Here is a 113,064-nt window from a genome sequence, read left to right on the forward strand (position 1 = left end):
CGGGGCGGGGCGGCTCGGGCGGGGACGGGGGCGGTTCGGGGGGCGGGCGTCAGAGCCGGGGCGGGCGGCGCGTAAGACGGAGCGACGGGATGCCGGGGGCACCGGCATCCCGCCGCTCGGGGATCGTCAGGCGAAGGCCTCGATGGGCGGGCAGGCGCACACCAGGTTGCGGTCGCCGTAGGCCTGGTCGATGCGGCGGACCGGCGGCCAGTACTTGGTACGGACCAGCGTGTGGACCGGGTACACGGCGGTCTCCCGCGAATACGGGTGGTCCCACGACCCCGAGACCACCGACTCGGCGGTGTGCGGGGCGTTCGCGAGGGGGTTGTCGGCGGCGGGCCACTCCCCCGCCCCGACGCGGTCGGCCTCGGCCTTGATCGCGATCATCGCCTCGATGAAGCGCTCGATCTCGGCGAGGTCCTCGGATTCCGTGGGTTCGACCATCAGGGTGCCCGCCACCGGGAACGACATCGTCGGCGCGTGGAAGCCGTAGTCGATCAGGCGCTTGGCGACGTCGTCCACGGTCACCCCGGTCGCCTCGCGCAGCGGACGCAGGTCGAGGATGCACTCGTGCGCCACGAGCCCGTCCTCGCCGGTGTACAGCACCGGGTAGTGGTCGCGCAGCCGCACCGCGATGTAGTTCGCGGCGAGCACGGCAGCCGCGGTGGCGCTGCGCAGACCTTCGGCGCCCATCATGCGGACGTACGCCCACGAGATCGGCAGGATGCCGGCCGAGCCGTGCGGTGCGGCCGAGATCGGTCCCCCGTCGAAGACGCCGCCGGCGTGGTCCTTGCGCTGCGACAGCGGATGCGACGGGAGGTAGGGCGCGAGGTGCGCCTTCGCCGCGACGGGCCCGACGCCGGGACCGCCGCCGCCGTGCGGGATGGCGAACGTCTTGTGCAGGTTGAGGTGCGAGACGTCGCCGCCCAGGTCGCCGAAGCGCGCGTAGCCGAGGAGCGCGTTGAGGTTCGCGCCGTCGACGTACACCTGGCCGCCGGCGTCGTGCACGGCCTGCGTGATGTCGAGCACGTCGTGCTCGTAGACGCCGTGCGTCGACGGGTACGTGATCATCAGCGCCGCGAGATCGTCGGCGTGCGCCACGATCTTCGCGCGCAGGTCGTCGAGGTCGACGTTGCCGGCCTCATCGCACGCGACGACGACGACGCGCATGCCCGCGAGCACGGCGGACGCCGCGTTCGTGCCGTGCGCCGACGACGGGATGAGGCACACCGTGCGGGCGAGGTCGCCGTTCGCGCGGTGGTAGCCGCGGATGGCCATGAGCCCGGCGAGCTCGCCCTGCGAGCCGGCGTTCGGCTGCAGCGACACCGCGTCGTACCCGGTGACCTCGGCGAGCCACACCTCGAGCTGCTCGATCATCGCGAGGTAGCCGTGCACGTCGTCCTCGGGCGCGAACGGGTGCACGCGCGAGAACTCCGGCCACGACACGGCGGCCATCTCCGTCGCCGCGTTGAGCTTCATGGTGCACGAGCCCAGCGGGATCATCCCGCGGTCGAGCGCATAGTCGCGGTCGGAGAGCTGCTTGAGGTAGCGCATCATCGCCGTCTCGGACCGGTGCGAGTTGAACACCGGGTGCGTGAGGAACTCCTCGACGCGATGCAGTCCGGTCGGCACGCCCGCCAGGGGCGCAGCATCCGTGAAAGAAAGCACCCGCTCGCCCTGCTCGCCCGCGCCGAGGAACTCGTTCTCGGGCAGTCCGAAGGCCCACGCCACGGCCGCGAGGTCGTCGGCCGTGGTCGTCTCGTCGACGGAGACGCCGACTGTCGCGTCATCGACCCAGAACAGCTGGTAGCCGCGCTCTCGCGCGCGCTCGATCACGCGGCGAGACGCGCCCGGCGTCGCGACCCGAATGGTGTCGAAGAACGCGTCCGAGCGCAGCGACAGGCCGTACGACCGCAGCCGGGCGGCGAGCGCCTCGGCCTTCTTCGCGACGTCGGTGGCGATCGCGCGGAGCCCGTCCGGCCCGTGGTAGACCGCATACATCGACGCCATGACCGCGAGCAGCACCTGCGACGTGCAGATGTTGGACGTGGCCTTCTCGCGGCGGATGTGCTGCTCGCGCGTCTGGAGCGCGAGGCGGTAGGCGGGGTGACCCGCGGCGTCCTGCGAGACGCCGACGAGGCGGCCCGGCAGCTGCCGCTCGAGTCCCTGACGCACGGCCATGTAGCCGGCGTGCGGACCGCCGAAGCCGAGCGGCACGCCGAAACGCTGCGTCGTGCCCACGGCGACGTCCGCGCCGAACGAGCCGGGCGAGCGCAGCAGCGTGAGCGCCAGCAGATCTGCGGCCGCGACGACGAGCGCGCCCGCGACGTGCGCGGCATCGACGACCCCGGAGGGATCCCAGACCTTCCCCGACGCGCCCGGGTACTGCACGAGCACCCCGAACAGCTCGTCGGGAAGCGTCGCCCCGCGGCCGAGGTCGCGCTCGACGAGCTCGACGCCGACCGCGGCCGCGCGGTGCGCGAGCAGCGCCTTCGTCTGCGGCAGGGCGTCGGCGTCGACCACGAACACGTTCGACGCCGCCTTCGAGGCGCGCCGCGCCACGAGCATGCCCTCGACGACGGCGGTCGACTCGTCGAGCATCGAGGCGTTGGCCGTCGCGAGCCCGGTGAGGTCGGTCACCATCGTCTGGAAGTTGATGAGCGCCTCCAGGCGCCCCTGCGAGATCTCCGGCTGGTACGGCGTGTACGCGGTGTACCACGACGGGTTCTCGAGCACGTTGCGGGCGATCACCGACGGCGTGAGGGTGTCGTAGTAGCCGAGCCCGATCATCGGCCGCGCGGTGCGGTTCTGCGATGCCAGCACGCGCAGTTCAGCGAGCGCCTCGGCCTCGGTCGCCGCAGGCGGGATGTCGCTCGTCGCGCGCGGCTTCGCGTGGATGGATGCCGGAACCGCCGCCTCGACGAGCGCGTCGACGCTGTCGTAGCCCAGGGCGTCGAGCATCGTGCGCTGGGCCGCAGCATCCGTCCCGATGTGACGATCGGCGAACAGACCCGTCATTCGGCGCCGCCCGTGAGCGAGATGTACGCGTCGCGGTCGAGGAGGTCCGCCACAGACGCGGGGTCGACGGTGATCTTGACGAGCCATCCGGCGCCGAACGGGTCGGCGTTCACGAGCGACGGGTCGTCGACGACGGCGTCGTTCACCTCGACGACCTCGCCGGTCAGCGGCGCGTAGAGCTCGCCGACCGACTTCGTGGACTCGATCTCGCCGACGACGGTGGCCGCGGTCACCGCGCTGCCCACGGCGGGCAGCTCGACGAACACCACGTCGCCGAGCTTGTCGGCGGCGTACGAGGTGATGCCGACGGTCGCGACGTCGCCGTCGAGGGCGACCCACTCGTGCTCGGCGGTGTACTTGAGGGCGGTGAGATCGGTCATTTGTTCCTCCGGTAGAAGGGCAGTTCGGTCACGGTCGCGGGGATGCGGGTACCCCGCACGTCGATGAAGAGCTCGGTGCCGGGAGCGCTCGCGGCGGGCGAGACGAACGCCATGGCGATGGGATGCCCCAGGGTCGGGCTGAGCGCGCCGCTCGTGATCTCTCCGACCGGCGTCTCAGCCTCGGTCGTGTCGAACACGGCGTAGCCGGCTCGGCCGGCGCGTCGGCCGTCGCAGACGAGTCCGACGAGCACGGGAGCGTCGGGCACGACGACGGCCGCGAGGCCCGCCTTGCCGACGAAGTCGTCCTTGTCGACGGCCACGACGCGGCCGAGACCCGCCTGCGCGGGGACGATGTCGAGCGACAGCTCGTGGCCGTACAGCGGCATGCCCGCCTCCAGGCGCAGCGTGTCGCGGGCCGCGAGACCCGCGGGAACGAGGCCGAGCGGCTCGCCGGCGGCCAGCAGCGCATCCCACAGCGCCGGCGCGACGGGGTTGGGGACCAGCAGCTCGAAGCCGTCCTCGCCGGTGTAGCCCGTTCGCGCGACGAACAGCGGCGCGCCGTCGAACGAGCCCGACGACCACGCGTAGTAGCCGAGGTCGGCGAAGGCCGGCGCGACGTCCACGATCCCGGCAGTCGCCTCGACCACGGCGCGGGCGCCGGGTCCCTGCACCGCGATCAGCGACATGCCGTCGGTGTGGTCCTCCAGCTCGACCTCGAAGTCGCCGACCCGCTCGCGGAACGCCGCGGCGACGGAATCCCGGTTCCCGGCGTTCGCGATCACGAGGAAGCGGTGATCGGCGATGCGGTACACGATGACGTCGTCGACGATGCCACCCGACTCGGCGAGCACCAGCGAGTACTTCGCCTTGCCCACGCGCATCGGCGAGATCGCGCCCGCCAGCGCGTAGTCGAGGAATGCCGCGGCCTCGGCGCCCTCGACGGCGAACTCGGCCATGTGCGAGATGTCGAAGAGGCCTGCGGCGGTGCGCACCGCGTGGTGCTCGGCGAGGTCGGAGCTGTAGCGGACCGGCATGAGCCAGCCGCCGAAGTCCGTGAAGGAGGCGCCGAGCGCCTCGTGGCGGTCGTGCAGGGCAGTCGTGCGGAGTTCTGTCATGAGTTCTCCCGGTCGCGGACGGGCAGGCGTCGATCGACGCCTGTGAACTCCCCCTCTGTCATGGGCCTGAGAGTTTCGCCCGTCCTGCGAGGGAGCGGGTTTTCACCGTCGGCGGATTCTTCACGACGAGATGGAGACGCGGAGCGCTCATCTCACGAGAGTGGTTTCGATGCGGTGCCGGGGCGCCTTACTCAACCTGATTCTCGCTTCGCTGGAATCACTTTCCAGAGTCGGCCTGCCCGAACGGTACGCGTACCTGAGAGATTGGCGGGGAGGCTTGCTCCTTCGGTGCTCGGCGATCGCGCTGCCGAGGCTCTCCCGCCCGGGTGATGGGCCGTTATTGACTTGCGGAGCAAGCATACCGGTCGGTGCGCTCAGCCGACGCAGGATCCGGTCGACACGGTGTTCGAAAGCGAGGGTGCCTGCGCTGCGACCGGGGTGAGCTCGGCCATCGTCATCGCGTAGCCGAGGTTCTCGTCGTTCTCGGCGCGCGCGAACACGACCCCCGCGACCTCGCCGTCGCCCGTCAGCAACGGGCCGCCCGAGTTTCCCGGGCGCACGACGGCCTGCAGCGAGTAGATCTCGCGCGGGTTCCACGAGCCGTCGTAGACGTCCGGCACGTTGGCGACCCCCACCGTCTGCACGCTCGCCGACACCATCGTGAACGGGCCGCCGTACGGGTAGCCCTGCACGACCGCGGCGGCGCCCGCCGCGAGCGTGGGCGAGAACGGCAGGGCGGTGGCGTCCAAGTCGTCCACGGCGATCACCGCGAGGTCGTCGATCGGGTCGAAGTACACGATGCGCCCCTCCCGTGCGGGCACTCCCGGCAGCTCGACGATGGGCGTGTCGACGCCCGCGACGACGTGGGCGTTGGTGACGACGCGGTCCTCGGCGACGACGAAGCCGGTGCCCGACGATCCGCGGCCGCATGCGTACGCATTGCCCGACACGCGGGCGACGGATGCTGCGGCCCGCTGCAGCTCGGGATCGTCCAGGGCGACCGGGGGCGCGAGCTCCGCAGTCCCCGGTCCGAGCAGCAGCCCGAGCCCCGGCAGGCCGTCGTCGAGCACGGCGCCGCGCAGCTGTGCGAGGGCGGCGGCGACGGGGTCGGGGGTGGCGGCTTCGATGCCGCGCAGGATGGCCGACGATGCCACAGCCGACGAGATGACGGGGATGCCGGCGACCGCGATCGCGGGGGCGACGAGCGCCAGCGCGAGGATCGCCGCGACGACCGACGCGATGCCGCCGAGGAAGCGCTCGATCCCCCGCAGCTTCAGCCGGTCGGCGCCGGAGCGCAGCGCCGCGCCGATCGCCGCACCGATCGCCGCGCCGGCGAAGACCAGCCCGAGAGCGGTGAGGAGCACGGCCGGGCCGCGCCACACCGGCGACGGCACCCAGGCGCTCACCTGCGGGGTCAGCCAGAAGGCCGCGAAGGCGCCCGCGGCGAGGCCCGCCAGGGTGCCGATGCTGGCGAAGAAGCCGCGCTGGACCCCGGCGACGCAGGCGGCGATGAGAAGGAGGACGACGATCACGTCGACGACGATCATCCTCACCCCTTCCCGACGGAACCCGTCTCGTCAGGCTACGCATCGAGGCTGAGAGAGGACCCCGACCGCGCGCCCGGGCGTGTCGGGAGGGCCCGCGCGCACGGGCGGGTCAGCGGCCCTCCGCGGCGACTTCCCTCTTCGATGACGGCAGTGGTTTGGCTTCTGGTCAGACTGACACTATGATCGGATCCGACAGTTAGAGTCACTATGACCAGAACAGCACCTAACCTCCACTCACCGGGCGCCGCGACCGAGTCCGACGCGACCCGGGTCGCGGTGTCGACCGTGATCTTCACGCTGCGCCGCCTCCCCGGCAGCGACGCCGTGCAGGTGGTGCTCCCGCTGGTGCGGCGCACGCGCGATCCTCACGAGGGCCAGTGGGCACTCCCCGGAGGATGGCTCGACGTCACGGAGGGACTGGATGCCGCGGCATCCCGCACGCTCGCGGAGACGACCGGCCTCGCACCCAGCTACCTGGAGCAGCTGTACGCGTTCGGCGCGGTGGATCGCTCCCCGACACGCGTCGTCTCGATCGTGTACTGGGCCCTCCTGCGCGCCGACGAGATCACCGACACCGTCGAGAACGTCCAGTGGTTCGACGCGACCGAGCTCCCCCCGCTCGCCTTCGACCACAACGAGATCGTCGACTACGCGCTGTGGCGCCTGCGGAACAAGGTGGGCTACAGCCGCATCGCCCATGGCCTGCTCGCCGACGAGTTCACGCTCGCCGACCTGCGCGAGGTCTATGAGGCGATCCTGGGCCGGCGCCTCGATCCGGCGAACTTCCGCCGTCAGGTCGAGAACTCCGGCACCCTCATCCCCACCGACAGCTTCCGCACCGGAAGCCACCGCCCCGCGCGGCTCTACCGCTACAACCAGGACGTCGAGCTCGCCGACCGCGGCCCGCTCGACGCCCGCCACTGATCCCCCGAACGGAGCACCCGACATGCCTGCCGTGAACATCACCCTCCAGCCCCACCCCGAACTGGATGCCTCGGTCGACCACGCCATCCAGGCGATCGTCGCGGGCGCCGTCGTCGGTGAGACCTGCAACACCGATCTCGCCGCCGGGCCGTGGGACTTCGACGCGCGTCCCGGCTACGGCCCCGGCTCGTCGATGGGCGACGTCATCCCCACCGGGTCGCCGCGTCAGGGCGAGCTGCCCCGCGAGTACCGCGAGGCGTCCGAGGCCGAGCTCGACGAGCGCATCCGCGCCGCGAAGGCGACTCTCGGCGATCGCGTCGTCGTGCTCGGGCACTTCTACCAGCGCGAAGAGGTCGTGGTCCACGCCGACTACGTGGGCGACTCGTTCCAGCTCGCGAACGCGGCGCTGGAGCACCCCGACGCCGAGGCCATCGTGTTCTGCGGCGTCCACTTCATGGCCGAGACCGCCGATCTGCTGTCCCGCCCCGAGCAGGCCGTGATCCTCCCGAACCTCGCCGCCGGCTGCTCGATGGCCGACATGGCCGACATCGATCAGGTCGAGGACTGCTGGGAGCAGCTCGCCGAGGTCTACGGCGACATGGACGCGACGGATGCCGATGGCCTGGTGCCCGTCATCCCTGTGACGTACATGAACTCCTCGGCAGCGATCAAGGGCTTCGTCGGTCGCCACGGCGGCATCGTGTGCACGTCCTCGAACGCACGGACGGTGCTGGAGTGGGCGTTCCAGCGCGGACGCCGCGTGCTGTTCTTCCCCGACCAGCACCTCGGCCGCAACACCGCCAAGGCGATGGGCGTGCCGCTCGAGCAGATGCCGATGTGGAATCCGCGCAAGCCCTTGGGCGGAGCATCCACCGACCAGCTCGCCGACGCCCGCGTCATCCTGTGGCACGGCTTCTGCTCGGTGCACCGTCGCTTCTCGGTCGACCAGATCGCCCAGGCCCGCGCCGAGCACCCCGGGGTGCGGGTCATCGTGCACCCGGAGTGCCCGATGGAGGTCGTCGACGCCGCCGACGAGGCCGGCTCGACGGATTACATCCGCAAGGCGATCGAGGCCGCGACCGAGCCGACGACGTTCGCGATCGGCACCGAGGTCAACCTCGTGCAGCGCCTGGCCGCCGACCACCCGCAGCACACGATCTTCTGTCTCGACCCGGTCGTGTGCCCCTGCTCGACGATGTACCGCATCCACCCCGGCTACCTCGCGTGGGTACTCGAAGGACTCGTCGCGGGCGAGGTGCGCAACCGCATCACCGTGCCGGCTTCCGTCGCGGACCCCGCACGGGTGGCGCTGGAGCGGATGCTGGCGGCCAAGCCCCCGGCAGCACCCGCGGCCGCGTGGGAGAACGCCTCATGACGGTGCACGAGACCGAAGGCGGGCCGGGCGCCATCGTCGTCGGCTCGGGCATCGCCGGGCTGCTCACCGCGCTGCACGCCGTCGAGCAGGGCTGCCGCGTCACTCTCGTGACGAAGGATGTGCTCGAGCACGCCAACACCCGCTTCGCGCAGGGCGGGATCGCGGGTGTGATGTTCGCCGACGACCGCGCCGACGACCACGTGCGCGACACGCTGGTCGCGGGCGCCGGTCTCAGCGATCCGGCCGCGGTGCGCGTGCTCGTCGACGAGGGCCCCGCGCGGATCCGTGAGCTCATCGCGCTCGGAGTCGCATTCGACCGCGACGACGCGGGCGGTTTCGTGAAGGGGCTCGAGGCCGCGCACTCCTACCCGCGCATCCTCCACGCCGGCGGCGACGCCACCGGCACGGCCATCGAGAAGGCGCTCGTCGCACGGCTGCGCGCCAGCGACGTCGCGGTGGTCGAGCACGCGTTCCTCGTCGACCTCGTCGTGACGGACGGTCGCGTCAGCGGCGTGGAGCTCATCGTCGGAGAGACGGATGCTGCCTCCGGCCGCCGCGAGATCATCGAGGCCGACGCGGTCGTGCTCGCCACGGGCGGCGCCGGCGAGCTGTACGCGCACTCCACCAACCCCGAGGTGGCCACCGGAGACGGGATCGCCGCAGCGATCCGGGCCGGTGCCGCAGTTGCCGACCTCGAGTTCTTCCAGTTCCACCCGACGGTATTGGCGGTGGGCGACTCGTTCCTGGTGTCGGAGGCCGTGCGCGGCGAGGGCGCGACCCTGGTCGACGAGCACGGCCGCCGCTTCGCGTTCGACGCCCATCCCGATGGCGAACTCGCGCCCCGCGACGTGGTCGCGCGCGCGATCGCACGGCAGATGGAGATGCAGGGCGGCCGCCCCGTGTTCCTGGACGCGACGCACATCCACTCCGAGGACGCCGACGAGCGCGCGGCGTTCCTCGCGCGCCGCTTCCCGACGATCGATCGCGCGGTGCGCGAACGGGGTCTCGACTGGGCGCGCGAGCCGATCCCGGTGACGCCGGCCGCCCACTACCTGATGGGCGGTGTCCGCACCGATCTGTTCGGCCGCACCACCCTGCCCGGCCTCTACGCCGTGGGCGAGGTCGCACGCACCGGCGTCCACGGCGCCAACCGCTTGGCGTCGAACTCGCTGCTGGAGGGCGCCGTGTTCGGCGCACGAGCGGGTGACGTCATCGCCGAGGACGCGGCATCCGGTTCCTGGTCGGCCGGCGCTCTCCCTCCGTCTGCGGAGCCGCGGCCCCGTCCCGCTCCGCAGTCACGAAATGCAGTGGCGGAGGCCACCGACTCGCAGTTCGTGACTGCGGAACACGGGGACGGGCGCGTCGACGCGCCGGCGTTCTCGCGGACGGCGCTGCAGGAGCTGCTCTGGGACGATGCCGGGCTCGTGCGGGATGAAGGAGGCCTCGGGCACGCGGCATCCGTCATCTCGGTCTGGCGTGCCGAGCAGCGCACCCCGGTCACCGAGCACGACTTCGAGGACGAGAACCTGCTGCTCGTCGCCGAGCAGCTCGTCACGGCCGCCCTCGGGCGCCGGGAGTCGGTCGGCGCGCACTTCCGCTCCGACGGGACGCCGGCCGAGGCTCCCGCACCCCTCGCCGCGGTTCGCGGCACGAAGGCCGAGACGCACTCCCCCGCCACGCACCTCTCGAAGGAGCCCGTCGCATGCTGACCCGTGCCGTGATCGACCGCGCCGTCGCCGCCGCCCTCGAAGAGGACGCGCCGTGGGGCGACCTCACCAGCGACGCGCTGATCCCCGAGAACGCGGTCGCCCGCGCCGATCTCGTCGCGCGCGAACGCGGCGTGTTCTCGGGTGGCGAGGTGTTCGAAGCGGCATTCCGGCTCACCGACCCGGCGATCGACGTCGAGCTCGTCGTCGAGGACGGCGAGTGGTTCGAACCAGGCGCCGTGCTGGCGGTCGTCACCGGTCCGGCGCGCGGGGTGCTCACGGCCGAGCGGATCGGCCTCAACTTCGTGCAGCGGATGTCGGGCATCGCGACCCTCACCGGGACCTATGTGGCCGAGGTCGCGCACACCGGCACTCGGATCGCCGACACGCGCAAGACGACGCCGGGGCTCCGCGCGTTCGAGCGCAAGGCGGTGCGCGACGGCGGGGGACGCAACCACCGCCACTCGCTGTCGGACGCGGTCATGGCGAAGGACAACCACCTCGCCGTTCTCGCGCAGAAGGGTGTCTCGCCGACAGCCGCCCTGCTCGCTGCGAAAGACCTCCTCCCCCACACGACCCACATCGAGGTCGAGGTCGACCGGCTCGAGCAGATCGAGCCCGTGCTCGCCGCCGGCATCGGCACGATCATGCTCGACAACTTCTCCCTCGATGACCTCCGCACGGGCGTCGCCCAGGTCGCGGGCAGGGCGACGGTCGAGGCGTCCGGCGGGGTGTCGCTCGAGACCGTGCGCGAGATCGCCGAGACCGGCGTCGACGTCATCTCGGTCGGCGCGCTCACCCACTCCGCGCGCGCCCTCGATCTCGGGCTCGACGTGCGCATCGACGCCGCGTGATCCCGCCCCGGAGCATCCGATGAGCATGCTGTACCTCGACAACGCCGCGACCACGCCGGTGCGCCCCGAGGTGCTCGAGGCGATGATGCCGTACCTGACCCGCTGGTACGGCAACGCGTCAAGCCACCACACCGTGGGCGAGGCGGCGGCCGGCGCCCTGGCAGACGCCCGGGCGCGCGTGGCGAGCGTACTCGGCCTCCGTGCCGGCGACGTGGTCTTCGCGTCCGGCGGCACGGAGGCGAACAACCTCGCGATCAAGGGCATCACGATCGCCGCGGCCCAGCGCCGCGACGACCGCCGCTCGCACGTCGTCACCACGCCGATCGAACACGAGTCGGTCCTCGAATCGGTCGACTATCTCGAGCGCATCCACGGCGTCACGGCGACGCGCGTGCCCGTCGACGACCACGCGCGCGTATCGACGGAGGCTCTCGCAGAGAGCCTCCGCGACGACACGGTGCTGGTGAGCGTCGGGTACGCGAACAACGAGGTCGGGACCGTGCAGGATGCCGCGGGCCTGGCCGCCGTCGCCCGTGAGCGGCGCGTCCCGCTGCACCTGGACGCCGTCCAGGCGGCGGGATGGCTCACGCTGTCGGCCGACGAGCTCGGGTACGACGCGATCTCGCTGGCCGGGCACAAGCTCGGCGCGCCGAAGGGCACGGGCGCGCTGGGCGTCCGCGGGAGGATCCCGCTGGAGCCCCTCATGCACGGCGGCGGTCAGGAGCGCGGCCGTCGCAGCGGCACCGAGGACGTCGCCGGCGCCGTGGGCTTCGCGACCGCGCTGGGGCTCGCCGAAGCCGAACGCGTCGAGGCGTCCGCGCGCGTGTCGGCCATCCGCGACCGCTTCATCGCCCGCGTGCTCGAGCGGATCCCGTCGGCCCGTCTCACGGGCGACCCGGTGCACCGGCTGGCGGGCACGGCGAGCTTCACCTTCGCCGGGACGAGCGGCGAGGCCGTGCTGCTCGAGCTCGAGCGCCGCGGAGTCGTGTCGTCGAGCGGCTCGGCGTGCGCGGCGGGCAGCGACGAGCCCTCCCACGTGCTCGTGGCGATGGGCATCGCCCCGGACGTCGCGCAGACCGCGGTGCGCTTCACGTTCCCGCGCTGGCTGAACGCGCCACTGGATGCCGTCGCCGACGCGGTCGAGGCATCCGTCGCCGCCGTCAGCGGTTCGCCGCGCTGACACAGAATCGGATCCGCACCTGCGGACGCGGACACGACACGCCGTGAACCGCAGCGCCGCTCTCGGTGTGTCGGCGCGGCGATCCGTTCCTTCGGATCCGATTCTGCAGCAGGTGTCATACCCGCGCCCGGCGGAGCCCGGCCCGCCTGAGCGCCCATAGGATCGGGACGTGACCCCCGCCGTGACCGTCATCGTCCCGGGCTACGACGTGGCTCTCTATGCTGCCGAGGCGCTCGACTCCCTCCGTGCGCAGACACGCGACGACTGGGTCGCGATCCTCGTCGACGACGCATCGAGCGATGGGACGGGGGCGCTGTTCGATGCCGCCGCCGCGGCCGACGACCGCTTCCAGGTCGTCCACCACCGCGCGCAGAGCGGGCTCGGCGCCGCGCGCAACTCCGCGCTCGACCTCGTCCGCACCCCGTTCCTGGGGTTCCTCGACGCCGATGACCGCCTCACGCCGACCGCGCTCGAGCGGCTCGTCGGCACGGTCGCCGGCAGCGGGAGCGACTTCGCACTCGGCGCCTATGTGCGCCTGCGCCCCGACAGTGCCGGGGGGTACGAGGCCGGCAGCGTGCAGCCCTGGGTCGCGGCTGCGACGGCTCCCGCACGCGTCGGGCTCACCCTCGACCAGCACCCCGAGGCATCCGGCAACATCGTCGCGTGGTCGAAGGTGAGCCGCACCGATCTGTGGCGGCGCACCGGTCTGCGGTTCCCCGAGGGCAAGGCCTACGAGGACCAGATCGTCGCGCAGCAGATGTACACGCGCGCCCGCGCGTTCGACGTCATCCCCGACGTCGTCGTCGAGTGGCGCGAGCGGGCCGACGGCTCCTCCATCACCCAGCACAAGGGCGAGCTCCCGGTGCTGCGGGACTACCTCGAGGCGCTCGCCGGAGGCATCGCGGTGCTGGATGCTGCGGGCCAGCCGCGGGCCGCGGCATCCCGTGTCCGGCTCATCCTCGCGATGGACCTGCCGCCCCTCGTCGACCTCGCCCGAGATCACGTCGACGACGCCTACCGGCGGGAGCTCGGCGCGTTCGCACGGACGCTGGGGTCGCGCGCGGACGGTGTCGCGCTCTCGGAGCCGGCCGCGACGGCGCTGGCCTGCGCGCAGCTCTGGTGACGACGCCACCCCGTGCGGGAGCTCAGTCCTCGCGCCACTCCGGGTCCCCGACGCTGCCGCGACCGGCAGCCATCACCTCTTCCGTGGTGACGACGGGCGCGTCGGGCGGACTGTCGGCGCGCCGCTCGGGGTGGTCGGCGGGCGCCTCGGCGTGCTCCGCCTCGAGGATCAGTGTCGTCGCGAGCTGCTGAGCAGCGAGCTCGGCATACAGCCCGCCCTCCGCGAGCAGCGAGGCGTGCGTCCCGGACTCGACGATGCGCCCGGCCTCGACGACGTGGATCACGTCGGCCGCGATCACCGTGGACAGGCGGTGCGCGATCGACAGGGTCGTGCGGCCCCGCGCCGCCGCATCCAGAGCCTCCTGTACGACGCGCTCCGACACGGTGTCAAGGGCGGACGTCGCCTCGTCGAGGAGCAGCACAGGCGGGTCCTTCAGGAGCACCCGCGCGATGGCGATCCGCTGCTTCTCCCCGCCCGAGAGTCGGTAGCCGCGCTCGCCGACGACCGTGTCGTAGCCCTTCTCGAAACGCTCGATCACATGATGGATGTTCGCGGCTCGGCACGCCGCCTCGACCTCGGCATCCGTCGCGTCCGGCTTCGCATACCGCAGGTTCTCGCGGATCGTGGCGTGGAACAGGTAGGTCTCCTGCGAGACGATGCCCACGTTGTCGATGATCGACTCCTGCGTGAGGCGCCGCACGTCCTCACCGGCGAAGAGGACGGAGCCTCCGGATGCCTCGTACAGCCGCGGCGTCAGGTACAGCACGGTCGTCTTGCCCGCGCCGGAGGGCCCGACGAACGCGACGTGCTGACCGGGCTCGGCAGTGAACGACACACCCTGCAGCGTCGCGCGGGTGTCGGGCGCCGCATCCGGATAGCGGAACTCCACCTCGCGGAACTCGATGCGCCCGAGGGGGCCGGGCGCGTCGGCGACGTCGACGGCGTCGGGGGCGTCGCGGATGGCCGGCACGAGATCGAGGTACTCGAAGATGCGGGCGAACAGCGCGGACGAGGTCTGCAGGTCGAGCGAGACGCGCATGAGTCCCATGAGGGGCATGAGCAGTCGCGCCTGCACCGTGGTGAACGCGACGATGGTGCCCGCCGTGATCGCGTCGGTCCCCCCGCCGATGAGATAGCCCGACACCAGGTAGATGATCGCGGGGACGCTCGCCATGATGACCTGGACGACGGCGAAGAAGCCCTGGCCGCTCATCGCGCGCCGCACCTGCAGCCGCACCTGGTTGACGTTCTCGTCGGCGTAGCGCGTCGACTCGGTGCGCTGGCGGTTGAACGACTTCGAGAGCAGGATGCCCGAGACGCTCAGCGTCTCCTGCGTGATGGCGGTCAGCTCCGACAGCGACTCCTGCGTCTCGCCCGCGATGCGCGCCCGCACCTGGCCGACGCGGCGCTGCACCAGGATGAGGAACGGCATGAGCACGACGGCGATGATCGTGAGCCGCCAGTCGATGAGGATCATCGCGACGAGGGAGGCGACGACCGTGACGGTGTTGCCGAGAATGCTCGTCACGGTGTTCGTGAGCACCCCCGAGACGCCGCCCACGTCGTTCTGGAGGCGCGATTGGATGACGCCGGTCTTGGTGCGCGTGAAGAAGCCGAGCTCCATCGACTGCAGGTGGTCGAACAGCGTCACCCGGAGGTCGCCGGTGACGCGGTTGCCGACGGTGGAGGTCAGCCACGTCTGCACGACGCCGACCGCTGCGGACAGCAGGAACAGCGCGATCATCGCGAGCACGAGCTTCCACAACAGGGCGAGGTCGGGCGGCGAGCCGTCGACCGGGAACAGCGCGTCATCGAACACCCGCTGCACGAGAAGCGGGGGGATCACCGCGATGCCGGCGCCCGCGACGACGAGCCCCCCGGTGATGGCGATCGACCATTTGTACGGACGGAAGAGGGCGACCACCCGCCGTCCGAGGTTCGGGATCTGGGGCGCCTCGGCGTTCGCGCGCCGCTGGGCCTCGGTGTCGACCGGGCGGAAGCCGGGGTGTCCTCCCCCGCCCCCACCGCCGCGCATGCTCACGTGGCCAGCCTAACCAGCGCCACCGACGCTAGGCTCCTGCCATGACCTCGACCCCCGACCTCCCCGAGCACGACGGCAGCGACCTCGCGGAGCTCCGCGAAGAGATCGACGCCCTCCAGGCCATCCCGCACGAGGAGATCGTGAACCCCCTCCCGAAGAACCTCGAAGAGCGCGAGCCCGCGGCCGAGCCGACCGACGCGATCGGCTCCGAGAAGTGGGACGACGCGGAGCCCGATCGCTCCGACGGCTGACCCTCGGGTCGCTTCCGCGCCGATACCCGTTCCCCGAAGCGGGAATGGGACGTCGGAACCTGTGGTTATCCTGAAGGCTTGCCATCCTCGGGTGGCATTTCGCTGCCCATCCGAGCCTCGAGGAGACGACCTATGGCCGCCATCGAAACGAACCCCGGAACCGGCAGCATCTCCGCTGCTCCGGGCACAGCCGGAGCCCTCCCCGCACTCCGCCCCGAAGAGAGCCGTGTCATCTGGCTCCTCCTCGCGGCCGCCTTCGTCGCCATCCTCAACGAGACGACGATGGGCGTCGCGATCCCGCACCTCATCACCGATCTCGGCATCACGGCGCTCGCCGCGCAGTGGCTGACGACCGCGTTCATGCTGACGATGGCCGTGATCATCCCGATCACCGGATTCCTGCTGCGCCGCTTCACGACGCGCACGATGTTCGTCGCCGCGATGGGGCTGTTCTCCCTCGGCACGCTCATCGCGTTCCTGTCGCCGGGCTTCCCCATGCTGCTGGTCGCCCGCGTGGTGCAGGCGTCCGGCACCGCGATCATGATGCCGCTGCTCATGACCACGCTCATGACGGTCGTGCCCGCCGCCATCCGCGGCCGCATGATGGGGCGCGTCAGCATCGTGATGTCGCTCGCCCCGGCGATCGGCCCGACTCTCGCCGGTGCCATCCTCAACAACTTCGAGTGGCGCTGGATCTTCGGCATCGTGCTGCCGATCGCCATCGTGGCGCTCGTCGTCGGCGCGCGCTGGATCCACAACCTCGGCGAGACGACGCGTGCCCCGATCGACGTCCTGTCGATCATCCTGTCGGCTCTCGGCTTCGGCGGTCTCGTCTTCGGCCTCAGCCAGCTGGGCGGGGGCGGACATGGCAGCGGGGCGGATGCCGCGGCTGCGAGCGCCGCGTCGAATACGACGCTGATCGTGTCTCTCGCCGTCGGCGTCGTCGCGCTCGGCCTCTTCGGCTGGCGTCAGGTCGTGCTGCAGCGCAACGACGACGCGCTGCTCGACCTCCGCGTGTTCCAGAGCGCCAACTTCTCGCTGTCGATCGGCCAGATGGCGATCATGTCGATGGCCTTCTTCGGCGCGATCACCGTCGTCCCGCTCTATCTGCAGGACGTGCTGGGCGTCGACCCGCTCACCACCGGCCTGGTGGTGCTGCCGGGCGCCCTCGCTATGGGCTTCGCCGGTCCGTTCATCGGCCGCATCTACGACCGCTGGGGGACGACGGTGCTGCTCGTTCCGGGCGCCGTCATCACGAGCGGGATGCTGTGGTTCTACACGACGTTCGGCACCGAGACGCCGGTGTGGCTGATCGCCGTGGCGCAGACCGTGCTCTCGATCGGCCTCGCGCTCTCGTTCACGCCGCTGTTCACGGCGTCGCTCGGCTCGCTCCAGCCTCGGTTCTACTCCTACGGATCCGCGGTCGTCGGAACCGTGCAGCAGGTCGCGGGCGCCGCGGGCATCGCGCTGATGTTCGGCGTCATGGCGGCGGCCACGTCGGCCGCCACGGCGTCGGGTGCCGACACGCTCGACGCCGGCGCGGCCGGCACGCATGCCGCGTTCTTGACGGCGGCGTTCCTGTCGCTTCCGCTCCTGGTCGGCGCGTTCCTGATCCGCAAGCCGGTCGACGCCCCGCTGGGCGCCCCCGCCGGTCACTGACGACGCCTCACCCGGATGCCCCGCCCCTCGACAAGGGGTGGGGCATCCGCGATTCTGGATGCGCCCGCAAGCCGACGGGAAGGCAGCACCATGATCGTGAGCACTCCGGACCTCGACGCAGCCACCGGCCACGTCGCCGAGATGTACGACGGTGATCTCCGCAGCGACGGGTTCGTCTTCGGGCACACGCGCGCGATGGCGATCAACCCCGAGGCTCATGCGGCCTTCGAGACGCTGGTCCGCACCATCGTCCCCTCGATCGGCCTGCGCACCTACGAACTCGCCACGCTCGGCGCCGCGCGCGCGATCGGGTCGGATCACTGCCTCCTCGCACACGGCCGCAAGAGCCTGCGTGCAGGTCTCCTCGATGAGGACGAGCTCGCCCGGCTCGCGCGCGACGGCGCGGACGCCGGCCTCGACGAGACGGACACCGCGGTGGTCGCATACGCCGAGAAGCTCTCGACGGATGCCGCGACCATGACCGACGCGGACACGCAGCGCCTCCGCGATCTCGGATTCACCGATCGGCAGATCGTCGACATCACGCTCGCCGCCGCCGTGCGGAACTACTTCAGCCGGGCGCTGCTGGCCCTGGCGGTGCCCGTCGACGACGTGCCCGGCCTCAGCCCCGCGCTGGTCGCAGCTCTGCTCGCGCCGGCGCAGGCCACACGCGGCGACGTCAGTGGTGGATGACGGCCTTCAAGATGATGAGGACTCCGCCGAACGCGGCGGTGATGAGCGCGCTCAGGATTCGTGGGAGCCAGTGCGTGCTCCAGCGCGCGACGGCGATCCAGCCCAGCGCGCCGAGCATGACGGTGTTGACGATGAGCGCCGCCCAGAGCGCCGTGGTGTCTTCGATGACGCGCGTCGCGCCGAGCAGCAGGATGATGAGCGGCGGAACGGACGCGAGGAGCATGCCGCCCGATTGACGAGCGGATGCGCGGAGGCTTGCTCGGAGTCCGGCATGCCCGTCGGTGGCGGCCAGGCGGCCCAGGGTGCCGGCGAACACGTGAGCGGCGAAGAACACGATCACCGTGACGGCGACAGTGGCGAGGGCCTCCCAGGCCGTCCCCCGGGCCGAGACGACGATCATGCCCGACACGAGGATCAGTCCGTAGATCGCCTCCTCCGACATGAGGATGCGGCCGACCCGCGGGGTGATGTGAAGCTGTTCGTCGGTCATCGCCGGCGCGTCGTGGTGTGAACCGCGGGGCTGTTCAGTCGATGCTGCAGCTGCCGCCGCCGCAGCACGAGCCCGAGGACTCGACCACCGTGAGCAGGTTCTTCTCGTCGGCGACGGGTGCGAGGGTGATCGGGGCGGGCTGCTGCGAAGTCGTCATACCGACCATGCTACCCAGGGGAACCGCGACGTCGGCCGCCCGCGCCGCGATGGGCTCCCCCTCAGAGCGGCATTCCCCCGTTCTGGCACGTCGGGCAGTACTGCGCCGAGGTACCGGAGAACGTGAGATCGCGGATGGCGTCGCCGCACACCGGGCAGGCTTCGCCCGCGCGCCCGTGGACGCGCATCGCCGCCACCTTGTGCGCCTTGAGCTGGTCGATGGGGACGCCGAGGCGGGCGTCTATCGCACCGCGCACGGTCGTCAGTGTCGCGTCGAACAGCCGGTCCGCTGCGGCGTCGTCGAGCGCGGCGGCGTGCGCGACGGGTGACACCTGTGCCCGGTGGAGGATCTCGTCGGAGTAGGCATTGCCGATGCCCGCGAGCGACTCCTGCTCCTGCAGGATGGCCTTGATCTGCTTGCGGCGACCGCCCAGGGCGCTGTCGAACTGGTCGCGGGTGAAGGCAGCGTCGGCGGGATCGGGCCCGAGTTTCGCGATCGCGGGAACGTCAGCAGCGTCGCCGACGACGAACAGGCCGAGCGACACCCAGCTGCCGGCATCCGTCACCTCCAGACTGCGGTCGCCCGACAGTTCGAAGTTCGCCAGGGCCGGCGGCGCGTCCAGCGAGGGCGGGGCGGGTTCGTCATCGGGTGCGGCATCCAGCCACCGCATCCATCCGTGCCGCCCCAGCGAGACGACCAGGCTCGCCCCGTCGAGCACGAGCTCCACGTGCTTGCCGTGGCGCCGGGCGCCGGTGATCGTGCGTCCGCTGATGCTCGACGGCGGCGTGGCGCGCGTCTTGACCGTGCGGAACTCGAGCACATCGACTCCGCAGACCTCTCGCCCGGCCGCCTCGTCAGCGAGGAACCGCGCGAGAGCCTCGACCTCCGGCGACTCAGGCATGGCCCCATCCTGCCACCGAGCTCCGACACCCGTGCCGAGGCGCACGCCCGCCGTGGGATGCACTTCCGAAGGGACGGGCACTCGGCCGCTCGGCGTCAACGAGCGTTCGCGGAGAGGGCGCCGGTCTGTCAGCTCGGAAGAGGCGCGAGTCTCGCGGCGATCTGGTCGAGGGCCTCGCTGATCGAGCCGAATTCGCATACTCCCGCAGCCCCTGTCACCCACAGAAGGTAGACGCGGTCGTCCTTGCACTCGAGGTAGGCCACCACGCGGTGCGGGTCGGTGGCGGTGAGCGACGGATCGCATGCCACCCATGCCCCCGAGCCCACCGACTGCAATGCCGGGCGACGGGCCTGAACGGCGGGAATCGATGTGTCGAGCATGGCGGCCTCCCTGTGTGACTGTCCGCGCATCGTCGCGTGGCAGAGTCAAAGATCCTCGGACTGGGCGCGCCGGCGAAAGGGGTTGACGGCGAGCACGCGATCTGCGTAGCGACGAGCGCGCCCCGGGCGTCCTAGGCTGACTCCGATGCGGGAGTTCATCGGAGGCGTGGGCCTGCTGGGCCGTGGCTTCGCGCAATGGCGGCGGAGGCCGGGGCTGATGGCGCTCGGCCTCGTCCCCGCCGCGATCGTCGGCCTGCTGTTCCTCGGCGGTCTCATCGCACTCAGCGCCTCGCTTCCGGCGCTCACCGAGGCGATGACGCCGTTCGCCGACGGGTGGCCGGGTGTCTGGGCGACCGTCTTCCGCATCGCGGTCGGCACCGCGCTCCTCGGTGCCGCCCTCGTGCTGGTGGCCGTGACGTTCACGGCACTCACGCTGCTGGTGGGCGAGCCGTTCTACGAGCGGATCTGGAGTGCGGTCGAGGCGGACGCCGGGACCCCGAAGCTCGAGGGCGACTACGGATTCTGGCGCTCGGTCGCGGACGGGCTGTCGCTCATCGCACGCGGCGTCGGCATCGCAGTGGTCGCCGCACTGCTCGGCCTCGTCCCGGTGGTCGGGGCCGTGGCGAGCACCGTCTTCGCGGTGCTCTTCACCGGATGGCTGATCGCCGACGAGCTGACCTCCCGCGCGCTGACCGCCCGCGGGCTGACGAGGCGCGACCGCACGACGCTGTTGCGCCGCAGACGCTTGCGCGTGCTGGGTTTCGGCGTCGCGACGCAGCTGTGCTTCCTGGTGCCGCTCGGCGCCGTGGCCACGATGCCCGCAGCCGTGGCGGGAGCGACGCTGCTCGCGCGGTCGCTGCTCGATCCCACCCCTGCGGCTTCGCGCCCCAGCGCCTGATCCGAACGCCGGCGACGCGGCATCCGCGTCAGTCGTTCCCGCCGTGATCCGGGGCCACCTCGAGGAGGTGCGGGATCGCTCGGTCGATCGTCGTCATGGTCGCCGTCAAGGAGATCCGGAAGTGCTGCGGCTGCTCGAACAGCGACCCCGGCATGACGTACACGCCCCGCTCCTCGAGGGTGCCGCAGAACGCTTCGGCGTCGCCGCCCGGCGCCTTGCCCCACAGGTAGAAGGTGCCCTCCGGCAGCGTGACCTCGTAGCCGGCGTCGGTCAGGGCGCCGTACATCCGATCGCGCTTGCGTGTCAGCTCGGCCATGTCGAGTGACAGACCCTCGAGTTCGGGCACCGCGTACTGCATGACCGCGTCGGGGAATCCCCAGCCGATGGCCAGGCCGAGGGGGAACAGCGCGGCGCGCAGCTCCTCCCGCTCCGCCGTCGGGATCAGAGGCGACAGCGCGAGGTAGCCGAGCCGCGCCCCGGGAGCGAGCAGCACCTTGCCGTAGCTGTAGTCGATCACCGTCCACGGATAGTACGCGGCGGGGCTCGTGAACGCGATGCCGTCGAAGCGGATGCGGCGGTACGGCTCGTCCGACAGCAGCCAGATGCGGCGTCCCTGCGCACGCGACGCCGTCTCCAGCACCGCGGCGAGCGCCTCCCATGTCGAGGGCGGATAGACGCGACCGGTGGGATTCGCGGGCGAGTTGACGACCACGGTCCTCGTGCGAGGGGTGATCGCGCGCGCAATCGCGTCGACATCGAGGTCGAATGTCTCGGGGGCGAGGTCCACGCCCACCGGGACGAGGTCCGCCGCGTGCAGCATCGGCGCATAGCAGAACCAGCCGGGCACCGGGATCACCACCTCGTCCCCCGCATCGGCCAGCAGCGCGAGCGCCAGCGAGATCGCACCGAAGGCGCCCTGCGTCATGGCGATGTCTTCGGGTTCGAAGTCCAGTCCCAGCTCTTCCGACAGCGCGCCGGCGACGACCTCCTGCGCGGAGCGCTCGCTGCTCTTGTACGCGAACCAGTCGACGGTCCGGGGCTCGGCGTTCCTGCGAATGGCCGCCGGGAGGCCGGGCAGCGCCATCTCGTGCGGGTTGCCGAACGCGAAGACCAGTGCCTCCGGGTCCGACGCGACGACCTGCATTCGGGAGAAGTAGGAGCCGACGACATCCACCGCCGCCTTCGCCGCCGTAGCCCGTGTCGACATCGCCATGGCAGTCACCTCTCGCCCCCAGTGCCGATCCGTGATCCCGCCCAGGATCCCAACAGACGCGTGGCGCGTCAATCGCCTCCGCCGACGGCACCCGTCACAGGCGTTCCCCAACCGCGCAGTGCTACCTTCGCTCGGGCGCGACAAGTGGAGGACGGATGATCGACGACCCTGAGCTGGGGCTCGTACTCGGTGGCGGGGGCGCCTTCGGCGCCGCGCACGTCGGTGTGCTGCAGGTGCTCGCCGAGCGAGGCATCCGTCCCGGCATCGCGACCGGGACGAGTTCTGGCGCCCTGGTCGCGGCCGCCTATGCCGCCGGTCTGGAGGCGCACGCCATCGAGCGCGCCGCACGAGCGTTCCGCTGGAGCGCGATCGCACGCTGGTCTCTGACGCCGCGGTGGGGTCTGCTCGACACCACCGCGATCGTCGACGCCGTCCCCCGTGCCCTCGGCGAGGACCCGCATATCGAGGAACTGCCCCGCCGCTTCGCCGCGTACGCCACCGATCTGCGCACGCGCCGCGGAATCATCCTCGATGAGGGACCGCTGAGTGCGGCCCTCCGTGCGACTGTCGCGGTGCCGGGACTTCTCCCCCCGATCCGCCGCGGCGATGCGCTGCTCGCCGACGGCGGGATGATCGACAACGTGCCGGTCGCTGCGGCGCGCGCCCTCGGCGCCACCCGTGTGATCGTGGTGCGGCTGCACGCGAAGTGGGAGAACGTGCGAATGATGCGCACCGTCACCCGCACCGCGGATCTCGTCGCCGACCCGTCGGTCGTGCTGGTCCAGCCCGAGATGGAGGGGATGGCGCAGTGGCGGATGACCGACGTGCCGCGCCTCATCGCCGAGGGGCGCCGCGCGGCGACGGCCGCGTTGGATGCCGCGGCCCAGCGCAACGCGTCGGTCCGGTGGGGTCCGGCGGTCGTGGCCGAGTAGTCGCTCGGCCTCGCCTCTACATCCGCGCGTAGCGGGCGCGGGCGAAGCAGAAGACGCCGTAGATGATCAGTCCCGCGGCGACCACCCACAGGATGACCGGCCCGAGGGGCAGCCCCGCCAGGGTGCGCAGGGCGCCATCCAGTCCGCCGGCCGCTGCGGGATCGTGTGTGAAGGCGGCGACCGCGAACAGTGCGCCCGTCACGGCAACGGCGATGCCCTTCGCGACATAGCCGACCACGCCGAACGTCACGATGCCCTTTCGCGCAACCCCGGCGGGCAGGTCGAGGCGCTTCTCGAAGGCGCGGGTGAGACCGCGGACGATGAAGGCGATGCCGATGGCGAGCACGATGAGCCCGATCAGGATGAGCACGAAGAGGCCGCCGGAGCTGGCCATCAGCTGCGCGCTCAGAGACTGCGAGGACTGCGAGGAGTCCGAGCTGCCGCCGAGCGCGTACACGAGCGCGGTGAACGCGATGGCGAGGTAGGCGACCGCAGTGCCGATGTACTTGACGCGGTATCCCCAATTCTTCTTGGTGTCGGGGTCCCGCTCCAGGAACGCCTCGGCGATCTGCCAGACGGCGAGCGCCGTGAGCCCCAGCACGATCGCCCACAGCAGGAGCACTCCCGCGGGGGTGTCGCGGATCTTCTGCATGGCGCCGCCCTGGTCCGCCTCACCCGCACCGCCGGTGGCGACGGATATGGCGATGGCGCCGATCACGATGTGCACGATGCCGAGCACGACGTAGCCGATGCGGGCGATCGTCCGGAAGACGGGTGAGTCGGTGGCGGCCCGCGCCGCACTTTTCGCAGTGGTCATTCGCGAAGCGTATCTCCGGCGCGTCTGCGGGGAACAGGGCTTGCACTCGGGCGGGGAATCGTGCTCACGCACCGGGTGGGGAGGACCGCCTGGCGCGCCGGACCCGATAGGCCTGGGCGGCGCTCCACACGAGGCACGCCACGGCGATGCCCTCCAGCAGCCCTGCGAGCACGTCGCTCGCCCAGTGGGCGTGCAGATAGGTGCGGCTCCACATCATCCAGACGACCCAGACCGCTCCGAGCGTCCAGACGTACCAGCGGCGAAGGAGCAGTCCGAGTGTCACAGCGATGGTCGTCGCCACAGCGGTGTGACCGGAGGGGAACGAGGTGGCCATGCTCTCGGCGAGCGAACCCGACGGCCGCGCCCGCGCGATGATCGCGGCCATCGGGGCGCCGATCGCCGTCACGGTCACGATGGCCACCGCGAGGGTCGCAGCCTCCCATCGCCGTCGCCGCCAGAGGAGGATCGCGATGATGAGGATCCCGACCACTGGCGCACCCACCACGCCGCCGATGACGGAGGGCACCCAGGCGATCACCAGCCCCGCGTCGGTCAAGGCGGCGAGCATGAGATCGTCCCACCAGAGGTCGACCGCGAGCGGAGCGTGCCCGCCCAGCGCCACCGCGAAGCGCAGCATCACGAAGAGCACCGTGGCCACCACTCCGACCACGAGGACGGTCGCGCGGTGGGGGTCGGGATGCGCAAGCGGCTCATCGGATGTCGCCGCGAGCGGCGCGCGGCCGACCGGGGGTTGCTCGTTCTCGCCCACGTGACCATTGTGCGTGCCGTGCGGTCTTCGCCGCGCGCTTTGCCGCGTACGGTCTCGGTGTCGTATGGGCCATTGACGAGCTGCACGCGCACTGCTCTGATGAGCGCATGGAGGCGATCGTCGACGCCGACTACGTGGTCGTCGGAGCGGGGGCGATGGGGATGGCGTTCGTGGACGCCCTCACCACGACCGCCGCCGACGTGTCGGTCGCGCTCGTCGACCGCCGCCACGGGGCCGGCGGTCATTGGCTCGATGCGTACGGATTCGTGCGGCTGCACCAGGCGTCGGCATTCTACGGCGTCGCCTCGACGCTGCTCGGCGGCGGGCGGCTGCAGGACGACGGACCGGAGCGAGGACTTCACGAGCGCGCGAGCGCCGCCGAGGTGTCGGAGTACTACGCCCGCGTGCTCGCACGACTCGTCCGGTCGGGCAGAGTCGCCTTCCACGGCCGCAGCGAGTACCTCGGTGATCGCCGGTTCGTGTCGCTGCTCAGCGGCACCCGCTTCCATGCGCCCCGAGCACGGGTGGTGGACGCGCGGTACCTGTCCCCCGACATCCCGCTGCTCACGCCTGCGCCGTTCGCGGTCGAGGACGGCGCCCGTGTGGTGGCCGTCAACGAGCTCGTCCGCCTCGCAGAGGCTCCCGGCCACTACGTCATCGTCGGTGCCGGCAAGACTGCGACCGACACGTGCGTGTGGCTGCTGCAGAACGGCGTCGCCGCGAACGCGATCACCTGGGTCCGTCCGCGCGATCCGTGGCTGCTGAATCGCGCCGTCGTGCAGCCCGACCCGGCGATCTTCCTCGGCATGGCGGCCGACACGATGGCCGCGGCAGCGGCGGCGTCGGATCCCGACGACGTCTTCTTCCGGATGGAGGACGCCGGGATCATGCTGCGCTTCGACCCTGCGGTCATCCCGACCATGGCCAAGACGCCGACGCTCGCCACGTGGGAGCTCGACCTCGTCCGCACGATCGACGACGTCGTCCGTCGCGGACACCTGCGGTCCGCCGGCTATGGACGCCTGACGTTCGCCGACGGCGACGTGCACGTTCCCGCCGATTCGCTCGTCGTGCACTGCGCGGCCGCAGGGCTGAAGTACCCGGGCCTGCGGCCCATCTGGACCCCGGAGGCCATCACTCCGCAGCCGGTGCGGGTCGGCTTCCCCTGCTACGGCGCCGCGCTCTCCGGCTACGTCGAGGCGACCCGCGACGACGACGCCGAGAAGAATCGCGTCTGCCGCCCCTCGCCGTACTCCGACACCCCCGCAGACTGGGCGACGATGCAGGCGATCGGCGGCGACGCGTCGCTCGCGATGTCGAAGGAGACGGATCTGCGGGCGTGGTCGAACACGACGTCGCTGAACCCCGCGCGCGTGGCGCCGGAGCACGCGGATGACCCGGCCGTGCTCGCCGCCGCGGCGAGGTTCAAGGAGAACATCGGTGCAGGGCGAGCGCGTCTGGCGGAATTCGCCGGGATCGCGTAGCCGGTGCGCCGGCGATCGGCGACGCGTCCGGACCTCAGTCCCAGTCGAGGTACTCCTCGACGATGACCGCCGTCTCGACGGGGTGAGTGAGGGGGAAGAGATGACCGGCACCGTCGAGGTTCTTGACGCTCGCGCGCTCGGGCGCCGTCGCCTGCAGGCGTTCGCCGTTGGCCCGCGGTGTCACCTCGTCGTCGGCGCCCTGCACGATCAGCACGGGGATGACCGGGGCGAGGGCGATGTCTTCGTCCTCGACACCCAGCAGCAGCAGTCCGTTGACGCGCTCGGGGTGCGCGGCGACCAGCGCACGCGCGACGGTGCCGCCGCGGCCGTGCCCGCCGACCCAGGTGCGCTCGAGGCCCAGCTCATCGATGACCGCGATCACGTCGTCGGCCTGATCGCCGGTCGACGCCGCGTCGGCGTTCGTGCGGTAGCCGACGCGGATGATGTGGAATCCCGCCTCTTCGGCGAGGTAGTGCCCCACCACCCCCAGCGCGTCCTGCCCGGGTTCGGCGATCAGCACCAGGCCGATGGGCCCGTCGCCCTCGACGATGTAGGGGATCGCGCGTCCGTCGGGCTCGAAGATCTGCGTGGTGTCGGTCATGGGAAGCCTTTCCGGGAAGCGATCGTCAGACGTTGAAGCGGAACTCGACGACATCGCCGTCCTGCATGACGTAGTCCTTGCCCTCGAGGCGGGCCTTGCCCTTCGAGCGGGCCTCGACGACCGAACCGGTCTCGACGAGGTCGTCGAACGAGATGACCTCTGCCTTGATGAAGCCCTTCTCGAAGTCGGTGTGGATCACGCCGGCCGCCTGCGGAGCCTTCCAGCCCTTGCCGATCGTCCAGGCGCGGGCCTCCTTCGGGCCGGCCGTCAGGTACGTCTGAAGCCCGAGCGTGTCGAAGCCGATGCGCGCCAGCTGGTCGAGACCGGACTCGTCCTGCCCGGTCGAGGCGAGCAGCTCCGCCGCGTCCCCCGGGTCGAGGTCGATGAGCTCAGACTCGATCTTCGCGTCGAGGAACACCGCCTTGGCCGGCGCGACCAGAGCCTCGAGCGAGGCCTTCTTCGCCGCATCCGTCAGCACCGCCTCGTCGACGTTGAAGACGAAGATGAAGGGCTTCGCGGTCAGCAGGCCCAGCTCCTTGATCGGCGAGAGGTCGATGCCCGAGGCCGACAGCAGCACGCCGCGTTCGAGGGCTTCCTTCGCCTCGATCGCCGCGGCGAGCACCGAGGGGTCGAGCTTCTTGCCCTTGACCTCCTTCTCGTACCGCGTGATCGCCTTCTCGAGCGTCTCGAGGTCGGCGAGCTGCAGCTCGGCGTTGATCGTCTCCATGTCGCTCTGCGGGTTCACCGCGCCGTCGACGTGCACCACGTCGTCGTCGTCGAAGCCGCGCACGACCTGCGCGATCGCATCGGCCTCGCGGATGTTCGCGAGGAACTTGTTGCCGAGGCCCTCGCCCTCGCTCGCGCCGCGGACGATGCCGGCGATGTCGACGAAGGACACAGCGGCGGGAAGGATCCGCTCGGAGTGGAAGATCTCCGCCAGCTTGTCGAGCCGCGGGTCGGGCAGGTTGACCACGCCGATGTTGGGCTCGATCGTCGCGAACGGGTAGTTCGCCGCGAGCACCTGGTTCTTGGTCAGGGCGTTGAAGAGGGTCGACTTGCCGACGTTCGGGAGACCGACGATTCCGATGGTGAGAGCCACGGGCACCCAGTCTAGATGGCGACGGATGCCGCGCCCCGCGGCATCCGTCTGTCCACGGGTCGGTCCGGGTCCACGCGCCACCGCATGAGCACGTTGCCGGACTCCTCCCACGACCAGGCCGCGCCCGTTGCCGTGCGTGTCGCACGCCGCGATACTGAGCGCGTGGACGAGTGCTGCGCGCCGCGCGTACCGGAGGGCTACGACCGGGAGTTCAACACCCGGTTCGCCCGCCGGCTCGCGCGCCGGTACCGGAAGGACGGTCTCACGCCCAGCGCGTCGCTGGTGCTCGACTTCGCGGGCTCGGTCGGACTCGAGGGAGCGTCGATGCTCGAGATCGGCGGGGGGATCGGCGACATCCAGCTGGAGGCACTCAAGCGAGGCGCGTCCCACGCGACCAACGTCGAGCTGTCCGCAGCCTACGAGCCCGAGGCCGCGAAGCTGCTCGATGAGGCCGGCCTGCGCGATCGCGTGACTCGGATGCTGGGGGTCGATCTCGCGGGCACGCCCGAGGCGGTGGAGCGGGCCGACATCGTCGTACTGCATCGCGTCGTCTGCTGCTACCCGGATTACGAGCGTCTGCTCGGTGCGGCCGCCGGACGAGCCAACCGCTGCGTCGTGTTCAGCCACCCGCCGCACACGCTGCTCGCCCGGCTCTCCGCGCGCGCGATCAACACCCTGTACACCCTGACGGGCAATCCCTACCGGGCGTACGCGCACAGGCCGGACGCCATGATCGCGGTGCTGACGGGGCGCGGGCTCGAACCGCGCTACCGCGGGGCGAGCGGACCATGGCACGTCGTCGGCTCCGTGCGCGCGTGACACGAGTGCGCGCTCGGCGCGCCTTCCGTCCGCGCAGCCGGGCCGGGGTGAGTCTGGACATGTGCCTCTGGACTTCACCGCGATCGACTTCGAAACGGCGAACTCCAGCAACGCCTCGGCCTGTGCGGTGGGTCTCGTGCGTGTGCGCGACGGCGAGATCGTCGAGCGGACGGGCTGGCTGATCCGCCCACCGGCCGGGCATGACGCGTTCTTCGAGCTGAACGTCCGTATCCACGGCATCCGGCCCGAGGACGTCGTCGACGCAGCGCCGTGGAGCCGCCAGCTCGCCGACATCGTCGCCTTCACCGGAGACGACGTCCTCGTCGCCCACAACGCCGGCTTCGACATGTCCGTGCTCAAGCGGGCCTGCGACGCGACCGGCGACGAGTGCCCGCCGTACCGTTACGCGTGCAGTCTGCAGGTGGCCCGCAGGGTCTACCGTCTCGAGTCGTACCGGCTGCCGTTCGTCGCCGCGGAGGCCGGATTCGCCGACTTCCCGCACCACAACGCCACTGCCGACGCGATGGCCTGCGCGCACGTCATGATCGACGCGGCGCGCCGCGTGGGCGCCGACGACATCGACGCCCTCACCGAGGCGGTCGGCCTCCGGGTGTCGCAGATCGCGATCACCGAGGCTCCCGCGGTCTCGTTCGCCGTCGCCTGACGCGGAACCGGTCCCCACAGCCTCTCCACTCGCCGCTGGCGCGTCGATCGGAGCCTCGGGCCGCGTGGGCCCGGCTGCGGCCGGCCGCGCGGGCGATGTCCGAGGCATCCGGCACCCTGGAGTCATGGACGCAGTCGTGATCAGTGTGGTGGCAATCGCCTGTCTTCTGGTCGGCGTGGTGGCGGGCTGGGCGGCGGGACTCGCCCGCGGCGCGGCACGTGCCGCGCGCGAACAGGCCGAGCTCACCGCGCGGCTGGCCGGCTCGGAGGCCGCGCGGCAGGGTGTGCAGGCCCAGCTCGAGCATCAGCAGGTGCTCTACCGCGAGCTCGCAAGCCAGGCGCGCCACGACCAGGCGGCACGCGAGGAGCGAGAGCGCCGCGAGCAGTCGGTGCTCCGGGCGCTCGCGCCCGTGCAGGAGACGCTGGCCGCGATGCACACGAAGGTCGACGATCTCGAGCGCGACCGGCACCTGCAGTTCGGCACTCTCGCCGAGCAGCTGCGACGAGCGCACGAGTCCGACGAGGCCCTGCGGGCGACCACCGAGTCGCTGGCCGGAGCGCTGCGCTCGGGCAGCACCCGCGGCGTGTGGGGCGAGACCCAGCTGCGGCGCGTCGTCGAGGCCGCCGGGCTCACGCGCCACGTCGACTTCGACCTGCAGACGTCGATCACGTCGGACGCCGGCGCGGGCCGCCCCGACATGATCATCCGCCTTCCCGGCGAGAAGGCGATCGCCGTCGACGCGAAAGTGCCCCTCGACGCCTTCCTCGAGGCGAGCGCGATCCCGCTGACGGCACAGGGCGCTGAGGCCGCCCGCCGGCGCAGCCTGCTCGACAAGCACGTCAAGGCCGTACGGGCGCACGTGGACGCCCTCGCCCGCAAGACCTACTGGGCGGGGCTCTCGTCGAGTCCCGAGTTCGTCGTATGCTTCGTGCCGAGCGAGTCGCTGCTCGCGGCCGCGCTGGAAGAAGACCCCTCGCTGCTCGACTACGCGTTCGGCAAGCGCGTCGCGCTGGCCTCGCCCGTCAACCTCTGGGCGGTCCTCAAGACCGTCGCCTACACCTGGACCCAGCAGGACGTGTCGCAGGAGGCCCGCGCGCTCTTCGACCTCGGCAACCAGCTCTACGAGCGGCTCGGGTCGCTGGCGTCGCACGCCGACGACCTGCGCCGGGCGATCGAGCGCACCGTCGACAGCTACAACCGGTTCGCCGGATCCCTCGAGACGCGCGTGCTGGTGAGCGCGCGCAAGTTCCCCGGCATCGATGCGACCAAGCTCGACGCCGTGAATGCGCCTGCGGCCATCGAGAAGAGCCCTCGCCGTCTCACGGCACCGGAGCTACTCGACGAAACGCTCCCCGGGCTCGAAGAGCGGCCCGAACCTGGCGCCGGTAGCGGCATCGAACCGCCGCAGCTCTCCGCCACCGCGGAACTCGGCGACGTGCGCGCACGCATCGCCTCGCCGAACGAGTGAGGCTCAGGCGCCGCCGGGGACGAAGCTCAGCAGCACGATCACCGCGGCGGAGACGCCGACGAACGCGCCGATCATCCACCACGCGCTGATCTCGTGGCCCTCGTCACGGCGGACACGCAGAAGCACGTCCGGCCGGCGGGCGGGATCGATCGCGTTGGCAACCACAGCCTGCGCGCCCGTCTGGGGCGACGACGGATCGGCTGAGTGCGCAGACATCGTCAACTCCTCGGGTTGGGAACACAGACGTGTCTCCATCGACACCACTGACGATTCTGCCAGAGTTCCCTCGAGGGCCGGTCACGAAACGGTCACGGCGGCATCACGTGTCGCGCCGCCGCGGCCGTTTCCGTCAGCAGGTCAGAGCCACTTCGAGACGAGGTGCTCCGACGAGATCCGGCGCAGCGTGCCCGACGCTCCGCGCAGCACGACGCTCTCGGTGTAGACGTACCCGCCTTCCCGACGGACGCCGGCGACGAGCGCGCCGTCGGTGACACCGGTCGCGACGAAGATCGTGTTGTTGCCCTTCACGAGGTCGTCCGCCTCATAGACGTAGCCGTCGAGGTTCAGGCCTGCGTCGATGCCGCGCTGCTTCTCGTCGTCGTCGCGGGGCCAGAGGCGGCCCTGGATGTGACCCCCGAGCGCCTTGATCGCGCACGCGGTGACGATGCCTTCGGGGCTGCCGCCGACGCCGACGCACATGTCGGTGCGGGCGTTGTGGCGCGCGGCGTTGATGCCGCCCGCGACGTCGCCGTCGCTCATGAGGCGCGTGCCCGCGCCGGCCTCGCGGATCTCTTCGATGAGACGTTCGTGGCGCGGGCGGTGCAGCACAGAGACCACCAGCTCGTCGACGGGCTTGTCGAGGGCCTTCGCCAGCCGGCGGATGTTCTCGCCGATCGGCAGACGGATGTCGACGACGCCGACGCCCGCGGGGCCGGTGACGAGCTTGTCCATGTAGAAGACGCTCGACGCGTCGAGCATCGTGCCGTGGTCCGAGACGGCGATGACGGACAGAGCGTTGTTGCGCCCGGCCGCCGTGAGCGAGGTGCCGTCGATCGGATCGACCGCGACGTCGGCCCGCGGGCCGCGTCCGTTGCCGACACGCTCGCCGTTGTAGAGCATGGGCGCTTCGTCCTTCTCGCCCTCGCCGATGACGATCGTGCCGTCGAAGTTCACGGTGGTGAAGAACGCCCGCATCGCGTCGACGGCGGCCCCGTCGGCCGCCTCTTTGGCGCCGCGGCCGATGAACGGCACTGCGCGGATCGCCGCCGCTTCGGTCGCACGCACGAGTTCGAGTGCGAGGTTGCGGTCGGGGTGGAGGGGACTCATGTCCGCGGTCAGGCTCACCATGCGGTCAGCCTATGCCAGCATGGTGGCCGATTCACGAGAATTTCACGCGATCGAAAGCGAAGGAATCACGTTTCTTTCCGATAGCGCAGGGACGTGGGTTTCCCGCGATCCGCCGGACAGCGGCATCCGTTCCGGCTTCCGCCGCTTGGGTAGAGTTTGCGGTGACGCCCACTCGATCAAGGGAGCACTCATGCCCGTCGCCACCCCGGAGCAGTACGCCGACATGCTGGACCGCGCGAAGGCCGGTGGCTTCGCGTATCCCGCCATCAACGTCGCCAGTTCGCAGTCGATCAACGCGGTGCTCCAGGGACTCACCGAAGCCGGCTCGGACGGCATCATCCAGGTCACGACGGGTGGCGCGGACTACTTCGCCGGCCACACCGTGAAGAACCGCGCCGCCGGTGCGCTCGCGTTCGCGAAGTTCGCCACCGAGGTCGCCAAGAGCTACCCCATCACGGTCGCCCTCCACACCGACCACTGCCCGAAGCCGGCGCTCGCCGACTTCGTGCTCCCCCTCATCGAGGCGTCGGAGGAAGAGGTGAAGGCCGGGCGCAACCCGATCTTCCAGTCGCACATGTGGGACGGCTCGGCTGTCCCGCTCGACGAGAACATCGAGATCGCGAAGGACCTGCTCCCCCGCCTCAAGAACATCAACGCCATCCTCGAGGTCGAGATCGGCGTCGTGGGCGGCGAGGAGGACGGCGTCCAGCACGAGGGCTCGAACGAGGCGCTCTACACGACGGTCGCCGACGTGACGAAGGCCGTCGAAGCACTCGGCCTCGGCGAGAACGGCCGGTACATCTCGGCCCTCACCTTCGGCAACGTGCACGGCGTGTACAAGCCGGGCAACGTCAAGCTCCGCCCCGAGCTCCTCGGTGAGATCCAGGAGGGCATCGCCGCGAAGTTCGGCACCGGCCCGAAGCCGCTCGATCTCGTGTTCCACGGCGGCAGCGGCTCGACGGACGAAGAGATCGCGCTCGCGGTCGCCAACGGCGTGGTGAAGATGAACGTCGACACCGACACGCAGTACGCATTCACGCGCTCGGTCGCCGGCTTCATGTTCTCGAACTACGACGGCGTCCTCAAGGTCGACGGCGAGGTGGGCAACAAGAAGGCCTACGACCCGCGCGCCTGGGGCAAGATCGCCGAGTCGGCGATGGCCGCCCGCGTGGTCGAGGCCACGAACCAGCTCGGCTCTGCCGGCAAGAGCCTCGGCGCGTAAGCAGCAGATTCGACGGATGCCTCGGCACCGGCCTCGCGGGGCAGGTGCCGGGGCCTTCGTTCACTCGGGGTCGGCGTAGCGGTCGAGCAGCCCGGGAGCGCCCTCGGGGCGGTGGAACACCACGATCTCGTCGCCCGCCTGCACGCGTCCGCCCTGCACGACGCGCAGGTAGGGCCCGAGGCGGCGCTCGTTCGAGAAGCGCTTGACCCAGCCGCGCGCGTCGTCGCCGCCGACCCAGCGCGCGAACGTCTGGCACGGGGTGCGGGGCATGGTGACCTCGACCTCGACGCGATCGCCGATGCGCCAGCGCTCGCCGATCAGCGCGGCGTTGACGTCCATTCCCTCGACCCGCAGGTTCTCGCCGAACCAGCCGGGGGGAAGCTCGCGGCCGAGCTCCGACTCCCAGAACGCGGCGTCTTCCTCGGCGTACGCGTAGAGGGCCTTGTCGAATCCGCCGTGGTGCTTGCGGTCGGCCTGAACGTCGGCGTACACACCGTACGGCCCGACGCGCACGGGTCCGTCCACGGGTCCTTTGTCGATCGCTGTCACGCCGACCGAGCCGGCATCGGGACGCAATCGACGGACGGCGCAGACGGCGACCAGGCGAGGCATCCGCTCATCCTAGCCACCGGCCCTGCCCGCCGCCCTCACTCCCCCGGCGGCGCCGCGGGTTCGCCGCGCAGCAGCACGCGGCCGTCCGAGACGGCCCGCACTTCGATCGACGCGATGTCGTCACGGTCCAGAGCCGTGCCGGCGTCGAGGTGGGCCGTCGTCCCGGGCCCGGCTCGCCACGAGGACAGCTCGCTCGTGGTGCCGTCGGTCGAGGTGACGACGAGCACATAGGGCCACTCCTGGTCGGCCGCGTAGGGATCGCGGCTGGGCGGGTAGTGGCAGGTCATCGCGATGCGGGTGCCCCACGCCACGTCGGTCAGTTCCACTTTCGCAGTCAGCGGCACGTCCGTCACAGCCTGGAGCGCGACGACCTCTTCGGGCACGCGCGCCGGCGCGCCCGCCGTCGTCACGGCGAAGGCGACCACCACGGCGAGGGCCGCCGCCGCGGCGAGGCCGCTGCCCCACCCGATCATGCGGCGCCTGCGGGCGTCGCGCGTCCCGCGGGCGACCGTGCGCTCGCGCCCCGCGGGGCCGGGGCCGTCCTGGTCCGACGGTTCGAGCAGCGTCTCGGCGCGTTCGGGTGAGACCCGCGCCAGGAGTCCCATGGTGGGCGCGAGGTCGGCGATCGCGCCGCGGCAGACGGGACAGCTATCGAGGTGGGCCTCGAACCGGCGGCGGTCATCCACGCTGAGCGCGCGCACGACGTACGCGGCGTCCCAGTCGGCGAAGCGGGCGTGATCCGTGGTCATCGCGTCACCCCCTTCTCCTGCAGGGTGAGCCGGAGGGCACGCAACCCGTAGTGGAGGCGCGACTTGACGGTGCCCTCCGGGATGTCGAGCTCGTCGGCCATCTCGGCGACGGAGAGCCCCCGGTAGTACGCGCGCACGACCACGGCGCGGTGGTCCGTGGTGAGCGTGGCCAGCGCCTCCTCGACGAGGATCGCCTCGAACAGCGCGTCGGTGGCGTCCGGCGCGGTGCGCTCGGGGACCTCGGCGACACCGATCTCCCGGCGGCGACGCGCGCTGCGCGCCTCGTCGATCACGAGGTGCCGCGCGACGGTGAACATCCACGAGCGCGTGGTCGAAGGATCCTGCTCGAGGATCCTGGGCGTTCGCCACGCCCGCAGCAGCGTCTCCTGCACGATGTCGTCGGCACCGGCGCGGTCGCCGGTGAGATGCACGACATAGCGCCAGACCGGCGCCGCGTGTGCGTCATAAAGTGCGGCCAGGCGCGCGGCATCGCGTCCGGCGGCACGGTCTCGGCGCTCCACGCTGTCGTGCGGCATCCATCACCTCCCGCAGGAGACACGAGACACACCATCCGCGGGTTCACGCGAATCCGCCGCGCGCCCGCGCCGTCACCTGTGAGTATGGACCCGCGACGGCGGGACCGCACGACGCGCGATCCGCGCGCCGCGGAAGGTCACAGTCGCGCGCTGTCGAGGAGCGCCTGCCACACGGCGGGGTCGTTCGCCAGCGGCGCGACCATCAGCGCGCCGGCGATCAGCGAGAAGGCGATGCCGCCCACCAGCGGGATCCACCACGTCACGCGCGAGCGGCGCATGTTCCAGACCGACAGGGCCGCGGTGGCGAACCAGCCGAGCACGAGGACGAGCGCAGCAGCGATCGCCCACGGCTTTGCGGCGGCAGGATCCGAGAGCTGCACGTCGACGCCCATCAGTCCGAGCATCGTCTCGGCGTACGAGCCGTAGTCGAGGAAGGCGGGCACCGAGGTGATCACGTTGACCAGGCCGTAGGCGAGCAGCGCGAACGTCACGATGCGATCGACCGGGTGCGGACGCTTCTCGGCGACGGCAGGAGCGGGTGCGATGGCGTCGGCCGGGGTTTCGGTCATGATCGGCGCGATCGGCTCCTGCTGCCAGAGCGCCGGCTCCTGGATGCGCGCCCGCTGCTCCTCCGGCGTCGCGTACTCGCCGTACTGGGGACGCGGACGCGAACGCGGATCAGGCTCGGCGTTCGCGGCGTCACTCATGCGCGGGTCCGTCCGCCGAGGGCGCGGTCGTCGCGCTTGCCGGCAGCATCCGTCCGCAGCTCCTTCGGGAGCGAGAACTGCAGATCTTCCTCGGCCGTGCGCACCTCTTCGACATCGCGGTAGCCGGCGGCGGCGAGATCGTCGAGCACCTGCTGCACGAGGACCTCGGGCACCGACGCGCCGCTGGTGACGCCCACGGTCTCGACACCTTCGAGCCACGCCTGCTCGACCTCGTCCGCGTAGTCGACGCGGTAGGCCGCCTTGGCGCCGTGCTCCAGCGCGACCTCGACCAGTCGAACGCTGTTCGACGAGTTCGCCGACCCGACGACGATCACGAGATCGGCGTCCTTCGCGACCTTCTTGATCGCGACCTGGCGGTTCTGCGTCGCATAGCAGATGTCGTCCGACGGCGGATCCTGCAGCTCGGGGAAGCGCACCCGCAGACGGCGCACGGTCTCCATCGTCTCGTCGACCGAGAGCGTCGTCTGCGACAGCCACACGACCCTCGACGGGTCGCGCACCTCGATGGTGTCGGCCTCCTCGGGCGAGTTCACGATCGTGACATGGTCGGGAGCCTCGCCGGCGGTGCCCTCGACCTCCTCGTGGCCGACGTGGCCGATGAGGAGGATCTCGAAGTCGTCGCGCGCGAAGCGCACCGCCTCGCGATGAACCTTCGTGACGAGGGGGCACGTCGCATCGATGGCGCGAAGACCGCGATCGGATGCGGCGTTCACGACCGCGGGCGACACCCCGTGCGCGCTGAACACGACGTGGGCGCCCGAGGGAACCTCGTCCACCTCTTCGACGAAGATGGCCCCCTGCTTCTCGAGCTCGGTGACGACGTGGATGTTGTGCACGATCTGCTTGCGCACGTACACCGGCGCGCCGTAGCGCTCGAGCGCCTTCTCGACGGCGATGACGGCGCGGTCCACGCCCGCGCAGTAGCCACGAGGAGAGGCCAGGAGCACCCGCTTGTGTCCGGTCCCGGCGATATCCTTGAGCGGTTCGCGCCGCCGCGGGATCCGCGGGACGGGCATGCTCACAGGGGCCTGACTCGTTCGGGTCTGTCCCGCGGTGCTGATGCTCACCCCTCGATTCTACGGGCGGGCTCCTGAGCGGGGCCTCCGCCGGTGAGCACGCGACACCCGACGGCTCACCGGCATGAGCAGCCCGCGCCGGGCATGAAAGGACCGCATGACGAGTTTCCAGCCCGCCACCGTCCCCGGCGAGCCGCCGCCTGCCGACTCCGTTCCGCCGCGGGAATCCACGGCGCAGGCGCCGACCTCCGTCGCCCGGCTCAACGACACGATCCGCGGTTTCGTCCAGACCTGGGGCTCGGTGTGGGTCGAGGGCGAGATCACGGGGTGGAACCAGCGGGGCGGCAACGTGTTCGGCCGCCTGAAGGACCTCGCGACCGACGCCACGATCTCGTTCCGCATCTGGTCCTCCACGCGGGACCGGCTGCCCGGCGACCTGAAGGTCGGCGACCACGTGATCGCGTGCGTCAAGGCCGACTACTTCGTGAAGAACGGCGACTTCAGCTTCGGCGTCTCGGCGATGCGCCATGTGGGACTCGGCGACCAGCTGGAGAAGCTGGAGCGCCTGCGCGCGCAGCTGCGGTCCGAAGGACTGTTCGATCCCTCCCGCAAGAAGCCGCTCCCCTTCCTGCCGCACCTCATCGGCCTCATCACCGGCGAGAACTCGGATGCCGAGAAGGACGTCCATCGCAACGCCGAGCTGCGCTGGCCGCAGGTGCGGTTCCAGACGAAGTACGCGGCTGTGCAGGGGGACCGGTGCGTTCCCGAGACGATCGCGGCTCTGAAGGCGCTGGATGCCGCACCCGACGTCGACGTCATCATCATCGCCCGCGGCGGCGGTGACCCGCAGACCCTGCTCGGCTTCAGCGACGAGCGGCTGCTCCGGGCGGTGGCGGCGGCATCCACCCCCATCGTCAGCGCCATCGGCCACGAGAACGACCACCCGCTCCTCGACGACGTCGCCGACCTGCGCGCATCGACCCCGACCGACGCCGCCAAGCGCGTCGTGCCGGACGTCGCGGAGCAGCGCGCGCTCGTCGGTCAGCTGCGCGCCCGCATGAACACGCGGCTCACGCAGCGCATCTCGCACGACATCGCCCAGCTCGAGCAGCTGCGCTCCCGCCCGGTGCTGCGCGACCCCGAGACGCTGCTGACGAGCCGCTCGCACGAGGTCGAGCTCCTTGCGGCTCGCGGGCGCGATCGCATCGACCGGTCGCTGCGCGTCCAGGAGCAGCGCACCGCCGAGCTCCGCGCGACGCTGCGCGCCCTCTCCCCCGCATCGACGCTGGCCCGCGGCTACGCGATCGCGCACCTCGCCGACGGCGTCATCGTGCGCGACGCCGCGCAGGCCCCGGCATCCACTCCCATCGTCGTCACCGTCGGGCGCGGCTCGTTCGCGGCGCGCTCCGAGGGCGAGATCGCTGAGGACGACAACCGGACCGACGACGAGGCCGAGCCGAACCGGGCGGGGCGCGGGGCGGGTCCCGCGGCCGAATAGACTGTGACCATGACTGAGACGAGCGGCGCCCTCACGGACGTCGCGGCCCTCTCGTTCGAGCAGGCGCGCGACGAACTCGTCCGCGTCGTCGCCGAACTCGAGCAGGGCGCCCCGACCCTCGAGCACTCCCTCGCACTCTGGGAGCGCGGCGAGGCGCTCGCCGCCCGCTGCGAGGAATGGCTGCTGGGCGCCAAGCGCCGTCTCGAGGCCGCTCGCGCCTCCGCCGATCGCGCACAGGGCGAGGCGCTCTGATGTCACGCGAACCCCGCATCGTCGCCGAACTCGGTCGCCCGGAGACGCCGCAGGAGACCGCCGACCGCAAGGCCGAGTCGTCGCGGATCTACCGCTCGAGTCAGAACGTCCGCAATCTCATCGCGGCGCTGCTCGCGACGCTGGCGGTCGTGATCGTCATCATCGCCGCCGTGCCCCGCGGCACGCCCCCGCCGCGCGAAGCGATCGACGTCGCCGCGGTCGCGGAGGGCGTCGCCGCCTCCGAAGGCCGCACGGTCATCACCCCGGAGATGTCCGACGGGTGGATCGTGAACCGCGCCGGCATCGAGGGCAACGGCGGGGTCCGCGCGTTCACGGTCGTCTACGCCCCCGCCCAGGAGGACGAACGCGGCTTCCTGCGCGTCGCCCAGGGATTCGACGCCGACGAGTCGTGGCCGGCCCGCGTGCTCTCGGGCTCCGCCCCGCAGGACACCGTCACGATCGACGGCATCACGTGGGAGCGCTACGAGCTCGACCCCGACCGCACCGGGAACATCTCGGTCGCGCTGGCCACCGACGCCGGCACCGACACGGTGCTCATCTACGGCGCCGCGGGCGAGACCGCCCTCGAAGAGACGGCACGCTCCGTCACCGACCAGATCACCGCACTGCGCCAGGAGGCCGAGTGACCGATCAGCCCACCCCCGCGAAGGCCTGGCAGGAGATGCAGCGCGGCAACGCGCGCTTCGTCGCCGGCGAACCCCGCCACCCCCGGCAGGACGTCGACACCCGGCATGAACTCGCGGGAGGGCAGCGCCCCCGTGCCGCCCTCTTCGGCTGCGCGGACTCGCGCCTGGCGGCGGAGATCATCTTCGACAAGGGCCTCGGCGACCTCTTCGTCGTCCGCAACGCGGGCCAGGTCGTCTCCGAGTCCGTCGTGGGCAGCCTCGAGTACGCCGTCGCGGTGCTCGAAGTGCCCCTCATCGTGGTGCTGGGCCACGACGCGTGCGGCGCCGTCCGCGCGGCGATCGATAGCACCAGCCCCGACGCAGATCCGCTGCCCCCGCACATCTGGCGGCTGATCTCGCCGATCGTGCCCGCGGTGCGCCGCGTCCAGCGGGCGTCCGCCGTGGACGGCGTGTACCCCGACGTGATCGACCCCGAAGAGGTCGGCCGCGAGCATCTTCGCGACACCGTCGGCGAGCTGCTCCACTCCTCCGAGCTGATCAGCTCCGCCGTCGCCGAGGGGCGCCTCGCGATCGTCGGCGCCAACTACCGCCTCGGCGAAGGCACCGCGGTGCCCGACGTCATCGTCGGCATCACCGACGCCGCCTGAACACCCAGCTCTGCCAAGACATCCCCTGTACCGACACGTGAGGAACAACGACGTGACCGACATCGAGTACCGCATCGAGCACGACACCATGGGCGAGGTGCGCGTGCCCAAGAACGCGCTCTACGCCGCGCAGACCCAGCGCGCCGTGGAGAACTTCCCCATCTCCGGCGACCGGCTCGAGCCCGCGCAGATCGTCGCGCTCGCCCGCATCAAGAAGGCCGCGGCCCTCGCGAACAAGGAGCTCGGCACACTGGACGGCGCCATCGCAGACGCCATCTCCGGCGCGGCCGACCGCATCATCGCCGGCGAGTTCGCCGACCAGTTCCCGATCGACGTCTACCAGACCGGCAGCGGCACGTCGTCGAACATGAACATGAACGAGGTGCTCGCGACCCTCGCCACGCAGGCGCTGGGCGCCACCGTGCACCCGAACGACCACGTCAACGCGTCCCAGTCGTCCAACGACGTGTTCCCCACCTCGGTGCACATCGCCGTGACGCAGGAGCTCATCGACGACCTGATCCCCGCGCTCGACCACCTGGCCGTCGCCCTCGAGGCGAAGGCCGACCTCTGGAAGACCGTCGTGAAGTCGGGCCGCACCCACCTCATGGACGCGACTCCCGTCACCCTCGGCCAGGAGTTCGGCGGCTACGCCCGCCAGATCCGTCTCGGCATCGAGCGAGTGCAGGCGGTGCTCCCCCGCGTCGCAGAGGTCCCCCTCGGCGGGACCGCGGTCGGCACCGGCATCAACACGCCGCTCGGCTTCCCGCAGCGCGTGATCGAACTCATCGTCTCCGACACCGAGCTGCCGATCACCGAGGCCAAGGACCACTTCGAAGCCCAGGCCAACCGCGACGGGCTGGTCGAGGCATCCGGCGCCCTCCGCACCATCGCGGTGTCGCTGACCAAGATCAACAACGACCTCCGCTGGATGGGCTCGGGCCCGAACACGGGCCTGGGCGAGCTCCACATCCCCGATCTGCAGCCTGGCTCGTCGATCATGCCCGGCAAGGTCAACCCGGTGATCCCCGAGGCCACGCTCATGGTCTGCGCACGCGTCATCGGCAACGACGCGACCGTCGCGTGGGCAGGCGCCTCCGGTGCCTTCGAGCTCAACGTCGCCATCCCGATCATGGGCAGCGCGGTGCTCGAGTCGATCGAGCTGCTCGCGAACACCTCGCGCGTCCTCGCCGACAAGACCATCGCCGGGCTCGAGGCGAACGTCGAGCGCGCCGCCGCGTACGCCGGCATGTCGCCGTCGATCGTCACGCCGCTCAACAAGCTCATCGGCTACGAGGCCGCCGCCAAGATCGCCAAGCACTCCGTCGCGAAGGGCATCACGGTGCGCGAGGCTGTGATCGACCTCGGCTACGTGGAGCGCGGCGAGCTCACGCTCGAGCAGCTCGACGAGAAGCTCGACCTTCTCTCGATGACGCACCCGGGCTGATCCGCCCACCCGATGCCGGAAGCCGTGCGTCGGCGGGATAATCGGGTCATGGCCCGAACGCCCCGCCCGGTTCCCGCGCGCGTCAGGATCCTCGCCGCGATCCTGGCCGTCGCGTGCGTGGGTCTCGCGATCGTGGGCAGCGTCACGTTCCTGGTGCAGCGCGAGCAGGCGCTGGGTGGCGTCAACGAGCGACTCAAAGCCCAGGTCGCGTCGCTCGAGACCGTGGCCGAGGGCGACTCCGCCGACGCGACCGACGGTGCGTCCGCGGCGACGGAGGAGCTCGACGAGAGTGACTTCCAGAACGTCGACGACTACCTGAACGCGGTGGTGGCGCGCCTGGTGCCCGCGCGCAACGAAGGCTCGCTGGCGCTGATCGACGGCGTGCCGAGGTGGGTGCCGTCCACGCTCACGGGAATCCCGATCGCGAAGAACCAGCAGCTCATCGACCGTGTCGTCGAAGAGACCGCTGACGGCACGCCGCACATGGGAACGGCGGTGACCGACCAGGGTTCGCTGCGCTACATCGCGATCCCGGTGAGCATGGCCGGCGATGCCCGCGAGGGGATGTACGTTCGCGCGGTCGATCTCGGCGCGGAGCTCCAGCCGGTGACCTTCGCCATGACGACGTATGTGATCGCGGCGGTCGCGGTGCTGTTCGCGATCGGGATCGTGGGATGGTTCGTCACCGGGCGGCTGCTGTCGCCGATTCGGCGCCTCCGCGAGACGGCCGACGCCATCTCGATCACCGACCTCTCGCATCGGCTCGAGCCCCAGGGCAACGACGACATCGCCGACCTGTCCCGCACGGTCAACTCGATGCTCGATCGCCTGGAGGATTCGGTCGACGTGCAGCGTCAGCTCCTCGACGACGTGCGCCACGAGCTGAAGACGCCCATCACGATCGTGCGGGGTCACCTCGAACTCATGAACCCGCAGGATGCTGCGGATGTGGCGTCCGCCCGGGACATCGGCATCGCGGAGCTCGACCGGCTCACCCGCCTCGTCGAGGACATCGACCTGCTGGCCACCGCCGAGGCGGACTCGTACAGCCTCGAGACCGTCGACCTCGCCGGGCTCACCGAGCGGGTGGGCGAGCTCGTCGCCGTCATCCCCGGCCACAGCTGGACGGTCGAGGCCCGCGCCGAAGGAGTCACCGTGGGCGACCAGGACCGCCTGCTGCAGGCGTGGCTGCAGCTCGCCGACAACGCCGCCAAATACACGCCCGAGGGCAGTCCGATCGAGATCGGCAGCGCCCACTCCGACGACGGCTCACGGCTCTGGGTACGCGACCACGGGCCCGGCATCCCGCCCGGAGCCCGGGCCCGCATCTTCCGCCGATTCGACCGCGCGCACGTCAAGCGCTCGGTGGGCGGGTCGGGTCTCGGCCTCGCCATCGTGGATGCGATCGCGAAGGGGCACGGCGGGCATTGCGTCGTCACCGATACGCCGGGAGGCGGCGCCACGTTCACGATCCACCTGCCTCCGACGGAGGCCGAACTGCCGGCACCGGTGCGTGCCGGAGACGTGCTGCAACGGGAGGCCGCCGGATGACCAGGATCCTCATCGTCGAGGACGAACCTCGGATCGCCGCGTTCGTCAGTCGTGGCCTCGAGGCCGCCGGCTACGAGACGCTCGTGTTCGAGGACGGCCCGGAAGGACTCGAGTCGGCACTGCGCGGCGATGCCGACCTCGTGCTCCTCGACGTCGGCCTGCCCACGATGGACGGCTTCGAGGTGCTGCGCGAACTGCGAGCCCGCGGTTCTGCGGTGCCCGTGATCATGCTCACCGCCCGATCCAGCACGCGCGACACCGTGACCGGCCTGGACGCGGGCGCCAACGACTACGTCCCGAAGCCGTTCACGTTCGAAGAGCTGCTCGCGCGGGTGCGGTCGCGCCTGCGCGAGAGCGTGCCGCAGCCCGGCGTCGCGATCTCGCACGGCGACGTCGTGCTCGACATCCTCGCGCGACGCGCGACCGTCGGCGGCCGCGAGGTCGACCTGTCGGCGCGCGAGTTCTCACTCGCGGAGCAGTTCCTGCGCAACCCCGGCCGCGTGCTCAGCCGGGAGCAGCTGCTGAGCCGCGTGTGGGGACTCGACTTCGATCCCGGTTCCAACGTGGTCGACGTCTACGTGCGGTACCTGCGCGGCAAGCTGGGCGCCGACCACATCGTCACGGTCCGCGGCGCCGGCTACCGCTGGGAGTGAGCCCGTCCGGGACCCCATGACGGGTGTCCCGCCGGGGCAGGAAGAAGCCCCCGGTGCTGGGGGACACCGGGGGCTGTGAAGGGCCGGACTGGGGGATCCGACCGTTGTCAGTCGCGCTTGTCTGGGGAATTGCGCGACTGGTCTTTCTTCCCGTCGTTGCCGGCGCCGTTGCCGTTTCCGACGTTCGATCCCGCGTGCGCGGGAGGCGTCTGACCGGTCGACTGCTGACCGGACTGATTCTGCTGCTTCTGAGGCGGCTGCGCGGGGGCCTTGGGCTCCGGGGCCGGAGCCTGCACGATGCCCTGCCGCTGACTGGAGGATCCGCTCGAGGTGTTCGAGTCGACCGAGTTGTTCCCGTCGCCCTGCTCGTTCTGGCCGGCGATCTCACGCTCCAGACGTGCGATCAGCGCATCGAGGCGTCCGCTCGACCAGCCATGCGAGGCTGCCCAGCTGCGCAGCGCGTCCCACGTGCCCGCAGCCTTGGCGGCGGCGATGGCAGATTCCATGTCGGCCGGTGCTGCGGGAGGAGCCGGGGCGGCGGGCGCGGCTGCCTCGGGCGCCGCGCTCGCAGGAGTGCGCGTGCTGGTCGACTCGGGCGGGGCGACCTCGACAGGGGCGGGCGCCTGGACCACTTCGGGCTCGGCCGAGGGGATGAGGGCGTCGGGCGTCGCGGCCGGCGTGGGATGGGGCGTCGCCGAGGGGGAGGCCGCCGCCGGGACGACGACGCGCTGGGAGGCGACGCTCGTGCCTGCGGAGTCGGCCAGGGCCGCGGTGTTCGCGAGGGCGACGGCAGTCACGACGGCGATGCTCGCCGCGACAGCGGTCATGCCGCCGATCACGAGGCCCGTGCGTGCCTGCAATTCTCGCCTGCCCTCCGTGTGCGCGGAATCGTTTCCCCTCATCAATGGTGACAGACCGATCGCGCGGTATGCGCCGTGGCCGATGAGACTTTCCTCATGCTCACACGGCGCAGCGGGCCGGGATCCGACACCCCGGCCCGCTGCGTCGTCAGCTGATGACGGCGGCTCTCAAGCCAGTTCGCCGGCCTCCAGCAGGTCGGTGACGAGCGCGGCGATGGCCGACCGCTCAGACCGCACGAGCGTCACGTGGCCGAACAGCGCATGACCCTTGAGCGTCTCGATGACCGATGCGACGCCGTCATGCCGGCCCACCCTCAGGTTGTCGCGCTGGCCCACGTCGTGGGTCAGGACGACGCGCGAGTTCTGCCCGATGCGGCTGAGCACCGTCAGCAGCACGTTGCGCTCGAGCGACTGCGCCTCGTCGACGATCACGAACGCGTCGTGCAGCGAACGTCCGCGGATGTGCGTCAGCGGAAGCACCTCGAGGAGGCCCCTTTCGACCACCTCGTCGAGCACGTTGGTCGAGACCACGGAGCCGAGCGTGTCGAAGACAGCCTGGCCCCACGGGTTCATCTTCTCCTGCTGGTCCCCCGGCAGGTAGCCGAGCTCCTGGCCGCCGACGGCGAACAGGGGCCGGAACACGATGATCTTGCGCTGCTGCTGTCGTTCGAGCACCGCTTCCAGAGCCGCGCACAGCGCGAGAGCCGACTTTCCGGTGCCGGCACGGCCGCCGAGCGAGACGATGCCGACCTCGGGATCGAGCAGCAGGTCGATGGCGATCCGCTGCTCGGCCGACCGTCCGTGGAGGCCGAAGACCTCGCGGTCGCCGCGCACCAGGCGGTACTCGCCGTCACCGACGACCCGCCCCAACGCCGATCCCCGCTCGGAATGGATGATCAGGCCGGTGTTCACCGGGAGCCCCTGCACCTCCTCGCTGGAGGCGACTTCGCTCTCGTACAGGTCGCTGATGTCGTCGCCCGAGACGTCGAGCTCGGAGATGCCGGTCCAGCCGGAATCGACCGCCTGCTCGGCGAGGTACTCCTCCGCGGTGATGCCGAGCGACGCCGCCTTGACCCGCATCGGCAGGTCCTTCGAGACGACGGTGACCTCCTGCCCGTCCTGGGCGAGATGCATCGCGATCGCGAGGATCCGGCTGTCGTTGTCGCCGAGCCGCATCCCCGAGGGGAGCACCGTCGCATCGGTGTTGTTCAGTTCGACGCGAAGCGTGCCGCCTTGACCGACGGGAACGGGAAAGTCGAGGCGCCCGTGCTCGACGCGGAGTTCGTCGAGATGGCGCAGTGCCTGCCGGGCGAAGTAGCCGATCTCGGGATCATGCCGCTTGCCCTCCAGCTCCGTGATCACCACGACGGGGATCACGACGCTGTGCTCGGCGAAACGGAAGAACGCCCGCGGATCGCTCAGCAGCACCGACGTGTCGAGTACATAGGTCCGCAGATCCTGATCGGAATCGGCGACCCGCTCGAGGTCCTGACTGCGCTGCTCGTGTGGTGCTCGTGTGGTCACAACCCACTCCCGCCCCGGGTGGTTCACCCGGCAGTCACGAGTCGACCATTGGTCACGAGTCGCGATCCGGAAGGCCGACTCGACCGGGCTCCTTGCCCGATGCGCTCACGCTACGACCGCGCCACGTCGTCGGACGCGCTCGACACGCCACGAATTCGTGACATGTCGGTGAACGGATGCTGCACCAGCGGATCCCCGGTCACCAGACGCGCGCCGACGAGAAGGCGGCGAGGGCGTCGCCGAACAGCCGCAGCGTGTCGGCGCCGGTGCCGACGTGCGGGGAGACCCTGATACGGCCGGCCCGCGTCGTGACGGTGAGGCCGTGGTTCGCCAAGGATGCGGCGAGGGGCGCCGCGTCCTGCGCAGAGGGCTCCAGGGTCACGATGCCCGCGCGGCGCTCGGGCTCCCTGGGGGTGACCACCGGCACCTCGTAGCGATCCGCGAAGAAGATGACGTCGCTCGCCCGCGCAGCCAGTGCCGACTCGATGCCGGCCACGCCCACATCGACCACTTCGCGCAGCGCCGTCGCCAGGCGCGCGGCGGCGAGCGTGTCGATTCCGGCCACCGAGAAGGCCCGTGCCGATGCGGCGGGCACGGGCACGGTGTCCAGCGGCAGGTCGCCCTCCACGCCCTGGAAGCCCGACAGGACGGGCGCGATGCGCTCGAGCGCACGATCGCCGAACCACGCGAACCCTGTCCCCCGCCCCGCGCGAAGCCATTTGTAGCCGTTGCCGCAGACGACGTCCGCTGCCAGGTAGTCGGCCTCGACCGCGCCGAATCCCTGGATGGCGTCGACGATGAGCAGTCGATCGCCGATCACCTCGCGGATCGCCGACAGATCGGCGCGGTACCCCGTGCGGAAGTCGACGAGGCTGACCGCCACCGCACGGGTGTCGTCCGACAGGGCGGAGCGGATCGCGTCGGGCGTCATGAACCCGTCGGCCGGCTCGACCCACTGCAGCTGCACCGAGCCGAACGCCTCGGACGCGCGCGTGGCCGCCACCGTCAGGCTCGGGAACTCGCCGCGGCCGAGCATGAGGCCGCCCGTCAGTCCGTAGACGGCGTGCATGAGACCGTACGTCGTGGACGGCTGCAGCACCACGTGCGAGGCATCCGTGCCGATCAGCTCCGCGACCAGCTCGCGGGCCTCTCGCGCGTGGTCTGCCACGAGTTCGATGCTCGTCCGCCGGCCCGAGCCGAGCAGCTCGGTGTCTGCCTGCGCCTCGCTGCGGACCGCAGGCGAGAGCGGCCCGAACGCCGCCCAGTCCAGATACCCCGGTTCCCCATCGAACGACGCCAGATATGAGTCCAGATCCGTCACGCGGATCATTCTGGCAGAGGTGCGATCAGCGGTGTGAGCGGCCGGTCAACCGCCGTACCGACGGTCACGCGAGGCGAAGTCGCGGATGGCACGGAGGAAGTCCACCTCGCGCAGATCCGGGCCGAGAGCCTCGACGAAATAGAACTCCGAGTGGGCTGACTGCCACAGGAGGAAATCGCTCAGCCGCTGCTCCCCCGACGTGCGGATGACGAGGTCGGGATCGGGCTGTCCTCCGGTGTAGAGATGCTCGCCGATCTGCTCGGGCGTGAGGCTCGCCGCCAGCTCCTCGAGCGATCCCCCGCGCTCATCGTGCTGGGCGATGATGCTGCGCACGGCGTCGACGATCTCGCCCCGGCCGCCGTAGCCGACCGCGAGGTTGACGTGCATCCCCGCGTTGTCCTTGGTGCGGGTCTCGACGTCGGCGAGGACGCGTCGCAGGTCCGCCGGCAGCGCGTCCGCCCGGCCGACGTGCTTCACCCGCCAGTCGCGCTCGTGCGAGAGCTCGTCGGCGAGTTCGGCGATGATCTCGATGAGATCGGAGAGCTCGCGGGAATCGCGTCTGCGCAGGTTGTCGTTGGACAGCAGGTACAGAGATACGACGCGGATGCCCACGTCGTCGCACCAGCGGAGGAACTCCTTCATCTTGGCCGCGCCCGCGCGGTGGCCGTGCGCGGCGGAGTCGTAACCGAGCTGCTTGGCCCACCGGCGGTTCCCGTCGATCATCATCGCGAGGTGGCGGGGAACGGATGCCGGGTCCAGGCGTCGGCGCAGGCGGTTGATGTAGAGCCGGTAGAGGGGCCCCCTGCCCTCGTTCGTCTCGCCGCGCGCCACATGCCTACGCTACCTCCCACGCGACGCGGCCCCTAGCGTGGGGCCACGTACCGCTTCCCCTGCGATCGAGCATGTTCCCTCCGCGGCATGCGCGCCCCTCTACGCTGGGGACATGAGCCGTCGTCGCAGTATTCCCCGGGCCCCTGAGGTCCCCGTGCTGCCGCTGATGGATGCCGCGGCCGTCGACGCCGCGACCCACGACCTCAAGCCGACGTGGCGCGGCTGGATCCACGCGGCGACCTTCCCCATCGCGATCGCGGCCGGCATCGTGCTCATCGTTCTCGCTGAGGGCGCGCCGGCGAAATGGGCGTCGGCGGTGTTCATGGCCACCTCGCTGCTGCTCTTCGGCAATTCCGCGCTGTACCACCGGTTCAACTGGAAGCCGAAGACCAAGGCGATCCTCAAGCGCATCGACCACGCCAACATCGTGCTGCTGATCGCGGGCACCTACACTCCGATCGCGGTGCTCGCACTGCCGCCCCAGCAGGGGGCGCTGCTGCTGGTCCTCGTCTGGAGCGGCGCGCTGCTCGGCATCCTGTTCCGCGTGTTCTGGATCAACGCGCCCCGCTGGCTCTACGTCGCCCTCTATCTCCTGCTGGGATGGGCGGCCGTCATGTACATCGTTCCGCTGTTCCAGGCCAGTGCGGCCATGATGGTCCTCGTCGCCATCGGCGGCCTGCTCTACACCGGCGGCGCCGTCGTCTACGCGCTGAAGCGTCCCAACCCGTGGCCCGGCCACTTCGGCTTCCACGAGATCTTCCACGTCTGCACGGTGCTCGCGTTCCTCTGCCACTGGACGGCGTGCCTCATCATCGCGCTGCACCCGTACTCCCCGTCGCTGGGGCTCGCGGGCTGAGGACGAGACGGTCCCCACGCCCCGGCACGCAACGCTGACGCGTTGCGTGGATCCTCCGGCGCGTGGGCCCAGCCGCGGGCCGCAGCATCCGTCACCGCCACCGCCCCGGGCGGCTCAGCCCTTGGGCGGCGCCGTGGCGTCCCCGCGGTCGTCATGCGCCGCCGGGTCGATGCTCTGGTCGTCGACCTCGGTCGCTTCCGTGGCGCGCGCTGCCTGCTCCTCGGCGTCGAGCTGCTCCTGGATGTCGGCGCGCACGCGGCCCCGTCGGATGCGGCGCATCATGTCCCAGATCAGGAAGATCACGGCGATCGCGATGAGCGCGGTGAAGAGGAATCCCACGACTCCGGGGCTCACGAGGTTCGGATCGACCTCGGGCGTGGGCGTCGGAGTCGGAGTCGTCGCTGCGGACAGGAGTGCGACGATCGCGTGCTGCATGGGGTCCTCGCTCTGCCCGCGGGGCGGGCGATGTCGTCGGGGGTGCGCGCGAGCGCATAGCCTGGAGTTCCAGCCTAATCTTCCGATCCGACCAGACGAGCCCGAAGGAGCGGCGTGACCACGCAGGACATGCTCGACGAGCGCTACGGCCGCCGCCGCTCCCCTGCACGTGCCTGGCTCATCGGCGCCGGCATCGTGGTGGCGGTGGCCGTCGTGGGCCTCTTCGGCTGGTTCACGGTGCGAGGCTCGCTCGACTCCGTCGATTCGGACACGACATCGTTCGACGTCGTCGACGAGCACTCCGTGACGCTCGGGTTCCAGATCAGCAGTCCCCCCGGCGCTGCGGTCGCGTGCGGGATCGAGGCGCAGGACCAGGAGCATGGCGTGGTGGGCTGGCGGGTCGTGGAGCTGCCGGCATCCGAGCTCCACGCGCGCGCCTTCCGCGAGACGATCCCGACGACCGCGCTCGCCACCACCGGGTTCGTGAATTCGTGCTGGGTGCTCTCCGAGTGAGTTTGTCCGAACAGACGCCGTGACGTAGTCTGGCGAGACATCAGCACGATCGCGCCCTGGCCGTGAGCCGGGGCGTTCGGTTTATGCCCGCACCACTGCGGTCGGCAGCGGGCCCAACGAAGGAGTCAGCCGTGTCCACCGACGCCCCCGTGACCTTCCTCACCCAGGACGCCTACGATCGCCTGGCCGCCGAGCTCGAGCACCTCTCGACCACCGGCCGCGAGGAGATCGCCAAGCGCATCGAGGCCGCGCGCGAAGAAGGCGACCTCAAGGAGAACGGCGGCTACCACGCCGCCAAGGACGAGCAGGGCAAGCAGGAGGCCCGCATCCGCACGCTTCAGCACCTGCTCAAGACCGCGACGGTCAGCGAGGCGCCGGAGAGCAACGGCGTCGTCGAGCCGGGCACCGTCATCACCGCCATCGTGGCGGGCGGCGAGGAGGTCTTCCTGCTCGGCAACCGCGAGATCGCCGTCGGCTCCGAACTCGACGTGTACAGCGAGGCCTCGCCCCTGGGCGTCGCGATCCTCGGCCGCAAGGAGGGCGAGAAGACGTCGTACACCGCCCCCAACGGCCGTGAGATCGCCGTCGAGATCGTCAAGGTCGAGACCTACAACGGACAGTGACCGGATGCGGCCTCAGGGACTCCTCTGAGGCCGCCGGGCGCGGCCTCGCCTAGTCGGGAACGACCGTGGGCGCGTAGCCCGCGTCCTCGAGCACCGAGATGACGTGCGCGCGGTGCTCCTCACCCCGCGTCTCCACACTCAGCTGCAGGATCACCTCGCTGATCTGGATACCCTGCCCGTGGCGGGTGTGCAGCACCTCGATGACGTTCGCCCCGGCGATCGCCAGCAGCTCCGACACGCGCGCGAGCTGCCCGGGGCGATCCGGCAGCGGGATGCGCAGCGTCATGTACCGACCGGATGCCGCGAGCCCGTGCGCGACGACCCGCTGGAGCAGCAGCGGGTCGATGTTGCCGCCCGAGAGCACCGTGACGGTCGGGCCGGACGCGACGACCTTGCCCGCCAGGATCGCCGCGACGCCCACCGCTCCTGCGGGCTCGACGACCTGCTTGGCGCGTTCGAGCAGCACGAGCAGGGCGCGGGCGATGTCGTCCTCCGTCACCGTCACGACCTCGTCGACGAGATCACGGATGATCTCGAACGGCAGGTCCCCCGGACGGGCGACCGCGATGCCGTCCGCGATCGTCGGCGATGTCGGGACCTCCAGCGGATGCCCCGCCTCGAGCGACGCCGGATACGCAGCGGAGTTCTCGGCCTGCACGCCGATGACCCGCACCGTGCGGCCCTCGGCCGCGGCGCGCGCCTTGACCGCGGCGGCGACGCCGGCGACGAGTCCTCCTCCGCCGATCCCCAGCACGACGGTGTCGAGGTCGGGCAGCTCATCCATGAGCTCGAGGCCCAGCGTGCCCTGCCCGGCGATGACGTCGTGGTGGTCGAACGGGTGGATGAAGACGGCGCCCGTGCGCTCGGCGAACTCCGCGGCGAGGCGCAGCGGCGTCTCGACGGTGGCCCCCTCGAGAACGACGTCGGCGCCGTACCCTCGCGTGGCGAGGAGCTTCGGCACCGGCACGCCGAGCGGCATGAAGATGGTCGCGTGGATGCCGAGCGCCTTCGCCGCGAGCGCCACGCCCTGAGCGTGGTTGCCGGCTGAGGCGGCCACGACACCGCGGGCGCGCTCCTCGGCGGTCAGCCGCGAAAGCCGGTAGGTCGCGCCGCGGATCTTGAACGACCCGGTCCGCTGCAGGTTCTCGAGCTTGAGGTGCACCGGCACGCCCAGGACGTCCGACAGGTGCAGCGAGGCATCGAGCGGGGTGTGCGCGATGAGGCCCTCGAGCGTGGCGGCGGCATCCTCGAAGTCCGCGAGCGTCGGGACCGCCGAGGCGAGTGCTGCGGGGGCGGGCGGGGTCTCGGCGGCCTGATCGGCGGATGACATGGCGGTGGTCACGAACGCACTCTCCTCTGCCGGGGGACGGTGCTCCAGATGAGATCCCCGGTGGGTCTGACGCCGGTCTCCCACGCGCGTTCGGCGAGGTAGACCGCCACCACGTTGACGAACGCGGCGAGCGGCACGGCGAAGAGGGCTCCCGGGATGCCGGCGATCATGGCGCCGCCCGCGACCACGAGCACCACTGCGAGCGGGTGGACCTTGACGGCGGAGCCCATGAGGAGCGGCTGGAGCACGTGGCCTTCGAGCTGCTGCACGCCGAGGACGACCACGAGCATCCACAGCGCGATCCACGGACCGTTGTACACGAGCGCGAGGAACACGGCGACGGTTCCGGTGACCACGGCACCGACGATCGGGACGAACGCGCCGAGGAACACGAGCACGGCCACGGGGATCGCCAGGGGCACCCCGAGCAGCGCAGCGCCCAGACCGATGCCGATGGCGTCGATCGTCGCGACGAGCAGCTGCGTGCGCGCGTAGTTGACGACGGTGATCCACCCGGCGCGGCCGGCGCCGTCGGCGGCGGGTCGCGCCTTCTTGGGGAACAGCCTCAGGGTCCAGCGCCAGATGCCCGCGCCGTCGGCGAGCAGGCACAGCAGGATGAAGAACGCCAGCACGGCGCCGGTCACGACGTGGCCGATCGTCGAGCCGATGGCGAGCGCGCCCGACCACAGCAGCTCGGCCTGCTGCTGCAGGAACGTCCAGCCCTGCGCGAGGAGGTCGTCGATCTGGTCCTCGCTCAGGTGGAGAGGTCCGTCGACGAGGTACTGCCGGAACTGCTCGACCGCGGCGACGGTGCTCGCCTGCACCGAGTCCCACTGCCGCATGATCTGCCAGACCACGAGCCACAGCAGACCCGTCACGATCGCGACGGTGCCCACCACGGAGATGACGATCGCCAGCCAGCGTGGCACGCGGCGCCGCAGCATCCAGGTGAAGGCGGGCCACAGCAGGGCGGTGATGAGTATGGCGATGAGCAGCGGGATCACCAGCAGCTTCAGCTGGATGACCAGCCATACGCCGACCCCGATCGCCGCGGCGACCACGATGAGGCGCCACGAGTAGGCGGTCGCGAGGCGGAGGCCGCGCGGGACCGCGGCGGAGGTCTCGGTGGAGACGACCCGGCTGCGGTCGCGGACGGCGTCGAAGATGGAGCCGCGGGGCTTATCGTCGGAGCCGCTCATCAGCCCAGTCTAGGCGCGTCGCATTCCGCGCCGGTCATGGACGGCGGGCGGGCGCGATGTCTGAGCCCCGGGCTACGCTGGCGCGCGTGAAGTCCTCACTCAGCGCCGCAGAGGCGCGCCGCGTGGCTCTCGCCGCCCAGGGTTTCGGGCGACCCCGGCCCGCCGCGGCCGGCACCCGGCAGCTGAACGGCGCGCTGGCACGCATGGCGACGCTGCAGATCGACTCGGTCAACGTCTTCGCCCGCTCCCACTACATGCCGCTGTTCTCGCGTGTCGGCGCCTACGACACCGCCGCGCTCGACCGCCTGCTGTTCGCGCGGCGCTCGCCCTACGTCGAGTACTGGGCCCACGTCGCGGCCTTCATCCCCGCCGGCGACTGGGGATTGTTCGATTTCCGCATGCAGGCCATGCGGGCGAAGTACGGCAGCAGGCCCGGCGGCTGGTTCGACGCGAACCGCGACATCGTGGACTGGGTGCGTGCCGAGCTCGCCGATCGCGGGCCGCTGCGCCCGGCTCAGATCGAGCACGACGCCAAAGAGAGCGCGCGAGGTCCCTGGTGGGACTGGGACGTCGTCAAGCAGGCCCTCGAGTACCTGTGGATGTTCGGCGAGGTGGCGATCGCCGGCCGCCGGGGCTTCGAGCGGCGGTACGGCCTCGCCGAGCAGGTGATCCCGCGTCATGTGCTCGACGCGCCGGTCCCCCGTGACGAGGCCGTGCGTGAGCTCACGCGTCGCGCGGCGCGCGCCTACGGCGTTGCCACCGCCGCCGACATCGCCGACTACTGGCGCATCGCCGACCGCAAGGCCGTCACGGCCGCCCTGGATGACCTCGTCGACGCCGGCGAGCTGCACCCGATCACCGTCGAAGGGTGGACGACCGCTGGTCGCCCGGCCAAAGCGTGGCTGCACGCCGACGCCGTGGTGCCGCGAAAGATCGATGCCGCCGCGATCCTGACCCCGTTCGACCCTGTCGTGTGGTTCCGCGATCGTGCCGAGCGGCTCTTCGACTTCGAGTACCGCATCGAGATCTACACGCCCGCGCCGCGTCGCCGGTTCGGCTACTACTCGCTGCCTGTCCTCGTCGGCGACGACATCGTCGGCCGCGTCGATCTGAAGGCCGACCGCGCCGCCTCGACGCTGCTCGTGCAGTCCGCGTGGTGGGAGCACGGCGCCCCCGCCGATGCTGCGCCGCGCCTCGCCCAGGAACTCCGGCTCGCCGCGTCCTGGCAAGGACTCGAATCCCTCTCCGTCTCCCGCTGGGGCGACGCCACCGACGACCTCGCCCGGGTCCTGCCCGAGGCGACGCGCCACGAGGCGGGTCCGGCCGAGCCGGTGCCGCTCGCCGCGGACGAGCTCGGGGCGGACGTGCGCGACTTCGATGTCGAGGAGCTCGCGGGCTGATCCGGCGACGCGGTGGGCTCAGGCGCCCGGACCGACCACCTCGAGCCCGAGCCAGCGGGCGAGGTCCTGGATCTCTGCGTCCACCGACGCACTGACCTCTTCGGTGAACGGCTCGTCCTCGTGCACGGCGTGCACGCGGAGCAAGCCCGCCTTGCGGTCTGCTCTGGCATCGAGCTTTCCGACGAAGCGCTCGCCGTGAAGGATCGGCAGGGCGAAGTAGCCCCACCGCCGCTTCGCCGCCGGCTTGTACATCTCCAGCAGGTACTCGTACCCGAAGAGCTCTTCGAGCCGGCGCCGATCGAACACGAGACGGTCGAACGGCGACAGCAGCGCGGTGCGCCCCGCGAAGACGTCGGCGGCGGCCAGGGCGTCGGCGTCGACGCGCCAGACGCCGTCGACCCCGTCGACCACGGCCTGCTCGCCGATCTCGCCGACGTCGATCGGCTCGAACGGCTGGGCGATGCCCTTCACCCGCGCGATACCGAGCGACGCGAGCCGACGCTCCGCACGCTCGCGGCCGGCGTCCCCGTCGGTCAGGTGCGGCAGATCTCGCGGGTACACGCGGTCGGCGACATCGAACAGGCGGCCACCGGCATCTCGCGACGACACGGCCACATCGCCGCACAGCACGAGCATCTCGAGGAGCTGCATCGAGTTGCGGTTGTTCGTCCAGCCGGACGAACGCCACGACACCTGGGCGGCATCGGGGATGTCGGCCGCCCGCAGCGGCCCCTCGGCCCGCAGCCGCGCGAGGACCTCACGCCGGAACACGTCGTTCGCCGCGAGCCACTCCCGCGCCTGCGCGGATTCGGGTCGACGCCGCATCTCGGGGATCAGCAGCGCGAGGTCGGTCATGGCGCGGTAGAACCCGCCCCATTCGAACACCGCACGGTCCTCTTCGAACAGGCGCGTCAGGTCGGCAGGCTGATACGGCCAGCCGAGCCGGCTCCACAGGATGAGGTCGGCACTGGGCGCGATCGCCGCTGTCGGCTCGATGTTCACCACCGTGAGCGCATCGATGGTCTCGACGATGCCGGCTGGCCGCTCAGCCGTCAGCAGCTGTCCGCTCAACGCGATGCGACGCGCCTGCGCGCGGCTCAGCCGATGGACCATGGCCCCGACGCTACCGCCGGCCTCCGACGTGCGTCACGGCGCCGCGACTCGCTTCGCTCGCTCCACCTCGACTCGACTCGCGCGCGCCGACGCGCGCCGCCGCTCGCATCGATCCGAGCGGTGTCAGAACTGGACGCGCGGGGGCTCCGAGATCGCGGCGCCGTCGATCACCTCGAAGAACTCGCGCTCGTGGAAGCCCAGGTTGCGCGCGAACAGGTTGTTCGGGAACACCTTGATCTTCGTGTTGAGCTCGCGGACGCCGCCGTTGTAGAACCGGCGGGAGGCCTGGATCTTGTCTTCCGTGTCGACGATCGACTGCTGAAGCTGCAGGAAGTTCTGGCTCGCCTGCAGCTGCGGATAGGCCTCGGCCACGGCGAACAGCGACTTCAGCGCTTGCTGGAGGTGTCCCTCGGCGACGCCGGCCTCAGCCGGCCCTGACGCCGACAGCGTCTCGGCGCGTGCCCGCGTCACGTTCTCGAACACCGCCTTCTCGTGCGCGGCGTAGCCCTTCACGGCCTCGATGAGGTTCGGCAGCAGGTCCGCGCGGCGCTTGAGCTGCACCGTGATGTCGCTCCACGCCTCGTCCACCCGCACGTTCAGCTGGACGAGCGAGTTGTACGTCGCCCAGAGATAGATGCCGACGATGACGACGAGCGCCACCACGATGAGGACTGGGATCAGCCATTCCATTTGCCGATGCTCCGTTCGGTAGAGCCCTCATCCTACCGACGCAAAACCCCCTCGCATGTGGGGTATTCCCCGACTCTCAGCCGTTACCCACCGAGCACGCGATCGAGGTACGGGTTGCGGAACAGCCGCTGCGGGTCGAGACGGTCGCGCAGGGCGAGGAAGTCGTCGAACCGGGGGTAGCGCGACCGCAGGGCGTCGGCGCCGAGGCTGTGCATCTTGCCCCAGTGCGGCCGACCGTCGAACCCGAGCATGATCTCTTCGACCGCCTCGAAGTACTCCGTCGGGTCCTCGCGCCAGTAGCGGTGCACCGCTATGTACCCGGAGTCGCGTCCGTGAGCCGTCGACAGCCAGCGGTCGTCGGCCGCCGCGACCCGCGCCTCGACGGGGAACCCGATCCGCCAGCCGCGGTCATCGATGAGTGCGCGCATCGCCTCGAACGCGGGACGCAGGTTCTCGACCGGCACCGCGTACTCCATCTCGCGGAAGCGCACCGACCGGTTCGTCGCGAAGACGCGGGCCGAGGCATCCGTGAACTCCCGATTTCCCCAGATCTTCGCCGACAGCCGGTTGATCGGCGGCACCAGCGCCGGGATCGCCGCGCCGGCCGCGCACGCGACCTGATGGACACCCGTGCCGACGAGGGTGTCGTCGATCCACTTGCCCACGGCGGGGAGAGGGTGCCGTGGCGCGCTCTCGGGGAGCCGCGTGTTGGTCTTGGTCATCGCGCGGTCGGTGTGCGGGAACCAGTAGAACTCGAAGTGGTCAGCTGCTGCCGCGCGCTCGTCGAGGGCGCCGAGGACCTCCTGGAGGTCCTCGGACTGCTCGACCGCATGCAGCACGAACGCGGGCACGCATTGGATCGTGACCTCGACGAGGATGCCCAGGGCACCGAGGCCGAGCGCCACTGCCGGCACGAGCTCGGGGTTCTCGTCCTCGCTCACGGTGAGCAGTTCGCCGGAGGCGGTCACGAGGGTGGCGCCGACGACCTGACCCGCGATGCCGGTGAAGCGCTCGCCGGTGCCGTGGGTACCGGTCGAGATCGCCCCCGCGATCGACTGGCGGTCGATGTCGCCGAGGTTCTCCATGGCGAGGCCGAAGGGCGCGAGGAGCGACGGGATCTCGTGCAGACGCGTACCCGCCAGAAGCGTCACCCGGGCACGGTCGACGTCGACCGAGACGAGCCCGCTGAGATCGCGGAGCTCGAGGAGCGCGCCGGGGGCCACCGCGATGCCGGTGAAGCTGTGGCCGGCCCCGACCGCCTTGATCGGCATGTGCTGCGCCGCCGCCGCGACGACGGCGCGCTGCACCGCCGCAACGGTGCGGGGGAACTCCACGCGCTGCGGCCTCACGGACTCCGTGCGGCCCCAGTTGCGCCACACCCCTCCGGGACGGGTCACAGGAACGCCTTACCCTCGCCGCGGTAGGTCGCCACCTCCCCCACCCTGGTGTCGCCGACGACGAGATGGTAGCGATCCACGCGTTCCGCGAGCTCGCCGCTCTTGGAATGGCGGAACCAGACACGCTCGCCCACCCGCAGGTCGCGCGCCGCATCGCCGCGCAGCGGAGTCTGCACCTCGCCGGCGCCCTCACGCGGCGCCATGCGCAGGCCGCCAGGCCACACCGCCCGGGGCTGACGCGACTCGAGTGCCGGTCCGGAGGCGATCCATCCGCCCCCGAGCACGGTCGCGACGTCGGGGGCGGGCTTGCGCACCACCTCCAGCGCGAACGCCGCGGCCGGCGCGGGAGCGAATGCGCGGTAGCCGTCGAACAGGTGGCCGGCGAACAGGCCGCTGCCGGCGGTGACCTCGGTGACGGCCTGGTCGGATGCCGTGAGCTCGAGGGATCCGGTCCCGCCGCCGTTGACGAACTCGAGCGGGGCGATGTCGCGCAGCGACGCGACGATGGCACCGCGCCGATCCAGGAGTTCGGCGGCCGAGCGGCGCTGCATCCAGCGGACCACGGCGTCGCCGGATCCGGTGGCATCGCCCTGACCGGCGATCTGCGCCTCGTACATCATGAGACCCACGAGGCGGAAACCGGGGCGGGCGGCGATCGAGCGTGCGAGCGCGGCCACCTCGGCCGCCTCGTGCACGGGCGAGCGGAGCACGCCGATGTGCCCGAGGGCCGGCGCGCGCCAGGAGGCGTCGGCGTCGATCGCCACGCGGATCGCGGGCCGCGCGCCGGGCGCGGCGACGGCGTCGACGAGGTCGAGCTGCGCGGGGTCGTCGACCATCAGTGTGATCCGCGACGCCGCGGTCTCGTCGGCGGCCAGTGCGGCGATCGCGGCGCGGTCGGCCGTCGGGTAGCCGAGCACGATGTCGTCCATCGTCTCAGCCAGCCACAGCGCCTCGGGAAGGGTGAACGCGAGGATGCCCTGGTAGCCCGGCAGAGCCAGGACGGCGTCCAGCACCTCGCGCACGCGGACCGACTTGCTGGCGACGCGGATCGGCACACCGCCGGCCCGCACCACGAGGTCGAGAGCGTTGTACCGCAGCGCCTCGGCGTTGATGACGGCCACGGGACCGCTCACGCCCGCCACGGCATGGGTCATGGCGTCCCAATAGGACGCGGGGTGGTCCCACGGCTTCGTCGCCGTGGGCGTGGACAGAAGATCGAGACTCATACGGCTCGCTTCGGGTGCGTGCGCATCGCACCAGCCTAGAGCGCGGGGAACGGTTGCGATGGCCGGCTGTGGAAGGTCGCCTGCTCCCCCTCGCGCCGCGGCGATCCGCAGGTCAGTCCTTCGCCCTCGCTGCGCGCTCCTGCTCGACCTCGTCCTCGGCACCATAGACCGCGATCGGCGGGGCCCCCAAGAACAGCGCGGTGAATTTCCACCACCAGCCGCTCTTCGGCGAGCTCTGCGGGCCGTCGCCCTGCCCGTCCATGCTGTGCGCGTTCATGCCGGTGCCCTTTCGCCGGTTTTGCCCAGGTTAGCGCGCCTTCTCAGCGAACGCGAGGGTCTGGCGGAAGTACCCCCGGTGGGATTCGAACCCACACTTGGGCGAGTTTAAGTCGCCTGCCTCTGCCGTTGGGCTACGGGGGCGGGTCGCGTGCCGCCGGGAACGCGAATGCCGCAGGCTCATCTTCTCAGACGAGCCTGCGGCATGCGGCGTTCGACGTCAGTTCGCGGCGACCTTCTCGGCGTCGGCTGCGGCCTTCTCCGGAGCCTTGCGCGCCGGCGCCTTCTTGGCCGGCGCGGCTGCCGGAGCAGCCTTCTCGGCGGGCGCCTCGACCGGCTGCGCCGGCCGCGGGCGCGCGGCGAACTCTTCGAAGACGTAGCGCGGGTTCTGGACGGTCGACAGGTTCACCATGTCGCGGCCGAGCCAGAAGTTGTTCCACCAGCCCCACAGCACGCGCCACTTGCGCTCCCACGAAGGCATCGCCAGGCCGTGGTAACCGCGGTGGGCGAGCCACGCGATCCAGCCCTTGAGCGCGATGTTGCCGGACTGGAACACACCGACCCAGAGACCGAGGCCCGCAACGGCACCCAGGTTCTTGTGGATGTACTGACGGGGCACCTCGCCGCGGAGCACGGCGACGAGGTTCTTCGCGAGGAGCTTCGCCTGACGCACGGCGTGCTGGGCGTTGGGAACGCAGTAGCCGCCCACACCGCCACCCGTGAGATCGGGCACGGCCGAGACGTCGCCGGCGGCCCAGGCGCCCTCGACGACCTCGTCCTCGGTGCCGACACGGAGGTCGGCGCGGGTGCGGATGCGACCGCGCTCCTCGACGGGCAGGTCGCCGCCGCGCACCACGGTCGGGTTCGCCATGACGCCGGCGGTCCAGATGATGAGGTCGCTGGGGATGGTCTCGCCGGTCGACAGCTCGATGTTGCCGCCGACGGCGCCGGTCACCTGCGTGTCGAGGTGCACCGAGGCGCCGCGCTTCGCGAGGTTCTTGAGCACCCATTCGCTCGTCTTCAGCGACACCTCGGGCATGATGCGCCCCATGGCCTCGATGAGGTGGAAGTGCGTGTCGTCGAAGGTGAGCTGGGGGTAGCTCTTGACCAGCGAGGAGGCGAGCGAGCGGAGCTCGGCGAAGACCTCGATGCCGGCGAAGCCGCCGCCGACCACGACGACCGTCAGCAGACGGTCGCGCTCGGGACCGGCAGGCAGGGTCGACGCCTTGTCGAAGTTCGACATCAGCTTGTCGCGGATCGCGACGGCCTCTTCGATCGTCTTCAGGCCGATCGCGTTGTCGGCGATGCCGGGGATCGGGAAGGTGCGCGAGACGGCGCCCGCGGTGACGACGATCTGGTCGTACTCGAGCTCGTAGGGCTCCCCCGCGATCGGAGTGATCGTGGCGACCTTGTTCGCGTGATTGATGCCGGTCACCTTGGCGGCCACGACGTTCGTCTTCTTGAGATGACGGCGCAGCGCGACCACCGAGTGGCGGGCCTCGATCGACCCGGCGGCGACCTCGGGGAGGAACGGCTGGTACGTCATGTAGGGCAGCGGGTCGACGATCGTCACGTCCGCTTCACCCTTGCGCAGATGCTTCTCGAGCTTCCAGGCCGTGTAGAAGCCTGCGTATCCGCCACCGACGATGAGGATCTTGGGCACGGTGTTGGTCACGGTTTGGAGTACTCCTCCTGTGTCAGCGGCTCGGCGCGCGGGACGCCAATCGGATGCGTCGGACAGCAGCGGTGACGCCGAGCGCCACCAGTATAGCCGTCGCAGTGACCAGCAGGAGCGGGAGGGTCCCGTAGATGACGGTGTCCCGATCGGGAAGAAGCGGCGATGCGGCGCGCGTCGCGGGATCGGCGTCCGGCAGCGGCGGAACCTCCACGGGTGCACTCGGCTCCTCCGGCAGCGGCGCGACCGGCGCCCGGCGGTAGAGGCGCACCCAGTCCTCGAGACTGCCCATGGGGTTGGCGGTGATGCTCGGGATGCTCGCGGTGACGGCGGCTGCGGCATCCACCAGTCCATAGCCGTACAGGACGTCCGGCACATCCTTCGCTCCCGCCGCAGGGCGAGCCGTCTTGATGATGCGGTTGATCACGTTGTTCGCGTCGAGTTCGGGATGCGCCGCCCGCACGAGCGCCGCGATCCCGGCGACGATGGGGGCCGCGCCGCTGGTGCCGTCCCACGAGACGAGCGTCGAGTCGGCGGAGACCCCGACGAGCTCTTCGCTCGGCGCGGTGACCCCGATCGTGATGCCCTGCGTCGACGCCTCGACGCTGGCCTTGCCCGATCGGTCGACGCCGCCCACCGTCAGCACCCCCGGGATCGTCGCGGGCGCTCCGACGCGCGTGGTGCCGCTCCCCCGGTTTCCCGCGGCGACGACGATGACGACGTCTCGCTCGAAGGCATACAGGAAGGCGTCGTCCCAGCTCTCCGGCCAGTCCGGCACGTTCGTGGTCAGCGACATGTTGATGACGTCGGCGCCGTTGTCGACGGACCAGCGGATCGCGTCGGCGATCTGGTCGGAGAAGGGCCGCGGCGCGGAGGAGCCGAACGCGACCGACACCGACAGCAGCTGCGCCTCGGGCGCGACGCCGATCATGCCGGCGCCCGGGCCGGTGCCCCTGCCCGCGGCGAGGGAGGCGACCCAGCTGCCGTGGTCCTTGTCGACGGCGCCGACGGGCGTGCGCCCATCGGGCGACCCGGCGCCCGAGACATCCGTTCCCCCGGCGACCGCACCGCCGAACTCGACGGGTCCGCGGCCGATTCCGGTGTCGATCACCGCGATCTTCACGCCCGCGCCGCGCGTGGTCTCCCACGCCTTCTCGACGCCGTAATCGGTGAGCCAGTACTCGGCGCTGCGCACCGGGTCATCGGCAGGAGCCGCCTGCGCGGCCGCCGGGCCGGCCACGACGATGGTCGTCGCGACGGCGGCCGCGGCGACGGCCGCGAGCAGGCGCCGGATCATCCGCCCGATCCCGGTTGTGCGCAGACGCAGCGCTCGGGTGACCACGACGACATGGCCAGCGCGCGGTCGCCGATCGGGTTGACGCCCGGGCCGGCGGCGAGGGCATGGCCGGCGAGCGCGTGCAGGCACTTCACACGCGTCGGCATGCCGCCGGCGGAGATCCCGGCGATCTCATCGACCTCGCCGAACTCGGCGCGGTCCCGGAGGTAGGCCTCGTGCGCTTGCCGGTAGGCGGCGGCGACCTCCTCGTCGGCGAGCTCGTCCTGAAGTTCCCGCATGACGTGGTCGGCTTCGAGACCCGACATGGCGGCCGTCGCGGCGGGATGGGTCAGGTAGTAGAACGTCGGGAAGGGCGTGCCGTCGGGAAGGCGCGGCGACGTCGCCACCACCGTGGGGTTGCCACACACGCAACGCGCGGCGATGCCGACCACGCCGCGCGCGGGACGGCCGAGCTGTTCCCGGAGCACGGCGAGGTCGGCATCGCTGACAGCGGGGTACGGCGGGGTCGTCACAGAGGTGCTCCTTGGTCGGGCCCAGGCTACCGGCGCCACCTGGGACGGTCCTGGGCCACGCGGCGGGCGAACGCGCCGCCGGCATCCCGGCGGCCGGCGTCGCTCACGGCGTCGGGGTGGTCGAGGGTTCGGGGTCGGGAACGCCCACGGTCACGGGCGCCACGGTCTGCGCGAGCCCGGCCTCGGTGACCGACCGCACCAGCTTCGCCATCCAGTCCGCGTCGGCGGCCCGGAGCTCGTCGCTGACCGGCTCCTGCTCCTGCGGCGCGAGCTCGGGCGGCAGATCGTCGTCGACGAGGTACACGACCTCGCCGGGCTTCACGTAGTACAGCCGCTCGCGCGCCTGCGTGGTGATGTATGCAGGGTCCTGCCAGCGATCGCGCTGCGATTCGAGCTCGGCGACGTCGTCGCGGCTGACCTGCACCGCCGCCTCGAGCGCGGCGACCTGCTGGCGCTGGTCGACATAGGTGCCGATGGTGGGCACGAGTACGAAGGCCGCGAGCACGACCAGGCCCATCATGATGACCATGAAGCCCGAGAGACGGATGCCTCCGAGCCACGCCCGCACGTCGACCGGGCGCCGTGCGCTCACGGGGCGGCGACGGGGCGCACCGGCGCCGGCACCTGTCACCGGGGTACGAGAAGGGGGAGCCGTCGTCTTGGCCACGGCTCCCCCTTCCTGTCAGCAAGCCGCTACGCGGCGCTGGTCGTCACGACGTCTTCGGTGCATCAGCCCTTGAAACGGGGGAAGGCTCCGCGGCCCGCGAACACCGCGGCCTCGCCGAGCTCCTCTTCGATGCGCAGAAGCTGATTGTATTTCGCGACGCGCTCGCTGCGGGCGGGCGCGCCGGTCTTGATCTGGCCCGCGTTGACGGCCACCGCGAGGTCGGCGATGGTGGTGTCCTCGGTCTCGCCCGAACGGTGCGACAGCATCGAGCGGTAGCCGTTCTGGGTGGCGAGGGCGATCGCGTCGAGCGTCTCCGACAGCGTGCCGATCTGGTTCACCTTCACCAGCAGCGCGTTGGCGACGCCGAGATCGATGCCGCGCTGCAGGCGCTCCGGGTTCGTGACGAACAGGTCGTCGCCGACGAGCTGGACCTTCTTGCCGATCTTGTCGGTGAGGTCCTTCCACGCGTCCCAGTCGTCCTCGGCGAGGGCGTCCTCGATCGTGACGACGGGGTAGTTCGCGACGAGGTCGGCGTAGTAGTCGGTCAGCTGCTCGGCCGACCAGGCCTTGCCCTCGACGGTGTACACGCCGTCCTTGAAGAACTCGGTCGCCGCGACATCGAGGCCGACGCCGATGTCCTTGCCGGGTGTGAAGCCGGCCTTCTCGATCGCCTTGATCAGGAAGTCCAGACCCTCGCGGTTGCTCGGGAGGTCGGGGGCGAAGCCGCCCTCGTCGCCCAGACCGGTCGAGAAGCCCGCCGACTTCAGCTCGCCCTTGAGGACGTGGTAGACCTCGGTGCCCCACCGCAGCGACTCGGCGTACGTGTCGGCGCCGATCGGCGCCAGGAAGTACTCCTGGAAGTCGATGCCGTTGTCGGCGTGCTCGCCGCCGTTGATGACGTTGAACAGCGGCACGGGCAGGACATGCGCGTTCGGGCCGCCCAGGTAGCGGAACAGCGGCAGGTCGGCCGAGTCGGCGGCGGCCTTGGCGACCGCGAGCGAGATGCCGAGGATGGCGTTCGCGCCGGTGCGCGACTTGTTCTCGGTGCCGTCCGTGGCGATGAGGATCTCGTCGACGAGACGCTGCTCGCTCGCCTCGACACCCTCGATCGCGGGGCCGAGCTCGTCGATGACGGCCGCAACCGCCTTCAGCACGCCCTTGCCGCCGTAGCGGCTCTTGTCGCCGTCGCGCAGCTCGTACGCCTCGAACGCGCCGGTCGACGCGCCGGAGGGGACGGCCGCGCGCTGGACGATCCCGTCGTCGAGCAGCACCTCCACCTCGACGGTCGGGTTTCCGCGCGAGTCGAGGATCTCACGGGCGCCTACAGCCTCGATCTGTGCCACAGGGGGTCTCCTTGCTTGGTGGAGGGTGGTTCGTCGGAGCGTCGTCGGTCCGCCCACGAGTCTAGTGATGACGGATGCCGCGGCCGGAAGAATCCGTCATACGACGAGTGCGATCGCGATCCCGTCGTAGCCCTTGGCGTCGAGCGTCTGGATGGCGGTCGCGTCGAAGCGCGGGTCGCGGCCGAGCATCTCCAGCCCGCGCTGCACCCCGATGATCTGGGGATTCTCGGTCGCAGGGTTGGCGACCTCACCACCGCGGACGGTGTTGTCGACCATCACGACGGTGCCCGGCCGCCCGAGCCGGGCAGCCCAGTCGAGGTAGATCGTGTTGGACTCCTTGTCGGCGTCGATGAAGACGAGGTCGAAAGGCTCGCCTCCCTCGAGCGTCGGCAGCACGTCGGTTCCGCGGCCCAGCCGGATGTCGACCTTGTCGCCCACGCCGGCGCGTTCGACGTTCGCACGGGCGAGCTCCGCGTTGAGGGGCTCGGCCTCGATCGTCACGACCCTGCCGTCGGCGGGGATGCCGCGGGCGAGCCAGATCGTCGAGTAGGCGCCGAGGGTGCCGATCTCGAGCACACGACGGGCACCCGACATCCGCGCGAGCAGGTGGAGGAACTTGCCGTTGACCGGCGCGACCTCGATCGCCGGGAGGCCCGCGTCGTTCTGGTCGGCGACCGCCTGCTCGAGACCGGGGTCATGCCCGACCAGCAGCTCGGTGAGGTAGGCGTCTACGCGACGCCACGTGTCGGGGGTGGGATCGGCCATGCCCCTCAGCCAATCCGGCCGCCCGCCGGGCGTCAAGACCTGGCGGCCGCCCGCGCGAGGAGTGCGCCGAGGAGCGCCGCCCCGGTGCCGGCATCGTCGACGGTGACGACGAACCTCTTGCCGCTGCCACGGAGCACCTCGATGGCCTCCCCGCGCGCAGCACGACGCCGAGGCGGCGCCCGGTGCGGAGGCCGAGCCCCCAGCCGCCGAACTCCCCGATCGGGTTCTCCGGGAACCGTGTCCCGGCCCGATTGTGGAGATCGGCCAATCGAATGCGCCCCACGGGGTGCGATCGGCCATGCTGAGGCCCATGCGCGTGACCCCTCGACGCCTCGCCGTCGGCATGAGCCTGTGGATCCCCAACCTCTTCAGCGGCATCCGCGTGCGGAGAATCGCCCACGACTGGACGAGCGCCACCGTCGATCTGCACGTCAACGTCTTCACCCGCAACTACGTGAAGACGGCTTTCGGCGGCTCGATGTCGGCGATGACAGACCCGTACTACTTCATGCTGGTGATGCACCAGCTCGGACGGGACTACGTCGTGTGGGACACCCGCGGTGAGATCGAGTTCCTGAAGCCCGGCCGTGGAGTGCTCACGGCGCACTTCACGGTGCCGCGCGAGAAGGCCGAAGAGCTCCGCGAGCGCTCACGCGGCGGCGCGAAGGTGCTCGAGTGGTTCGAGACCGACATCACCGACGCCTCGGGAGACGTCGTCGCCCGGGTGCGTCGCGAGGTCTACGTGCGCGAGAAGAAGCGGGTGACCACGGCGTCGGCGGACGGCGCGCAGCGGCTCGACGCGGTTCAGAGGTCGGCGCGGTAGTCGGTCGCCGTGAAGCCCAGCACTGCGCGGAAGTCGTTCGCGAGGTGCGCCTGATCGGCGTAGCCGAGCTCCGCGGCGATATCGGCCAACCCTGCGTCGGGGCCCTCCCGCACGCGCTGTGCCGCCTCCTGCAGCCGGCGACGCCGGATCATCGCAGCCGGTGACAGACCGACCGTGCGGTGCGCGAGCCGCTGCAGGGTGCGCACCGACACACGCAGGCGTTCGGCGGCGTCGTCGAGCCGGACGATCGTCGGGTCGCTCATCAGCAGGTCAGCCATCGTGTTCGCGAGGCGCGCGTCGGACGTCGGCGGTCCGACGCGCTCGACGAGCCACCTCGAGACCGCTGCCGCCGCCGCAGCGAGGCCGGGCATGGCCGCTGACACCGCATGCTGCAGCTCCGGCTCGTCGAGGAGGATGTGCGCATCGTCCAGGTCGCTCGGCGCGTCGTGCAGACGGGCGAACGCCGCGGGCTTCAGCAGAGCGCCCACGGCCCAGCCGGTCCCGCGGAGCTCACGCTCCGAGGCCCGCGTCGTCGCACCCCACAGCGCGACTCCGTCCGGCTCGACCACGAGGTTCGCGGCCGGATAGCCCAGGACGGGTTGACGCGACACGATCGCCTCGGGAAGGTCCCACTGCGGGATCCAGAACCATTCGACGAGAGTGGATGCCTCGCCCTCCGGCGCGAGCCGCGTGAAGCTCGGCAATCGCTCCGGGTAGAGCACCCCGCGCGTCGGATCGGTCACTCCGTCACGGTAGTGCGAGGGTCGGACACCCGGGACCGCTGGTGTCGCGAATCTCCAAGACCGCAGCATCCGTCCGCCGCGAGCATGGCTTCATGAGCACTCAGCACACGACGGGCGCGACCGGCGCGCACACGACCGACGGCCGCCCCCACAGCGCGACCAGCCTCACCCCCTTCCTCGCGATCCGCGGGGCGAAGGAGGCGCTCCACTTCTACCGCGATGTGTTCGGCGCCCGCGTGACCGACGTCACCGAGTTCGACGGGCTCGTCGTGCACGCCGGGTTGGACTTCGGCCTCGGCATCCTCCAGATCGGCGAGCCTTCGCCCGCGTACGGGCTCGTCCCCGCGCCGGAGGGCGACGACGACTGCTACTCGATCGGCATCTACGTGCCCGACGCCGACGCGGTGACCGCTCGCGCGGTCGCCGCGGGCGCGACCGTGCGGGAAGAGCCGTCCACCTTCGTGTCGGGCGACCGCTACGCGAGCGTCCGCGACCCGTTCGGCGTGCGGTGGTCGATCATGACGCGGGTCGAAGACCTCTCGGAGGAGGAGAGCGCCGCGCGCGTCGCGGAGTGGGCCGCCTCGGTCAGCGCGGGCTGACCGCGTCCTTCCGCGCGGAGGCGAGTTCGGCGAGGAGGGCGGGCAGCAGCGCCTCGGCGGTGCGGCGATAGCCGAGCGCGCTCGGGTGGAAGCGGTCGAGGCTGAACATCTCGTCGGGCTGGGTCACGAAGAACGGCCCGACGGCGCGGCCGAGCGACACGGCACGCGCACCGGTCCGGGCTGCGGCGACGGCCTGGGCGTCGGCCAGCTGACGTGACAGCCGCGAGCCGAGCGCGCGCAGTGGCTGCGGCACCGGGCGCAGCGCGCCGAGGTCGGGGCAGGTGCCGACGACGACCACGGCGCCCCGCGCGCGGAGGCGCACGATCGCCTCCTCGAGGTGGGCGACCGAGGTCGGCACCGGCACCCGATGCGTGATGTCGTTGCCTCCCACGACGATGACGGCGGCGTCGGGGCGGTAGTCGGCCGGAAGGGCGTCGACCTGAGCGGCGAGCACCGACGACTCCGAGCCCACGATCGCCGCGGTGCGCAGCCGCACCGGCCGGCGCTCGGCCCGGGCGAGGCCCTTCGCCAGGCGGGCGCCGAGCGTGTCCTTGCGTCGTTCCGCGCCGAGCCCGGCCGCGATCGAGTCGCCGAGCACGACGAACTCGAGCGGCGGGCCGTCGAACCGCCGGGCCCACACGCGGTCCGCGTCGAGCGCCTCCTCGCCGAGCGGCTTGCCGATGCGGCGCCGCGCGACCGCCGCCTGCCGCTTCAGCACGGCACGTCCGCCGAGCAGGACGAGCCCCGCACCCAGCACGACCCCCGCGGCACCGACGACGACGGACCGTGGCACCACGTCACGCGAACGAGCCATGCCCCCATGCGACACCAGCAGGGTGAACGGACGCTGACGCCCGCCGGACGCACCGGTGCGGCGCCGCACGTTCCGACGCGATCGCTCACCGTCCCCGCCCGCCCCGCCCCGCCCCCCGCGCACACGTGCCGCGCGAAGTCCGGACTTCGCAGCACATGAGCCCTGTCTGCCCGCGATTCCAGGACTGCAGCCTCCAGCACGAGCGAATGCACTCAGGCGCTGGCGTCGACCGTCCTGCGAAGTCCGGACTTCGCAGTGTGTTGACGCAGGCGGGCTGCGGAACCCGGACCGCAGCCCGGCGACCGTCTACGGCGCCGAGAGCTCCTCCGCGGCCGCGGCGACGCGGCGCTCGCGGGTGTCGGGGCGCTTCGCCTTGGTCACGCCCCGCACGAGTTCCTTGCGCCGGGTGAACGTCAGCGCGTCGAACGCGGCCCGCGCGCCCGCGGCCTCGAGGGCGGCGGCCAGATCGGCGGGAACCTCGACCTCGCGCTCGACGGTGTCGAGGTCGATCGTGGCGTCGACCTCGTCGCCGATGTCGACGCCCAGCTCGGCACGCACGGCCTTCGAGAAGCCGATGAGGTTTCGCCCGTCCATCACGCCGAGACGCACCCGCGCCGTGCGCCCGCCGATCCCGACGACGACGGCGGCCCGCTTGCCACCGCCGAGCTCGGCGACCTGCTCGTCGGTCAGTTCGATGGCGGTGGCCGGGCCCATCGGCGCGAGCACGGTGTGGATCTGCAGCGTCATGGGCCCCATCCTCGCGGGCGCGGGCGCACCCGCGGGACCCCGCACCGCCGGTTCTTCGCCGCAGGCTAAAGTTCGCCCGTGACCTCCCCCGCGCTCCAGCGCCGCCTCGGGCTCGGCGACGCCGTGTTCATCGGCCTCGGCTCGATGGTCGGGGCGGGCGTCTTCGCCGTATGGGCGCCGGCAGCGGATGCCGCGGGCACGGGTCTGCTCATCGGCCTCGCGATCGCCGCCATCGTCGCGTTCGGCAACGCGACCTCGTCCGCGCAGCTGGCCGCCGCCTACCCGACGTCGGGCGGAACGTACGCCTACGGGCGCGCGGAGCTGGGCCCCTGGTGGGGGTTCGTCGCGGGCTGGGGCTTCGTCATCGGCAAGATCGCGAGCTGCGCGGCGATGGCGCTGACCTTCGCCGCCTACGCCGCGCCCACGGGATGGGAGCGCCCCGTCGCCATCGCGGCCGTCGTGGCGCTCACCGCCGTCAATTGGTTCGGCGTCACCCGCACCGCCGGCGCCGCGCGCGTCATCGTCGTGATCTCGCTCGGCGCGCTGGCCGCGGCTGTCACCGCCGCCTTCTCGGCGGGCTCCACCCCGGACTGGTTCACGGCCGGGACGGTATGGGCGGGCGGCGGGTACGGCATCCTGCAGTCCGCCGGTCTGCTGTTCTTCGCGTTCGCCGGGTACGCGCGCATCGCCACGATGGGCGAGGAGGTGCGCGATCCGCGCCGCGTGATCCCGCGGGCGATCGTGATCGCCTTCCTCGTCGCGCTCGCGGTGTACGCCGCGGTCGCGGTCGCGGTGCTGAGCGCACTGGGTCCCGACGCCGTCTCCGCGTCGACCGCGCCGGTCGCCGACGCCGCCGCGCGGTCGGGCTGGGCGTGGATCGACGTCGTGGTGCGCATCGGCGCCGCGGCCGCCTCGCTCGGCGCGCTGCTCGCACTCATCGCCGGAGTGAGCCGCACCGCGTTCGCGATGTCGCGCGAGCGGGATCTGCCCGGCTTCCTCGACGCCGTGCACCCGCGCTGGCATGTGCCGCACCGCGCCGAACTTGCGACGGCCGTCGTCGTGGTGATGCTCGTGGCCTTCGTCGACCTCCGCGGTGCGATCGGCTTCTCGTCGTTCGGGGTGCTGCTGTACTACTTCGTCGCCAATGTCGCCGCCTTCCGCCAGCGCGGCGATGCGCGGCGGTACCCGGTCGTGCTGCAGGTCATCGGGGCGATCGGATGCCTCGTCCTCGCGGTCACGCTGCCGTGGCAGTCCGTCGTGGCCGGCGCGGTCGTCGTCGCGGTCGGGGTGGCGTACCGGGCCCTGCGTCTGCGTCGCCGGATCACTCCCCCGGTGTGAGGCCGGAACCCCGCGGTGCCGGACGAGGCAGCTCCGCGGGAAGCCCGGCACTCCACCTCCCAGCCGTCGGCGTGCCCGGCCGCGAGGGAGGCCCGCCACAGGATGCGGCAGTGCTCCCGCGCGGACTCCGCGTCGAGACCCGGTGGACGCTAACCGAGCGGCTTGACCTCGAGGGCGCCTGCGGATGTGCCGGCGGACACCGTCGCGAAGGCCGTGTACCCGTCGGATGCGGCCCGCTCGAGGAGCGCCTTGAGGTTCTTGGTCCGCTGCTCGAGACGCACACGCGACCCCTGACGCACCAGCCCGGCCTTGAGCGCGAGGAGCTCCCCCTCGGAGACGTCGCGGTCGTAGACGAGGACGACGGCCGGGGCCGCAGCATCCGTCCGCTCCGCCACGAGGTCGACGATCCGCTCGAAGCCGATCGAGAACCCGACGGCGGGCACGTCCTGACCGAGGAAGCGGCCGATCATGCCGTCGTAGCGGCCACCGCCGCCGAGGGAGTAGTCGACCGAGGGGTGCGCGAGCTCGAAGATCGTGCCGGTGTAGTAGCCCATCCCCCGCACGAGGAAGGGGTCGAACACGAGCGGGATCTCGCCCTCGAGCTCGGTCTGCGAGCCGCGGGCAGCCGCCACCGCCGCGCCGATGCCGACGAGGTGCGCGACGATCTCGTCGGGCGCGCCCTCGGGCACCGCCTTGCGGATCTGCCGCTCGCCGTACGGGTTGTGCTCGAGGGTCATCGGGCGGCGCAGGAACGCCGCGAACGCATCGACCGCGTCCGCGGTCGCGCCGCGCTCGCGCAGCTCGCCCACGATGCCGTCGGGGCCGAGCTTGTCGAGCTTGTCGATGGTGATGAGCACGCCCGGGCGCTGCGCGGTGTCGAACCCGAAGCTGTCGAGCATCCAGTCGAGCACGCGGCGGTCGTTGATGCGGATGCTGCCGCCCTCGAGCCCGAGCGCATCGAGCGTGTCCAGCGTGGCCACCGCGAGCTCGGCCTCGGCGCGCGCGGACGCGTCGCCGATGATGTCGATGTCGCACTGCACGAACTGGCGATAGCGGCCCTTCTGGGGGCGCTCGGCGCGCCACACCGGCGCGATCTGGATCGAGCGGAACACCGACGGCAGCTGGCCGCGGTTCGTCGCGTAGAACCGTGCCAGCGGAACGGTCAGGTCGTAGCGAAGGCCGAGGTCGGTGAGGGCGGCCGGGTCGTCGGCCGCGTCACGGATCGCGTCGCCGTCGAGACCGCGCTTGAGCACGTTGTAGGCGAGCTTCTCGTTGTCGCCGCCGATGCCGGCGTGCAGCCGCGAGTACTCCTCCATGACGGGCGTCTCGATCTCGTCGAACCCGTGCGCGCGGTAGCGCTCACGGATCACGGCGAGCACGCTCTCGCGGCGGGCCTTTTCAGCGGGGAGGAAGTCGCGCATGCCGCGCGGCGGATTGACGGATGCCACGCACCTATCTTTCCAGGTCCTCCGGGGTGCCTTCGGCGGACCGTATGTCGCGCTCGAGACCGCGCAGGCGCTCGCGCAGAGCCCGCTCGGCGTCCCAGCCGTGGGCCCGGGCGGTCGCGACGAGCGCGAGGAGCGCGTCGCCGAGCTCCGCCTCCGTCGCGGATTCCTCGACGCCGGTCCCGCGAGAGTGCACCTGGTCGCCGAGAGGTGGGGAACCAACCGCATTCTCGTCGACGAGCTGTACTCTCGCGGTTTCGACGCCCACCTGGGCGGCCTTCGACAGGAGCTTCTGGGCGAGTGCGAGGCTCGGCATCCGTTCGCTCACGCCGTCGAGGACCGACCGACGCTGGTGCTTCTCCGCGGCCTTCGCGGCGTTCCAGTGGACGAGCACCTCCTCCGGCGTCGTCGCGACGGCGTCGCCGAAGACATGTGGATGCCGGCGCACCATCTTGTCGGTGAGCCCGCGGGCGACGTCGTCGATGTCGAAGGGGTCGTCCTCGTCGCGCGCGGCGATCTCGGAGTGGAACAGCACCTGCCACAGCAGGTCGCCGAGCTCTTCGCGCAGCTCGTCCCGCGAGCCGTCCTCGACCGCGTCGATCAGCTCGGCGCTCTCCTCGACGAGGTAGGGCACGAGGGCACGGTGGTCGATCTGCTGCGTCCAGACGCAGCGGTCGCGCACGGCGCGCATGACGTCAGCCGCCTCGCGGAGAGGGTCGGAGGCCCCCGGCGAAGGGGGTGCGGTCACGTCGTCACGGATGCTGCCGCCGTCCGGCGTCGATAGTGCCATGCCCGCCACGATACGAGCCCTGCGGCCAGGAGGAGCGAAATCACGGAACCTGCGAGCACTCCGAGCGTCGCCTGGTCGCGCAGCGCCGCCTCGTCGGAGAACGCGAGCTCGGAGAGCAGGAGGGACACCGTGAACCCGATGCCGCCGAGGGCGCCGGCGGCCAGCAGGTCCGCGAAGGCGAGGGGCGGTGCACTCCCGCGAAGCCCGATGCGCAGCGAGATCCACCCGAACAGCGAGATGCCGACGATCTTGCCGACCGGCAGTGCGACGAGCACCCCCCAGAATGCGGGCGACAGCTCGGACAGCGGCACCGACGGGATCGGCACGAGCGCGGCGGAGAACGCGAACACCGGGAGCACGATGACGTTGACCCACGGCTCGAGCTCATGCCGCACGCGCAGCGCCGGGCGCTGGGCCATCGCGAGCCCGAGCGCCACGCCGGCGATGGTGGCGTGCACACCCGAGAGGTATACGAGCACCCAGGTGGTGATCGCCAGCAGCGCCAGGACGATGGCGATCGGCACGCGGCCACGGGTGTCGAGCTGTCTGCTCAGGATGCCGAACCCGACGACCGCGACCGCCGCCCCGGCGAGCGCCGCGACGTTCACCCCGGTCGTGAAGAGGACCGCGATGAAGACGATGCCGACGATGTCGTCGAGGATCGCGAGCGCGAGCAGGAACACCCGCAGGGCCGACGGCAGGCCGCGGCCGAACACCGCGAGCACTCCGAGCGCGAACGCGATGTCGGTCGCGGTCGGGATGGGCCAGCCTGCCGACGCGTCCGATCCCCACGCCATCGCGGCGTAGATCGCGATCGGGATCAGCACGCCCCCGGCGGCGGCGATCGCGGGCTGGATGGCCTTGCGCGCCGAGTTGAGCTGGCCTGCGGTGAGCTCGTACTGCAGTTCGACCGCGACGACGAAGAAGAAGACCGCGAGCAGTCCGTCCTTGATCCAGTGGGACAGGCTGAGCTCGAACACGCCCGGGATGCCGAGGTGCGCGTGCATCGCGTCGTCGACGGCGGGGCCCCACGCCGAGTTGGCGACGAACAGGCCGAGGGCCGCCGCGAGGAGCAGGACGATCGCGGGGAAACGGGCGGAGCGGAGAAGCGACATCTGGCCTCCGGGAGGGGATCGCGGGTCGACGAGGACGTGCCGACCAGACTTCCCGGCGCTCCACGGTCCAGTGTAGCGAGCGGGTTCGCGGCACCGCCGAGCGACGGCCCCGGCCGATCGTCACACAGCGTCCACCGTCACTTCGGGGAAACACCGCGCCGTTAGCCTGGAGAGATGCGTGAACTCACCCACACCGAAGCGATCGACCTCGTCGGGCGGTACGAGGCGGAGCAGGCGATCCCCGAGCAGATGCGCGGCGACGTCCGCATGCTCGGGACGCTCCTCGGTCAGGTGCTGCGCGAGAGCGGTTCGCCCGGACTGTACGAGGATGTCGAACGCCTGCGCACCGCGACGATCCAGGCGTACACCGACGAGACGCCGGAGGCCTTCGCTCGCGCCGCCGCCATCGCCGACTCGTTCACGATCGCCCGCGCCGACGAGGTCGCGCGGGCGTTCACCGCGTACTTCCACCTCGTGAACCTCGCCGAGGAGCACCAGCGCGTGCGGGTGCTGCGCGAACGCGACGGGCGCCCCGACCGCGAGCAGGCGACCGACTCGGTCGCCGCCGCGTTCGTGCGCCTGGCCGCCGAGGTCGGCGACGACACCGCCCTGAAGCGCCTGCAGAGCATGCGGTTCCACCCGGTGTTCACGGCGCACCCGACCGAGGCCCGCCGCCGTGCGGTGTCGACCAGCATCCGCCGCCTGGCGACCCTTCTCGAGGAGCACGACGCGTCGCTGCGCGGCGGCGCCGACGAGCGCCGCGCCGAGCGTCGCATGCTCGAGGAGATCGACACCCTGTGGCGCACCGCGCCGCTGCGGCCCGAGAAGCCCGCCCCCACCGACGAGGTGCGCGCGGTCATGGCCGTATTCGACGACACGCTCTACACGGCGGTCCCCCACGTGTACCGCCGCGTCGACGACGCCCTGCAGGGCCCCGCCGCCGGCGGACGCGCGCCGGTCGTGCGCCCGTTCGTGCGCGTCGGTTCGTGGGTCGGCGGCGACCGTGACGGGAACCCGTTCGTGACGGCATCCGTCACCCGCAAGGCCTCCGCGATCGCGAGCGAGCACGTGCTCATCGGCCTGGCGCGCACGACCAGCCGCATCGGCCGCACGATGACGCTCGACGCGTCGACCACGCCGCCCAGCGATGCCCTCCTCGCGCTGTGGCAGCGTCTCAAGGCCGCCGACGAGGACGCCGCGAAGGACATCGCCAAGCGCTCCCCCGACGAGCCGCACCGCCGCATCCTGCTGCTGATCGCCCGCAAGATCGAGGCGACCCGCGCACGCAACGCCGACCTCGCGTACCGCGACCCCGAGCACCTGCTGGCCGACCTCCGCGTCGTGCAGGACTCGCTCGTGCAGGCCGGGGCGCCGCGTCAGGCCTACGGCCACTTGCAGCAGCTGCTGTGGCAGGTCGAGACGTACGGCTTCCATCTCACCGAGCTCGAAGTGCGCCAGCACTCGGCCGTGCACGCCAAGGTGCTCGCCGAACTGGAGTCGGGTGCACCGCGCAGCGAGCTCGCCGAAGAGGTGCTCGACGTCGTGCGCACGGTCGGGTTCCTGCAGGAGCGCTACGGTCCGCGTGCCGCCGGCCGGTACATCGTGTCGTTCACCCAGTCCGCGCAGGATCTGGCGAACGTCCACAGGCTGGCCGCCTACGCGGTCGGCCCCGACGGCACGCCGCCCGTGCTGGATGTCATCCCACTGTTCGAGACGTTCGCTGACCTGCAGGCCGCGCCCCGCATCCTCGCCGAGATCGTCGAGCATCCCGAATTCGCCGCCCGCCTGGAGGCCACCGGGCGTCGCCTCGAGGTCATGCTCGGCTACTCGGACTCCTCGAAGGACGTCGGCCCCGTCGCCGCCAACCTCGCGCTGTACGAGGCGCAGGCGAAGATCGCCGCGTGGGCTGACGAGAACGGCATCGAGCTCACCCTCTTCCACGGTCGCGGCGGCGCCCTCGGGCGCGGCGGCGGCCCCGCGAACTCTGCGATCATGGCGCAGCCGCCGCACTCCGTCGACGGCCGGTTCAAGCTCACCGAGCAGGGCGAGGTCATCTTCGCCCGTTACGGCGACCCCGCGATCGCGATGCGCCACATCGACCAGGTCGCCGCGGCGATCCTGCTCGCGTCGTCGCCCTCGAACGAGGAGCGCAACCGCGCCGCGGCGTCGACGTACGCCGACGTGGCCGCCACGATGGACGCGGCTTCGCGCGAGCGCTTCTTCTCCCTCGTGAAGGCCCCCGGGTTCGCGCCGTGGTTCGCCCGCGTGACACCGATGGAGGAGATCGGCCTGCTCGCTCTCGGCTCCCGGCCGGCCCGCCGCGGCCTGTCGGTGGAGTCCCTCGAAGATCTCCGTGCCATTCCGTGGGTGTTCGCGTGGACGCAGGCGCGCATCAACCTCGCGGGCTGGTTCGGTCTGGGCACCGCGCTGGAAGCCGTCGGCGACGAGCCGCTGCTGCAGCGTGCCTACCAGGAGTGGCCGCTGTTCCGGACGCTCATCGACAACGTCGCCATGAGCCTCGCCAAGACCGACGACCGCATCGCGCTGCACTACCTCGAGCTGGGCGACCGCGACGACCTCGCGGCGCTCGTGCGCGACGAGATGCACCTCACGCGCGACTGGGTGATCCGCATCACCGGCGGGACCGAGCTGCTCGGCAACAAGCCCGTGCTGCAGCGTGCCGTCAAGATGCGCAGCCCCTACGTCGACGCGCTCTCGCTGCTCCAGCTGCGGGCGCTGCGGGCGCTCCGGGAGACTCCCGAGGGCGCGCCGGTCGATCCCGAGCTGCAGCGCCTGCTGCTGCTGTCGGTCTCGGGTGTCGCGGCTGGACTGCAGAACACCGGCTGACCCGCACCGCGCCGCGCGTCGTAACCGGGATCGCCGGGAGCCCGGCGTACCGTGGCGCCCATGGCACGGATCGTCGTCGCCGAAGTCTGCCCCTGGTGCGGGTCGCTCGATGTGCGGGCGAGCGAACCGAGGTGGTTCCGGATCGAGTGGGAGCGTCGGGGCCACCTCGACGACGGCTCGGTCGACCGCCTCGAGTTCTGCTGCCGCGACTGCGGCCTCGCCTGGGACTGATGTCGGAGATTCACGGATGCTGCGGCCCGCAGCATCCGTTCCTCTCGTCGTCCGCGCGGGCGGGCGTCACTCCACGCGGCGGTCGTCGGCGTGGCGGGCGAGGCTGCGGCCGTAGCGCTCGGTGAGCTGCACCATGAGGTCGGGCGTCTCGCGGTCGAGGCCGAAGACGTAGCCGGGGAAGTCGAGCTCGCGCTGGGCGGCCCAGATCTCCTCATGACGGTCGGGTGGCAGGATCTGCACCGGGTCGCCGACGGCCACCCATCCGATCGGCACGGTCGATTCGGCGGGGAGCGCCGTGCGCAGGTGCACGACGGCGTTGATGCGCACCTCGCTGCGCGCGCCGATGTGCGCGCCGTTGAACACGCGCGTGCCCGTCGCGAGGAACACCTCCTCTTCGACGACCGCGCCCGAGACACTCGCCATGGGGCCGACCAGCACGTGGTCGGCGATGTGCACCGGGTTGGTCGCGGTGGCACGGATGAGCGCGTTCTCCATCACGATGACGTTCGCGCCGAGGGTGATGGCACCGCCCTCGGCCGTGATCACCGCGCCGTGCAGGATCTGGCAGTCGGCGCCGATCTCGACGTCGCCGCTGATCACCGCGGTCGCCGCCACGACCGCGTCGGGGTGGATGCGGGGCTGTGCCCCGAGGTGCTCGAACCGCATCGTTCCTGCCTCCCGCCTTCGTGGATGGGGCAAGCGTAGCCCGCCGTCACACGTCCGATGGACGCCGCGACCGTGGATAGGGTGAAGGAGCGCCACCCCCGCGCACCGCTCCACCTCGAAAGCTCCACCATGCCCTCTGCGCCCTCGACCGCGTCCGCCACCGAATCCCTCACCTCGGCGGAATCCATCCGGCTCGTCCTCGACACCGTCGAGGCCCGCAACCCGAACGAGCCCGAGTTCCTGCAGGCCGTGCACGAGGTGCTCGAGTCGATCTCGCCGGTGCTCGAAGCGCACCCGGAGTTCGTCGACGGCGGCATCCTGGAGCGTCTCGTCGAGCCCGAGCGCCAGATCCTGTTCCGCGTGCCGTGGGTCGACGATGCCGGCCGCCTGCAGGTCAACCGCGGCTTCCGCGTGCAGTTCTCGTCGGTGCTCGGCCCGTACAAGGGCGGCCTGCGCTTCCACCCGTCGGTGAACCTCTCGATCATCAAGTTCCTGGGCTTCGAGCAGATCTTCAAGAACGCGCTCACCGGCCAGGGCATCGGCGGGGCCAAGGGCGGCAGCGACTTCGACCCCCACGGCCGCTCGAACGCCGAGATCATGCGCTTCTGCCAGTCGTTCATGAACGAGCTCTACCGCCACCTCGGCGAGCACACCGACGTGCCCGCCGGCGACATCGGCGTGGGAGCCCGCGAGATCGGCTACCTGTTCGGCCAGTACCGCAAGGTCACCAACCGCCACGAGTCGGGCATGTTCACCGGCAAGGGCGTGCAGTGGGGCGGCGCCGAGGTGCGCACCGAGGCGACCGGCTACGGCGCCGTGTTCTTCGTCGAGGAGATGCTCGGCGTCCACGGCGAGACGCTGCACGGCAAGCGCGTGGGCATCTCGGGATCAGGCAACGTCGCGATCTACGCCATCGACAAGGCCCGCCAGCTCGGCGCGACGGCGGTCACGGCATCCGACTCCTCCGGCTACGTCGTCGACGACGCCGGCATCGACGTCGACCTCCTCCGCCAGATCAAGGAGGTCGAGCGCGCCCGCATCTCGGAGTACGCGGCACGACGGCCGGGCGCACGGTACGTCGAAGGCGCACGCCCATGGGAGGTGCCGGTCGACGTCGCGATCCCCTCGGCGACGCAGAACGAGCTCGACGCCGACGACGCGCGCGCGCTCATCGCGAACGGCGTGCGCGCCGTCGCGGAAGGCGCCAACATGCCCTCGACCCCCGAGGCGATCGAGCTCTTCCAGTCCGCCGGCGTGCTGTTCGGTCCGGGCAAGGCCGCGAACGCGGGCGGGGTGGCGACTTCCGCGCTCGAGATGAGCCAGAACGCCGCCCGTCAGCGGTGGAGCTTCGATGACAGCGAGGCGAAGCTGCGCGGGATCATGGCCGACGTGCACGACGCCGCGTTCCAGGCCGCCGAGCGCTACGGGCGCCCGGGCGACTACGTCGTCGGCGCCAACTCCGCGGGCTTCGAGCGCGTCGCGCACGCGATGCTCGCGCAGGGCGTCATCTGACGCTTCTGCCTCCCGCTGCGATCAGGGGATCTGACGAGCGCAGGACGATCGCACGCGATTCACCCTGACTCCACCAGCTCTCCTGACGTCGAGAACGACGACGTCAGGCGTTCGCTGCGGGCCGGGCCGCGGCATCCGTCTCCGCCTTCTTCTCGGGCCACAGCTGCTCGATGAGCTGCGCGACCCACGCGATGAGCTCGTCGTCGCCGAGCGGCTCGCCGCCCGCCGACGGCAGCGGCACGACCATCGCCTCTCCCCCGGCGACGAGCTTCGCCTTGGGGTGCAGGCGCTGCAGGCGCACGCGCATCGAGTCGGGCAGGTTCGCCGGGGCGATGCGCAGGTTCGGGCCCATCGCGACGACGTCCGCGAGGCCTGCCTGCCCGGCGCGGCGGCGCAGGCGCGCGACGGCGAGCAGCCCTTCGACCTCTGACGGCGGCTCGCCGTAGCGGTCGGTGAGCTCCTCGATGACGAGGTCGATCGCGTCGGCGTGGGCGGTGACGGATGCCGCGGCCGAGAGCTTCTGATACGCCTCGAGGCGCAGCCGCTCGCTGTCGATGTAGGAATCGGGGATGCGCGCCTGCACGGGCAGTTCGAGCCGCAGCTCGGTCGGCCCCTCGGTCTCATCCCCGCGGAACGTCGCGACCGCCTCGCCGATCATACGGAGGTACAGGTCGAAGCCCACGCCGGCGATGTGGCCGGCCTGCTCGGCGCCGAGGAGGTTGCCCGCGCCGCGGAGCTCGAGGTCCTTCAGCGCCACCTGCATGCCCGAGCCGAGGTCGTTGTTGACGGCGATCGTCTCGAGCCGGTCGGCCGCGGTCTCGCTGAGCGGTTTCGTGTCGTCGTAGAGGAAGTACGCGTACGCACGCTCGCGCGCGCGGCCGACGCGACCGCGCAGCTGGTGAAGCTGGCTGAGGCCGTACTTGTCGGCACGGTCGATGATGATCGTGTTCGCGTTCGAGATGTCGAGGCCGGTCTCGACGATCGTGGTGCAGACGAGCACGTCGGAGCGCCGCTCCCAGAACGCGTCGACGACCTCCTCGAGCGCGTGCTCCCCCATCTGCCCGTGCGCCACCGCGATGCGCGCTTCGGGAACGAGCTCGGCGAGCTCGGCCGCGACGCGCTGGATCGACTGCACGCGGTTGTGCACGTAGAACACCTGGCCCTCGCGCAGCAGCTCGCGGCGGATCGCCGCGGCGATCTGCTTGTCGTTGCGGGGACCGACGTACGACAGGATCGGATGCCGGTCCTCCGGCGGCGTCTGCAGCGTCGACATCTCGCGGATGCCGGTGACCGCCATCTCGAGGGTGCGCGGGATCGGCGTCGCGCTCATCGCCAGGATGTCGACGTTGGTCTTGAGCTTCTTCAGCTGGTCCTTGTGCTCGACGCCGAACCGCTGCTCCTCGTCGATGATCATCAGGCCCAGGTCCTTGAAGATCACCTTCTCGGTGAGGATGCGGTGGGTGCCGATGACCATGTCGACGGTGCCGTCGGTGAGCCCCGCGAGCACTTCTCGCGCCTGTTTGTCGGTCTGGAAGCGCGAGAGCGCCTTGACCTTCACCGGGAAGCCCGCGAAGCGCTCGGTGAACGTCTCGAGGTGCTGCTTGACCAGAAGCGTCGTCGGCACCAGCATCGCGACCTGCTTGCCGTCCTGGATCGCCTTGAACGCGGCACGGACCGCCACCTCGGTCTTGCCGAAGCCGACATCGCCCGACAGCAGCCGGTCCATCGGGATCGGCTTCTCCATGTCTGCCTTGATCTCGTCGATCGTCTGCAGCTGGTCGGGTGTCTCCGCGAACGGGAACGCCTCTTCGAGCTCGCGCTGCCACGGGGTGTCGGGCCCGAACGCGTGCCCCTTCGAGGCCATCCGCGCCGAGTAGAGCTTGACGAGCTCGACGGCGATGTCGCGCACCGCACGGCGGGCCTTGCTCTTCGCCTGTGCCCAGTCACTGCCGCCCATCTTCGACAGCGCAGGCGCCTCGCCGCCGATGTAGCGCGACAGCAGATCGAGCTGATCTGTGGGCACGAAGAGCTTGTCGCCCGGATAGCCGCGCTTGGAGGGCGCGTACTCGAGCACGAGGTACTCCCGCACGCTCTTCACCGCGTTGCGTCCGCCGCTGGACACCTCGCGCTGCGTGAGCTCGACGAACTTGCCGATGCCGTGCGTCGCGTGCACCACGTAGTCGCCCGCCTTCAGCTGCAGCGGGTCGACGACGGCCTTGCGCCGCGACGCGAGCTTCTTGACGACGCGGTTGTCGCCGCCGATCGTGCGGCCGTAGAACTCGGACTCGGTGAGCACGGCGAGCTTCGCGTCGGGGACCTCGAAGCCGCGCTCGAGCACGCTCACGACCACGTGCGCGACGCCGGGCTCGGGAGCGTGCGGCACCTCGTCGACCTTGCGCGCCGCGATGCCGCGCTCAGCGAGCACGTCACGGGCGCGCTCGACGAGTCCGGCTCCGGATGCTGCCACCACGACCCGCCAGCCGTCGGCGAGCAGTGCGCCCACGTGATCGGTGGCGCCCTCGACGTTGCCCTGGAACGAGGGCACGGCCGAACCGGGAACCCGGATGGCCGCTGCAGCCTCGAGGGCGACGTCGATGTCGTCGTCGATGAGACCCTCCGCGGCGGCATCCGCGTGTCCGGAGTCGAACGCGCTGAGCGTCCACCAGACACCGCTGCGATCGCGGGCCGCCTCGCGGAGCTCGGGAAGGGTCAGGAAGTCTCCGGCGCCCAGGTCGATCGGCGTGCTCGCGCCCGCGGTCGCCGCACTCCATGCCGCTTCGAGGAACTCGCGGTTCGTCTCTCCGAGGGTGATCGCGCGGGTCACGGCGCGCTCTGGATCCACCAAAGCGACCGCGGAGCCCTCGGGCAGGTAGTCGACGAGGGTGACGAGGCGGTCGACGACGGCGGGCAGCAGCGACTCCATGCCCTCGACCGGGATGCCCTCCGACATCTTCTCGAGCATGCCCGCAAGGCCGGGGAACTCGTGCTTGAGCTGGCGGGCACGGCCGCGCACGGCATCCGTCAGCAGCAGCTCGCGGCTGGGCAGAAGAGTGACCGCGCGCACCTCGCCGGGAAGCGACCGCTGGTCCGCGACCGAGAACGCCCTCATCTCGTCGACCTCGTCGCCGAAGAACTCGACGCGGTACGGGTGCGGCGCGGTCGGCGGGAAGACGTCGAGGATGCCGCCGCGCACGGCGAACTCGCCACGGCGAGACACCATGTCGACGCGGTGGTATGCCAGTTCGACGAGACGCGTGGACACGTCGCCGAGGTCGTGGCCACGGCCGCCCACCACGAGTTCGACGGGGTCCACCTCGGTGAGTCCGGCAGCGAGCGGCTGGATCGCACCGCGTACCGACGCCGTGATGACCAGCGGCGTGGCGGCATCCCAGCGCTTGATGCGCGTGAGGATGTCCAGGCGCGCACCGACCGTCTCGGCACTCGGGCTGAGGCGCTCGTGCGGCAGCGTCTCCCACGCGGGGAAATGCAGCACCTCGGCACCGGGCAGCAGCGCGCCCAGCGCGGGACCGAGAGACTCGGCTCGGCGCCCGGTCGGTGCGACCAGCAGCACGATCGGCGGCTTGCCCGCGGCACGGCGACGCTCGAGCAGAGCCGCGAGGAGAGGGGCGTCGAGTCCTTCGACGAGCGAGAAGTCGGCATCGACGGATGCCGCGGCCAGCGCGTCCCGGAAAGGCCCAGCCTGTTCGAGGGCGCGCACGATCCCGGGAACTGTCACCGCACGAGTCTACGACCCGCCGCGGACACCGGGATCCGCCGCGGGGCGGCCCCGCTCCTAGGATGAGGCTGTGAGCCAGCCCGACGCACCCCAGAACCCGCCCGCTCAGCCCGGCGGCTGGGCACCGCCCGGAGCGGCGCCGTTCGGGACGCCGGCGAGCGAAGCCCCCGTCCCCGGGCATCCGGGCGCCGCGGCGGCGAACCCGCAGGGCTGGGCGACTCCCCCGGCAGGCGCGTACGCGCCGCCACCCGGCTACGTGCCGCCGGCGGGCTATCCGGTGGGGGCGGCACCATCCGTCATCGCGTACGGTGCTCCCGCTCCTGTGAAGCGCAGCCGCGCACTCGGGATCGTCGCGCTCGCCCTCGCACTCGTCGCCACGATCGGCGCGAGCCTGTCGGCCGCGATCGCGAGCTTCAACATCGGGCTCGGCGCCGGCCGCGAGATCTCGTCACGGCCCTTCACCGGCGACTTCGACTGGGCCGTCCTGACGCCCGTGCGCGACTGGGTGCTGATGGGCGAGGTCTCGTTCTGGGTCGGCACCGCGATCGGCGTGTGGGCTCTCGTGCAGGGGATCATCGCGGTCGTCAAGGGACGCGGCCGGGGCGCCGGCATCGCGGCGGTCGTCATCGCCGCCCTCGGCCCGATCGCCTTCGGCGCCGTGGTGCAGGGCTTCCTCACCGCGGGCCTCGCCGCCGGGACCGGCATCAGCGGCTGACGCGGCCCGATACCCGGAGCGACAGCATCCACGCGCGTCCTGCTCCTCATCTGAGGACGCGAGCCGAAATGCGGAGCGAAACGCCTCGGTCGGCCCTCATCTCAGCAATCACCCTCAACTGAGGAGCGGAAGACCTGAGGCTCCTCGCGCGACGGTGCGCGCGGCGCGGGATCAGACGCGGGGGGCGTGGTGCTTCTGCTGGGTGGCGAGCAGTCCCTCGGCCACGAGCTGCTCGACCGCGTCGGCCGCGTCGCCGACGAGGATCGGAAGGTTCTTGCGCTCCGTGGCGCCGAACGGGTCGAGCACCCAGTCAGCGGCGTCCTGGCGGCCGGGAGGGCGGCCGATGCCGACGCGCACGCGCGGGAACTCCGGCGTGTCGAGCGCCTTGGCCACGTCCCGCACGCCGTTGTGACCGCCGTGGCCGCCGCCGATCTTCAGCTTGATCGTGTCGAACGGGATGTCGAGCTCGTCGTGCACGACCACGACGTGGTCGGCATCGATGCCGTAGAACTTCGCGAGCCCCGCGACCGGTCCGCCCGAGACGTTCATGAAGGTGTTGGGCTTGGCGAGGATGATCTTGGGTCCGCCGGGGCGCAGCCACGTCTCGACGACACGGGCGTTCGTCTTGTGCGCCTTGAATGACTCGCTGCGCCGGCCGGCGAGCTCGTCGACGACGAGCTGCCCCACGTTGTGGCGCGTGAGCTCGTAGCGGGGGCCGGGGTTGCCGAGCCCCACGATCAGCCACGTGTCTGCCATGTCATCCATCCTGCCCGAGCCCGCGCCACGTCGTCGGCGCAGACCCCTCGTGAGACGCAGCGAGGGGGTGCGGCATCCGCACCCCCTCGCCGGAAAGCGATCCGATCGCTCGGCGTCCGATTACTCGGCGGCGGCCTCCGCTGCCCCCTCCGACGCCTCCGACTGCTCGGCGGCGAGCTCGGCGTCGGCCTCGGCGATCTCCTCCTCGGCGGCGAGTGCCGCAGCCGGGACCGAGATGGCGACGATGAGCAGCTCGGGGTCGGCGACGAGGACCGAGCCCTTCGGCAGCTTCAGGTCGGCCGCGGTGATGTGCGTGCCGTCCTCGAGGCCCTCGACGTCGACCTCGATGTTCTCGGGGATGTGCGTCGCCTCGGCCTGCACCGTGACGGTCGTGTTGTCGAGGTTCGCGATGGTGCCGGGGGCGGACTCGCCCACGACCACGATCGGCACCTCGATCTCGACCTTCTCGCCCTTCTTCACCACGAGGAGGTCGATGTGCTCGATGATCTGGTGCACCGGGTCCTTCTGGACGTCCTTGACGAGCGTCAGCTGCGAGGTGCCGTCGAGGTCGAGCTCGAGCACCGCGTTGGCGCGGCGGATGAGCAGCGAGACCTGGTGGCCCGGAAGGGCGACGTGCACGGGGTCGGTGCCGTGGCCGTAGATGACGGCGGGGATCTTGCCGGCAGCGCGGAGGCGGCGGGCGAAGCCCTTGCCGAAGCTCTCGCGGAACTCGGCGTGGACCTTGGTGTCGGGCTCGGTCGACATGGTGTTCTCCTTGCGGGCGCGGGGCCCATTTCTGCGGCGGCACATGGCCGTTCCGAATCGGCCTGCGCGGTGGCGGGCCCGGGTATCAGGGATGTCTTCGACTCGAACGCACGCGCGTGAGGAAAGCCCGGGAGGCCGGCATCACCGCGTCGATCACGGATGCCGCAGCCCGCCGCTCGACAGGCGCGAGGCATCCCTCGCCGAAGTTCGGACAAGAGTCTACCAGCGCCCCCGCTACGATGAGGAACGCACCTGCTTCCCGCTCACACGGAGGACCCCATGGACTACGGCTTCGCTAGCCACGCTCTGCTCTGGCTCATCGGCGCCATGGCCGCCGTCGGCGCTCTCGGCACGGTGCTCGCCTTCTGGAGCCTCGGCCGCCAGGGCTACCGCAAGGACTGACTCCGCCGCCCGGGTCCTGAGCGCTCACGCTCCTCGGGCGTCCCCGCGAGTTTCGGCCCCGACGACCTCGTCCATCGCGGCATCGGATTCACGGACGATCCGCGACATCGCCTCGAACGCCGCCTCCGCCTCGCCGCTCGCGACCGCGAACGCGACGTCGCGATGCCAGCGCACCGCATCGGGGTTCGCCTCGTGCGGCATCAGCGCGTGACGCGTGCGGCCTTCGAGAACCGCCTGCACCACTCCCCCGAGCCCCCCGAGCATCGGGTTTCCGGACGCTCTCAGCAGCGTGCGATGGAACCGCACGTCGGCGTCGAGGTACTCGGCCTCCGCCGCCTGCTGGTCATGACGCGCCATGCCCAGCGCCGCCGCCACGAGTTCCTGGCGCTGCGCATCGGTCGCATGGGCAGCCGCGAGCCGCGCCGCGAGCGGTTCGATCGCGCCGCGCAGCTCGCCCAGCTCGTGCAGCTGGCGCGCGCGCCCGGGCCCGTCGAGGCGCCACGCGATGATCTCAGGGGCGTAGACGTTCCACTGCTCCACCGGCAGCACCTCGATGCCCGCCTTGCGGCGCACCTGGACGAGACCGAGGGATTCGAGGACCCTGACCGCCTCACGCGCCGCCGACCGTGAGGCGCCCGAGGACTCCGCGAGCTCCGTGGTCAGCAGACGCGATCCCGCGGGATGCTCGCCGTGCACGATCGCGGCGCCGAGCCGCTCGACGAGGGCGTCGTGAACGGGACTGCCGTGGGGCGTGTCGGCCATGGTCCGATTGTGCCGCACCGACTTCGTGTCGTCCGACATTCGAGCCTCGTCGAATTTTTATGTCGTACATATTGATACTTGACGAAAATCACGTCAGACTAAACGGCATCCTCGGGTCAAAGACCGACCCCGTTTCGATCAAGGACGCTCATGGTTCTCTCCGGATTCCTCTCCCTGCCGGCCGCCGCGGCCGAAGCGACCCCCGTCGGCCCGCCGTGGCAGCTGCTGACCGCCGCCGTCATCGGCATCGCGATCATCGTGGTGCTGATCACTTGGCTGAAGGTGCACCCGTTCCTCGCCCTGATGATGGGCGCCATCGCCACCGGGATCATCGCCGGGTTCGAACCCGGCAAGACGATCGTCAGCTTCACGACGGGCTTCGGCGCGACGATGGGCGGCGTCGGCATCCTCATCGCCCTCGGCGCCATCTACGGCAAGCTGCTGGCCGACTCCGGCGGTGCCGACCGCATCGTCGACACCCTCGTCGCCCGCGCCACGCCTCGGAGCCTCCCCTGGATCATGGGCTTCATCGGCGCCATCATCGGCCTGCCGATGTTCTTCGAGGTCGGCCTCGTCCTGCTCGTCCCGGTCATCATCCTGGTCGCGCGTCGTTCGGGCCTGCCCCTCATGAAGATCGCGATCCCGGCGCTCGCGGGCCTGTCCGCGATGCACGGCCTCGTGCCGCCGCATCCCGGCCCGCTCGCCGCGATCGACATCCTCGGCGCCAACCTCGGCATCACCCTCGCCCTGGGCGTGCTGGTCGCCATCCCCGCGGTGATCGTGGCGGGCCCCCTGTTCTCGGGCCTCGCCGCCCGCTGGGTACGCGTTCCCGTGCCCGATCTGTTCGTCACCGCGGAGGACGAGGGCGAGCAGCAGACGCGGCGCCCGTCGTTCGCCGCCACCCTCGCCAGCATCCTGCTGCCCGTCGTGCTCATGCTCGCCCGCGCGATCGCCGACATCATCGCGCCCGGCTCGACCGCTCCGGCCAAGGCCGTCGTCGACTTCCTCGGCACACCCGCGGTCGCGCTCCTCATCGCCGTCATCGTCGGATTCTTCGTGCTCGGCGGCGGAGCCGGATTCGGCCGCGCCGAGATCGCGAAGTCGGTGGGCTCGTCGCTCGGCCCGATCGCCGGCATCCTGCTGATCGTCGGCGCCGGCGGCGGGTTCAAGCAGGTGCTCGTCGACACCGGCATCGGCGACGTCATCGCCAACCTCATCGCCGAGTCGGGTCTGTCGATCCTGTTCCTCGCCTGGCTGGTGGCCGCAGTGATCCGCGTCGCGACCGGATCCGCCACGGTCGCCACGATCACCGCGGCCGGCATCCTCCAGCCGCTCACGGTGGGCCTCGACCCGGCGATGTCGGCACTCCTCGTGCTCGCCATCGGCTCGGGATCGGTCTTCCTCTCGCACGTCAACGACGCGGGCTTCTGGCTGATCAAGGAGTACTTCGGTCTCAGCATCACGCAGACGCTCAAGAGCTGGACGGTTCTCGAGTGCCTCATCTCGGTCGTCGGACTTCTCGGCGTCCTCGCCGTCAGCGTGTTCGTATGAGCGGCGAAGGGAGAAATCGGATGCTGTCAGCCTCGCCCATCCTCGTCCTCATGGGTCCGTCCGGCACCGGCAAGTCCACCGTCGGGGCCATGCTCTCGGGCAGGCTCGGATGGCCGTTCCAAGAGGGCGACGATCTCCATCCGGCTGCCAACGTCGAGAAGATGCGACGCGGTCACGCACTCACCGACGCGGACCGGATCCCGTGGCTGGAGCTCGTCGCGGCGTGGATCGACGAGCGCCGCGCGGCAGGCGAGCCCGGCATCGTGACCTGCTCGGCGCTCAAGCGCAGCTATCGCGACATCCTCCGCCGCGACAACGTCACGTTCGTGAACTTCACGGGAGACGCGGCGGTCGTGCGCGACCGCATGATGCGCAGGCAGGGGCACTTCATGCCCCCGGCGCTGCTCGACTCCCAGTTCGCGACGCTCGAGGCCCCCGGGCCCGACGAGCAGGCGATCGACGTCGACATCGCGCTGTCCCCCGAGGACCAGGCGGCGCTCGTCGCCTCGGCCCTGCGGCTCGAAGGTTCATGACGCTCCGGCGGAGACCGACAACGCTCCCGGGCTAGGCTCGTCACGTCAGCCGCGAGCCGCCCCGCCCGAGACCCCACGCTCACAACCGGCCGCCTCGCGGCGTGAGCAGCCGGCCATGTCGTGTAACACGAACAGGCCAGACTTTAGGCTGAATAGCAACGACGACAGGAGCTCGAGAGTGTCCGAGAACGCAGCGAACATCGGTGTGGTGGGTCTTGCGGTGATGGGGTCGAACCTCGCCCGCAACCTCGCCAGCCGCGAGGGCAACACGGTCGCGGTGTACAACCGCAGCCGGTCCAAGACCGACGAGCTGACCGCGGCGCACCCCGAGGCCGAGTTCGTCCCCGCGTTCTCGTACGAGGAGTTCGCCGCGTCGCTGCAGAAGCCGCGCGCCGCGATCATCATGGTCAAGGCCGGCCGCCCCACCGACGCGGTCATCGATGCGCTGGTCGAGGTGTTCGAGCCCGGCGACATCATCGTCGACGGCGGCAACGCCCTGTTCACCGACACCATCCGCCGCGAGAAGGCGGTCCGCGAGACCGGCATCAACTTCGTCGGCGCCGGCATCTCCGGCGGCGAGGAGGGCGCGCTCAACGGCCCCTCGATCATGCCCGGCGGCTCGGACGAGTCGTGGGTCACCCTCGGCCCGATCCTCAAGTCGATCGCCGCCGTCGCCGAGGGCGAGCCGTGCGTCACGCACGTCGGCCACGACGGCGCCGGCCACTTCGTCAAGATGGTGCACAACGGCATCGAGTACGCCGACATGCAGCTCATCGCCGAGGCGTACGACCTGATCCGCCGCGGCACCGGCAAGAGCCCCGCTGAGATCGCCGAGGTCTTCGCCGAGTGGAACCAGGGCGAGCTCGAGTCGTACCTCATCGAGATCACCGCCGAGGTGCTCCGCCAGACAGACGCCGCCACCGGCCAGCCGCTGGTGGACGTCATTCTCGACCAGGCCGGTGCCAAGGGCACCGGCGCCTGGACCGTGCAGACCGCGCTGTCGCTGGGCGTGCCGGTCTCGGGCATCGCCGAGGCCACCTTCGCCCGCTCGCTGTCGTCGCACCCCGAGCAGCGCGAGGTCTCGCGCGACCTTCCGGGTCCCGAGGAGGGTCTGAAGGTCGACGACGCCGACGCGTTCATCGAGGACGTGCGTCTCGCCCTGTACGCATCGAAGATCGTCGCGTACTCGCAGGGCTTCGACGAGATCCGCGCCGGTGCCGCGGAGTACGACTGGACCATCGACCTCGGCGCCGTGTCGAAGATCTGGCGTGCCGGCTGCATCATCCGCGCCCAGTTCCTCAACCGCATCGCCGACGCCTACGACGCCCAGCCCGAGCTGCCCGTGCTGCTCACCGCGCCGTACTTCGTCGAGGCCCTCGGCCGCGCGCAGGGCGCGTGGCGCCGGATCGTGTCGGCCGCCGCGGGCGCCGGCATCCCCGCCCCCGCGTTCTCGTCGTCGCTGTCGTATTACGACGGCCTGCGCGCCGAGCGCCTGCCCGCCGCCCTCATCCAGGGCCAGCGCGACTTCTTCGGCGCCCACACCTACAAGCGCATCGACAAGGACGGCACCTTCCACACCCTGTGGTCCGGCGACCGCACCGAGATCGAAGCCGAAGACACCCACTGACGCCTCGCGCGAACGTCCGAGGGCGGATCCCCACGCGGGGATCCGCCCTCGGCGTTTCAGCCCGTGCCGGTTCGACCGGGGTGGGCGGACCGGTCAGCCGGTTTGGCCGTTCGGGCCGGGCTTGACGTTGTGGTTGCGGCAGAACACGTTGCCCGGATCCCACTCGCGCTTGACCGCGGCAAGCCGGGCCATGGTCGCCGGCGGGTACATCCGCTCCGCGAACGTGGCGTCGGTCGAGACGGTGAAGTTGCCGTACACGCCGGCCCCCTTCGCCTCTATCGCATCCCACTCCTCGACGACCTGCGCGCGGGTCGCGTCGTCGAGCATGCCCGGCACGTCGAACGCGCCGGCCATCGCGAACCATGTCGCGTCGCGAGCGGGGAACGCCGAGTCGTCCTGCGAGACGTCGCCGTACGCCCCGCCCAGCGAACGCATGAACGCGACGGATGCGGGGTGCTGCTCGCGGAACGACACGAGCTCCTCGATCGTCTCGTCGTCGAGCACCGGCAGCAGGGTGTTGCCGCCGACGAAGCCGGGTATCGGCTGCTCGGGGTCGAACTCGGGGGCCTCGAGCAGCACGTCGGGATACTCCTGCACCCCGAACTCGCGCTCGGTCACGCCGGGCGCGCCCGCGAGCGGCGCCAGCGCGCGGCGCGCGGTCTCTTCGTCGGTGCCGATCCACACCGCGGTGATGGAGGCACCCGCGGGCGCACTCGGGTCCATCGCCGGCACATCCATGTACGTGACGGTGAGGTCGCGCGGGGCATCGGTCATCAGGTCGCGCAGCACGCGGATGACCGGGCGGGCGTCGCCCTCGATGCCGTAGACCGCGTGCACCACTCCGTCGAGGGGGTGCGCCTCGAAGTCGAACCGCGTGACGACACCGAAGTTGCCGCCGCCGCCGCGGAGTGCCCACAGCAGCTCGGGGTGCGAGGCGTCCGTCGCCTCGACCACCTCGCCGCGAGCGGTCACGAGCTGAGCGCCCACGAGCTGGTCGGAAGCCAGGCCCCACGCGCGCACCATCCAGCCGATGCCGCCGCCGAGGGTGAGGCCGCCGACGCCGACCGATGCGGTGTCGCCCGAACTGATCCCCAGCCCGCGCTCGGCGAGCGCGTGTGCGACCGCACCCCACTGCGCTCCGCCGCCGACGTGGACGCGGGTGCCGTCGATCTCGATGTCGTCGAGCGCGGAGATGTCGAGGGTGAGGCCACCGGGCACCCCGCCCCAGGCGCTGTGACCGCCGCCGCGGATCATGATGTCGAGCCGCTCCGCCGTGGCGTAGCGGAGGGCGCCGCGCACGTCGTCGACGGCGGCGGCGCGGATGACGGCGGCGGGCGAGCCGATGCCCGAGTGGAAGCGGCGGGCGGATTCCCATTCGGAATCGCCCGGACGGATGACGGTGCCGACGGCGCCGGCGCTGAGGTCGTCGTTGCTCATGACGGCCAGGCTAGAGGTCGGCGCCGACATCGACCAGGGTTCACCCGGCCGAGTTCTCCGCGGCCGCGGCGGGTGGCCGGACCGGCGTAGGCTCGCCAAGGTGACGAGCATCCTCTACATCGGCGGCACCGGAACCATCAGCGCGGCGTGCGTGCGCCGCTCCGTCGCCCTCGGGCACGACGTCGCGGTGCTGAACCGCGGCGGCGCCCGGCGGCCGCTCCCGCCGGCGGTCGAGCTCATCGAGGCCGACATCCGCGATGCCGCGGCCGTGCGCGCCGCGATCGGCGATCGTCGTTTCGACGTGGTCGCCGAGTTCCTGGCGTTCTCACCCGCGCACATCGCGACCGACCTCGACCTGTTCGAGGGGCGCACCGGCCAGTACGTGTTCATCAGCTCCGCCTCCGCGTACGAGAAGCCGCCGCGCCGGCTGCCGGTGACCGAGTCGACGCCGCTGCGCAACCCGTACTGGCAGTACTCGCGCGACAAGATCGCGTGCGAAGACGTGCTGGTCGCCGCCCATCGCGAGCGCGGTCTGCCCGTGACGATCATCCGCCCGTCCCACACCTACGACGAGCGGCTGCTGCCGACCCTCGGCCACTGGACCGACATCGCGCGCATGCGCGAGGGGCGCCCGGTCATCGTGCACGGCGACGGCACGAGCCTGTGGACCATCACGCACAGCGACGACTTCGCGGTCGCGTTCACGGGTCTGCTCGGCAATCCCGCCGCGATCGGCGAGGCGTTCACGATCACCGGCACGCACGCGCCGAGCTGGAACCAGATCTACGGGTGGCTGGCCGATGCGGCGGGTGTGGCCTCCCCCGACCTCGTGCACGTCGCCTCCGACACGATCGCCGCGTTCGAGCCCGCGCTCGGGCCGACCCTCATCGGCGACAAGGCGCACTCCATGGTCTTCGACGTGTCGAAGGTGCAGCAGCTCGTGCCCGAGTTCCGCACCACGATCACGTTCGACGAGGGGGCTCGACGCATCCTCGCGTACTACGACGCGAACCCCGAGGCGCAGCAGATCGACGAAGGCCGCGACGCGCTCTTCGATCGCATCGCGGCCTTCGTGCGTTCGGCCGACTGAGAGCCGGCCACGCCCTGATCAGCGCGTGATGTCGCGCACCGTGCCCTTGTCGAGCCGCAGGCGGCGCCGGGCGCGTCGCGCGACCGCCGAGTCGTGCGTCACGACGATGAGCGTGAGCCCTTCGTCGTTGAGGGACTGCAGCACCGCGAGGATCTCGTCGCGCATGCTCTCGTCGAGGTTGCCCGTCGGCTCGTCGGCGAGCAGCACGCGCGGTCGCTTGACGATCGCCCGCGCGATCGCGACCCGCTGCTGCTGACCGCCCGACAGCTCGCCGGGGCGGTGGTCGGCGCGCTCGGCGAGCCCGACGTGCGTGAGCGCCTCGGTGACCCGCGCGGTGCGCTCGTCCTTCGACAGCCCCAGCGGCTCGAGCGCCATGTCGACGTTCTCGTGCGCCGTGAGGGTGGGGATGAGGTTGAACCCCTGGAACACGAAGCCGATCTCGTGCGCGCGGATGCGGCCGAGCTCTCGGTTGTTCGCCGTCGCGATGTCGATCTCGCCCAGGTGCACCGAGCCGGTGGTCGGACGGTCGAGCGCGCCGAGCAGCTGCAGCAGCGTCGACTTGCCACCGCCGGTCGGGCCCTGGATCGTGACGAAGTCGCCCGCGTCGATCGTGAGGTCGACGCCGGCGAGGGCCTTCACGACGCGGCCCTTCTGCGTGTAGGTGCGGGTGACGCCTTCGAGGCGGTACTGCGCCTGGGGCGAAGCATCCGCAGCGGCGGCCGGCTCGGTGTCGATCATGGTCATGACGTGCTCTCCCGTCGGTGAGGTGGGTTCGGGTGCGGTGGGGATGGTGTCGGACATCGGATGCCTCAGCCCACCGATCGCAGGGCTTCGGCGGGGCTGAGCCGGGCTGCACGCCAGCCGCCGAATGCGCCGGCGACCAGGCCGCCGAGCACCGCGATCCCGACCGCCGCGACGACGACCCAGAGGGTGATCGGCGCCGACAGCACGATGTCGGTGCCCGCCGACTGCACGACGTCGCCGAACGCACCGCCGCCACCGCCCATCGGGCCACCGCTCTGACCGCCTTCGGGGCCGAAGCTCTGTGCCGCCGGTGCCGTCGAGATCGTCGGCGAGATGAGGTTGATGGCGATGATTCCGGCGAAGCCGATGATGAGGCCGATGACGCCGCCGATCGCGCCCTGCACGACCGACTCCCCCGCCACCTGACCGACTACGCGGCCGTTCGACCAGCCGATGGCCTTGAGCGTGCCGAACTCCCGCGTGCGGCGTGAGACGCCCGAGATCGTGAAGAGCACGGCGAGCACGAGCGCGACGGCGAGCACGATGAGCGAGAGCCACGTGCCGAGGTTCGTGATGAGGGTGGAGGCGCTCGAGAGCGATCCCGACACGGTCGAGGCGAGATCCGCCTGCGAGCTCACGGTGGCGTCGGGCAGCTCCTCCTGGAGCGCCGCCTGCACCGAGGCGATGGCGTCCGATGATTCGGCCTGCACGTAGACGGTGGAGACGACGTCGCCGGCGCCCGAGAGCTCCTGTGCGACGCCCAGCGGGATGTACACGTCGGAGGCGGTGTCGGCCTCGTCCGAGGTCGAGGCGACGATTCCGACGATCTCGAACTCCTGACCGCCCACGTCGATGGTGCCGCCGACGGCGAGGTCCGCCGTCGAGGCGTAGGTCGCGTCGAGCACGGCGACGGACGTGCCCTCATCGGACGACTCGAGGCCACGGCCGTCGGAGACCTCCACGGCAGACAGCGGGCCGACGGCGTCCGCCGACGGGTCGATGCCGAGCACCGTGAACGAGTCGACGCCGAACGAACCGCCGCCGAAGCCGCCGCCCCCGCCCTCGCCCTGCTGCGGGGGCTGGCCCTGCGTGCCCGTGCCGGAGTCCGTCGAGTCGTCGGGACGCTGCGGCAGCTCCCCGGAGAACGTCATGTTGGTGAGGCTGAGGGCTGCGGATGCCGCGGACACGCCCTCGATGCCCGTCACGGTATCGAGGGTCGAGGCGTCGAGCGTCGAGCGCATCGGCTCGGTCACGAGCCGCGACTGGCTGAGCTCGGTGGTGCCGTCGTCGGCGGTCGACCCGCCGTCCTCGCCGAAGTCGAACCGGGCACCGCCCTGGCCCGGCTCCGCCTGTGCACCCGTCACGGTGAGGTCGGTGCCGACGCCGTACACGGACTCGAGCGCCTTCGCCTGCGCGGCGCTCACGCCCGCGGCGAGCGAGTTCACGATCATCACGAGAGCGATCGCGATCGCGAGGCCGGCGGCCACGATGATCGTCTGCTTCTTGCGGCCGGCCAGCTCCCGCCGCAGATAGGTGAAGTACATGGGTCTCCTCTTGGCAGGCGGAATGCCGGCCGTCGACGTGACGCTACGGAGCGGCGTGATGCGCGCCCTCAGCGCGACCTATGCACCCCTTATGAACGGTGAGACGAACAGTGCCGGGACGAGACCTCGGGTGAGCCCCGGCGTCTCGTCCCGCGACTGGGGCCTCACGGACGAGTGCGGTTTCACAGCCGGCGCATAGCGGGCTCCATAGGAATCGCATAGGAAGGCCCGCACAATGGACGCATGACCAACCCCGCTCCGGCCCTCCTGCGTCCCGACGGCTCGAACCTCCGCGTCCTCGTGGTCGACGACGAGCAGATGCTCACCGATCTGCTGTCGATGGCGCTGCGCATGGAGGGCTGGGAGGTCCGCACGGCGGGCTCGGGCTTCGAAGCACTGCAGTCCGCGCGAGAGTTCGAGCCCGACGCCATGGTGCTCGACATCATGATGCCGGACCTCGACGGCATGGCCGTGCTGCAGCGGCTGCGGCAGGCCGGCGACGATGTGCCGGTGCTCTTCCTCACCGCGAAGGACGCCGTGAGCGACCGCGTCGCCGGGCTCACCGCCGGCGGCGACGACTACGTCACGAAGCCCTTCAGCCTCGAAGAGGTCGTGGCGCGGCTACGCGGGCTCATGCGGCGCGCCGGCACCGCGCACGCCGCGGGCGCCGAGCCGATCCTCCGCGTCGGCGACCTCACCCTCAACGAGGACAGCCACGAGGTCGAGCGCGGCGGCACCGAGATCGAGCTGACCGCGACCGAGTTCGAACTGCTCCGCTACCTCATGCGCAACCAGCGCCGCGTGGTCTCGAAGGCGCAGATCCTCGATCGCGTCTGGAACTACGACTTCGGCGGCCGCTCGAGCGTCGTCGAGCTGTACATCTCGTACCTCCGCAAGAAGATCGACGCGGGGTTCGACCCCCTCATCCACACCGTGCGCGGGGTCGGCTACATGATCAAGGCGCCGCAGTGACGGATCAGAAGACTCCCTCCCCCGTGACGACGGGGACGACGGATGCCTCGACCGGCGCGGGCGCGCGGGCCGAGGCACCCACTCCTCCCGTGCAGCACACCGAAGACGCTCTCCCCCGCCGAGCACCGTGGACCCTGCAGCGCAAGCTGATCGTCACCGTGGTCGGCATCACGTCGTTCATCCTGGTGCTCGTCGCGGTGGCGACGAGCGCGATCCTGGGTTCGGTGCTCGAGGACCAGCTCAACGCTCAGGTGAAGGCCGAGCAGCAGAGCGTCGAGTACATGCGACCGCTCCTGGCCAACGGTCTCACGGCGCAAGAGATCCTCGAGCAGCAGCCGCGGCAGCCGGGATACTTCCTCGCGGTGGAGTCGCCCCTCGGCGAGCCGACCGCGGCCGCGGTCGACGGGAACGGCGACGTCGTGGCCCTCTCCGACGACCAGATCGCCGAGATCAGCGAGAGCCTCGAGGGTCAGCGCGGCCAGTACGTCGTGACCATCGGCGATCTCGGCACCTACCGGATCGAGGGCGTCCGGGTGGGCCCCTCGGTCGTCATCGTCGGCCTGTCGCGTGCCGGGGTCAGCGAGACCCTCACGCGCATGCTGATCACGATCGGCCTGCTCACCGCGGGCGGCCTGCTGCTGCTCGCCGTCGCGACCGCCTGGACGATCCGCCGAGGCCTCGCACCCCTGCGCGCCGTCGCCGACACCGCGGCACGCGTGTCGGCGCTGCAGCTCGACCAGGGCGAGGTCTCGATCCCCGAACGCGTCCCCGTGCGCGAGTCCGATCCGCGCACCGAGGTCGGACGCGTGGGCGCCGCCCTCAACACCCTGCTCGACCACGTCGACGAGTCGCTCACCGCACGCCAGCGCAACGAGGAGCGCATGCGCAGCTTCGTCGCCGACGCCAGCCACGAGCTGCGCACGCCTCTGGCGTCGATCCGCGGCTACTCGGAGCTGTCGCTCACCGCGCTCAGCCGCGGCCAGAGCACGGCTCTCGAGACGACCGAGGCGTCGCTGGAGCGCATCCAGGCGCAGTCGCTGCGCATGACCTCGCTCGTCGAGGACCTGCTGCTGCTCGCGCGGCTCGACGAGGGTCAGGAACTCGTCTACGGCACGGTCGACCTGACGCGGCTCGCGATCGACGCCGTGGGCGACGTCACGCCGACCGGTCCCGACCACGAGTGGGTGCTGGAGGTGGGCGACGACCCGGTGCTGATCGCCGGCGACACCGGGCGCCTGCACCAGGTCGCCGCGAACCTGCTCGCCAACGCCCGCACTCACACGCCGGCCGGCACGACGGTCACCGTGAGCGTCTCTCGCAACGACACGGAGGCGATCCTCCGCGTGCACGACGACGGCCCGGGCATCGATCCGTCCCTCACGGACGAGCTGTTCGAACGCTTCTCGCGCGCCGACCGCTCCCGCGCCCGTCAGACCGGCGGCACCGGCCTGGGCCTGTCGATCGCCCGGGCGATCGTGGACGCGCATGGCGGCAGCATCCGTGTCGCGAGCAGGCCCGGCGACACGACCTTCGAGGTCCGTCTGCCGGCCCGCCCCGCCGACCCGGTGGCGCACGGCTGAGCCGAGGTCGTTCGTCGGTCCAGGCCGTTTCTTCTCGCTCGTCGAGCGGCAGAGCGCTCCGTCGCCAGAAGACGACACGCCGCACCCGGCGCGCACCGCGGCTCGGCGTCAGTAGCCGCTGAAGGCATCGGTGGTGATCGAGCGGGCCTTCTCGAGCGCGGGGGCGAGCTCGGCGATCAGACCCGCGGGCCCGGAGATGTAGGCGTGGCGCGCGGAGATGTCGGGCACCATCCGCACGAGGCCTTCGGCATCGAGGCGGACCCCCTGGGCCCACACCCAGTGGGCCGGGAGGTCGGCGGGCCGGTCGCGCGTGAACACCACGACGCGGGCTCCGGATGCCTCGATCTCGTCGCGGTAGGCCAGCTCCGAGGAATCCGACGCGACGTAGACCAGGACCACGTCACGGTCGACGCCCTTCGCCGTCTCCTGGCCGAGCTGCGACACGAACGGCGTCACGCCGATGCCGGCGGCGACCATCAGGATCGGCGCGGCGTCGCGCTTGGGCAGCAGGAAGTCGCCCCAGACCCCGGTGATCGCGAGCTCGTCGCCCGGCTCCACCTGCGCGAGCGCCTGCTTGTACGAGCTCAGCGGCTTCGTGGTCTTGCCCTCCTTGAAGGCGACCTTCACGAAGGGCAGCTCGGCGGGCGCCGACGCGATGCTGAACTCCCGGCGCGTGCCGCGCGCATCGGGGTGGCGGTGCGGCACCTCGAGCTCGAGGTACTGGCCCGGCAGGAACGCGAGCCGGTCGTGCACGCGGAAGGTGAGCTCCTGCACGGTGGGAGTCGGTTCGGAGCGCGCGACGAGCGTGAGCCGCACCGCGGTGCGGACGGCGAACGCGAAGGCGACCAGGTTGCCGACGAGGAGCGCGCGCTCCTGCCCGAGGGTGATGTCGCCGATCGCGATCGGCCATCCGGCGAGCACGCCCACGACCGCCGCGACGGTGAACTGCTGCCAGCGGCGCGGTGGCAGCGTCAGCGGCTCGGACAGCATGAACGCGCCGAGGAACAGGAACGGCGACGACCACAGCACCGGCCACAGCAGGTCGAGGACCTCGACGTCCAAGCCGGCCGCCTGGTACTGCGCCGCGGTGCGGAAGATCGCGACCCCGACCGCGATCACGAGGAAGATCGCGACGACGCGCACCTTCTCGGTGCGCACGAGCACGGCGAGACCCAGCAGGATCACGGGTGCTGCGAGCGCCGGCGTGCCCACCCACCACGAAGACGCGCCGAGGTCGGGCCACGCCAGGCTCAGCAGTGTGAGCACCGTCGCGCCGACCGCCGCGGGGTTGAAGATGTGGCGGCCGCGCCAGGCCAGGATGTACTTCGACAGCGACGCCACGGCGGCGGCGATCGCGATGCCCAGAAGCCCTGCGAGCTCGTACGTCGGCCGCAGCACGAACAGCAGGATATGCGCCGTGATGAGCGACGATTCGAGGCGCCACGGGAGGTTCAGCACGCGCTGGGCCGCAGCATCCACCCCCACGCACACGGCCGACAGCACGGCGAGTGTCGCGATCAGCTGCAGGGGGTCGGGTCCGACGAGACCGAAGAACGACAGCAGCAGCGCGACGACGGCCAGCGCCGCGAGCGCGAGATAGACGAGACGGTACATCGACATGCGGCCGAGCACCGCGAAGATGCGGTTCCAGAGAGCGGTCAGCGATCCCATCCGCGTCACACCGGCTGCAGGGGCTCGAAGCGACCCGCGGGCGGGATGACACGGATGCTGTCGCCCGGGCGCACGACGCCCCCTGCGAGCACGACCGACATGACGCCCGCGAGACGCACGGTGGCACCGCTGTCGTCGACGGAGACCAGTTCTTTCATGAGCCCTTCCGAGAGTCCGTTGATCTGCGCGCAGGGGTTGCGAAGGCCGGTGACCTCGATCACCGCGTCCTCGCCGAGCTCGAGCCGCGTGCCGCGCGACAGACCCAGCAGGTCGATGCCCGCGGTCGTGATGTTCTCCCCCAGTGCGCCGGGCGTCACCTCGTGGCCCCGCGCCGCCACGAGATCGAACAGCTCGGCGTGGATGAGGTGCACCTGGCGGAGGTTGGGCGTCGTGCGGTCGCGCGCGATGCGCGAGAGGTGCTGCACGGTCCCGCCGGCGTGGGCGTCGCCCTCGACGCCGATCCCGGCGAGCAGGGTGATGCTCTCGCGCACGGGTTTGCTGAAGCGATGCGCGTCGTCGCGGGAGACCGCGACGACGTGTCCGGAGGAAGACTCGGTCACCACTCAAGGCTATTCGGTCGCGAAACCGGCGCGGTCCCTGATCCGGCGTCTGCTCGCACGAACAGGTCGGCCCGGCAGCCGGGCGACCACTCGACGCGGCCGTCGGTGCTCATGCGCACCCACTGCGCGCCCCACTCGAGCGCGAGGCGCGGGCCGCCGTCGAAGAACAGCGCGGTCGCGACCGCGTCGGCCGTCATCGCGTCGGCCGCCACCGCCCAGGTCGCCGCGTAGGTCCGCACCGGCTGGCCGGTGCGCGCATCGAGCACGTGGTGCAGGGTCGTGCCCGTCGTCGACGGCCACGCGCGCCGGTTGATCGCGGACGCGCAGAGCGCGGCATCCGTCACCTCCCACACGCCGATCGCGCGACGCGGATCGAACGGATGCTCCAGCCCGATGCGCTGCGGACGCCCCCGCACAGCGAGATCGCCGCCGGCGTCGACGGTGAGGTCTCCGGACTCGGTGCGCACCAGGACGTCGAGCACGAGGTCGACGAGGCGCCCCTTGCCCAGGGCGCCGACATCGACGGTCGCGGGCTCGGTGAGGGCGAGTCGGCCGTCACGCCAGGTGAGTCGCTCGCGCCAGTCCAGCGGCGCAGCCACAGGTGCGGCGTCGTGGAGCGAGTAGTGCGCGTCATAGCCGAGCGCGTCCAGGGAGCCCCCGACGAGCGGATTCACGGCTCCCCCGGTCGCATCCGACACGGCGGCGAGGGCATCGAGCATGGGGGCGGCGTCCTCCGGCGAAGGAAGGGAACCCGCGCCACCGGCGAGCGCGCTGACGTCGGAGTCCTCGCGGAACCGCGACCACACGCGGTCGAACGCATCGATCCGCGCGGTCACCTCGTCGCGCACCGCCGCGGGCAGCGGACGCTCGGCGACGATCTCCCATGTCGTGCCGATGGCGTCGAACCGCCACGACGCCGGCACGGTGCTCATGGGCTAGCTCGCCGCTTCGGACTTGATCGCCTCGATGGCCTCGTTGAAGCCCTTGCTGGTGAGCGACGACCCGGCGACGCGGCTGACCTGGATGTCGTCGATGTCCTGCCCGACCACCACGTCGGCGATGCCGCCGATGAACTGGCCCTGGTACTGCTCCGACTCGCGCTTCTGCGGGTCGCCGGTCACCTCGACGGCGGTGATGACGTCGTTCTCGAGGGTCACGGTGACGCTGATCGTCTCGACCGACTCGGGCGTCGCGTACGAGCCGTCCGCCGTGTACGTTCCGTCGGCGTACGAGCCGGAGCCGGTGTCGGACCCGGTCGTGCCCGTGTCGGTCGACGAGGACGAGCCGGTGTCGGGCGTGGTGGGCTCTTCGGCCTCGGAGGCCGTCGCCGCGCAGCCCGAGAGCAGGGCGATGCCGGTGACGGCGGTGAGGGCCGCGCCGGCGCGGACGGGGCGGGAAGCGAGTGCGGTGCGGATCATGACGGTCCTCCTGGCTCGGGTCGGGCTCGTGGCGTCGACGCGATGTCCGCGTCGAATGGGATCCTTTCAAGCCCGCCTATGAGCCGCCTTTGAGAGATGCCGCAGAGCCCGATGCGGCCGATGAGCCCCGCCGCGCACGCAGCACCGCCTTCAGCACCTCCACCGCCAGGAAGATGCCGATCGACACGACGATCGGCAGGATCCAGGATGCCGCGGACAGCGGCCGCGACTCGAACAGCACGTTCATGAACGGCACGTACGTGTAGACGAGCTGCAGCCCCACCAGCGCCAGCGCCGACCACCACACCACCCTGTTGCCGCGCAGCACATCGAGGGTGAGGCTCGACCGGGTGAGGAACCGGCAGTTGAACAGGAACGCGAGTTGCCCCAACGCGAGCATCAGGACGGCCTCCGTGCGCGCCACCTCGAGGTCGGCTCCCGCCGCAGACACCCCGTAGAACACGCCCATCGCCGCGCCGCCGATGAGGACCGACACGATGAGGATGAATCCGAGCTCGCCGCGGCTGATGATCGGCCCCCCGCTCGCGCGGGGCGGGCGGCGCATGATGCCGCGCTCGGCGGGCTCGTAGGCCAGGGCGAGCGAGAGCGTCACTGCGGTGACCATGTTCACCCAGAGCACCTGCACGCTGGTGAGCGGCAGCGCGAGGCCGAACACGACAGCGACCAGCATGACCAGGGACTGCGCCCCGTTCGTCGGGAGGAGGAAGACGATCGACTTGCGCAGGTTGTCGTAGATGCGCCGGCCCTCGGCGATGGCGCTGCGGATCGTCGCGAAGTTGTCGTCGGCGAGCACGAACTCGGCCGCTTCCTTCGTGGCCTCCGTGCCCTTGATGCCCATCGCGATGCCGACGACGGCGCGGGTGAGGGCGGGGGCGTCGTTGACACCGTCGCCGGTCATCGCCACGACCTCGCCGTGCGACTGCAGCGCGCGCACGATGCGGATCTTGTGCTCCGGACTGGTGCGCGCGTACACGTCGACGCCCTGCACCACCTCCCGCAGCTGCTCCTGACTGAGCGCTTCGAGCTCCGCGCCGGTGAGCACCTCCGCGTCGGCGCCCGCCACGCCCATCTCGTGCGCGATCGCAAGAGCGGTGCCGGCGTGGTCGCCGGTGATCATCTTGACCCGGATGCCGGCGGTGTGGCAGTCCGCGATCGCCTCGACGGCCTCGGGCCGGGGCGGATCGACGATGCCCCACAGACCGATGAACTCGAGGTCGACCAGGTCGTCGAGCGCGAACTCGTCCGTCGTGGGACGCACCGGCTTGCGTGCGGCCGCCAGGACGCGCAGGCCCTGGCCGCTGAGCCTGGCGATCGCGTCGTCCCAGCGCACGAGGTCGAGCGGCTCGGAGCCGTTCGCGCCGCGCTGTGTGAGCGAGCGCTCGAGGAGCCGGTCGGGCGCGCCCTTCACGAGGATCGCCCGCGACACCTCACCCGCCTCGCCTCCCGAGCGCGCGCCCTCGTTGAGCGTCGCCATGAGCTTGTTGGCGGAGTCGAACGGGATGACGGCGACCCGGCGTCCGCCGGCGCTCCCGACGCCGCCCTTGATAGCGACGGCCTTGAGGGCGCCCTCGGTGGGCTCGCCCACGAGGCTCCACGAGCCGTCGTCGGCTCGAACGATGTGCGCGTCGTTGCACAGGGTCGCGATCGCGAGGATCGCGGCGAGATCGCCCCGGCCCGCGGCATCCGCTCCTCCGTCCGCCGGAACGATCTCACCCCCGGGCGCGTAGCCGAGGCCGGTGACGTCGTAGTCCGCGAGCGGGGTGACGATGTGGCGCACCGTCATCTCGTTGCGGGTGAGCGTGCCCGTCTTGTCGGAGCAGACCGTCGTGACCGAGCCGAGCGCCTCGACGGCGGGGAGCTTGCGCGTGATGGCGTTGTGGCGAGCCATCTGCTGCACGCCGATGGCGAGCGTGATCGTCACGAGCGCGGGCAGGCCTTCGGGGATCGCCGCAACGGCGAAGCCGATGGCCGCCGAGATCAGCTCGTCATACGGCATCCCGTGGAGGAACCGCCCGATCATCATCATGACCGCCGCCATGCCGAGGATCACGACGGTGAGAACGCGGCCGAAGCTGTCGAGCTGACGGGTGAGAGGAGTGGCGAGGGCGTCGGCCTCGTCGGCGAGGCTCTGGATGCGGCCGAGCTCGGTGGCAGGGCCCGTCGCGGTCACGACGCCCCGGCCCTGCCCTGCGCTCACGATCGTGCCGGAGAACGCCATCGAGCCGCGGTCGCCCACGCCCGCGTTGCCCGCGACCGGATCCGTCGTCTTCGACGACGGCACCGACTCCCCCGTGAGCGCGGACTCGTCGATGCGCAGCTGGTGCGCCTGCAGCAGTCGGACGTCGGCCGGCACCTTGTCGCCCGGCATCAGCCGCACCACGTCGCCGGGCACGAGGTCCGACGCCGGGACGGTGACCCAGCTGCCGTCGCGCCGCGCGCCGGCGTCGGCCGACAGCATGCCCCGGATGCCCGCGAGCGCTTTCTCGGCGCGGCCTTCCTGGACGTACCCGATGACCGCGTTGATGATCGCGACCACCATGATCACCCAGAAGTCGAGCCAGTCGCCCATGAGGGCCTTGATGACCGCGGCACCCAGCAGGATGTAGATCAACGTGTCGTTGAAGTGCGAGAGGAACCGCAGCCACGCCGGCTTGCGCGCCGGTTCAGGCAGGCGGTTGGGCCCCGCGACCTCGAGGCGTTCCGCCGCGTCAGCGGCGCTGAGACCCCCGGCGTCCGCTCCGAGATGCTCCAGCACGTCGTCTGCGGGGATCGCCCACGGACGCACGACGGTCAGCCGGACTTGCGTCAGGGAGGCGGAGTCGAGCGGCTGCGACATCTCTGCATCGTCCTTCCGTCGCCGCCGCGGAGCCGGGGTCTCGACTCGGCGCCGGGGTCAGGCGGCCCCGTCGAACATGCTGGTGACGGAGCCGTCCTCGAACACTTCGTGGATCGCACGTGCGAGCAGGGGTGCGATAGGCAGAATCGTAAGCGTCGCGAAGCGCTTCTCGGCGGGGATCGGCACCGTGTCGGTCACGACGACCTCGTCGATGGCCGGGCTCTGCAGGCGCTGCGCGGCCGGGTCGCTGAAGATCGCGTGGGTCGCGGCGACGATGACCTTGACCGCACCGTTCGCCTTGAGCGCCTCGGCCGCCTTCACGATCGTGCCGCCGGTGTCGATCATGTCGTCGACGAGGAGGCAGACGCGCCCCTCGACGGCACCGACGATCTCGTTGACGGTGACCTGGTTCGCGACATTCGGGTCGCGGCGCTTGTGGATGATCGCGAGCGGCGCGCCGAGGCTGTCGGACCACTGGTCGGCGACGCGCACCCGGCCGGTGTCGGGCGAGACGACGGTGAGGCGCTCACGGTCCTCGGCGCTCAGCGTGTTCTCGAAGTACTCGAGCAGCACGGGCTTGGCGAACAGGTGGTCGACCGGGCCGTCGAAGAAGCCCTGGATCTGCGCGGCGTGGAGGTCGACGCTCATGACGCGGTCGGCGCCCGCGGTCTTGAAGAGGTCCGCGACGAGGCGGGCGCTGATCGGCTCGCGGCCGCGGCCCTTCTTGTCCTGACGCGAGTACGGGAAGTACGGCGCGACGACGGTGATGCGCTTCGCCGATGCGCGCTTGGCGGCGTCGAGCATGATGAGGGTCTCCATCATCCACTCGTTGACCGGCGGGCCGAAGCTCTGGATGAGGAAGAGGTCGCAGCCGCGGATGGAGACCTCGAATCGGGTGAGGATCTCACCCGACGCGAAGGTGCGGTACTCGGTCGGCACGAGCTCCGTGCTCAGCTGCGCGGCGACCTCGGCCGCGAGCTCGGGGTGGGAGCTGCCCCGTGCGACCACGAGACGCTTCTTCGTCTTTGCGACGAGTCCCGGGGCGATGTCGTTCGCCCGGTCGAGTTCAACGGTCTTCTTCTTGCGCGCCATCGTCCGCCTTCTGTGCGCTGCGGGCCCTGGCGGCGACATCCGCCGCTCCGGTACCCGGTCTGTTCTTCTCGACCCACCCCTCGACGTTGCGCTGAGGGGCGACGCTGAGAGCGAGGGCACCGGCGGGCACATCCTTGCGGATGACCGCTCCGGCCCCGGTCTTCGCGCCGTCTCCGATCCTAACGGGCGCCACGAAGACGTTGTGCGAGCCGGAGTGCACCTCATCGCCGATCTCGGTGCGGTGCTTGTTCAGGTCGTCGTAGTTCGCGGTGATCGCGCCGGCGCCCAGGTTGACGTGCCGACCGATCGTGGTGTCGCCGATGTACGACAGGTGGGGGACCTTGCTCCCCTCGCCGATCGTGGAGTTCTTGGTCTCGACGAACGTGCCGATCTTGCCCTTCTCGCCGAGATACGTACCCGGGCGGAGGTACGCGAACGGGCCGACCGTGGCCTTCGCGCCGATCACGGCGAGCGTCGCGTCGGTGCGCCTGACCGTGGCGTCCTCCCCCACCTCGCAGTCGACGAGGCTCGTGTCGGGGCCGACGATCGCACCAGACGCGATCACCGTCGCGCCCAGGACGTGGGTGTTCGGCAGGACCGTCACATCGGGCGCCAGCTTCGCGTCCACGTCGATCCACGTCGTCGCCGGGTCGAGGATCGTCACGCCCTCCAGCTGCCAGCGCCGCACGGTCCGCGCGTTCAGGATGCGGGCCGCCTCGGCCAGCTGCACGCGGTCGTTGACGCCCAGGGCGGCCGCGGCATCCGGAGCCGTCTGCGCCGCGACGAGCAGGCCGTCGCCGCGCAGCAGCGCCACGACGTCCGTCAGGTACTTCTCGCCCTGCGCGTTCGCGGTGCCCACGAGCGCCAGCTCGGTGCGCAGGGCCTGCATCTGGAAGACGTACACCCCGGCGTTGATCTCGGTGACGGATGCCTCGTCCGCCGTCGCGTCCTTCTGCTCGACGATGCGCGACACGGCGCCGTCGGCATCGCGGATCACGCGGCCGTAGCCGGTGGCGTCGTCGAGCGAAGCGCTGAGCACCGTCGCCGCCACGGCGCGGTCGCGATGGGTGCGCACGAGCGCTGCGAGCGTGTCGGCCTCGAGCAGCGGAACATCGCCGCTCAGCACGAGCACGTCGCCCGAGAAGTCGCCGAGGGCGTCGAGCGCCACCTCGACCGCGCGGCCGGTGCCGGGGACCTCGTCCTGGTCGACCACGACCACGCCCGGCGCGGCACTCGCGACGGCGTCGGCCACTCGGTCGCGCTCGTGCCGCACGACCACGACCACGCGCTCGGGCCCGAGGGCGATCGCGGTGTCGAGCACGTGCCCGACGAGCGGGCGACCGCCGATGCGGTGCAGCACCTTCGGCGTCGAGGACTTCATCCGGGTGCCCTGCCCTGCGGCCAGGACGATGACGGCCAGAGCGTTGTCGCGGGTCGTGTCGGTCATGCTCCGCCGCCAGGACTCGAACCTAGACCTCACAGCTCCAAAGGCTGTCGTGCTGCCATTACACCACGGCGGACCGCGGCGCTCCCGGGTGCCGGGCGCCGCCCGTCAAGTCTGCCAGATGCCCCGTGCGCGCCCGTGCGCGGCGGCCGCCCGCGTGCGGATCATGTGCTCGATGTGAGCGCCGCGTCGGGCGTAGGGGCGGGGTCGGGATAATGGGGGCATGACGGCGCAGAGCGACGAGGTGGACCGCATCGTCGAGGCCTGGACCACGCAGCGCCCCGACCTCGACTTCTCGCCCCTCGGCGTGCTGTCGCGCGTGGACCGGCTGTCTCGCCACCTCGACCGCGCGCGCCGCGACGCGTTCAAGCGCAGCGAGCTCGAGCCGTGGGAGTGGGACGTGCTCTCGGCGCTGCGCCGGGCGGGCGAGCCGTTCCAGCTGAGCCCCAAGCAGCTGCTGCAGCAGACGCTCGTCTCCAGCGGCACGATGACCAACCGCATCGACCGCCTCGTCGGGCGCCGGCTGGTGCGCCGCGAATCAGATCCCGACGACGGCCGCAGCATCCTGGTCACCCTCACCGACGAGGGCAAGATCCGGGTGGATGCCGCGATCACGCGTCTCGTCGACGCCGAGGCGCTCCTGCTCGACGCACTGTCACGGGGCGACCGCGACCGGCTCGCCGCGCTGCTGCGCAAGCTCAGCCTCGGGTTCGACGCCGCGGACTGACCCGGGCTCAGCCGAGCTGCTCGGTGAGCTCGAACCAGCGCTCCTCGACGCCGTCGCGCTCCTTCTCGAGCCCGCCGATGCGGGCCATCTCGGCGCCGAGCCCGACGTAGTCGGACTGGTCGTGGTCGGCGAGCGCCGTCTTCGCGGCGGCGATCTGCGTCTCGAGCTTCTCGAGGCGGCGCTCCAGCGACGCGACCTCCTTCTGCGCGGCGCGCAGCTCCTGCCCCGACAGCGACGGCGTGGTGGATGACGGGGATGCTGCGGGTGCAGCATCCGCCGCCTTCGAGGCTGCCGGCCCCGCGGCGCGCTCACGCTCGCGCAGGCGCAGGTATTCGTCGACGCCACCGGGGAGGTGGCGGAGGTGGCCGCCGAGGATCGCGTACTGCTGGTCGGTCACGCGCTCGATGAAGTACCGGTCGTGCGAGACGACCAGGAGCGTGCCCGGCCACGAGTCGAGGAGGTCCTCGATGGCGGCGAGCATGTCGGTGTCGAGGTCGTTGGTGGGCTCGTCGAGGATCAGCACGTTCGGCTGCTCGAGGAGGATCAGCAGCAGCTGCAGGCGGCGCTTCTGGCCACCGGACAGGTCTTTGACGGGAGTGGAGAGCTGCGCGCTCTGGAACCCCATGCTCTCGAGCAGCTGGCCGGGCGTGAGCTCCTGCGCCTTCGAGCCGCTGCCGAAGGTGTAGGTGGTGCGCAGGCGCGAGATGACGACGCGCACCGGGTCGGCGAGGTGCTCCTCGAGCTCGTCGAGGCGCTGTGTGAGGGTCGCGACCTTCACGGTCTTGCCGCGCTTCACGCGCCCGGCGGTGGGCTCCACGTCGCCGGCGACGAGGCCGAGCAGCGTCGACTTGCCCGCGCCGTTGACGCCGAGGATGCCGGTGCGCTCGCCGGGGGCGATACGCCACTCGACCGGGTGCAGCACCTCACGGCCGTCGTAGGAGACCGCCGCGTCGAGGAGGTCGACGACGTCCTTGCCGAGCCGGGAGACGGCGAGCGAGCGCAGCTCGGTCGCGTCGCGGATCTCGGGCACGTCGGCGATGAGCACGTTGGCGGCGTCGATGCGGAACTTCGGCTTCGACGTGCGCGCCGGCGCACCGCGGCGCAGCCATGCGAGCTCCTTGCGGGCGAGGTTCTGGCGGCGCTGCTCGATGACGGCCGCCTGGCGGTCGCGCTCGACGCGCTGCAGGATGTACGCGGCATAGCCGCCCTCGAACGGCTCGACCATGCGGTCGTGCACCTCCCACGTGGTGTTGCACACCTCGTCGAGGAACCAGCGGTCGTGCGTCACGACCAGGAGGCCGCCCTGGTTCGCCGGCCACCGGCGCTTGATGTGCTCGGCGAGCCATGCGATCGCCTCGACGTCGAGGTGGTTCGTGGGCTCGTCGAGGAAGATGACGTCGTCGTCGCCCACGAGGAGGGCCGCAAGCGCCACACGTCGACGCTGACCACCGGAGAGCCCCGCGACCGGACCGTCCCACGGGAGATCGCCGAGGAGACCTGCGATGACGTCACGCGTGCGCGCGTCGCCCGCCCACTCGTGATCGGGCCGCTCGCCGACGACGGCCTCCCGGATCGTGAGGGCGTCGTCGAGGGTGTCGGCCTGGTCGAGCACGCCGACCCGCACGCCGCCGCGCACGGTGACGCGGCCGCCGTCGGGCTCGAGCCGCCCGGCGAGCATCGCCAGCAGGCTCGACTTGCCGTCACCGTTGCGGCCGACGACGCCGATGCGATCGCCCTCGTCAATGCCGAGCGACACCCGGTCGAAGACGACCTTGGTCGGGAATTCCAGGTGCAGGGCCTCGGCCCCCAGAAGATGTGCCATGTCCCCTTAAGGCTAGGCGACCGCGGGCAGCACCCGGCGTCACACTGCGGGCACCGGAAACCGGACAGGTTAGGATAGCCATGCCTTGCACCTGCGCCGACGACTCTCCCCGCGGCGGCGCGTCGGGAGAAAGCCACCCCCTCTATGACCGCGACCGCGCCCGCCCTCGGACTGTCCCTCCTCGGCGGGGATCCCGACCACACCGCGCTGATCGCCGACGGCACACGACTGGACTACGCGGAACTGCGCGATCGGGTGCGGCGGCGCCGGGACCACATCGGCGACGTGCGCCGGCTCGTGATGATCGCCGCGGGCAACGCCGTCGAGCCGATCGTCACCTATCTCGCCGCGCTCGAAGGCGGACACCCGGTCCTCCTGGTCTCCGGCGACGACGACGAGACCGCGCGCGCACACCGCGCGTCGCTGATCGCACGGTTCGACCCCGACGTCGTCGCCCACGACGGGGTCTCGGGCTGGACTCTCGACGAGCGGCGCGCCGGCAGCCGCCACGAGTTCCACCCCGATCTCGCCGTCCTCGCGAGCACGTCGGGCTCGACCGGCTCGCCGAAGCTCGTGCGGCTGTCGGCCGAGAACGTCCGCAGCAACGCCGCGGCGATCGCCGAGTATCTTCAGCTGACCCCGGCCGACCGCGCGGCGACGACGCTTCCGCTGCAGTACTGCTACGGGCTGTCCGTGGTCAACAGCCACCTGCTGACCGGCGCGAGCCTGCTGCTCACAGACAGCTCGGTTTCCGACGACGAGTTCTGGCGCCGGGCGCGCGCGCACGCCGTCACCTCGTTCGCGGGCGTCCCTTACACGTTCGAGCTGCTCGAGGCGCGGGGCTTCGACGGACGCGATCTGCCGTCGCTGCGCTACCTCACCCAGGCGGGCGGACGTATGGCTCCCGACGCGGTGCGGCGGTTCGCGCACCTCGGCCGCGAGCGCGGGTTCGAGCTGTTCGTGATGTACGGGCAGACCGAGGCCACCGCTCGAATGGCGTACCTCCCACCCGACCTCGCGATGACGCACGCCGGCGCCATCGGCCGCCCGATCCCCGGCGGCTCTTTCCGCATCGATGCCGTCGACGGCGCCGAGACCGGCGAGCTGGTGTACGAGGGCCCGAACGTCATGATGGGGTACGCCCACGGGCCCGAGGACTTCCCGCTGGGGCGCACCGAGACGCAGCTGCGCACCGGAGACGTGGCGCGGCTGCGCACCGACGGGCTGTACGAGATCGTCGGCCGCATGAACCGCTTCGTGAAGGTCTTCGGCCTGCGCCTCGACCTCGATCGCGTCGAGCACCTGCTCGCCGACGAGGGCATCGAGGTGCGCGCGGCGAGCGCCGACGAACGGCTGCTGCTGTTCGCGACCTCCGAGCGCACGGTCGCCCGTGCCCGCGAGCGCGCCGCGTCACTCACCGGCGTGCCGGCGCGCGTGATCGGCGCCTACGCGGTGTCCGAATTCCCGCGGACCTCGAACGGCAAGCGCGACGACGCAGCCCTCGTGCGCTTCGCCGCCGCGCACGAGCGCAGCACGGCCACCCTCCGACCGGCGGCTCCGGCCGTCGTCACGGCAGAGACCGTGCGCGACCTGTACGCGACGCTTCTCGGTGAGCCCGCCGCGGGCATCGACGACACGTTCGCGGGCCTCGGCGGCGACTCGCTGAGCTTCGTCGAGATCTCGCTGCGACTCGAGGAGATGGTCGGCGCGCTCCCCCGGGACTGGCCGACGCGCACCCCGCGCGAGCTCGCGGCGTCCGCTTCGCCTGCGCAGGCACCCGCCGCGGACGCGGAATCGGATGCCGCGTCCGCCGGTGCCGCGGCGGCGCCGGTCACGCGGGCCCAGCGTCGCCGGCTCTCGTGGACGCGCCTCGAGACGCCGGTGGTGCTGCGGGCGGCGGCGATCTTCCTCATCGTCGCGACCCACGCCGATCTGTTCGACATCAAGGGCGGCGCGCACCTGCTCCTCGCCGTGGCCGGCTACAACCTCGCGAGATTCCAGCTGGCGCCCGCCTCGGGCACCGCGCGCCTGCGGCGCCTCGGGCGCAGTGCGGCCCAGCTCGCGGTCCCCGCGATGCTGTGGATCGGCGCGGTGGCACTCCTCAGCGGCCAGTACGCGCCGACGACCGCGGCGCTCGTGAACAACTTCGTCCCCGGCGACGGCCGGTGGAACGAGCAATGGCAGTTCTGGTTCCTCGAGGCGATGCTCTGGTCGTTCGCAGGCGCGGCGGCGCTGTTCGCGGTGCGCCGCGTCGAGCGGCTCGAGCGCCGGGCGCCGTTCGGGTTCGCCCTGGTCGCGCTCGCGGTCGCGCTCGCCGCCCGCTTCGCGATCGCCGGGCCCACCGCCGAGCACGTGGAGCGGTACGCCGCCCCGGTCGTCCTGTGGCTGGTGGCCCTCGGATGGCTCGTGGCGCGCGCGGACACGACCGCCCGGCGGGTCCTCGTCTCCGTCGTCGCTGTCGTCGCGACGTTCGGCTTCTTCGGCGAGCCGTGGCGCGAGGCGATCGTGGCGGGCGGGATCCTCGCGCTCGTCTGGGTGAGGGCCATCCCGCTTCCGCGCCTCGCGGTGCCGCTCGTGGTCACCGTGGCGGCAGCATCCCTGTTCGTGTACCTCACGCACTGGCAGGTGTATCCGCCGTTCGAGCAGAGCGCGCCGTGGCTCGGCACGCTGCTGTCGTTCGCCGTCGGCGTGATCGCGTACCGGCTGTACGTCAGCGCCGCCGCCGGGGCTGCGGCCGGGTGGGCGTGGCTGCGCCGCGCGACGGCACCGGTCAGCCTGCGGCTGCGCCGCGCGTGAGGACGCTGCCCGTCGCGGTGGTCTCGCCTGCGGCGTAGAGCACGACGCCGCCTTCGACGACCACGCGCACGGCCGTGCCGGGCGCGAACGCGGCTGCGCGGTGCTGCGGCACGCGGTACATGAGCTCGGCCTCCAACTCGCCGGTGCCGACGCGAAGCCGCAAATCGGCGGTCGACCCGGCCGGACGCACCGCGACGACGGTGCCGTTGGCCACCGGCGCCAGCGTGGCTGCGGCCCCGTGCGCCGCGGCGGCCACGCGCAGCTGTGCGGGCCGCACCATCGCCCTCACGCGAGAAGCGCCGCCCGACAGGTCGTGCCGCACGGCCAGCCGGCCGAACCCGCACTCGACGCCGTCCGCGTCGGAGCGCGCGGGAACCACCAGTGCATCACCGAGGAACAGCGCCACGCTCGCGTCGATCGGCGCGTCGTACACCGCCATCGGGTCACCGGACTGCACGAGGCGACCGCCGACGAGAACCCCGACCTGGTGGCCGAACGACAGAGCCTCGTGCTGGTCGTGCGTCACCAGCACGGCGGTGACGCCGCTGCGCTCCAGGACGTCGACCACGGCGTCGCGCGTCGCGGACCGCAGGCCCGTGTCGAGCGCGCTGAAGGGCTCGTCGAGAAGGATCACCCCGGGGTTCTGGGCGAGCGCGCGCGCCAGCGCCACCCGCTGCTGCTGACCACCCGAGAGCTCGTGCGGCATCCGCGCGGCGAGGTCGGGGTGCAGGGACGCGAGCTCCAGCAGCTCGCGCACGCGCGCGGCGCGAGCGGGTCCGCGCGGAAGCCCGAAAGCGATGTTGCGGGCCACCGAGAGATGCGGGAACAGCGCGCCGTCCTGCGCGACGTAGCCGATGCCGCGGCGGTGCGTGGGCACGGTCCTTCCGTGCCCCGACAGCTCACGATCGTCGAGGCTGATCACCCCGGCGTCGGGGTCGATGAATCCGGCGACCAGGCGCAGCAGCGTGGTCTTGCCGCTTCCCGAGGCGCCGACGAGTGCGAGCCGCGTGCCGCGGGGGACGTCGAGCGAGACATCGCGCAGCACCTCGGTGCCGCCGTACGCCTTCGACACGCCCTCCAGCCGAAGGGTCATCTGAGGGTCCTCCCCGTCGCGTGCGTGAACATGAGGGCGACCGCGGGCACCGACAGGAGCACCAGCAGCACCGCGTAGGGTGCGGCGGTCGGGTAGTCGAGGGCGGATGCGGCCGACCAGAAGCTCGTGGCCACCGTGCTCGTGCCGGTCGGGGCGAGCAGCAAGGTCGCGGTGAGCTCGTTGGCCGCGCCGAGCGCCACGAGGGCGGCGCCCGCTCCGATCGCCGGGAGCAGGAGCGGCACGGTGACCCGCAGCCGGGCGGCGGCAGGCGGCACCGCCAGGGCCCGCGCGGCCTCCTCGAGCGATTCCGGCACCTGCGAGAGTCCGGCGCGCAGCGGCACCAGCGCTCGCGGCAGGAAGATCACGACGTAGGCCGCGACCACG

Annotated in this window: 106 protein-coding genes, 2 tRNA genes and 1 riboswitch (1 of these 109 only partly in view); of the genes, 43 read left to right on the forward strand and 65 right to left on the reverse strand. The window is 71.3% G+C overall.

The window, feature by feature from the left end; genetic code table 11:
• Positions 1–126 precede the first annotated feature (126 nt).
• From gcvP to AC3A46_RS00020, 4 genes are all read right to left on the reverse strand, one after another.
• On the reverse strand, positions 127–3,018 hold the full coding sequence (gene gcvP, locus AC3A46_RS00005) for an aminomethyl-transferring glycine dehydrogenase (protein WP_487663213.1): 2,892 nt from the start codon (positions 3,016–3,018) through the stop codon (positions 127–129).
• Entirely contained in the window at positions 3,015–3,398 is a 384-nt protein-coding gene (gcvH, locus tag AC3A46_RS00010; protein ID WP_487663214.1) for a glycine cleavage system protein GcvH, read from the reverse strand. The genes gcvP and gcvH overlap by 4 nt, the downstream gene beginning before the upstream one ends.
• Positions 3,395–4,513 carry a glycine cleavage system aminomethyltransferase GcvT gene (gene gcvT / locus AC3A46_RS00015; protein WP_487663215.1) on the reverse strand — a complete coding sequence of 373 codons (1,119 nt, stop codon included), beginning with the start codon at positions 4,511–4,513 and terminating at the stop codon, positions 3,395–3,397. Before gcvT ends, gcvH begins: the two co-directional genes overlap by 4 nt.
• A gap of 234 nt (positions 4,514–4,747) precedes the next feature.
• Positions 4,748–4,844: riboswitch (glycine riboswitch) on the reverse strand.
• A gap of 43 nt (positions 4,845–4,887) precedes the next feature.
• Complete coding sequence (locus tag AC3A46_RS00020; protein ID WP_487663216.1) at positions 4,888–6,060, reverse strand: MarP family serine protease; 1,173 nt, start codon at positions 6,058–6,060, stop codon at positions 4,888–4,890.
• Between the two features lie 207 nt (positions 6,061–6,267).
• Between AC3A46_RS00020 and AC3A46_RS00025 the strand changes: the two genes are divergently transcribed.
• From AC3A46_RS00025 to AC3A46_RS00050, 6 genes are all read left to right on the forward strand, one after another.
• Positions 6,268–6,984 (forward strand): NUDIX hydrolase, encoded by a 717-nt coding sequence (locus AC3A46_RS00025; RefSeq protein ID WP_487663217.1) that lies wholly within the window; start codon positions 6,268–6,270, stop codon positions 6,982–6,984.
• A gap of 22 nt (positions 6,985–7,006) precedes the next feature.
• Entirely contained in the window at positions 7,007–8,359 is a 1,353-nt protein-coding gene (nadA, locus tag AC3A46_RS00030) for a quinolinate synthase NadA (protein WP_487663218.1), read from the forward strand.
• Positions 8,356–10,068: an L-aspartate oxidase gene (nadB, locus tag AC3A46_RS00035; RefSeq protein WP_487663219.1), complete on the forward strand. Its 1,713-nt coding sequence runs from the start codon at positions 8,356–8,358 to the stop codon at positions 10,066–10,068. The genes nadA and nadB overlap by 4 nt, the downstream gene beginning before the upstream one ends.
• Entirely contained in the window at positions 10,062–10,919 is an 858-nt protein-coding gene (gene nadC / locus AC3A46_RS00040; protein ID WP_487663220.1) for a carboxylating nicotinate-nucleotide diphosphorylase, read from the forward strand. The genes nadB and nadC overlap by 7 nt, the downstream gene beginning before the upstream one ends.
• A gap of 25 nt (positions 10,920–10,944) precedes the next feature.
• Positions 10,945–12,099: a cysteine desulfurase family protein gene (locus AC3A46_RS00045; RefSeq protein ID WP_487663486.1), complete on the forward strand. Its 1,155-nt coding sequence runs from the start codon at positions 10,945–10,947 to the stop codon at positions 12,097–12,099.
• Positions 12,100–12,268: 169 nt separating this feature from the next.
• A complete protein-coding gene (locus tag AC3A46_RS00050) occupies positions 12,269–13,222 on the forward strand; it encodes a glycosyltransferase family 2 protein (RefSeq protein WP_487663221.1) in 954 nt (317 codons plus the stop codon).
• 22 nt (positions 13,223–13,244) lie between these two features.
• On the opposite strand, the gene AC3A46_RS00055 is transcribed toward AC3A46_RS00050, so the two are convergent.
• Entirely contained in the window at positions 13,245–15,257 is a 2,013-nt protein-coding gene (locus tag AC3A46_RS00055) for an ABC transporter ATP-binding protein (protein ID WP_487663487.1), read from the reverse strand.
• 47 nt (positions 15,258–15,304) lie between these two features.
• Here AC3A46_RS00055 and AC3A46_RS00060 point away from each other — a divergent pair, with 47 nt between their 5' ends.
• The 3 genes from AC3A46_RS00060 to AC3A46_RS00070 all read left to right on the forward strand — a co-directional run bounded on the left by AC3A46_RS00060 (position 15,305) and on the right by AC3A46_RS00070 (position 17,866).
• A complete protein-coding gene (locus AC3A46_RS00060) occupies positions 15,305–15,514 on the forward strand; it encodes a hypothetical protein (protein WP_487663222.1) in 210 nt (69 codons plus the stop codon).
• A gap of 132 nt (positions 15,515–15,646) precedes the next feature.
• Positions 15,647–17,173, forward strand: a complete 1,527-nt coding sequence (locus tag AC3A46_RS00065; protein WP_487663223.1) for an MDR family MFS transporter — start codon at positions 15,647–15,649, stop codon at positions 17,171–17,173.
• Between the two features lie 90 nt (positions 17,174–17,263).
• Complete coding sequence (locus tag AC3A46_RS00070; protein WP_487663224.1) at positions 17,264–17,866, forward strand: carboxymuconolactone decarboxylase family protein; 603 nt, start codon at positions 17,264–17,266, stop codon at positions 17,864–17,866.
• Here AC3A46_RS00070 and AC3A46_RS00075 read toward each other — a convergent pair.
• The 4 genes from AC3A46_RS00075 to AC3A46_RS00090 form a co-directional block, all read right to left on the reverse strand.
• Complete coding sequence (locus tag AC3A46_RS00075; RefSeq protein WP_487663225.1) at positions 17,853–18,356, reverse strand: hypothetical protein; 504 nt, start codon at positions 18,354–18,356, stop codon at positions 17,853–17,855. The genes AC3A46_RS00070 and AC3A46_RS00075 overlap by 14 nt on opposite strands.
• Before the next feature lie 34 nt (positions 18,357–18,390).
• Positions 18,391–18,513, reverse strand: a complete 123-nt coding sequence (locus AC3A46_RS00080; protein WP_487663226.1) for a hypothetical protein — start codon at positions 18,511–18,513, stop codon at positions 18,391–18,393.
• Positions 18,514–18,574: 61 nt separating this feature from the next.
• The gene (locus tag AC3A46_RS00085) at positions 18,575–19,414 is read right to left on the reverse strand and encodes a DNA-formamidopyrimidine glycosylase family protein (protein ID WP_487663227.1); all 840 of its coding nucleotides are present in this window, start codon (positions 19,412–19,414) and stop codon (positions 18,575–18,577) included.
• A 128-nt stretch (positions 19,415–19,542) separates the two neighbouring features.
• Positions 19,543–19,794 carry a hypothetical protein gene (locus AC3A46_RS00090; protein ID WP_487663228.1) on the reverse strand — a complete coding sequence of 84 codons (252 nt, stop codon included), beginning with the start codon at positions 19,792–19,794 and terminating at the stop codon, positions 19,543–19,545.
• A gap of 145 nt (positions 19,795–19,939) precedes the next feature.
• Between AC3A46_RS00090 and AC3A46_RS00095 the strand changes: the two genes are divergently transcribed.
• Positions 19,940–20,692 carry an EI24 domain-containing protein gene (locus AC3A46_RS00095; RefSeq protein ID WP_487663229.1) on the forward strand — a complete coding sequence of 251 codons (753 nt, stop codon included), beginning with the start codon at positions 19,940–19,942 and terminating at the stop codon, positions 20,690–20,692.
• Between the two features lie 28 nt (positions 20,693–20,720).
• Here the strand turns inward: AC3A46_RS00095 and AC3A46_RS00100 are convergent, their stop codons facing one another.
• On the reverse strand, positions 20,721–21,905 hold the full coding sequence (locus AC3A46_RS00100; protein ID WP_487663230.1) for an aminotransferase class I/II-fold pyridoxal phosphate-dependent enzyme: 1,185 nt from the start codon (positions 21,903–21,905) through the stop codon (positions 20,721–20,723).
• A gap of 155 nt (positions 21,906–22,060) precedes the next feature.
• Between AC3A46_RS00100 and AC3A46_RS00105 the strand changes: the two genes are divergently transcribed.
• Positions 22,061–22,837, forward strand: a complete 777-nt coding sequence (locus tag AC3A46_RS00105; RefSeq protein WP_487663231.1) for a patatin-like phospholipase family protein — start codon at positions 22,061–22,063, stop codon at positions 22,835–22,837.
• A gap of 16 nt (positions 22,838–22,853) precedes the next feature.
• On the opposite strand, the gene AC3A46_RS00110 is transcribed toward AC3A46_RS00105, so the two are convergent.
• Both AC3A46_RS00110 and AC3A46_RS00115 read right to left on the reverse strand, forming a co-directional pair.
• A complete protein-coding gene (locus AC3A46_RS00110; protein WP_487663232.1) occupies positions 22,854–23,654 on the reverse strand; it encodes a DUF1206 domain-containing protein in 801 nt (266 codons plus the stop codon).
• A gap of 64 nt (positions 23,655–23,718) precedes the next feature.
• A complete protein-coding gene (locus AC3A46_RS00115; protein WP_487663233.1) occupies positions 23,719–24,423 on the reverse strand; it encodes a phosphatase PAP2 family protein in 705 nt (234 codons plus the stop codon).
• 107 nt (positions 24,424–24,530) lie between these two features.
• Between AC3A46_RS00115 and AC3A46_RS00120 the strand changes: the two genes are divergently transcribed.
• Entirely contained in the window at positions 24,531–25,907 is a 1,377-nt protein-coding gene (locus tag AC3A46_RS00120; protein ID WP_487663234.1) for a pyridine nucleotide-disulfide oxidoreductase, read from the forward strand.
• A 34-nt stretch (positions 25,908–25,941) separates the two neighbouring features.
• Here the strand turns inward: AC3A46_RS00120 and AC3A46_RS00125 are convergent, their stop codons facing one another.
• Complete coding sequence (locus AC3A46_RS00125) at positions 25,942–26,508, reverse strand: alpha/beta fold hydrolase (protein WP_487663235.1); 567 nt, start codon at positions 26,506–26,508, stop codon at positions 25,942–25,944.
• A gap of 25 nt (positions 26,509–26,533) precedes the next feature.
• Complete coding sequence (gene ychF, locus AC3A46_RS00130) at positions 26,534–27,607, reverse strand: redox-regulated ATPase YchF (RefSeq protein ID WP_487663236.1); 1,074 nt, start codon at positions 27,605–27,607, stop codon at positions 26,534–26,536.
• 84 nt (positions 27,608–27,691) lie between these two features.
• Here ychF and AC3A46_RS00135 point away from each other — a divergent pair, with 84 nt between their 5' ends.
• From AC3A46_RS00135 to AC3A46_RS00145, 3 genes are all read left to right on the forward strand, one after another.
• Complete coding sequence (locus AC3A46_RS00135; protein ID WP_487663237.1) at positions 27,692–28,426, forward strand: class I SAM-dependent methyltransferase; 735 nt, start codon at positions 27,692–27,694, stop codon at positions 28,424–28,426.
• Between the two features lie 61 nt (positions 28,427–28,487).
• On the forward strand, positions 28,488–29,090 hold the full coding sequence (locus AC3A46_RS00140; protein WP_487663238.1) for a 3'-5' exonuclease: 603 nt from the start codon (positions 28,488–28,490) through the stop codon (positions 29,088–29,090).
• 124 nt (positions 29,091–29,214) lie between these two features.
• On the forward strand, positions 29,215–30,558 hold the full coding sequence (locus tag AC3A46_RS00145; RefSeq protein ID WP_487663239.1) for a DNA recombination protein RmuC: 1,344 nt from the start codon (positions 29,215–29,217) through the stop codon (positions 30,556–30,558).
• A gap of 3 nt (positions 30,559–30,561) precedes the next feature.
• Here AC3A46_RS00145 and AC3A46_RS00150 read toward each other — a convergent pair whose 3' ends face one another.
• Both AC3A46_RS00150 and glpX read right to left on the reverse strand, forming a co-directional pair.
• A complete protein-coding gene (locus tag AC3A46_RS00150) occupies positions 30,562–30,774 on the reverse strand; it encodes a UDP-N-acetylmuramyl pentapeptide phosphotransferase (protein WP_082496936.1) in 213 nt (70 codons plus the stop codon).
• A 141-nt stretch (positions 30,775–30,915) separates the two neighbouring features.
• On the reverse strand, positions 30,916–31,905 hold the full coding sequence (gene glpX / locus AC3A46_RS00155; RefSeq protein WP_487663240.1) for a class II fructose-bisphosphatase: 990 nt from the start codon (positions 31,903–31,905) through the stop codon (positions 30,916–30,918).
• 190 nt (positions 31,906–32,095) lie between these two features.
• Between glpX and fbaA the strand changes: the two genes are divergently transcribed.
• Positions 32,096–33,127: a class II fructose-bisphosphate aldolase gene (gene fbaA / locus AC3A46_RS00160; protein WP_487663241.1), complete on the forward strand. Its 1,032-nt coding sequence runs from the start codon at positions 32,096–32,098 to the stop codon at positions 33,125–33,127.
• Between the two features lie 60 nt (positions 33,128–33,187).
• Here the strand turns inward: fbaA and AC3A46_RS00165 are convergent, their stop codons facing one another.
• The 5 genes from AC3A46_RS00165 to AC3A46_RS00185 all read right to left on the reverse strand — a co-directional run bounded on the left by AC3A46_RS00165 (position 33,188) and on the right by AC3A46_RS00185 (position 36,768).
• Positions 33,188–33,739: an MOSC domain-containing protein gene (locus AC3A46_RS00165; RefSeq protein WP_487663242.1), complete on the reverse strand. Its 552-nt coding sequence runs from the start codon at positions 33,737–33,739 to the stop codon at positions 33,188–33,190.
• Between the two features lie 35 nt (positions 33,740–33,774).
• Positions 33,775–34,488 carry a zf-HC2 domain-containing protein gene (locus AC3A46_RS00170; RefSeq protein WP_487663243.1) on the reverse strand — a complete coding sequence of 238 codons (714 nt, stop codon included), beginning with the start codon at positions 34,486–34,488 and terminating at the stop codon, positions 33,775–33,777.
• Positions 34,485–35,024, reverse strand: coding sequence for a sigma-70 family RNA polymerase sigma factor (locus tag AC3A46_RS00175; RefSeq protein ID WP_487663244.1), 540 nt, complete (start codon positions 35,022–35,024; stop codon positions 34,485–34,487). The genes AC3A46_RS00170 and AC3A46_RS00175 overlap by 4 nt, the downstream gene beginning before the upstream one ends.
• 137 nt (positions 35,025–35,161) lie before the next feature.
• Entirely contained in the window at positions 35,162–35,731 is a 570-nt protein-coding gene (locus AC3A46_RS00180; RefSeq protein ID WP_487663245.1) for a DUF6264 family protein, read from the reverse strand.
• Entirely contained in the window at positions 35,728–36,768 is a 1,041-nt protein-coding gene (locus AC3A46_RS00185) for a 4-hydroxy-3-methylbut-2-enyl diphosphate reductase (protein ID WP_487663488.1), read from the reverse strand. The genes AC3A46_RS00180 and AC3A46_RS00185 overlap by 4 nt, the downstream gene beginning before the upstream one ends.
• Before the next feature lie 157 nt (positions 36,769–36,925).
• Between AC3A46_RS00185 and xseA the strand changes: the two genes are divergently transcribed.
• The 7 genes from xseA to AC3A46_RS00220 are packed head-to-tail and all read left to right on the forward strand — an operon-like array spanning position 36,926 to position 43,463.
• Positions 36,926–38,266, forward strand: coding sequence for an exodeoxyribonuclease VII large subunit (gene xseA / locus AC3A46_RS00190; RefSeq protein ID WP_487663246.1), 1,341 nt, complete (start codon positions 36,926–36,928; stop codon positions 38,264–38,266).
• 9 nt (positions 38,267–38,275) lie between these two features.
• A complete protein-coding gene (locus AC3A46_RS00195) occupies positions 38,276–38,518 on the forward strand; it encodes an exodeoxyribonuclease VII small subunit (RefSeq protein ID WP_056367999.1) in 243 nt (80 codons plus the stop codon).
• Positions 38,518–39,165, forward strand: coding sequence for a DUF4245 family protein (locus tag AC3A46_RS00200; RefSeq protein ID WP_487663247.1), 648 nt, complete (start codon positions 38,518–38,520; stop codon positions 39,163–39,165). Before AC3A46_RS00195 ends, AC3A46_RS00200 begins: the two co-directional genes overlap by 1 nt.
• Positions 39,166–39,200: 35 nt before the next feature.
• Positions 39,201–39,812, forward strand: coding sequence for a carbonic anhydrase (locus AC3A46_RS00205; RefSeq protein ID WP_487663489.1), 612 nt, complete (start codon positions 39,201–39,203; stop codon positions 39,810–39,812).
• 52 nt (positions 39,813–39,864) lie between these two features.
• Entirely contained in the window at positions 39,865–41,259 is a 1,395-nt protein-coding gene (locus tag AC3A46_RS00210) for a class II fumarate hydratase (protein WP_487663248.1), read from the forward strand.
• A gap of 48 nt (positions 41,260–41,307) precedes the next feature.
• Positions 41,308–42,810, forward strand: coding sequence for a sensor histidine kinase (locus tag AC3A46_RS00215; protein ID WP_487663249.1), 1,503 nt, complete (start codon positions 41,308–41,310; stop codon positions 42,808–42,810).
• Positions 42,807–43,463: a response regulator transcription factor gene (locus tag AC3A46_RS00220; protein ID WP_056368008.1), complete on the forward strand. Its 657-nt coding sequence runs from the start codon at positions 42,807–42,809 to the stop codon at positions 43,461–43,463. Before AC3A46_RS00215 ends, AC3A46_RS00220 begins: the two co-directional genes overlap by 4 nt.
• A gap of 107 nt (positions 43,464–43,570) precedes the next feature.
• Here the strand turns inward: AC3A46_RS00220 and AC3A46_RS00225 are convergent, their stop codons facing one another.
• The 4 genes from AC3A46_RS00225 to AC3A46_RS00240 all read right to left on the reverse strand — a co-directional run bounded on the left by AC3A46_RS00225 (position 43,571) and on the right by AC3A46_RS00240 (position 47,999).
• Positions 43,571–44,323 (reverse strand): hypothetical protein, encoded by a 753-nt coding sequence (locus tag AC3A46_RS00225; protein WP_487663250.1) that lies wholly within the window; start codon positions 44,321–44,323, stop codon positions 43,571–43,573.
• Positions 44,324–44,491: 168 nt separating this feature from the next.
• Positions 44,492–45,847, reverse strand: a complete 1,356-nt coding sequence (gene phoH2, locus AC3A46_RS00230; RefSeq protein WP_487663251.1) for an RNA 5'-3' helicase PhoH2 — start codon at positions 45,845–45,847, stop codon at positions 44,492–44,494.
• A gap of 199 nt (positions 45,848–46,046) precedes the next feature.
• Entirely contained in the window at positions 46,047–47,168 is a 1,122-nt protein-coding gene (locus AC3A46_RS00235) for an aminotransferase class V-fold PLP-dependent enzyme (protein WP_487663252.1), read from the reverse strand.
• A 45-nt stretch (positions 47,169–47,213) separates the two neighbouring features.
• Positions 47,214–47,999, reverse strand: coding sequence for an isoprenyl transferase (locus AC3A46_RS00240; protein WP_487663253.1), 786 nt, complete (start codon positions 47,997–47,999; stop codon positions 47,214–47,216).
• 112 nt (positions 48,000–48,111) lie between these two features.
• On the opposite strand from AC3A46_RS00240, the gene trhA reads away from it, so the two are divergent.
• Positions 48,112–48,855, forward strand: a complete 744-nt coding sequence (trhA, locus tag AC3A46_RS00245) for a PAQR family membrane homeostasis protein TrhA (protein WP_487663254.1) — start codon at positions 48,112–48,114, stop codon at positions 48,853–48,855.
• Positions 48,856–48,969: 114 nt separating this feature from the next.
• On the opposite strand, the gene AC3A46_RS00250 is transcribed toward trhA, so the two are convergent.
• Entirely contained in the window at positions 48,970–49,290 is a 321-nt protein-coding gene (locus tag AC3A46_RS00250) for a hypothetical protein (RefSeq protein WP_487663255.1), read from the reverse strand.
• Positions 49,291–49,404: 114 nt separating this feature from the next.
• Here AC3A46_RS00250 and AC3A46_RS00255 point away from each other — a divergent pair, with 114 nt between their 5' ends.
• Positions 49,405–49,803 (forward strand): DUF4307 domain-containing protein, encoded by a 399-nt coding sequence (locus tag AC3A46_RS00255; RefSeq protein WP_487663256.1) that lies wholly within the window; start codon positions 49,405–49,407, stop codon positions 49,801–49,803.
• A 131-nt stretch (positions 49,804–49,934) separates the two neighbouring features.
• Positions 49,935–50,426 carry a transcription elongation factor GreA gene (gene greA / locus AC3A46_RS00260; RefSeq protein ID WP_045296735.1) on the forward strand — a complete coding sequence of 164 codons (492 nt, stop codon included), beginning with the start codon at positions 49,935–49,937 and terminating at the stop codon, positions 50,424–50,426.
• A 49-nt stretch (positions 50,427–50,475) separates the two neighbouring features.
• Here greA and ilvA read toward each other — a convergent pair whose 3' ends face one another.
• Together ilvA and AC3A46_RS00270 are read right to left on the reverse strand one after the other, a co-directional pair.
• A complete protein-coding gene (gene ilvA, locus AC3A46_RS00265) occupies positions 50,476–51,756 on the reverse strand; it encodes a threonine ammonia-lyase (RefSeq protein WP_487663490.1) in 1,281 nt (426 codons plus the stop codon).
• Positions 51,757–51,764: 8 nt separating this feature from the next.
• A complete protein-coding gene (locus AC3A46_RS00270; protein ID WP_487663257.1) occupies positions 51,765–52,955 on the reverse strand; it encodes an AI-2E family transporter in 1,191 nt (396 codons plus the stop codon).
• An 86-nt stretch (positions 52,956–53,041) separates the two neighbouring features.
• On the opposite strand from AC3A46_RS00270, the gene AC3A46_RS00275 reads away from it, so the two are divergent.
• A complete protein-coding gene (locus AC3A46_RS00275) occupies positions 53,042–54,355 on the forward strand; it encodes a winged helix-turn-helix domain-containing protein (protein ID WP_487663258.1) in 1,314 nt (437 codons plus the stop codon).
• 18 nt (positions 54,356–54,373) lie between these two features.
• Here AC3A46_RS00275 and AC3A46_RS00280 read toward each other — a convergent pair whose 3' ends face one another.
• The 12 genes from AC3A46_RS00280 to AC3A46_RS00335 all read right to left on the reverse strand — a co-directional run bounded on the left by AC3A46_RS00280 (position 54,374) and on the right by AC3A46_RS00335 (position 65,316).
• Positions 54,374–55,468, reverse strand: coding sequence for a DNA glycosylase AlkZ-like family protein (locus AC3A46_RS00280; protein WP_487663259.1), 1,095 nt, complete (start codon positions 55,466–55,468; stop codon positions 54,374–54,376).
• Between the two features lie 123 nt (positions 55,469–55,591).
• A complete protein-coding gene (locus AC3A46_RS00285; RefSeq protein ID WP_056368027.1) occupies positions 55,592–56,158 on the reverse strand; it encodes a LemA family protein in 567 nt (188 codons plus the stop codon).
• 83 nt (positions 56,159–56,241) lie between these two features.
• On the reverse strand, positions 56,242–57,555 hold the full coding sequence (locus tag AC3A46_RS00290; protein WP_487663260.1) for a D-arabinono-1,4-lactone oxidase: 1,314 nt from the start codon (positions 57,553–57,555) through the stop codon (positions 56,242–56,244).
• A complete protein-coding gene (locus AC3A46_RS00295; protein WP_487663261.1) occupies positions 57,552–58,781 on the reverse strand; it encodes an alanine racemase in 1,230 nt (409 codons plus the stop codon). Before AC3A46_RS00295 ends, AC3A46_RS00290 begins: the two co-directional genes overlap by 4 nt.
• Positions 58,782–58,893: 112 nt before the next feature.
• A complete protein-coding gene (locus AC3A46_RS00300; protein ID WP_487663262.1) occupies positions 58,894–59,058 on the reverse strand; it encodes a hypothetical protein in 165 nt (54 codons plus the stop codon).
• A 70-nt stretch (positions 59,059–59,128) separates the two neighbouring features.
• Positions 59,129–59,201: transfer RNA gene (locus AC3A46_RS00305), tRNA-Leu, on the reverse strand.
• Positions 59,202–59,277: 76 nt separating this feature from the next.
• Positions 59,278–60,720, reverse strand: coding sequence for an NAD(P)/FAD-dependent oxidoreductase (locus AC3A46_RS00310; RefSeq protein WP_487663491.1), 1,443 nt, complete (start codon positions 60,718–60,720; stop codon positions 59,278–59,280).
• A gap of 34 nt (positions 60,721–60,754) precedes the next feature.
• Positions 60,755–62,029 (reverse strand): S8 family serine peptidase, encoded by a 1,275-nt coding sequence (locus tag AC3A46_RS00315; RefSeq protein WP_487663263.1) that lies wholly within the window; start codon positions 62,027–62,029, stop codon positions 60,755–60,757.
• Positions 62,026–62,541 carry a DUF501 domain-containing protein gene (locus AC3A46_RS00320; RefSeq protein WP_487663264.1) on the reverse strand — a complete coding sequence of 172 codons (516 nt, stop codon included), beginning with the start codon at positions 62,539–62,541 and terminating at the stop codon, positions 62,026–62,028. Before AC3A46_RS00320 ends, AC3A46_RS00315 begins: the two co-directional genes overlap by 4 nt.
• 103 nt (positions 62,542–62,644) lie before the next feature.
• Positions 62,645–63,208 carry an FtsB family cell division protein gene (locus AC3A46_RS00325; RefSeq protein ID WP_487663265.1) on the reverse strand — a complete coding sequence of 188 codons (564 nt, stop codon included), beginning with the start codon at positions 63,206–63,208 and terminating at the stop codon, positions 62,645–62,647.
• 62 nt (positions 63,209–63,270) lie between these two features.
• Complete coding sequence (gene eno / locus AC3A46_RS00330; RefSeq protein WP_487663266.1) at positions 63,271–64,551, reverse strand: phosphopyruvate hydratase; 1,281 nt, start codon at positions 64,549–64,551, stop codon at positions 63,271–63,273.
• Between the two features lie 96 nt (positions 64,552–64,647).
• Complete coding sequence (locus AC3A46_RS00335; RefSeq protein ID WP_487663267.1) at positions 64,648–65,316, reverse strand: O-methyltransferase; 669 nt, start codon at positions 65,314–65,316, stop codon at positions 64,648–64,650.
• A 310-nt stretch (positions 65,317–65,626) separates the two neighbouring features.
• Between AC3A46_RS00335 and AC3A46_RS00340 the strand changes: the two genes are divergently transcribed.
• Positions 65,627–66,139, forward strand: a complete 513-nt coding sequence (locus AC3A46_RS00340; RefSeq protein WP_487663268.1) for a DUF4442 domain-containing protein — start codon at positions 65,627–65,629, stop codon at positions 66,137–66,139.
• On the opposite strand, the gene AC3A46_RS00345 is transcribed toward AC3A46_RS00340, so the two are convergent.
• Positions 66,121–66,882 (reverse strand): AraC family transcriptional regulator, encoded by a 762-nt coding sequence (locus AC3A46_RS00345; RefSeq protein WP_487663269.1) that lies wholly within the window; start codon positions 66,880–66,882, stop codon positions 66,121–66,123. The genes AC3A46_RS00340 and AC3A46_RS00345 overlap by 19 nt on opposite strands.
• Before the next feature lie 92 nt (positions 66,883–66,974).
• Here AC3A46_RS00345 and AC3A46_RS00350 point away from each other — a divergent pair, with 92 nt between their 5' ends.
• A complete protein-coding gene (locus AC3A46_RS00350; protein ID WP_487663270.1) occupies positions 66,975–67,481 on the forward strand; it encodes a VOC family protein in 507 nt (168 codons plus the stop codon).
• Here AC3A46_RS00350 and AC3A46_RS00355 read toward each other — a convergent pair.
• Both AC3A46_RS00355 and AC3A46_RS00360 read right to left on the reverse strand, forming a co-directional pair.
• Complete coding sequence (locus AC3A46_RS00355) at positions 67,468–68,295, reverse strand: SGNH/GDSL hydrolase family protein (RefSeq protein ID WP_487663271.1); 828 nt, start codon at positions 68,293–68,295, stop codon at positions 67,468–67,470. The genes AC3A46_RS00350 and AC3A46_RS00355 overlap by 14 nt on opposite strands.
• A gap of 306 nt (positions 68,296–68,601) precedes the next feature.
• Positions 68,602–69,042: a YdeI/OmpD-associated family protein gene (locus AC3A46_RS00360; RefSeq protein WP_487663272.1), complete on the reverse strand. Its 441-nt coding sequence runs from the start codon at positions 69,040–69,042 to the stop codon at positions 68,602–68,604.
• A 78-nt stretch (positions 69,043–69,120) separates the two neighbouring features.
• Here AC3A46_RS00360 and AC3A46_RS00365 point away from each other — a divergent pair, with 78 nt between their 5' ends.
• Positions 69,121–70,380, forward strand: a complete 1,260-nt coding sequence (locus AC3A46_RS00365; protein WP_487663273.1) for an APC family permease — start codon at positions 69,121–69,123, stop codon at positions 70,378–70,380.
• A gap of 149 nt (positions 70,381–70,529) precedes the next feature.
• Here AC3A46_RS00365 and hisS read toward each other — a convergent pair whose 3' ends face one another.
• Genes hisS through nhaA form a run of 3 tightly spaced genes read right to left on the reverse strand, consistent with a single transcriptional unit; the run spans position 70,530 to position 73,730 of the window.
• Positions 70,530–71,801 (reverse strand): histidine--tRNA ligase, encoded by a 1,272-nt coding sequence (gene hisS, locus AC3A46_RS00370; protein ID WP_487663492.1) that lies wholly within the window; start codon positions 71,799–71,801, stop codon positions 70,530–70,532.
• 31 nt (positions 71,802–71,832) lie between these two features.
• Positions 71,833–72,615 carry a nucleoside triphosphate pyrophosphohydrolase gene (locus AC3A46_RS00375; RefSeq protein WP_487663274.1) on the reverse strand — a complete coding sequence of 261 codons (783 nt, stop codon included), beginning with the start codon at positions 72,613–72,615 and terminating at the stop codon, positions 71,833–71,835.
• Positions 72,570–73,730, reverse strand: coding sequence for a Na+/H+ antiporter NhaA (nhaA, locus tag AC3A46_RS00380; protein WP_487663275.1), 1,161 nt, complete (start codon positions 73,728–73,730; stop codon positions 72,570–72,572). The genes AC3A46_RS00375 and nhaA overlap by 46 nt, the downstream gene beginning before the upstream one ends.
• Positions 73,731–73,904: 174 nt before the next feature.
• On the opposite strand from nhaA, the gene AC3A46_RS00385 reads away from it, so the two are divergent.
• On the forward strand, positions 73,905–76,577 hold the full coding sequence (locus AC3A46_RS00385) for a phosphoenolpyruvate carboxylase (protein ID WP_487663276.1): 2,673 nt from the start codon (positions 73,905–73,907) through the stop codon (positions 76,575–76,577).
• 60 nt (positions 76,578–76,637) lie between these two features.
• A complete protein-coding gene (locus AC3A46_RS00390) occupies positions 76,638–76,808 on the forward strand; it encodes a hypothetical protein (protein ID WP_157549541.1) in 171 nt (56 codons plus the stop codon).
• 66 nt (positions 76,809–76,874) lie between these two features.
• Here AC3A46_RS00390 and AC3A46_RS00395 read toward each other — a convergent pair whose 3' ends face one another.
• Positions 76,875–77,474, reverse strand: coding sequence for a gamma carbonic anhydrase family protein (locus AC3A46_RS00395; protein ID WP_487663277.1), 600 nt, complete (start codon positions 77,472–77,474; stop codon positions 76,875–76,877).
• Positions 77,475–77,603: 129 nt separating this feature from the next.
• On the opposite strand from AC3A46_RS00395, the gene gdhA reads away from it, so the two are divergent.
• Complete coding sequence (gene gdhA / locus AC3A46_RS00400; RefSeq protein WP_487663278.1) at positions 77,604–78,986, forward strand: NADP-specific glutamate dehydrogenase; 1,383 nt, start codon at positions 77,604–77,606, stop codon at positions 78,984–78,986.
• A 103-nt stretch (positions 78,987–79,089) separates the two neighbouring features.
• Here gdhA and mfd read toward each other — a convergent pair whose 3' ends face one another.
• Positions 79,090–82,722 carry a transcription-repair coupling factor gene (gene mfd, locus AC3A46_RS00405; protein ID WP_487663279.1) on the reverse strand — a complete coding sequence of 1,211 codons (3,633 nt, stop codon included), beginning with the start codon at positions 82,720–82,722 and terminating at the stop codon, positions 79,090–79,092.
• Between the two features lie 70 nt (positions 82,723–82,792).
• Here mfd and AC3A46_RS00410 point away from each other — a divergent pair, with 70 nt between their 5' ends.
• Positions 82,793–83,437 (forward strand): hypothetical protein, encoded by a 645-nt coding sequence (locus tag AC3A46_RS00410; RefSeq protein WP_487663280.1) that lies wholly within the window; start codon positions 82,793–82,795, stop codon positions 83,435–83,437.
• 171 nt (positions 83,438–83,608) lie between these two features.
• On the opposite strand, the gene pth is transcribed toward AC3A46_RS00410, so the two are convergent.
• Complete coding sequence (gene pth, locus AC3A46_RS00415) at positions 83,609–84,193, reverse strand: aminoacyl-tRNA hydrolase (RefSeq protein ID WP_487663281.1); 585 nt, start codon at positions 84,191–84,193, stop codon at positions 83,609–83,611.
• 120 nt (positions 84,194–84,313) lie between these two features.
• Positions 84,314–84,958 carry a 50S ribosomal protein L25/general stress protein Ctc gene (locus AC3A46_RS00420; protein ID WP_487663282.1) on the reverse strand — a complete coding sequence of 215 codons (645 nt, stop codon included), beginning with the start codon at positions 84,956–84,958 and terminating at the stop codon, positions 84,314–84,316.
• A gap of 279 nt (positions 84,959–85,237) precedes the next feature.
• Between AC3A46_RS00420 and AC3A46_RS00425 the strand changes: the two genes are divergently transcribed.
• Entirely contained in the window at positions 85,238–85,360 is a 123-nt protein-coding gene (locus AC3A46_RS00425; protein WP_262927523.1) for a hypothetical protein, read from the forward strand.
• Between the two features lie 24 nt (positions 85,361–85,384).
• Here AC3A46_RS00425 and AC3A46_RS00430 read toward each other — a convergent pair whose 3' ends face one another.
• A complete protein-coding gene (locus tag AC3A46_RS00430) occupies positions 85,385–86,122 on the reverse strand; it encodes a FadR/GntR family transcriptional regulator (protein ID WP_487663283.1) in 738 nt (245 codons plus the stop codon).
• Between the two features lie 150 nt (positions 86,123–86,272).
• Between AC3A46_RS00430 and AC3A46_RS00435 the strand changes: the two genes are divergently transcribed.
• The 3 genes from AC3A46_RS00435 (at position 86,273) to gndA (ending at position 89,833) form a co-directional block, all read left to right on the forward strand.
• Complete coding sequence (locus AC3A46_RS00435; RefSeq protein WP_487663284.1) at positions 86,273–87,673, forward strand: GntP family permease; 1,401 nt, start codon at positions 86,273–86,275, stop codon at positions 87,671–87,673.
• A gap of 20 nt (positions 87,674–87,693) precedes the next feature.
• On the forward strand, positions 87,694–88,206 hold the full coding sequence (locus AC3A46_RS00440; RefSeq protein WP_487663285.1) for a gluconokinase: 513 nt from the start codon (positions 87,694–87,696) through the stop codon (positions 88,204–88,206).
• 178 nt (positions 88,207–88,384) lie between these two features.
• Positions 88,385–89,833: an NADP-dependent phosphogluconate dehydrogenase gene (gene gndA, locus AC3A46_RS00445; RefSeq protein ID WP_487663286.1), complete on the forward strand. Its 1,449-nt coding sequence runs from the start codon at positions 88,385–88,387 to the stop codon at positions 89,831–89,833.
• 93 nt (positions 89,834–89,926) lie between these two features.
• On the opposite strand, the gene AC3A46_RS00450 is transcribed toward gndA, so the two are convergent.
• Entirely contained in the window at positions 89,927–91,270 is a 1,344-nt protein-coding gene (locus AC3A46_RS00450; protein WP_487663287.1) for an FAD-binding oxidoreductase, read from the reverse strand.
• 100 nt (positions 91,271–91,370) lie between these two features.
• Between AC3A46_RS00450 and AC3A46_RS00455 the strand changes: the two genes are divergently transcribed.
• Positions 91,371–92,360: an SDR family oxidoreductase gene (locus tag AC3A46_RS00455; protein ID WP_487663288.1), complete on the forward strand. Its 990-nt coding sequence runs from the start codon at positions 91,371–91,373 to the stop codon at positions 92,358–92,360.
• An 18-nt stretch (positions 92,361–92,378) separates the two neighbouring features.
• Here the strand turns inward: AC3A46_RS00455 and AC3A46_RS00460 are convergent, their stop codons facing one another.
• Together AC3A46_RS00460 and AC3A46_RS00465 are read right to left on the reverse strand one after the other, a co-directional pair.
• Entirely contained in the window at positions 92,379–93,104 is a 726-nt protein-coding gene (locus AC3A46_RS00460; RefSeq protein WP_487663493.1) for an ABC transporter ATP-binding protein, read from the reverse strand.
• 65 nt (positions 93,105–93,169) lie between these two features.
• Complete coding sequence (locus AC3A46_RS00465; protein WP_487663289.1) at positions 93,170–94,648, reverse strand: ABC transporter permease; 1,479 nt, start codon at positions 94,646–94,648, stop codon at positions 93,170–93,172.
• Between the two features lie 243 nt (positions 94,649–94,891).
• Between AC3A46_RS00465 and AC3A46_RS00470 the strand changes: the two genes are divergently transcribed.
• Positions 94,892–95,620 carry a response regulator transcription factor gene (locus tag AC3A46_RS00470; RefSeq protein WP_487663290.1) on the forward strand — a complete coding sequence of 243 codons (729 nt, stop codon included), beginning with the start codon at positions 94,892–94,894 and terminating at the stop codon, positions 95,618–95,620.
• Positions 95,617–97,200: a sensor histidine kinase gene (locus AC3A46_RS00475; protein ID WP_487663291.1), complete on the forward strand. Its 1,584-nt coding sequence runs from the start codon at positions 95,617–95,619 to the stop codon at positions 97,198–97,200. Before AC3A46_RS00470 ends, AC3A46_RS00475 begins: the two co-directional genes overlap by 4 nt.
• Positions 97,201–97,308: 108 nt before the next feature.
• Here AC3A46_RS00475 and AC3A46_RS00480 read toward each other — a convergent pair whose 3' ends face one another.
• The 8 genes from AC3A46_RS00480 to AC3A46_RS00515 form a co-directional block, all read right to left on the reverse strand.
• Positions 97,309–98,871, reverse strand: a complete 1,563-nt coding sequence (locus tag AC3A46_RS00480) for an FAD-dependent oxidoreductase (RefSeq protein WP_487663292.1) — start codon at positions 98,869–98,871, stop codon at positions 97,309–97,311.
• Between the two features lie 5 nt (positions 98,872–98,876).
• Positions 98,877–99,431 carry an MOSC domain-containing protein gene (locus AC3A46_RS00485; RefSeq protein ID WP_487663293.1) on the reverse strand — a complete coding sequence of 185 codons (555 nt, stop codon included), beginning with the start codon at positions 99,429–99,431 and terminating at the stop codon, positions 98,877–98,879.
• The gene (locus AC3A46_RS00490; RefSeq protein ID WP_487663294.1) at positions 99,428–100,363 is read right to left on the reverse strand and encodes an FAD:protein FMN transferase; all 936 of its coding nucleotides are present in this window, start codon (positions 100,361–100,363) and stop codon (positions 99,428–99,430) included. Before AC3A46_RS00490 ends, AC3A46_RS00485 begins: the two co-directional genes overlap by 4 nt.
• Before the next feature lie 3 nt (positions 100,364–100,366).
• Positions 100,367–100,849 (reverse strand): FMN-binding protein, encoded by a 483-nt coding sequence (locus AC3A46_RS00495; RefSeq protein ID WP_487663295.1) that lies wholly within the window; start codon positions 100,847–100,849, stop codon positions 100,367–100,369.
• Between the two features lie 76 nt (positions 100,850–100,925).
• Positions 100,926–103,706, reverse strand: coding sequence for a cation-translocating P-type ATPase (locus AC3A46_RS00500; RefSeq protein ID WP_487663296.1), 2,781 nt, complete (start codon positions 103,704–103,706; stop codon positions 100,926–100,928).
• A 57-nt stretch (positions 103,707–103,763) separates the two neighbouring features.
• Positions 103,764–104,798: a ribose-phosphate diphosphokinase gene (locus AC3A46_RS00505; protein WP_487663297.1), complete on the reverse strand. Its 1,035-nt coding sequence runs from the start codon at positions 104,796–104,798 to the stop codon at positions 103,764–103,766.
• Positions 104,773–106,245 (reverse strand): bifunctional UDP-N-acetylglucosamine diphosphorylase/glucosamine-1-phosphate N-acetyltransferase GlmU, encoded by a 1,473-nt coding sequence (gene glmU, locus AC3A46_RS00510; protein ID WP_487663298.1) that lies wholly within the window; start codon positions 106,243–106,245, stop codon positions 104,773–104,775. Before glmU ends, AC3A46_RS00505 begins: the two co-directional genes overlap by 26 nt.
• A 1-nt stretch (position 106,246) precedes the next feature.
• A tRNA-Gln gene (locus AC3A46_RS00515) sits at positions 106,247–106,318 on the reverse strand.
• 147 nt (positions 106,319–106,465) lie between these two features.
• On the opposite strand from AC3A46_RS00515, the gene AC3A46_RS00520 reads away from it, so the two are divergent.
• A complete protein-coding gene (locus AC3A46_RS00520; RefSeq protein ID WP_045299837.1) occupies positions 106,466–106,969 on the forward strand; it encodes a MarR family winged helix-turn-helix transcriptional regulator in 504 nt (167 codons plus the stop codon).
• A 7-nt stretch (positions 106,970–106,976) separates the two neighbouring features.
• On the opposite strand, the gene AC3A46_RS00525 is transcribed toward AC3A46_RS00520, so the two are convergent.
• Entirely contained in the window at positions 106,977–108,791 is a 1,815-nt protein-coding gene (locus tag AC3A46_RS00525) for an ABC-F family ATP-binding cassette domain-containing protein (RefSeq protein WP_487663299.1), read from the reverse strand.
• Between the two features lie 144 nt (positions 108,792–108,935).
• Here AC3A46_RS00525 and AC3A46_RS00530 point away from each other — a divergent pair, with 144 nt between their 5' ends.
• On the forward strand, positions 108,936–111,587 hold the full coding sequence (locus tag AC3A46_RS00530; protein WP_487663300.1) for an AMP-binding protein: 2,652 nt from the start codon (positions 108,936–108,938) through the stop codon (positions 111,585–111,587).
• Here the strand turns inward: AC3A46_RS00530 and AC3A46_RS00535 are convergent.
• A complete protein-coding gene (locus AC3A46_RS00535) occupies positions 111,562–112,680 on the reverse strand; it encodes an ABC transporter ATP-binding protein (protein WP_487663301.1) in 1,119 nt (372 codons plus the stop codon). The two genes, AC3A46_RS00530 and AC3A46_RS00535, sit on opposite strands and share 26 nt — an antisense overlap.
• Positions 112,677–113,064: the final stretch of an ABC transporter permease gene (locus tag AC3A46_RS00540; RefSeq protein ID WP_487663302.1), read on the reverse strand. Its footprint extends 1,088 nt past the window's final position; the window shows 388 of its 1,476 coding nt (coding positions 1,089–1,476); the start codon falls outside the window, past its right edge — the gene reads right to left on this strand; the stop codon is at positions 112,677–112,679. Before AC3A46_RS00540 ends, AC3A46_RS00535 begins: the two co-directional genes overlap by 4 nt.

This window comes from Microbacterium sp. Soil_C_42, assembly GCF_057656735.1.

Coding starts and splice junctions, on each gene's coding strand:
- AC3A46_RS00065 (WP_487663223.1), top strand. CDS start 15,647: ATGGCCGCCATCGAAACGAACCCCGGAACCGGCAGCATCTCCGCTGCT.
- AC3A46_RS00420 (WP_487663282.1), bottom strand. CDS start 84,958: ATGTCGACCGAGCCCGACACCAAGGTCCACGCCGAGTTCCGCGAGAGC.
- AC3A46_RS00480 (WP_487663292.1), bottom strand. CDS start 98,871: ATGGGATCGCTGACCGCTCTCTGGAACCGCATCTTCGCGGTGCTCGGC.
- AC3A46_RS00175 (WP_487663244.1), bottom strand. CDS start 35,024: ATGCCGCACGACAGCGTGGAGCGCCGAGACCGTGCCGCCGGACGCGAT.
- AC3A46_RS00105 (WP_487663231.1), top strand. CDS start 22,061: ATGATCGACGACCCTGAGCTGGGGCTCGTACTCGGTGGCGGGGGCGCC.
- AC3A46_RS00355 (WP_487663271.1), bottom strand. CDS start 68,295: ATGGCTCGTTCGCGTGACGTGGTGCCACGGTCCGTCGTCGTCGGTGCC.
- AC3A46_RS00055 (WP_487663487.1), bottom strand. CDS start 15,257: ATGCGCGGCGGTGGGGGCGGGGGAGGACACCCCGGCTTCCGCCCGGTC.
- AC3A46_RS00300 (WP_487663262.1), bottom strand. CDS start 59,058: ATGAACGCGCACAGCATGGACGGGCAGGGCGACGGCCCGCAGAGCTCG.
- AC3A46_RS00095 (WP_487663229.1), top strand. CDS start 19,940: ATGCGGGAGTTCATCGGAGGCGTGGGCCTGCTGGGCCGTGGCTTCGCG.
- AC3A46_RS00435 (WP_487663284.1), top strand. CDS start 86,273: ATGGTTCTCTCCGGATTCCTCTCCCTGCCGGCCGCCGCGGCCGAAGCG.
- AC3A46_RS00470 (WP_487663290.1), top strand. CDS start 94,892: ATGACCAACCCCGCTCCGGCCCTCCTGCGTCCCGACGGCTCGAACCTC.
- AC3A46_RS00165 (WP_487663242.1), bottom strand. CDS start 33,739: ATGCCTCGCCTGGTCGCCGTCTGCGCCGTCCGTCGATTGCGTCCCGAT.
- AC3A46_RS00070 (WP_487663224.1), top strand. CDS start 17,264: ATGATCGTGAGCACTCCGGACCTCGACGCAGCCACCGGCCACGTCGCC.
- pth (WP_487663281.1), bottom strand. CDS start 84,193: ATGGCAGACACGTGGCTGATCGTGGGGCTCGGCAACCCCGGCCCCCGC.
- AC3A46_RS00195 (WP_056367999.1), top strand. CDS start 38,276: ATGACTGAGACGAGCGGCGCCCTCACGGACGTCGCGGCCCTCTCGTTC.
- AC3A46_RS00080 (WP_487663226.1), bottom strand. CDS start 18,513: ATGACGACTTCGCAGCAGCCCGCCCCGATCACCCTCGCACCCGTCGCC.
- AC3A46_RS00045 (WP_487663486.1), top strand. CDS start 10,945: ATGCTGTACCTCGACAACGCCGCGACCACGCCGGTGCGCCCCGAGGTG.
- AC3A46_RS00060 (WP_487663222.1), top strand. CDS start 15,305: ATGACCTCGACCCCCGACCTCCCCGAGCACGACGGCAGCGACCTCGCG.
- AC3A46_RS00270 (WP_487663257.1), bottom strand. CDS start 52,955: ATGAGCGGCTCCGACGATAAGCCCCGCGGCTCCATCTTCGACGCCGTC.
- trhA (WP_487663254.1), top strand. CDS start 48,112: ATGAGCCGTCGTCGCAGTATTCCCCGGGCCCCTGAGGTCCCCGTGCTG.
- AC3A46_RS00430 (WP_487663283.1), bottom strand. CDS start 86,122: ATGGCCGACACGCCCCACGGCAGTCCCGTTCACGACGCCCTCGTCGAG.
- nadC (WP_487663220.1), top strand. CDS start 10,062: ATGCTGACCCGTGCCGTGATCGACCGCGCCGTCGCCGCCGCCCTCGAA.
- hisS (WP_487663492.1), bottom strand. CDS start 71,801: ATGCGCGACTTCCTCCCCGCTGAAAAGGCCCGCCGCGAGAGCGTGCTC.
- AC3A46_RS00385 (WP_487663276.1), top strand. CDS start 73,905: ATGCGTGAACTCACCCACACCGAAGCGATCGACCTCGTCGGGCGGTAC.
- AC3A46_RS00535 (WP_487663301.1), bottom strand. CDS start 112,680: ATGACCCTTCGGCTGGAGGGCGTGTCGAAGGCGTACGGCGGCACCGAG.
- xseA (WP_487663246.1), top strand. CDS start 36,926: ATGACGAGTTTCCAGCCCGCCACCGTCCCCGGCGAGCCGCCGCCTGCC.
- AC3A46_RS00375 (WP_487663274.1), bottom strand. CDS start 72,615: ATGGCACTATCGACGCCGGACGGCGGCAGCATCCGTGACGACGTGACC.
- AC3A46_RS00295 (WP_487663261.1), bottom strand. CDS start 58,781: ATGAGTCTCGATCTTCTGTCCACGCCCACGGCGACGAAGCCGTGGGAC.
- AC3A46_RS00500 (WP_487663296.1), bottom strand. CDS start 103,706: ATGTCGCAGCCGCTCGACTCCGCCTCCCTGACGCAAGTCCGGCTGACC.
- AC3A46_RS00390 (WP_157549541.1), top strand. CDS start 76,638: ATGGCACGGATCGTCGTCGCCGAAGTCTGCCCCTGGTGCGGGTCGCTC.
- nadA (WP_487663218.1), top strand. CDS start 7,007: ATGCCTGCCGTGAACATCACCCTCCAGCCCCACCCCGAACTGGATGCC.
- gcvT (WP_487663215.1), bottom strand. CDS start 4,513: ATGACAGAACTCCGCACGACTGCCCTGCACGACCGCCACGAGGCGCTC.
- AC3A46_RS00440 (WP_487663285.1), top strand. CDS start 87,694: ATGCTGTCAGCCTCGCCCATCCTCGTCCTCATGGGTCCGTCCGGCACC.
- AC3A46_RS00090 (WP_487663228.1), bottom strand. CDS start 19,794: ATGCTCGACACATCGATTCCCGCCGTTCAGGCCCGTCGCCCGGCATTG.
- AC3A46_RS00125 (WP_487663235.1), bottom strand. CDS start 26,508: ATGACCGACACCACGCAGATCTTCGAGCCCGACGGACGCGCGATCCCC.
- fbaA (WP_487663241.1), top strand. CDS start 32,096: ATGCCCGTCGCCACCCCGGAGCAGTACGCCGACATGCTGGACCGCGCG.
- AC3A46_RS00085 (WP_487663227.1), bottom strand. CDS start 19,414: ATGCCTGAGTCGCCGGAGGTCGAGGCTCTCGCGCGGTTCCTCGCTGAC.
- AC3A46_RS00250 (WP_487663255.1), bottom strand. CDS start 49,290: ATGCAGCACGCGATCGTCGCACTCCTGTCCGCAGCGACGACTCCGACT.
- AC3A46_RS00215 (WP_487663249.1), top strand. CDS start 41,308: ATGGCCCGAACGCCCCGCCCGGTTCCCGCGCGCGTCAGGATCCTCGCC.
- AC3A46_RS00530 (WP_487663300.1), top strand. CDS start 108,936: ATGACCGCGACCGCGCCCGCCCTCGGACTGTCCCTCCTCGGCGGGGAT.
- AC3A46_RS00200 (WP_487663247.1), top strand. CDS start 38,518: ATGTCACGCGAACCCCGCATCGTCGCCGAACTCGGTCGCCCGGAGACG.
- AC3A46_RS00205 (WP_487663489.1), top strand. CDS start 39,201: ATGCAGCGCGGCAACGCGCGCTTCGTCGCCGGCGAACCCCGCCACCCC.
- glmU (WP_487663298.1), bottom strand. CDS start 106,245: ATGACCGACACGACCCGCGACAACGCTCTGGCCGTCATCGTCCTGGCC.
- AC3A46_RS00490 (WP_487663294.1), bottom strand. CDS start 100,363: ATGAGCACCGTGCCGGCGTCGTGGCGGTTCGACGCCATCGGCACGACA.
- ilvA (WP_487663490.1), bottom strand. CDS start 51,756: ATGTCATCCGCCGATCAGGCCGCCGAGACCCCGCCCGCCCCCGCAGCA.
- AC3A46_RS00100 (WP_487663230.1), bottom strand. CDS start 21,905: ATGGCGATGTCGACACGGGCTACGGCGGCGAAGGCGGCGGTGGATGTC.
- AC3A46_RS00120 (WP_487663234.1), top strand. CDS start 24,531: ATGGAGGCGATCGTCGACGCCGACTACGTGGTCGTCGGAGCGGGGGCG.
- AC3A46_RS00350 (WP_487663270.1), top strand. CDS start 66,975: ATGAGCACTCAGCACACGACGGGCGCGACCGGCGCGCACACGACCGAC.
- AC3A46_RS00525 (WP_487663299.1), bottom strand. CDS start 108,791: ATGGCACATCTTCTGGGGGCCGAGGCCCTGCACCTGGAATTCCCGACC.
- AC3A46_RS00335 (WP_487663267.1), bottom strand. CDS start 65,316: ATGGCCGATCCCACCCCCGACACGTGGCGTCGCGTAGACGCCTACCTC.
- glpX (WP_487663240.1), bottom strand. CDS start 31,905: ATGGTGAGCCTGACCGCGGACATGAGTCCCCTCCACCCCGACCGCAAC.
- AC3A46_RS00505 (WP_487663297.1), bottom strand. CDS start 104,798: ATGGCGCGCAAGAAGAAGACCGTTGAACTCGACCGGGCGAACGACATC.
- AC3A46_RS00395 (WP_487663277.1), bottom strand. CDS start 77,474: ATGCGGTTCGAGCACCTCGGGGCACAGCCCCGCATCCACCCCGACGCG.
- AC3A46_RS00360 (WP_487663272.1), bottom strand. CDS start 69,042: ATGACGCTGCAGATCCACACCGTGCTCGCGCCGATGGGCCCGGCCACC.
- AC3A46_RS00180 (WP_487663245.1), bottom strand. CDS start 35,731: ATGAGTGACGCCGCGAACGCCGAGCCTGATCCGCGTTCGCGTCCGCGT.
- AC3A46_RS00145 (WP_487663239.1), top strand. CDS start 29,215: ATGGACGCAGTCGTGATCAGTGTGGTGGCAATCGCCTGTCTTCTGGTC.
- gdhA (WP_487663278.1), top strand. CDS start 77,604: ATGCCCTCTGCGCCCTCGACCGCGTCCGCCACCGAATCCCTCACCTCG.
- AC3A46_RS00460 (WP_487663493.1), bottom strand. CDS start 93,104: ATGACCATGATCGACACCGAGCCGGCCGCCGCTGCGGATGCTTCGCCC.
- AC3A46_RS00150 (WP_082496936.1), bottom strand. CDS start 30,774: ATGTCTGCGCACTCAGCCGATCCGTCGTCGCCCCAGACGGGCGCGCAG.
- AC3A46_RS00285 (WP_056368027.1), bottom strand. CDS start 56,158: ATGGAATGGCTGATCCCAGTCCTCATCGTGGTGGCGCTCGTCGTCATC.
- AC3A46_RS00425 (WP_262927523.1), top strand. CDS start 85,238: ATGGACTACGGCTTCGCTAGCCACGCTCTGCTCTGGCTCATCGGCGCC.
- nhaA (WP_487663275.1), bottom strand. CDS start 73,730: ATGTCGCTTCTCCGCTCCGCCCGTTTCCCCGCGATCGTCCTGCTCCTC.
- gcvH (WP_487663214.1), bottom strand. CDS start 3,398: ATGACCGATCTCACCGCCCTCAAGTACACCGCCGAGCACGAGTGGGTC.
- AC3A46_RS00220 (WP_056368008.1), top strand. CDS start 42,807: ATGACCAGGATCCTCATCGTCGAGGACGAACCTCGGATCGCCGCGTTC.
- AC3A46_RS00495 (WP_487663295.1), bottom strand. CDS start 100,849: ATGATCCGCACCGCACTCGCTTCCCGCCCCGTCCGCGCCGGCGCGGCC.
- AC3A46_RS00340 (WP_487663268.1), top strand. CDS start 65,627: ATGCGCGTGACCCCTCGACGCCTCGCCGTCGGCATGAGCCTGTGGATC.
- AC3A46_RS00450 (WP_487663287.1), bottom strand. CDS start 91,270: ATGAGCAACGACGACCTCAGCGCCGGCGCCGTCGGCACCGTCATCCGT.
- nadB (WP_487663219.1), top strand. CDS start 8,356: ATGACGGTGCACGAGACCGAAGGCGGGCCGGGCGCCATCGTCGTCGGC.
- AC3A46_RS00110 (WP_487663232.1), bottom strand. CDS start 23,654: ATGACCACTGCGAAAAGTGCGGCGCGGGCCGCCACCGACTCACCCGTC.
- AC3A46_RS00170 (WP_487663243.1), bottom strand. CDS start 34,488: ATGACCACGGATCACGCCCGCTTCGCCGACTGGGACGCCGCGTACGTC.
- AC3A46_RS00520 (WP_045299837.1), top strand. CDS start 106,466: ATGACGGCGCAGAGCGACGAGGTGGACCGCATCGTCGAGGCCTGGACC.
- AC3A46_RS00020 (WP_487663216.1), bottom strand. CDS start 6,060: ATGATCGTCGTCGACGTGATCGTCGTCCTCCTTCTCATCGCCGCCTGC.
- gcvP (WP_487663213.1), bottom strand. CDS start 3,018: ATGACGGGTCTGTTCGCCGATCGTCACATCGGGACGGATGCTGCGGCC.
- AC3A46_RS00075 (WP_487663225.1), bottom strand. CDS start 18,356: ATGACCGACGAACAGCTTCACATCACCCCGCGGGTCGGCCGCATCCTC.
- AC3A46_RS00185 (WP_487663488.1), bottom strand. CDS start 36,768: ATGCCCGTCCCGCGGATCCCGCGGCGGCGCGAACCGCTCAAGGATATC.
- AC3A46_RS00025 (WP_487663217.1), top strand. CDS start 6,268: ATGACCAGAACAGCACCTAACCTCCACTCACCGGGCGCCGCGACCGAG.
- AC3A46_RS00135 (WP_487663237.1), top strand. CDS start 27,692: ATGAGCACGTTGCCGGACTCCTCCCACGACCAGGCCGCGCCCGTTGCC.
- AC3A46_RS00315 (WP_487663263.1), bottom strand. CDS start 62,029: ATGATCCGGCGCCTGCTCGCGGCCGTCGCCGCGGCCGCCGTCGCGACG.
- AC3A46_RS00465 (WP_487663289.1), bottom strand. CDS start 94,648: ATGTACTTCACCTATCTGCGGCGGGAGCTGGCCGGCCGCAAGAAGCAG.
- AC3A46_RS00280 (WP_487663259.1), bottom strand. CDS start 55,468: ATGGTCCATCGGCTGAGCCGCGCGCAGGCGCGTCGCATCGCGTTGAGC.